This is a genomic window from Paenibacillus sp. ov031, assembly GCF_900143165.1.
GTDB lineage: Bacteria > Bacillota > Bacilli > Paenibacillales > Paenibacillaceae > Paenibacillus > Paenibacillus marchantiae.
Window position 1 is genome coordinate 1,098,440 of sequence record NZ_FRDO01000001.1, and the last position, 115,343, is coordinate 1,213,782.

Sequence of the window (115,343 nt, forward strand, 5' to 3'; positions counted from 1 at the left end):
GAAGTTGTGCCGTGGCAATACATTTTCGGAATCTCGGGATATTGGAGCATTGTGAGTCTCATTTTTTGCCTGGTTACCGCACGACAAAGGTACAAAACGTTTGATAAGCCTATGCGAAAACTCAGTGAGGCTGCAAAGCAGGTGGCAGAAGGCGACTTCTCAGTATATCTCGAACCGATTCATAGAGCGGACAAGCTGAACTATGTGGATGTCATGTTTGAGGACTTTAACAAGATGGTGGAGGAATTGAACAGCATTGAGACGTTGAAAAACGACTTTATATCGAATGTATCCCATGAAATCAAGACACCGTTGTCGGTCATTCATGGCTACGCCACGGCCCTGCAGCAGGATGATTTGGAACCCGATCTTCGAAAGGAATATACGGATACTATTATTTCCTCTACCAATAAGCTGGCGACGCTCGTCGTCAACATCCTCAAGCTGAACAAGCTGGAGAACCAGGAGATTCTGCCTGCTGCCGAGCCGTATGATGTATGTAGGCAGCTAGTAGATTGCGCAATATATTTTGAAAATGCATGGGAAGAAAAAAATATTGAATTTGTGGTCGATATTGAGGATCGTGCGATGATTCATGCTGAAGAGAGTATGCTGGAAATCGTATGGCATAACCTGATTTCCAATGCGCTTAAATTCACACCCTCCGGTGGAACAATTACCTTGAAGCAGAGTTCGGATGAAGATACGATCACGGTTATGGTATCCGATACAGGCTGCGGGATGGATGAGGAAACGATGAGGCATATCTTTGATAAATTCTATCAGGGCGATGCTTCCCATCATGCGGAGGGGAACGGCTTGGGGCTTGCTCTTTCGCTCCGCGTTATTGAGCTGGTAGGAGGCGTTATATCCGTCAAAAGTGAACCTCACAAAGGCACGACATTTACAGTCCAATTACAAGTTAAACGTTGATATGCAATGCAGAAGGGCAGCCTGAATTCGATACAATCCGAATTCAGGCTGCCCTTATTAATATTTCGTTAACATTTCATAAGCAACTTATAAACAACTTACCGCTACGATAGGAACATCCAATACAGGATGAAGCAAAAAACTTGAAGGAGTGTTGAAAAACCATGAATGAACTAACTAAAAATGAACATAACTTCGTAGGCTATGAATACAAGGACATTACGGTAAAACAGGATTCCGAGTCCGTTTATGCCGATGGATATACCCATTTTGGCTGGACGTTGGAAGGCACCTCGAGGCCCTTTCAGAATGTGGGTTCCGTAACAATGAAATTCAAGCGTGATCGCAAAATCCGCAATAAAGCGGAGCTGACTCGTCTTCAGCGGCAGTTTGAAGCCTGTGTGACCGACATTGAAACGTTGGAACGTTCGAAGTTAACGAGTGCTTCTATCGTTGCCTATGGGATCGGTCTCGTAGGAACGGCATGTATGGCTGGCTCCGTATTTGCCTATCTGGACAATATGCTACCACTGTCTGTCATTCTTGCCATTCCCGGTTTTGCGGGCTGGATCATTCCGTATTTTAGTTTCAGTGGTATTCGGCGTAAAAAGACAGATAAAGTAACCCCTTTTATTGACAAGAAGTATGACGAAATCTATGAAGTATGCGAGAAGGCCAATGGTTTGCTGGCCAAGTAAGAAAAATGCATTCGGAAAGGAAGATAGATATTAAGGCAATCTTTGTTCAGTACCTCGGAAACAAGCAAGATCGGGCTGCCATGTCTAACGCTGCCTCTCTTGTCATCAACGCTTTGATCGGCATAGGCAAGTTAATCCTTGGTTTATATCTCTTTTCCGGATGGTTTATTACGAATGCGGTATATTATCTGATCCTTTGTGTTGCCAAAGCACAAGTGCTCCATCAATATAACGTAGCCAAAAGAATCGAATCCCCTCAGGAAAGGGTTGTATTGGAGATTCAAGTGTATAAACGCGGAGGAATTCTGCTGTGTATACTGGGCGTTTCCTATCTGTTGGTTTGTCTAAGAATGTATTTGCTTGGTGAAGCTTTTGTATTTAAAGGTTATATCGTGTACCTTGTAGCCGCCGTTGCTTTTACCAAACTGGCTTTTGGTATTTCCGGAACAATCGCTAATCGGCATCTGAAAAATCCCTTGATCTCCACATTGAAAATGATTAACTTTACCGATGCCATGGTATCCATTGTTGTCACTCAAGCCACGTTGCTGACGATGGAAGGCTCACCTCATGCAATAAACACGAGTGCCTGCTTTGGCATGGGGTGCAGTGTGATGTTTTGTTTTATCGGGGTACGGATGATGCTCCATAAGAAAAAAGAGCCTGTAACGGAGGGATGAACATGGAACTATGGTATGTAATCCTGCTTAACATCTGTCTAATCCTGATAAAAATCATCAAAGAGAAGTTCACAAGTCGCTGAGGGGGAACAAACCATGACCATCATGGACAACAGCTTTTTTAGAAACAATACAACTAAAATAAACAACATTATCGTCACGATTTTATGGTTAACCCTGCTATCATTCTGTTTCTTCATTGCCAGCAATGAGGTTCAACTCGAAGTCGTGTGCTCCCTGTTAATTGAGCTGTCTATTGCCACCGTATTAATTATTCGCAAAAAACCAGTCTTGACGATGGTCGTTCTGATGATTGCCATACTGACCTGTACGACGCCATATATTGAATCACCTGCTGCCGGCATGCTCATTATGGTTGTTCTCTGTGTGATTTCTCTTTATTTGAATAGAGTTCTGCTATACGGGTTTGGGGCGATGTACAACATTGCTTATATAGTGATGTATTATTCAGGCCATCAGCAATATGATTCGACTTTTTTCATGACGATTGGGTTCATCGAACTGACGATCGTTGCTCTATATTTTGTATGTAAACGCGGCAGAGATCTGATTCAGGTTGCTCTTAACAAGGAAGCGGAAGCAAGAGAGCTTGTGACGGCACTGGATACTATGGTAGGGGTCATTCGTGAGAACACATCCATGCTGAACACGGATATTGCGAGCTGCAATAATGATATTCGTATGTTGAAAAATATGAGCAATACGATAACCACGAATATTCAGGGAGTGACGGAAGGCATACGCGATCAATCCGGGAGCATTAGACATATTAGTGAAGAGGTAAACAAGGCTGATGGGAAAATGTCCGAAATCTATCAAATGTCACATCGGCTCGCCGACATCTCAGAACAAAATGGTCTGGTTGTTCGCCAAAGCTCGGATCGAATTGTTCAAATGGGCAATCAGATGGCTATTATTAATGCCACAGTTACAGAGTCAATGACGACCGTTGAGGAATTGAACAAAAGCATGGATGAAGTGAATACCTTCCTAACAGCCATCAACCAAATCTCTGATCAGACCAACCTGCTGGCCTTAAACGCAAATATTGAAGCCTCCAGAGCAGGGGAAGCAGGAGCGGGGTTTGCCGTCGTAGCCAACGAGGTCAAAAAGCTCGCGCAGGAATGTTCCAACACGGTTAAACAAATCGACGAAATCATTCATAATATCAAGCGGAAGACACAGCTTGTGGTTGAAAAAGCGACGAACGGAAGTGAAGCAGTGCAAGAAGGTAAAGCCATCTCTATTCAGGTACTTGAAAGCTTTGACAATATCAAGTCTACATTTGAGCATATTGATCAATACATAGCGAAGGAATTGGATATGACGGATCAGATGAGCCTAATCTTTAATCGAGTTCGTCAACAAGTGGATCATATTTCTAATATCTCGCAGAAGCATGCTGCAGCGACTGAAGACGTCCTGGTAACAGCTCAGGAGCAGAAAAGCAATATGGACGTCATCTACGAATTCATGGGCAAAATCAACCATTCCAGTATCCGTTTGCAGGATCTGATTGCGAAAAACACGAAATAATCCCTCACAAGATATCGACGTATGAATAGTTAAAAACAATGGAGGTTATATGATGAATCATCATCAACAACTCAAAATGGTACAACAATTACGTGAAAATGTCGTAGGTACAGGCTCGGCACTTCAGCCAAGCTCGAGTTTTTCTGTAGGAACGGAAGAAGTGATCATTCCAACTAGGACAGGGGGTACTCGGGTACTGGTGTACAGACCTGACTCTGATCTGTCTACTCCACTACCTGTATATATCAATATGCATGGTGGAGGTTTTATCTTCGGAAAAGCAGAGATGGATGATCCCTGGTGCCGCCTGATTGCCGATCAAGCGGGCTGTGTGGTCATAAATGTGGATTACCGTCTTGCTCCTGAGCATAAGTTTCCATCTGCTGTGTATGAGTGTTACGATGTATTAACATGGGTTCATGAACATCCGGCGCAGTTCTCCACCCATGCCGACCTTATTGCCATCGGAGGGCATAGTGCGGGTGGAAACTTGGCGGCAGCAGTATGTTTACTCAATCAACAGCACGGGGCGGGAATTCCGATTGTACTGCAAATTCTTGATTATGCACCGCTGGATTTAGTTACTGATCCAGCGGAGAAGCCAAGTTTCGAAGAAGCGATTCCGGCGGAAATAGCCAAAACCTTTAACGCCATGTATGTTGAAACGGCAAAAGACGCTCACAATCCGCTCGCTTCGCCTGTAATGGCAGAATCTCTTGAGGGTCTTCCAGAAGCGTTGATCATTACAGCAGAAAAAGATTCACTTGCAGCAGAAGGAAGAAGCTATGCAGAACGGTTAAAACAAGCCGGTGTGAAGGTTTTTCATAAGGAATACGAGGGTGCACCTCATGGGTTCACACATTTTGGTGATCTGGCTGTTGCAGAAGAAGCCTGGCACCTGATGAGTGATAAATTGAAAGAGGCATTTTCAACTGCGAAAAAAGGTTAAATATAACGTTAAGTTTAAAATATAATGGATTACTATCATTCCCTTATCGCAGACAAGCGAAAAGAGGCATCGGATACGATGTTCTTTATCTTGCTGATATAAGGGATTTTCATATTGGTTTGCGCACATTACCCGGAAATTGTATGAAAAACGAAGAAGAATGATGAAGTAAAAAGCAATTTGATACAAAATAAATGATTTGTTACAATATTATCGACTGAATTAAACTTTACGTTTAAATTTCCTGTTTCTTAAATACATAAGAGGTGGTGAACGAATGCTTGAGCTGAGTTTTGATAATCCGGATGAACTGGTCACGGTCACGCATGCGTTATCGACTCGATCCAGAGTGGATATTCTCCGACTATTGATCTCCCAAAACCTGAATATCGTTGAAATCGCGGAAGCTCTCAAACTTCCCGTATCCACAGTAGCCAGCAACATCAAGGTTTTGGAAGCAGCGAGGCTGATTAATACCGAACTGCTGCCTGCCTCTCGCGGGGCGATGAAGGTATGCAGCCGCAATTACGATGATATTCATATTGCTCTTAATCTGGAGAAAGCAATTCCCAAAGGCGACATTCAGGTATACGAAGTGGATATGCCTATCGGTCATTATAGTGATTGTGAAGTGTCACCCACTTGCGGCATGGCGAATGGCGAGGGCATGATTATTCGTGAGGATGAACCCGCCAGCTTTTATCATCCGAAGCATGTCGGAGCGCAGATTATGTGGTTTCGTAAGGGATATGTCGAATATTTGATGCCACTGGAGATTCCGGCAGAAGCGGTAATCGAATCGCTGGAACTGTCCATGGAAATATGTTCTGAAGCGCCAAACTATGATCATAATTGGCCTTCCGATATTTCCGTATGGATTAACGGTGTGGAAATTGGTATGTGGACATGTCCTGGTGACTTTGGAGATCGGCGCGGCAAGCTCAACCCGGCGTGGTGGTTTGAATGGTCAACACAGTATGGTTTATTAAAGACATGGCGGGTGGACAAAAATAAGACGACGCTGGATATGGAGAAAATTTCAGCAGTGGATCTGGCTCAGCTTAACCTTCAAAACAGCCATAAGTTAAGGGTGCGGATCGGTATGAAGCCGGATGCGGTTCATCAAGGAGGCGTAAATCTCTTTGGGAGACAATTTGGAGATTATGACCAAAATATCAAGATGACTGTACATTATGCTGTTCATTAGAATGAGATGAGGAAGAAAGGCCTTGGTTGCAGATATTATGTAACTAAGGTCTTTTTTTATTTTATAATTACACTAAATATGTTTGAAAGCGTTGACAAGTAATAATTACCCTTATATAATCCCCTATAGATACAGTAATAATGTAATAAAACAATTATATCGTTTGTATCTACAAATTAGAGTAAAGGGGATACTCGCATGAAAAAAAAGATCGGCAGGTTAGCACTGACATTATTGCTCTCATTCTCAACCGTGTTAAGTGCATGTAGCGGAGGCAGTAATGAGGCGGGTGAGAGTGGCACTGGTGATGGAAAAGTGACATTGTCATTCTGGACATTGTTCGATGGTGGTGATGGCGCAAACATGCAGACATTAGTCGATGAATTCAACAAAACCCATCCGGACATTGAAGTGAAGAATACCAAATTGGCCTGGGGCGAGTATTATACGAAGCTCGTTACTGCTGTTGGTAACGGTAATGGACCAGACATTGGGATTTCCCATTCCTCCAGACTGCCCGATCTGATCAATCAGGGGGTTGTCACAGAGCTTGATACTCCGGCTACGGATGCAGGTGTAGATTGGAGCACCTATAACCAGAATCTCTTGGATGCGGTTACTGTAGAAGGTCAACATTATGCAGTCCCCATTGACACACATCCCTTTATCATGTTCTACAACAAAAAACTGCTAAAAGATGCAGGCTTGCTTGGTGAAGACGGAAAACCGATTCTGGAGCAATCGGCTGACGGATTTTTGAGTTTCCTTCAAACTTTAAAAGAGAAGTTGCCTGCCAAAACGACCCCGTTTGCATTGTCCAATAATAATGATGACCCTTACCGCTTATGGTGGTCGCTGTACTCCCAGTTGGGTGGTAACGACGTGGTGTCGGATGATCTGAAGTCCGCAGCCATTGATAAAGAGAAAGGCATCAAAGCCGCTGACTATATCCAGAAGCTTTATACCGAAGGCTATATCAAGAAGAATGATCCGGATTTCTATAAAAATTTTCAAAGTGGAACAGCCGCAATTATCATGACAGGGGTCTGGACGACAGGAACGTGGGAATCCACCAAAGGACTTGAGTTTGGTGCTATGCCAATTCCGAAATTCTACGACCAGGAAGCAACATGGGGAGATTCTCATACCATTGTTTTGCCACTGACTAAGGATGAGGACCCGGCTAAACGCAAAGCAGCGATGACTTTCGCCGACTGGGTTGCTGACAATGGTCAGGTGTGGGCGAAAGCCGGACATATTCCATCCAAGCCATCCGTGCTGGAAAAACAGGAATTCAAGGATCTGCCATACCGCAGTGATTATTCCGAAGTTGCGAGTGTAGTTAAATTCAGCAAACATTCCACCAAAAATGCACAAATCCGCGATGAAGCTGCCTTTAAATTTTTGAATGAAGTATGGATGAACAAAATGACTCCTGCGGATGCCATGAACAACATGGAGACAGCCATTCAGAAAATACTGAGCGAATAGAAGGAAGACGGGTCACGCAAGCCTGCGTAATCACCATCTCTAGACAAGAAATCGCCGGCTTGCGTGCCAATCAAAGGGGAGACGCATATGAAGATCAAAAAAATGAGAGCGGATATGCAAGCGCTGGTATTTCTGCTTCCATTCTTAATTATTTATTGTTTATTTACGATCTGGCCCATGATTAAAGGTGTGGAGATGACCTTCTACAAATGGACGTTGATCAAGAAAATGGATTTTGTTGGCCTGGATAACTTCCGAAAAGTTTTTCAGGACAGAGAGGTTTGGGAAGCGATCTGGCATTCAACCTTCTTTGTTTTCTTGAGTACACCGACCATGATTATACTCGCGATTCTGCTGGCTTTGATTGCCAACCGAAAATCGTCTTTACAAAAGTTCTACCGCATCATCTTCTTTATACCAAGCGTACTCTCCGTTGCCGTCGCAGCTTATCTGGGTTTATTCGTATTTCAGCCTTATACGGGATTCGTCAATTCCGTCCTGCATCTTGTCAGGTTATTGCCTCAAAATTCCGAAATATTCTGGCTGACGGAAACGGGGCTCGCCTGGGTCGTTATTACCGTAATTACCTTGTGGTGGACAGTCGGATTTAACTTTATTTTGTATCTTTCCGCCATGCAGGAAATACCGGATGAAATTTATGAAGCAGCAAGGCTCGATGGTGCGAGTGATACACAAATATTTTGGAGGATTACTCTTCCTTATCTGAAGCCACTGACCAAAACCATTACCATGTTGCAGATTATCGCTTCCTACAAGGTCTTTATGCAGATTTATGTCATTACAGGCGGGGGACCGCTGGATCAGACACGTCCGATTATTCAGTTAATCTATCAGACCGGATTCAAGAACAATAATCTGGGCTATGCCGCAACGATGTCCTATATTTTATTCGTGATCCTGCTGGTGCTGTCGGCGCTGCAATACTGGATGACTAACCGGAAAGGGGCGGAATACTGATGAAATGGTTATATCGCACAGGTTCTGCGTTGATGGCGGTTATGTTTGCGGCCCCACTTGTGTGGATGCTGATGGTCTCCATCAAAGAAGAAGGCATGAAGATTATTACGGTCCTGGACTGGTTTAAACCGCCATATTCACTTGCTGTCTATAACGAAATTCTGACAACGACAAAGCTGTCACAGTGGGTGGTTAACAGTCTGTTCGTCGCTGTAGTTGTAACAGTACTGACTGTGATTTTCGCTGCCATGGCTGGATTCGCTCTGTCCAAAGTACCGTTTCGTTTCCGTACATTTGTTTTTTTCTTCATTCTTGGCGGACTGCTGATTCCGGGTGAAGCAACCATTATTCCGCTCTATCAGGTAGCCAAGGATTTGCATTTGCTGAACTCATACAGTGGATTGATTATTCCTGCTTTGGCTTCACCAGTAGCTGTCATCGTGCTCAAAAGCTTCTTCGATGGGGTTCCCAATGATCTGCTGGAGAGTGTGCAAATTGACGGGGGAGGCTTTTGGCGAATCTTTACCAGCATCATGCTGCCTTTGACACGTCCGGCCATGGCATCGATGGCGATTCTGACATTTATCGGTTCGTGGAACAATTTCTTATGGCCATTCCTTTCCATAACCGATGATAATCTGTTTACGCTACCAATGGGTATCCCAACGCTAATGGGTCAGTATTCAGAAGATTACGTCAAACCGATGGTTATCAATGCAGTGGCCTCTGTTCCCATCATTATATTGTTTATCATTTTTGAGAAACAGATTGTTAAAGGCATCAGCATGTCTGGTATTAAGGGTTAATATTTTTTCAGGCCTATGAGCCAAATACAGAGGAGATCGGAGAGAACAAGATGACAACTAAATTTTATAACAAGGATTATCCAAGACCGCAATTTGTACGCAATGAGTGGTTGGATTTGAATGGAGAATGGGATTTTAGTTTTGATGATAATCAGGCGGGTGAAAGCGAGCAGTGGTACGACCAGAATCAGTTTCCGGAAGGGACGAAAATTAAGGTTCCCTTTACCTATGAGACCCAAGCGAGCGGTATCGGAATCGAGACATTTCATCCTCTGGTCTGGTACCGCAGAAGTGTTCAGATTCCCCAGGAAGCAAAAGGAAAACGGAGCATTCTGCATTTTCAGGGAGTGGATTATCGCGCAAAATGTTGGGTGAACGGAACGGTTGTTGGTGAACATGAAGGTGGGTACGCAGCGTTTTCATTCGACATTACCCCTTATATCACTTACGGATCGGAGAATAACATTGTGCTTGAAGTAGAAGACAGTCAGAGCGCGATGCAGCCTCGGGGGAAACAACGCTGGGTGGAAGACAATTTTGAATGTTTTTATGTGCAAAGTACCGGGATATGGAAAAGTGTCTGGCTGGAGCATGTGAGTGAAGCGAGGGTTGAAGCAGTTAAGATGACACCGGATATCGATCGTCATATGATTCGTTTGGACTTTCAATTGAATGGGATTGAAGGCAAGAACAACTTGCGTTTGGAGACACGGATTGAGTTAAAGGGTCAGCACGTACAAACCATCAGCCTATCTCCAGACAGACCCTGGATGACCGTGGAAGCCAGTGTTAAACATGAAGCAGGCGGGCCGTGGAAACAGTCGTTATGGTCACCGGGCTCACCGAACCTTTACGATATCGAGTTTGTGATGTACGAAGATGAGAAAGAAATCGATCGGGTTCATTCCTATTTTGGTATGCGAAAAATATCGATTGAAAATGGGCAGATTCTGCTGAACAATGCTCCGTTGTACCAAAGAATGATTCTGGATCAGGGCTATTGGACAGAGAGCCATTTGACCCCACCTTCAGTGGAAGCGCTGATTGAGGATATCGATAAAATTGCCGAGATGGGATATAACGGAATCCGTAAACATATGAAACTGGAAGATCCACGCTTTTTGTATTGGTGTGATGTAAAAGGCATGTTGGTCTGGTCAGAGATGGCAGCAACTTTCGAGTTTAATGATGAGGCAGTGAGCCGATTCACCAAAGAATGGCTTGAAATTGTTCCCCAGCAATACAATCATCCCAGCATCATTACCTGGGTGCCATTTAATGAATCGTGGGGAATACCGACGATTGGTCACGAGGTAAGGCAGCAGCAATTCACGCAATCCATTTACCATCTAACCAAAGCCATTGATCCGTATCGTCCGGTCATTACCAACGACGGATGGGAGCATACGGTATCGGATATTTTGACAATCCATGATTATGTGGAGACGGGAGAAGCTTTTCTGGAACGGTATCAGGATAAGGACTTGATCGTAAATAACAAGATTGCTTCCAATCGATGGAAGTTTGCTTTTGCTGAAGGTTATCACTATAAAGGACAACCCATTATCATCAGTGAATTCGGCGGTATTGCTTTCCAATCGGATAAAGGCTGGGGTTATGGCAATCAGGTGGACTCAGTTGAAGCCTTTATTGAACGTTTCCGTTCCATCACCGAAGCGATCAAAGCCATTCCCTATATCTCGGGCTATTGTTATACACAGGTCACCGATGTGCAGCAGGAGATTAATGGTCTGTTGACGGAAGACCGTAAACCGAAAGTGCCACTGGAAGTGATCCGTAAAATCAATCTGGGGTGACAGGAGAGCTGAACATCATGCTGCGACAGGATTATCCAAGGCCTCAATTTGTACGTAAAGATTGGCTGAGTTTGAATGGGGAATGGGAATTTGAATTCGATGATGATAACAAGGGACGTTCGGAAAAATGGAGTGAGGGCAAGCGAGCATTCAGCCGGCGAATCCAAGTGCCATTTGCTTTTCAAAGTCAACTTAGTGGCATTGCAGATCCGGAATTCCACGATAATGTATGGTACAAACGAACCTTTGACATTCCGAAGAACTTCACTGGCAAACGGCTGCTGCTGCACTTCGGAGCCGTGGACTATGAAGCCTCTGTTTGGGTCAATGGACAGCTTGTGGTTCGGCATGAAGGGGGACACACCCCTTTTCATGCCGACATTACGGATGCTCTGCTGGAAGGAAACAATACGCTGACCGTACAAGCGATAGATTATAGCAGGGATGTAACATTACCACGCGGGAAGCAGTTCTGGCAGGAGCAATCTGCCCAAATTTTCTATACCCGAACTACTGGAATATGGCAATCGGTGTGGCTTGAAGCTGTCGCACCCGTTCATCTACAGAAGGTGCGTCTCACTCCCGATGTCGATCGCAACGAGATCGAAGTTACGGCTCATCTTCAAAGGGAGCAAACAGAACCAAGGGATTGGCACGCACAGGATGTCAGGCTCCGTGTACAAATTGCCTATCAAGGAGAGCAGCTGTCTGAGGATGAATATCGGATTAGCGGCAGGACAGAGACCCGTACCATCGGACTTCACACCTTTAACGAGCATGGCCTTGGCAGGCTGTGGTCACCAGAGCAGCCCAATCTGTATGACATTCATTTCACTGTATTGGTGGATGGTGTGCCTGTCGATGAGGTCGATAGCTATTTCGGCATGCGCAAAATCTCTATTGAACAAGGTAAGCTGTTTCTGAATAACCGTCCTTATTATATGAAGCTTGTTCTGGATCAAGGGTATTTCCCGGATGGAAATCTGACTCCACCGAGTGACGAGGCCATCCGGCGTGATGTGGAATTAACGAAGGAACTGGGGTTTAACGGCGCCAGAAAACACCAGAAGATTGAAGATCCGAGATATCTGTACTGGTGTGATCAACTGGGACTGCTGGTGTGGGGAGAGATGGCGAATGCGTACGATTTCTCGGATCAATACGTCGCCCAGATAACAAGGGAATGGCAGGAGGCGCTGGAAAGGGACTACAACCATCCATGTGTTGTGGTCTGGGTACCTCTTAATGAAAGCTGGGGTGTTCCGAACATCCTGACCAGCAAGGAGCAGCAGTATCATGCCTTGTCGATGTATTATTTGACCAAGTCACTGGATTCTACCCGTCCGGTCATTTCCAATGATGGCTGGGAGATGGTTCAGACCGACTTGTATAACATCCATGATTATGAATGGAGAAGAGAGGTTCTGGAGGAACGCTACCGCACTCGTGAAAATGCGGTAAAAGCCCTTCCGGGCAGTCGAAAGCTTAGCGTGGGTAACTATCGTTATGAAGGACAGCCCGTTTTAATTACCGAATTCGGTGGAATCGGGTATAAGAAAAGTGACTGGGAAGGCTGGGGTTACTCCGGAGCGGAAAATGACGAGGATTTTGCACAGCGATTGCATGCCGTAGTACAGCCACTATTGGATTCTCCAGTAGTAGAAGGATTTTGTTACACCCAGCTGACGGACGTGGAACAGGAAATTAACGGTCTGCTGACGTATGACCGACAGCCCAAGATGCCGATGGAACAGATTCGGGCGATTATTGAAGGACATTATCCATCGTCGGCCGGCGAATAAGGAGGGGAATACGTGTTGAATACAAAGGAGACAAGTAGATCCTGGGAAGGCGATTTTCAAGGGGAAAAGGCCATTTACCTTCGCTTTGGTTCCAGTGAGGCTGTTATGCTGCCGGAGATCGGTGGTAATCTGGTCGCTTATCGTGATCTTGAGCGGGGGTTTCGCTTCCTTCATGAACCGTCACCAGAAGAGATGGATTCATTCAAGGCAAGACCCATGATTCACGGGATCCCCGTTTTGTTTCCGCCAAATCGCTATGAGGACGGGCGGTTTGCCTGGAACGGGCAGACGCTTCAGTTTCCGGTCAATGAGGAAACCACAGGCAATCATTTGCATGGATTTTTGTATAATACGCCCTGGGTTGTGGATGAGTATGGACATACCGAGAATGAAAGCCATGTCTCGGTGTCCATAACTGTTGATGAAACTCATCCGATATACGTATGCTTTCCTTTTCAATTCAGTATTACATTACGTTACTCGCTGAGCAGTGATGGACTCATGCAACATGTCCGCATTCGCAATCATGGAAGCTCGAGCATGCCGTGCCTGATCGCTTTTCATACCTCAATTAACGCTCCCTTTAATCCGGGAGGATCGGCTCGTGATTACAAGCTCAAGTTGACCATTGGAGACAGATGGGAATTGAATCAACGTATGCTGCCAACGACCTGTTTTCAGCCCTTGATTCAGGAGGAAGAGCAGATGCGTGACTCCGGGGTATATCCGTTCTTTGCAGAAATGGATAATCACTACACTGCTGTACCGCAAAACGGGAGAAACCGGATGGAGCTTCAGGATACGAGGAATGGAATGACCCTGATCTACGATGTGGGAACTTCTTATAAACAATGGATGATTTGGAACAATCATGCGGAAGAAGGGTTTTTCTGCCCCGAACCGCAGATTAATCTTGTGAATGCACCAAATCTGGATATGCAGGCCGAGGAAGCTGGATTATTTAGTTTGCAGCCGGGAGAAATCTGGGAGGAAACGAGCAGATTATATCTGCGTCATTCGTAAAAATAAAGATGAAGGGGAGCAGCCAGGACAGCTAATGCTGTGATCGCTGCTCCTTTTAAAAACCATTAAAGGCAGTGAATTCAGCCTGTCGTCGCCAGCGTGAATTTAAAATAAGATAATGCCTGCTGCTCCAGCCACACTGAGAATCAGAAGGGGATGAAGCTTGTACTTGAGCAGAAGAAACAAACAAACTCCGCTAATAAGTAGTGTCGCAATCCATACCCAGCTTATGCCTGAGTTTTCACTTGGATATCCAAAATGAATGGCAGCATAGATAATGAGTCCCGTCGTTACGGGGCGCAAGCCATATAAAGAGGACTTTACCCATGAATTGTCGTGCATCCGATAAAATAAGGCGGAGAGTAGCACAATTACCACGAGTGAAGGCAAAATCATACCTGCAGTAGAGACAGCGGCTCCGATATAACCTGCCGTCCGATAACCAATCAACGTTGCGGCATTGGTTGCAATCGAGCCTGGCGCCATACCGGCCAGCACTACGGTTTGTTGGAATTCAGCGCTTGTGAGCCATCCTTTTTCCGTTACCTCGTGTTGAATGATCGGGATAACGGCGTAACCGCCACCAAATGAAACGAGGCCTACACGTATAAACATCATGAACAGGTCCCAGTACATCTCAATCGCTCCGATTCGTCTTACTTAAATGTAATATTCCAGTTCCGGGTAGCTGCCTGTTACAGACTTCTTCTCCATTTTCACTTGAAGGCCCAGCCGTTTTTTGATCCGAATCACGGCCATGCCGCATATCAATCCCGAAATAATAAGATAGAGGGGATGAATTCCTGCAAACAGAAGAACAGCTACGGTCACAATGGCAGCTATCGCTGTTGTTGTATCTAAGATAGAATACCTGGCCGTCCGATAAGCTGCCATGCTAATTAGTGCAATAATTCCACCGTTCATTCCTTTTAAAGCAGCTTCAACTTTGGGTTGGTTACGAAATAGGATGGCGAACACGCTGATCAGGATCACAATCAAAAACGTGGGACATGTCACGCCCATGACGGCAGAGCTCCCGCAATTCCTGCCTGGCGATGTCCGATCATCGCAGCGGCATTGACGCCAACTCCTCCGGGAGCAGAGCCGGCAAGCGATATAAGCTCACCGATCTCGTCCTCTTGTATCCATTTTTTCTTGTTCACCACTTCGCGTTCAATAATAGGCAGCATTGCATATCCGCCTCCAAATGTGGAAGGGCCGATGCAAAAGAAAGTCCAAAAAAGCTGTGTCAGTAACATAAATTGTTCTTTCAGGTTTTGGATGCTACCCTTATCCTTTCCATCACGCATGATGAATTCGAGGCATCGGCATGGACTCCTTGCCAAGCTCAGCCCAGATGTATTTGAGCAGAAGCTCAGACTTGAGCTGGGTGTACTCAGGTTCATTCCACAAGTTAAAACGTTCATCGGGATCCTGTTCAAGATCGAAAAGTTCACCATAGATTTGATTGTAATAGACGGTGATTTTATACCGCTGTTCGATATATGTTTTTTGATGAATCGTCGTGGGTTCGTGTCGAAATTCGCAGAGAGCATGATTACGAACGGCTTCCTTGGCGCCCATCCACACTTTCTTCTGATCGATGCCCGTCATGGCGTGCGGAATTGCAATGTTGCAAAGGGACAAGAAGGTAGGAGCCAGATCGACCAGCGATTGTATGGCATTTGATTTTTTCGCAGCAGGCACCTCACCAGGGTATCTTACGATAAATGGGATTTTGATAAGATCTTCGTAATTGAATCCACCCTTGGCCTGAAGACCATGCTGTCCGAAGAAATGACCATGATCGGTTGTGAAAACGACGATCGTATCGTCTGCAATACCCAACTCATCCAGCTTATCGAGAATTTTGCCAATATATTTATCCATCATGCTGATCATTCCGTAATACACGCCGACCAGTTTTTTCTTGTCATACTTCGTTAGCCGGGATTTGTCGCCATATTCATAATAATGATGCGAACGGTAACCGTGAATGCCGAAACCGGTTTCAACCAGATGCTCAAAATTCGGATTCTCCTCCTGGGTCAGTTGAAAATGTGGTGGGTTACGATCATGCTCTCCAGGTGTTATAGAGGGAATCGTCAGATCATCGGGGTCATACATCGAATCCCAAGGTTCCGGTACCAGATATTCCGGATGCGGATCGAAAAAGCTGGCCCACAGAAAAAATGGATCATCAGCATGGGTGTATTGCTCCAAAAGGGAATTGGTTCGTTCGGCTATCCAGGTGTTGTAGTGATATTTCTCAGGGATGGACCACTTATACGTTACGGAAGGGTCCATCGTCCCAGTTGGGGGAAGGAAGTAATCTCTCCAGTTCGTACATCCCTGTTCTTCCAGCCATAGCGCGTAATGCTGACCGACATGCGCTTCATTCGTATGATTACGTGTTAACTCTACGTGGTCAAAGCCGTAAAATGGACCGTGGAAATGTCTCCAGTACTCCAAATCCTGCAGGATGGGATACGCTTCTGCCGACGGGTATTCCTCTGTAGATTTTAAAGGCTGAAAATGTGCTTTACCTACTAGCGCAGTGCGGTAGCCTGCCTCCTGGAAACTGTCCCCGACGGTATGACGGTCTTCAAGCAGTTTTGTGCCTAACGTCCAGGCTCCATGCTGACTGGGATACATACCTGTAATAATAGAAGCACGGCTAGGGGTACAGGTAGGGTTTGGGCAATATGCGCGATCAAACGTTGTTCCTTGCCGGGCAAGACGGTCCAGATTGGGTGTGGAAATCTCAGACTGAAAAGCTCCGATTGTGTTCCAGTGCTGCTGGTCACTAGTGATTAGCAAAATGTTAGGTGTTCTCGACAAGTGTAATCGCCTCCTAGTAAGATGATATTGAAAAAAACGAGTTATAAAAATAGCCCGGTGTTATATTTTTATTGTCATTTTGTTATGATCAGACAAAATAGGAGAAGGAGGGAACTCCCTACGATGCAGGAATATGAGTATGAGCATGCAGAATTCATCTACTATAAGCCAGGTTATTTGGATAAAGAAGAACACATCTGGCCAGTTCGGGCAGGGCGAAGTATAGCCAAATCCAATTACCGAGTTGGCCCCAAACGTATCGAGTGCTACAGTCTTCATTTTGTGCATGAAGGTAGGGTCAGGCTTGAGTTTGATGGCAAGAGAGTGGACCTGCAGAAGAATGATTTGTTTTGTCTGTTTCCCGGCAGAACCTATTACTATCACATGCTTCCCTCGGAATCTCCGCTGCAAATGAACTGGCTGGCATTGGATGGGCCTAAAGTCAAACCCTTATTGGAGCTGGCTGGTTTAACTCCGGAAAGTCCGTTTGGCAAACAGATGTGTTCTCCACAGGTCCAGGAAACGTCCGAACGACTGATTCATGCATTAGCATGTGTGGAACGGTGGAAGCCAGCAGTATCGCTGGAGTTGCATGGGTTGGTATATGGATTGTTAGCCAGTCTTGTTCCAGACACCAACTACGCACAGCCTACAGAACTAGCGGGCTGGATTCATGAATGCATGGATTACATGGAATTGCATGCAACAGAGGGTATTTCCGTGCAGCAGGTCGCCGACTTCGCAGGGGTACATCGTTCATACTTCTCCAATATGTTTACCACTCAGGTTGGACTGCCTCCGTTAAAATTCATGCAGAGAATACGAATGGATAAGGCCAAACAGCTTCTAAAGGATACGGATGCTACCGTTACGGAGATTGCTTTGTCTCTCGGTTATCCGAATTTATATTCATTTACCAGAGCATTCAAAATTTATTATAAAGTACCTCCAATCATGATGAGGAGAACCTCAAGCTGATCCTGAACAAACGCATGTCCAGTAAGGAGAACGCTCACTTTTTATTGGATCTTGAAAAAGGAGACTCCCACAATGAAGCTCTCTACATTGCAGAGATGGATTTCACCGAAACGCAGCATTCAAGGGAAAATTTTTATCGCTTTTATTGCCGTTACCCTAGTATCCATTATTTTAATTACGGTCATTGTTTATATGAGCATGCGTGAAACGATTACGCAAAATGCGATTACTTCGGTTTCGGACAGCATAAGGCAGGCAGATGAATCATTGAACATAATGCTGGAAGAGATCGACCGTCTGAATACGGTCGTGGTGACTAACAAAAACACGGTCATTGACACTTTGCTCAGTCCGAATGAAGAGATCAGCTATGAGTGGTTTCAGGAGCAAAAGCGGATGGATGAATTTCTATCGTCGCTGATCGATTATAAGGCCTATATTTCACGGATAGCCGTTGTGGGCCTGAGCGGGAAAGTTTTTTTCTCAGGTGGACCTTGGCTGGACAGGACCATCTTGGGTACGCCAATGATGAATTACATGCTGCAAAATGGATCAAAGCACGCATATTTCAAGCAGACAGGAGTATCAAATGCGGTTACCATTGGTCGGGAGATTCGTTATAACCGTGCGACCATTGGAATTGTTATGGTGGACCTGAATTATGAGTTTATCCAGAAAACATATGACGTGAGACCAACTACAGATAGCATGATCTATGTACTGGACAAGGGAAATCAATTCGTCTATGAAACCCGAGCCACCTCTTCTCTTACTCCTTCAGATCAGGAAATTAAGAAGATCAATCAGCAATTTACAACGAATGGTGAAGCGATCAGGCGTTACATTGATGGAAAAGAATATATCGTTGTTCGCCGTAAATCCGACTATACTGGGTGGAGTACTATTTCTTTGGTTCCGATGGATTCTCTGCTGACCGAATCGGTGAAGCTGCGCAAACTGCTGGCAGAGGTGTCCATTATTGTGTTTGTCGTTGTACTGATCGTTTCACTTCAAGTCTCTTCCCGAATTACCTTGAATATCCGAAAACTAAAATCACTGATGATGTTGGTGAAGGACGGAAATCTGACACTTCCCCAAAATGAGATTAAAAGTGAAGATGAGACAGGACAACTGTACCATGTCTTTAACGGTATGGTGGAAGAATTGAAAGATCTGCTCGAAGGAATCCGCGTCAGCGAGAAAGAGAAGCGGGAAGCTGAGCTTACTGCGCTCCAAGCACAAATCCATCCTCATTTTTTATACAATTCGCTCAATACGATCAAGTATCTGGCCAGGCTAAACGGAGTTCCAAACATTGAAGCGGTCTCGGGATCGTTGATTGAACTCATGCGAAGTGTCCTTGGTAATTCAAGCGAATTTCTTACGGTACGTGAAGAATTGGCTTATGTTGAGCACTACATTTCCATCATGAAGTACAGATATATGAAGCCGATTCGGATGATTACCGAAATTGAGGATGACGCATTGCTGGAATGTCGGGTGTTGAAGCTGATGCTGCAGCCCCTGGTTGAAAATGCAATTATTCATGGAATCGGACCACGTGAACAGGATGGATTCGTGTTGATCCGGGTGTATGAAGAAGGAAACAATCTCCATATTGATGTGGTGGACAATGGAAAGGGGATCACGGAGGAGCAACGGGAGTATTTACTGAAAGGTACGGGTACAAACGGAGAAACATCACGTTTTAGTGGAATGGGTGTGCGTAATGTACACGAACGAATCGTTCGCACATACGGCGACTCATATGGTGTCCATTTGTGCAGTGAACCGGGGGTGTACACCAAAGCTGAAATTTGGCTCCCCAAACTGGAGAAAAGTATGGAAAATACCAAACGAGAGGTGATATAAGCCATGTTTCAGGTGCTACTCGTCGATGATGAACCCTTAGTATACCATAATCTATGGACATTATTGGACTGGGCTGACTATGGATTTGAATTATGCGGTCAGGCGCATAATGGGTTAATTGCTTTAACGATGATTGAGCAGTCGCCACCGCATATTGTCATTATTGATGTAGATATGCCTGAAATGAACGGTGTAGAGCTCAATCGGGCTATCAAGGAACGTTTTCCGTGGATTAAGACCGTTATGCTCAGCAGTTATGACGATTATGACTATGTGCGAGATTGCCTGAACAATGGCTCCATTGATTATTTGCTCAAGCATCGATTGGATGAGTCAACGCTGCTCAACATCCTGAATAAAGCCGTATCGGAATTGCAGCAGGAAGATCGGTTGCGTGAGAAACAGGTCGCCGAGAGTGCCATGGCCGAGAAAGTGAGTCCCGAGGTTATGCGCGAGTATTTGCTGTATTTACTCAAAAGACAGACGAAGACAACGTACGGGTTTGAAGACTTTTCCCAGAAAGACAATCTGTATCCGCATGCGTCCAGATATGCAACCGCAGCTTTACAGATTGTTCCGTTCCTGCTGCTGACAGAGTCGTACAGTGACGTGCAGACCAATGGTCTGGTTCAGCAGGTGGTCGATATGATGCAGAAGAGCCTGGGTGATATCCATGAGCGGACAGCGGTGTACGTTGAGGAAGGGCGATTTGTTATCGTGTTTTCTTTCAGGGAACGAAGCGAGCACATCATGCAGCGTGAGGTAGATGGACAACTGCGGAAGATTCAGCATGCGTTGGAACTGTTCCTGAATCTGCAAAGTGTAACCGCAGTAGGGCCAATATGCACCAGTCTATCACAGCTTGCATCCAGTTACTGCTCCGCCGAATACGAACTCGATGGATCTTCGTCTGTGAAAACGCTCAGAAGCCATACCCTCCAAGTTAAAAGTCCATGTTCGGACAAGCGTTCACATGAAAACGATCAGAGTCAACGAGTTTCTCTGACCATTGAGGAGCACAAGCAGCTTCTGTTATCCATTGAAAGGTTTGACAAGCAAGGCGTGCATCAATTGATTTCCACTATTATTGCTTCGATTGACCACTTGCCTATCCATTCACATACGGTTCAGATGATTGTCAGCGAGCTCATGCAAACGGGTGATAAAGCATGGAGGACCTGCTTGCCTTCCACAGATCCAGCGGTAGCTAATCTGCCTTCAAGAAGCGAGCTTGGGCGCATGAAAACGATAAGAGAACTGGAGCAAGGCCTGCAGTCCTTTTTCTCCAGTCTGTTTCATTTGTTGAATCAACATCGTGTAATCGGTTCCTATTCTCGCCATGTCACGCAGACGATCCAATTCATTCTGGAAAGGTATTCCGGTTATGTCACATTGGAGATTGCGGCAAGCGTTATCGGCCTGAATGCCTCCTATTTAAGCAGAATATTCAAGGAGGAGACGCAGCGGACTTTTTCAGAATATCTGAATCAGGTTCGGATTGACGCAGGGTGCAAGCTGCTGGACAGCGGCCGATACTCGATTAAAGAAATAAGCTTGCAAGTGGGATTTACGACACACAACTACTTTTTCAAAGTATTCAAAGAAATAACGGGTTTAACACCGCAAGCGTATTTGAGCAATCCAGGAAAAAGGAAGAACGAAACGAAACTCCCGACTTTGCACTTGGGAAACTAGGCAGATAAGAGCAGAACTCTAAACTCGTAAAATATGTGGAGTAAAGGGTCATATTATTGTAATTACCTTCCATGCCCGGTGAATTATAATGAGCACACACCAACCGTGAACGCTTACAAATTACGTTGGTGATAAAGAATTGTGGGGGGCACAACTTTATGCGCAAACGCTGGGGAAGAAATATGATCATGATGATGATCGCTTCCAGTTTGATGCTGGCTGGATGCAATTCCGGTGGAAGCAATAACGAAGCTTCACCAGAGGTTTCGAAGAACGACGTTCATACGAACGGGTTTCCGATTGTGGACGAACCGGTGAATCTCAAGATGTTTACCCGCATTGCACCCGTAAATGGCCCTTTCAAGGAGATGCCGGTTTTCCAGGATTACGAGAAATTAAGCCATGTAAAGGTGGAATTCATTGAAGCGCAGACGGATGGTTTTCAGGAGAAAAAAAATCTGTTGTTTGCTTCGAATGTACTGCCGGATGCCCTGTTCCGTTCAGGTATTTCCCCGCTTGAAGCCATCCGCTATGGCTCTGCCGGCCAATTGATCCCACTGGAAGGTCTTATCGATGAATATGCTCCGAATTTGAAGAAATTAATGGAACAATATCCCGAAATTCGCTCAGGCATTACTACACCAGAGGGCCACATTTATACAATTCCGGGTATTGTTACGCTAAGTGCGGCGCGTACGGATAAGAAATGGATCAATCAGATGTGGCTGGACAAGCTGAATCTGAAAGTGCCGGAGACCACCGAAGAACTTTACAATGTATTGCTTGCCTTCCGTGATGGTGATCCGAATGGAAACGGCAAACAGGATGAACTTCCGATGACAGCCCGCGTAGGATTGGCTGTTGTAAACGCGATGAGTGGGTCATTCGGATTGGATTCACAGCTCGGCTATAACATTAATATTGAAAATGACAAAGTTAGTATCTGGATGGGCAGCGACCAGAATAAAGAAATGCTGATGTACTTAAATAAGCTGTATAAGGAAAAGCTGCTGGATCAGGAAATATTTTCACATACGGAAGCGCAATATCTGGCCAAGCAGGGATCGGGAAATACAGGTTTTTTCTTTGACCAGACGAATAATAACTTCTTGTCGATCAAAGACCAATATACTGGTATCGCCCCACTGGAAGGTCCACAAGGTGACCGTTTACAGAGTCAGGCTCTGCCAGTAGCCAGGGATTTTGGAGCCTTTGCAATCACATCCGTCAATAAATATCCTGAAGTCACGATGCGTTGGATTGATTATTTCTACAGTGACGAGGGTTCTACCCTGCTCCGATTCGGAAGAGAAGGCGAGCATTACGAGATGAAGGATGGTATTCCTTACTATAAAGAGGACTTCCTGAAAGAAATCAGTAACCAGGCCAAAATTACGCCTTATGCCGGCGGAGGCGCGCCACATCTCATCAGTGAACAGGTTGCTTCCTTTATCAATCCACCTCAGGTGCAGGAGGCGCAGCAAAAGCTCGATCCGTTCATGCCAAAAGTTCGCTATGCGGCTCCGATGTTTGATGAGCAAACCGCCCAGGAAGTTAACATCCTTCGAAATGATATCGATAAATATTACGAAGAACAGAGTACAAAATTTATAGTCGGTGCAATCGGTTTTGACAAGTGGGAGCAATTCCAGGCCACGCTCAAAAAGATGAGAGTTGAGGAACTGGAGAAGTTGTATCAGGATGCCTTTGACAAGATGCAGAAATAATGCTGAAACATCATGGATGAGGAGCAGTTGCCTATGAAAAGCGTCAAAACCGATACAACGATGACGATGCCACGAAGCCATCCGAAAAAGAGTTCAGGCCTGTTCAGGCAAATGGGTAAAAGATTGGACCTGTACCTTATGCTGCTTCTGCCAGTCACTTGGTATGTGGTATTCCACTATGCCCCTCTGTATGGACTGCAAATTGCGTTCAAAAATTTCAATCCGGCTAAAGGGATTCTGGGCAGCAGCTGGGAAGGCTTTGGCCACTTCGAACGATTCTTTGATTCGTATTATTTCTGGAGACTTCTATGGAATACATTATCGATTAACTTGTTCTCCTTATTAATTGCTTTTCCGATTCCGATTCTGCTAGCACTAATTATTAACGAAATTCGCAATAAAACCTTCAGCAAGTGGCTGCAAAATATTACGTATATTCCCCACTTTATTTCAGTGGTCGTTATCGTTGGCATACTGAATGTGTTTCTCTCGCCCCATACGGGTCCAGTCAATCTGCTAATTGAGGCATTCGGAGGTACACCGATCCGTTTTCTTGAGGAAGCAGGTTGGTTCAAAACCATTTTTATCAGTTCGAATATATGGCAGAACATGGGCTGGCAATCCATCATCTATATTGCAGCCTTGAGCGGAGTGAATCCGCATCTGTATGAAGCTGCCAAGATGGATGGAGCGTCACGGCTGCGGCGCATTTGGCATATATCGCTACCCGGCATCGCTCCGGTCGTCATCATTTTGCTCATTCTGGATATCGGTCATTTCATGAACGTAGGGTTTGAGAAAATTTTGCTGATGCAAAACAATCTCAATCTGGAATCGAGCGACGTCATTTCAACGTTTGTCTATACGACAGGTATCCTCAAGGGAGAATACAGCTATACAGCTGCTATCGGGCTTTTTAATTCAATCATTAATCTGCTGTTACTTTTACTGGTCAATCGGATTGCGCGCAAGACGTCTGAGACGAGCTTATGGTAAAGGAGGGCAAGATCCCATGTCCAAGCAGGCGACAATACAAGCCAGTTCCAATGATCGGATTTTCGATGTAATCATCTACATCATAGCCTCAATCATTATCATCGCTGTGTTGTACCCGCTGATTTTTATCGTGAGTGCTTCGTTCAGTGATCCCACAAAAGTATTAAACGGAGAAGTCTGGTTACTGCCCAAAGGACTGACGCTGGATGCTTACACGAATATTCTACACAACGAGAAGATTTGGCTGGGATACCGTAATACAATATTTTATACGGTCGTGGGCACTGTGATTAACATTATCATGACCGTATTGGCTGCATACCCTCTTTCCAGACCTGACCTTCCTGGACGTAATGTAATCATGGTGTTCATCACGCTAACAATGTTCTTCAGTGGCGGATTAATTCCAACGTATCTATTGGTCAAAAATCTGGGCATGGTGGATACGATGTGGGCTCTGATCATTCCCGGCGCAATCGCCACGTACAATCTGATCGTGATGAGAACGTATTTTCAGTCGAGTATTCCCTGGGAGCTTCAAGAAGCTGCCCACATGGATGGGTGCTCCAATTGGCGGCTGCTTGTGAGCATTATCCTGCCCCTGTCCAAGCCGATCCTGGCCGTGATGGTGCTGTTCTATGCCGTAGGCCATTGGAATTCTTTTTTTAACGCGCTCATCTATATTCGTAACGAAAATCTGCATCCGCTTCAGTTGGTACTGCGCGAAATTCTGCTGATCAGCCAATCCGATGCCGTGGACGGCAGCCTTGGTTTGGAAGACAAAATCCTGCTCGCGGAGAGCATCAAGTATGCGGTGATTATCGTCTCCAGTTTGCCTGTACTGTTGATGTATCCTTTTGTGCAGCGCCATTTTGTTAAAGGGGTCATGATTGGATCGATTAAAGGTTAAATCCATATCAACCACAATGATGGAGGACTTATGTTGAAATCAAACGCCAGAATTAGTATAGATTGTAGTCGTGTAAGCGAACACACGGTCAACCCTTTTTTGTTTGGGCATTTTGTGGAAGACATCCGAGACCATATGGAAGCGATGCTTGCATTTCCATTGAAGGATATGGACTTTGAAAGCGAGGCTGAATCAAGCGCTTCTGTATCGGGAAGCTGGAGTACCTACACCAACGGAAGAAATACGCAATATGCAATGGAAGCCCCGGCTCTCAGACATTCGGGTCGCGCTCAGCGTATTCGTATCTTTAGTGATGATGAAGCGTACGCCGGGATTGCACAAAGCTGTGCATTGAAAGGGCCTATGGACTACACCGTTCGTATAGTTGCGCGAGCCTCCATCGAATTCCAGTATTTGATGGTGGAGGCGGTCGATAGACGTACGGAAGAAGTGCTCGGTCAGTTGAAAATCGAATTGCACAGCCATAACTGGCAGGATTATGAAGGACGGCTGACGATCCTACGTGCTTGTTCAGATGCAGAGATTCGGGTGTATGTTCCGACAGAGCATCCAAGATGGATCGATCATGTCTCCACGGGAATGCTCTGGCTGGACCATGTGTCTTTATTGCCTGTGGATCATATTGCTCTGGTAAAAAGCGAAATAATAGAGATGACCAGAGAACTAAACGCAGGCATGATGAGACTTGCAGGGAACTACATTAGCGCCTATCACTGGGAGCATGGCGTTGGGCCGATTCTGGAGAGGCCAGTCATGTACAACGAGGCATGGGGAGGATGGACCAGCAAATATTTCGGAACGGATGAATTTATCCGCTTTTGTTACGAGCTGGAGGTGGAACCTCTGATTTGTGTGAACGATGGATCGGGTACACCTCAAGAGGCCGCCCAATGGATTGAATATTGTAATGGAAGTGTAGATACCCCAATGGGGGCTCTTCGGGCGAAGAACGGATCTCCGGAACCATATCATGTGGAGTATTGGGAGATCGGCAACGAGGTTTGGGGGCAATGGCAAGTTGGAGCTTGCTCTGCGGAGCAATTTGCGGAGCGGACCGTACAGTTTGCCAAAACGATGAAGGAAGCAGATCCTTCCATTGTATTGCTGGCCTGTGGACATTACGAGCAGGATTGGAATAAAACTGTGCTTGCTCTGGCAGGGGAGTATATCGATTATTTAACATTACATTTGTATCACGGCTACGGTGCCTTTGGCATGAATCGGGATACGCCGGCTGAGGATCGGTATAAAGCAATGGCTAGTTATCCCGAGTGGACCCGGCACTATATACACCAGACAATGGAGGTCATTCATTCCGACATCAAGCATCAGCATGTGAAGCTGGCCATCACCGAATATAACACGATGTACTATCCAAACACTGTGCGAAAAGGACTGCCAGACGAGCATACCCTTGGAGCAGCCGTGGCGAATGCCGCCAATCTGAATGAAATGATTCGTTGCAGCGATAGCGTGCAGATTGGCAGTTTCTCCGATCTGGTCAATGGTTGGCTTGGGGGATGTATCCGTGTCGGGGATTTCTATGCGGATCAATATCGGGGCAAGCATGCTGGATGGAGTGGACACCCACTCACGATCTATGGAACTCCAACCTATGAAGTATTAAAGCTTTACGCGAATCGGGATATTCATCATATCCTGCCTGTCGAAGCTGAATGTGGAACATTCTCTGTAACTTCAAACCAAAAAACGCCTGTAGATCTGGATGCACTCCCCGATCTGGATGTTGTAGCCGGAATGAATGTTGATGGCAGCAGGGTCACCTTGTTTATTGTGAACCGAAGCTTGGAGGAAGTATCGGTTAAGCTGGATTTACAAGTTTTCGATGCGAGTGAAGAGGGGACCTTATATGAGATTACCAGCGATTCGCACAATAACATCAACTCCGTGTTTCAACCCGATCATATCAAGTGCGCAGAACGGAGTGTTTTGACTGAGGATTTGCAGCGTGGTTACGTATTACGTCCTTCATCCATCTACGTGCTGGAGTTTGGAAAGGTAGACTAATTGTCTCGACATCCCGGACTGTAGACAAATAGGGTTTCAGAACCTTTACCTAAGTTCTGAAACCCTATTTTCTGTTCTGTGGTGTCTTGACCACCAATCAATCCGATACTTGCCTGATGAAAGTAGGCAATTTAAATAATTACTTGTTTTCGCTTATACAAAACGGGTATTGCCGCTGCTATAAGGATCACACCCATAATGGCGGGTGCAGCATGACCAAGCGATACATAGATTTGACCTCCAATGATAGGACCAATCATTCTTGCTAAAGCCTGGATAGATTGGCTACCGCCTTGAACCCTGCCTTGTTCATTAGAATCGACAGATTTGGAGAGCATGCCATTGAAGGAAGGCCCGAAGATCGAATCACCAAAACCAAAGATAAACATGCCCACGATAAACAGTGGATAGAATGAGAACAAAGTAGATAGTGCGATCAGACTGTAACCTATAATTTCTGAAATCATTCCAAGAATGGCGATCTGTTTATCGCTAAGCTTTTTCAAAAGCTTAGGCATGATGAGACCTTGTGAGATGATATCCTGGACACCCATAATTGAGAACATAAGTCCGATGATTGCAGGCTTCCAATTGAAAGTATCCATTGAAAATTGTGAGAAAACGGCCTGTAAAGATCCGTTGGGTATCCAAAGTAAGAAGGCTGAGATCAGTAGTCTGTTTAAGTTTTTCATGGAAAGCAGGTTTGCAAGCTGTATGAAAGGATTAAGTCTCACCAAAGTAATTTCTTTCAGTCTATGTGTCTTGTCAAGACTCTCAGGCATAAAAAAGAATCCATATATAACATTCACCAAAGTTATGATTGCTCCAAAATACATGGGTGCAGAATAATCAATCTTGGCGAGTAATCCGCCAACAGTCGGGCCAATGACGGTGCCTACACCTACAACCGCACTCACCCATCCAAAGTATTTGGTTCTCTGTTCGGGTGGGATGATGTCCGCAAAATATGCGAAAATTGTACCTATGCTTCCGCCTGTTACCCCCTCGATTATACGCCCCGCAAAGAGTATCCATAGGGCTCCACCTATGCCGAAAACCAAGTATCCGATTGCGGAACCCAAAAGGCATACCAGGAGCAATGGACGACGGCCATATTTATCGCTCAGAGCTCCAAGCACGGGGGACGCAAAAAATACGCAAAAGGCATAAACAGAGGTCAGCAGCGTAACAACGATAGCTTGTTCTCCTGGACTGCTTGTATAAGGCTGTACTAGAAATGGGACAACAGGCGCGATAATACTGAAGCCTATTCCGCAAAGAAACACAGAGATCAGACCGAATAATAAAGCGTGTTTGTCTATGGTTTGTTCTGTGTTCTGTGTATGATGTGATCGTGATTTAAACATTAATTTCTCCTCTCAAACGTCGTGATTTTATTTCCTTGGAAACATTAATATCGTACAACTGCTTTGTTTCCTTGTCAACAAAATAATAACAATAAAAAAACAGCCTGTTCTCAAATAGAGTCCGGCTGCCTTTAGTTTAACTTTCATTATTGAGATTTATTCCGACTTCAGATCTGTACCCAGCTTCTTTATTTCTGCATCCAGATGCCGATTATACTTGTCCACGAAGTTAAGCATACTGTCAAATTGTTCGTCGGTTACCTGTTCGAATACAACTTTATCTCGCTCTTGAAACTCGTTGTGAAGATCCTCATGGATTTGATAAATGACTTTCCCTTGCTCTGTAAGCCTAAAATAGATCTCTTTTTTGTTATCCGATTTCTGATAGCTTTCGATCAGGCCTTTTTCTATGAGCTTCTTCGTTAATTTACTTATCGCACCTCGAGTCATATAAAAGGACTCTGCAAGCTTTGTTACATTGGAATCTGCATTTTTTTCAATGTATTCGATGCAATGTACTTCAGAAGGTTTATACCCCTTAAGACTTTCTTCCATCTTATCTTTATTAAGCCAAACCAGCTTGTTATATAAGTCCCTGAAACCCACTAAGACCTGTTCCTCTTTATTCATGGCCTATCCTCCCACCCATTGGTGCATTACAATATTATATTCAATTTTGGTTTCCAGTTCAAAAATATTGAAAACAATTATTTAGGAAGGGATCTATACGTGATAAAAGAGAGACAAAAGCTTCTAAATTACAGTGTAAATCAAGGTTAATTTCTGAATAAACTTTTTTCTTAACGACATACTACTTCAGAAGAGGTGGTAAAATTTGCAGCGAATCCATGAACAGGATCTTCACGATATTGAAAAGCAACTCTATGACCGTTTCGAAAAGAGCACGGATTTCAGCAATAAAGACGTGCTTATCGCCAATCAGAAATTCAGAGCATACTTCGTGAAAACGCTAGTCGATCTTCCGACAACGTTGTCCACAATAAATCAAGCGGCAAGTGGTAATGAGAACGAATCTTTTCTGAAAATGTTCAGTCCTTTTGAAGAAGAAGCATCCATGTCATTGGACGAACTATGCAACAATCTCCTGCATGGGAAACTTGTGTTGTTCAGCACAAAAGGATTAGCAGCAGTCATTGAACCGGAACCTCCTGGAATTTCACGGTCCGTAAGCTCGCCAGAGAGCGAAAATCCCCTTCAATCTGCATTCGATGCTTTTACAGAAGATATTGATAAAAATATAGGTTTGTTGCGAAAAAAAATGATATCCGACCAGTTGGTGATCGAAAGCAGAGAGACAGGGGTTCAGTCTACCAAGAAAATTGCCATGGTGTACATTGAGGGAGTTGCCCAACCGAAAGTCATTGCGGCAATTCGGGATAAGCTGGAACAAAATAAAGATAAGGAACTGAATACGGTAAGGGACCTGCTTAGTATACTGGGGCATCCCAGATTCTCAATAACGCCAACGTATATCTCTTCGGAGCTACCGGGTGAGATGGTACAGAATATGATGAACGGAAAAGTGGTTATTTTGATTGACCAATATTCGTTTGCTTTTGCTTTCCCAGCGATCATAACGGATTTGTGGTCAACTACGTTGGACGTCAACTACCCGTATCTATTTCAGGTGTTTTTACGAACCATCCGGGCGATTGGTGCACTTTTGGCTATCACACTTCCAGGTCTGTATATTGTGCTTAATTCGGTAAACCCGGAACTGTTGCGAATCCAGTTAGCCATCACGGTAGCCAAGAGCAGGGAAGGGGTCCCTTATCCTTCGTTGATCGAAATGCTGCTGGTAATGTTGCTTCTGGAGATGATTATCGAAGCCACGATTCGACTACCAAAGAACATCGGACCCACCATAACCATGATTGGCGGTATTCTGTTGGGTCAAGCCATTGTCCAAGCTAAACTTGTCAGTAATCTATTAATTATTATTCTAGTTGCCTCTGCGATCGCTAATTTTGTGCTGGCGGGTTATATGAATACGACGGGTATACGAATGTATAAATATGTTGTCATGATCATCAGTTCCTTCTTTGGGATATGGGGTCTTGAGGCTGCGATGATTTGGATTATATTGTATTTTTCCTCGTTGAGTACTTGCTCCGTTCCCTACTTAAGTTTAAGTGTGAAAGGAAAGGCTCAGGATGAATAAAGCCCAGATTCTTACTATGTTTGTTCTGCTTCACCTCGCTTCGATCTTTGCCATCTTTCCTGAACGGATCATCTCTGCGACTTCAAAAGGACACTGGGAACCCATAACGATCCTCTTTTTGGCAGAGCTACTGGTTCTATGGATGTACTTAAAAGCGTTGTCGCAGTTTCCGGGGAAAACAGTGGTGGATATCTGTAATGAATCACTGGGCAAATGGCTAACGAGACTGATCGTTCTGCCGATGTTGATCTTCCTATATATCGAGCTGTTATTGCTTATGTACTTCCAGTCTGTCGAAATCAAAGCTGTATTACTACAGAGAACACCGCCAGTAGCAACATCAGCTCTCTTTATCGTTCTGTGTTTCTATGCTGTTTGGAAGGGACTCGAGGTCATGATTCGGGCGAGCATCGGATTGTGTATTCTCTTGATGCCATTCATTTTTTTCTCCATGATGATCAGCATCCAGAATTTCAGAATCAGCTACATTTTTCCGATTTGGGATAGTGGAATGTCGTTTTTCTCCAATTCGGATTTCTATGTATGTACGGTCATTTCAGCCGGGTTCCTATTCCTTGGCATGATTCCCTCCAAGCAACGGCTTAGTTTTGGTAAAGCAGCTGCTGCGGTTGGTATCATATTTGTGTTTGCTTTGGGATCTGTATATGTTCCGCTTCTCGTATTCGGTCAGGAAACGGTAATTCATTTGCAATATCCCATGCTTATGGCATCGGATACCATTGATCTAGAGTGGGTTGTATTTGACTGGCTTCCAAGCTTCTACGTGGTAGCCTCCAGTGCGCTGGGTGTTCTAAAGGTTTCCGTTTTACTCTGGATTCTGGTGTCCCTGCTGAATCAGTTATTTATGCCGAAAATCAATCGATTATGGGTTCTTTCCGTGGTGTGCTTCACCTTGTACGTGTTCAGTCTCATGATACCGGATGTCAACGCTTTGAATTCATACCTGTACCTGAATTCTTTCTTTTGCGTTTATAGCGTTATCGGTTTTCCAATCATTGTATTCCTCGCGGCGCAATGGCAGCGAAAGAGGGTGAGTACATGAACATGCGCATCATCAAGACTCTGATTGTAGGCTTATCTATGATGATGTTACTTCCGGGATGTTGGGATACCAAGGATATTAACAAACAATATCTGCCTGTTGTCATGGGAGTGGGAAAGGGAAACACGGAAAAATACAGGATCATTCTCCAAATACCCGATGCATCAGGCAAAACCCAAATTCTTGACAAAGAAGCGAAATCCATCAGTAAAGCCATTGATTTGATTCGCACGGATTCCGAAAAAAGCATCGAATTGGTACATTTGAGATTATTGCTAATCGACAGGAAAGTCGCAGAGCAGGGAATTGATAACATCATCAATTTTGCTGTGAGAGCGAATGATATCTCGATTAAAGGCTTGGTAGGGGTTATTGACGGTGATTTTGAGAAGACGATGTATCATCAAATTTCGCCAACACCTGAAATTTCTTCCTACGACTTTTTTAGCCAGGATGCCGGGTGGACGCCCAATCAATCCATCGTCCGAATATGGGAAGCTTATCAAAACCAAAATTCATATACGGAAGACATGGCCATCCCCATGCTCAAAAACGGCGATCGAACTTTGTTCACCTTTAAAGGCACGGCCGTGATGCGGGATGACCGCATGGTAGGAACGCTCAATCAGGAAGAGACACTTTTGTTTAATTTATTTAAAGGCAAATATTCAGGGGGAACCATTGAAGTGGCACAGAACACGAGTGTTCTTATTCAAGACACCAAAATCAAACACAAGACCTCCTGGTCGGAGAACGGGCCATCCATCCTGACGGATATTCTTCTCAATGTAGTGATTACGGAAAGCCCTGAAAGTAAGGGTAACGCGGTGATTGAGAAAGAAATGAAAGAACAGATCAGCCAACAGTTTAATGAAACGGTAAGGAAGGTTCAATCTTTTAAATCGGATGTATTGGGTGTAGGCATGATATTTCGACCCCAACTGTCGGAGGGGAAATTAAAGGAATGGAAAACCAAGTGGTTTCCGAAGCTGGAGCAAAAGATCAACGTTCGTGTCAACGTTCTGAACGAAATTTATTTTAAAGAAAATGCCAATGATAATGATAGTCAGGGGCAAATGTTAAAAAAATAGCTTAGCATTGTTAACTCCGCTATAAGCGAGGAAAATGCTATACCGTTATGAAGTCGCCCTGGTGGCGACTTTTTTTATAATATCAGAAAGGTTCAGCGTGAGTTTTTATTTATGAAAGATTCAGCTCCAATAACGTATTTACTTGTTCTTCCATGACATGAGGTGGATAGGGCATTTGGTTTATAAACCACCATTCCACAATTCCCACATACGCTGGCGCAAAGAATTGAAGCAAAATATCTTCACTTATCCCGCGATTTTTTCCCTCTTTCATGTCCCATCCGTTCTTTATATCCTTGATGACAAATTGGAGAAAACGGCTGCGAAAGAAGGGTGCTCCTTTACTTGTTAACATAGCTGAAAAGAATAAATAGTTGCTCTCAAAGTATTCAAACCAGCTCATTCCCCCATCTGTAGCATTCGTTTCAGATTCGGATTCACACAATACCTGTAGTTCGTTCACATGTTCCTCGATGAGCTTATCCAGTAAATCATACTTATCCAGATAGTGAAGATAGATGGTTCTGCGGCTAACATTCGCTGTGTCGGAAATATCCTGAATCGTAATCTGGTCAAAATGCTTTTGAGACATAAGTTCAATCAACGCTTTTTTAATGGCATCTTGAGATTTGAGTATTCTTCGATCCACTTTGGGCATTTCGAGTCACCTGACTTTCCTCTGTTTGTATCCAAATTTCCACGATCTGTGCACTAATGCACAAATCATCATCTTTTAGTCATTGTAGATAAGACGTACTTTCTATAATAATACACATAAGCGCAAAAATACATTCTTGTGCATTTATTTTTTATATGCACCATTCGAAAGTTTAGAGAATGAATCAGAAATAGTGAAGGAGTTTTGCTTGTGGTCAAATCAAATCATGTACTCATGTATATATTAATTATCGGTGTTTTCGGCATCCTAACTACAGAGATGGGCGTCATTGGGATATTACCTCAAATAGCTCATTATTTTCATGTCAGTGTTTCCAAGGCTGGCTTACTCGTGAGTCTCTTTGCACTCGCTGTTGCGATTGCGGGTCCTACGATGCCTTTATTATTTTCCGGTATAAACCGTAAAACGGTGATGTTACTCGTGCTCGGTATTTTTGTTGTATGTAATATTATTTCCATCTTTGCACCAACGTTCACCGTTGCCCTCGTGGCTCGTATCATTCCAGGCTTTTTCCATCCCATTTATTGTTCATTGGCTTTGACCGTAGCAGCGACCTCTGTAAGCAGTGAAGAAGCTCCCAAAGCGGTATCTAAAGTAATGCTTGGAGTCACCGCAGGAATGGTACTTGGCGTACCAATCACAAACTATATCGCGAATGGAACATCGGTAGAAATGGCAATGGTATTCTTTGCGATCGTAAACGCGTTGGCATTTCTGGGTACATGGATATTTATCCCCTCTATGCCTGTTAAGGAAAAACTTGCGTATGGAACACAATTGGGAATCTTAAAAAGAGGTATCACTTGGCTAGCCATCGCTGCAGTGATCCTTATGGCTTCGGCAACAGCAAGTGTGAATAGTTACATCGCAGAGTACTTGGGCTCTATCACTCATATTTCGGGAAAAACATTGAGTATCGTGTTATTTATATATGGTTTAGCCAGTCTAGTGGGAAACGTGGTGGGAGGCAGGCTGCTTTCTAAAAACACACGTAAAACCGTTATACTTTTTCCCGTAGTATTGGGCATCGTATATCTTTTATCCTTTTGGACGGGCACATCCACTGGACCTATGATTTTAACCGTGATTTTATGGGGAGTATGTTATGCAATAAGCAATCTAATTGGTCAGTATTGGATTACCTCTGCCGCGCCAGAAGCGCCCGATTTCTCGAATGGTTTGTTCCTTTCATGCGGTAATTTGGGAATAACCTTGGGAACTGCTGTAGGCGGGCTGTTCATCTCGGGGATTGGCACACAGTACATCGTGCTTGGAGGTGTATTGTTCCTGGTACTAAGTCTGTTATCCATTTTGCTGAGAATTCGATTATTTGACCCCGTAAAAAACAACATGTAAGCTAAGCAACCTTAAGCAACCTTAAGTGACATACACAAAAGGGAAATGTTCATTATTCATCATCTTGCTTACCAAATAATGAACATTTCCCATCGTGTTGTTTACTAATGCACGTTTTATAGCCATTTGGGAATTGCGAGATTTTTTCTCATGCTTAATACTATACTCAAGAATAGTTATTCTTCCGTGTGTATCTTATGCAGGCATCAGAGCTATCTGCAAAGGTAGCAAAAACCATCCGAAAGCGAGGAATACGCAAATGGATTATGTGAAGCTTGGCAATACAGGTCTGGATGTGTCCCGTCTGTGCTTGGGCTGTATGGGATTTGGTACAGCCGTTCCTGGAGGCCATCAATGGGTCATTAATGAAGAGAACAGTCGTCCCGTTATTAAAAAGGCGTTGGATTTAGGCATCAATTTCTTTGATACAGCAAATGTATATTCAGCTGGAACCAGCGAGGAAGTGATTGGGCGCACCCTACGTGACTATGCCAATCGAGATGAAATTGTACTTGCAACGAAAATTAATGGTCGTATGCACCAAGGCCCAAATGGTGCCGGACTTTCCCGTAAGGCCATTATGAGTGAGATAGATAAAAGCCTGAAGCGGCTGGAAACAGATTATGTGGATTTGTATCAGATCCATCGCTGGGATTACACTACACCCATTGAAGAGACGATGGAAGCCTTACATGATGTGGTCAAAGCAGGAAAGGTAAGATACATAGGCGCTTCTGCGATGTACGCGTGGCAGTTTTTGAAAGCGTTACATGTAGCTGAGCAAAATGGGTGGACCCGCTTTGTATCCATGCAGGATCACTACAATCTTATCTATCGTGAGGAAGAAAGAGAGATGCTTCCGCTCTGTAAAGCTGAGAAAATCGGTGTGATTCCGTATAGTCCGCTTGCAGGAGGCCGATTGACAAGAGACCCTCAGGAAAAAACACATCGTTCCGAAACCGATCAGATTGCAAAGCAAAAATATGATGCAACTGCAGATACCGACCGATTGATCATTGATCAGGTTGCCGCGATCGCTGAGAAGCATGGGGTTCCTCGTGTACAAATCGCACTTGCCTGGTTACTGCAAAAGGAACCGGTCACAGCTCCCATCATTGGTGCTACCAAAATATCGCATCTGAAGGATGGTGTAGCCGCTCTTTCGATTAAGCTAACACCTGAAGAAATAGCATCGTTAGAAGAACCCTATGTGCCTCACCGAATTGTTGGTCATCAATAATCAAGATGATTGGATAAGGAAGATGGAACAAAACGTGAAGTCACAGCTTCATCACATATACAAACAGAAGTCGCCTCATTGGCGGCTTCTTTATTTTTTATCTGGCAATGCAGCATCGAATATATTCAATGGAATTAAGCATTCTGAGATGGAGGAAGTCTTCGTAAAATAACATATCGCAGTGCTTACGATTATAAGGCTTGGTTAAGGGAATAATTGTTAATTGGAGAAAATCATTCACAATATACAGCTGTAAAGGAGCGGGATCATGTCCTTCTTTAGAACACTTTCCGTACGGGCAAAGGAAGACGAGTTGATGGACGATTTCTCCATGGGGGGAGAAGAATTGAGCGAAGCGCTCAAACATCTGAGAAGGCTGAACAAAATATTTGCTGCTCCCGCTCCAACCCGTGCAGGGGTGGAGAAGTTATGGAAAGCGATTGGCAGTCCAACTACGCTGACCCTTCTTGATGTGGGAGCGGGTTCAGGTGATGTGAACCAGAAACTATTGCGCTGGGCGGACCAGAAGGGAGTTAAGCTGGAGATTACTCTGGTCGACCTGACAGAGGAGGCATGTGAGCAAGCGAGGAACCTTTTCCGGAATGAACCGAGAATCAAGGTTCGGCGTGCCGATGTCAAGGAATTGCCGGGTGCCTCAGCAGACATCGTAACCGGCTCGCAATTTGTCCATCATTTTGAAGGAAAGCAACTCGTGGAGATGGTCTCGCATATGCTGCGTGCCTCCAAATATGGTGTTGTGATTAACGATATCCATCGGCATCCCATATCTTATGCGGCTGTCTGGGTAACCACTCGAATAATCTCACGCAATCGATACATTCGTCATGATGGACCGCTGTCTGTTGCAAAAGGCTTCACGGGAAGGGATTGGCGGGAATTGAAACAGCAGTTGAACCATGACACGCTGACCTATGAATGGAAGCCGTTGTTCCGCTATTCTGTCGTGATACCCCATCATGGGACGTTATCATAGCATCATTACATCAATAGGCAGTTATTATAAATGGACAATGAAAGGCGGGTGTTCTTACGTGTCTACACCATTGGATGCCATAGTCATCGGAGCGGGAATTGCCGGCAGTACCTGCGCGTTGCAGCTTGCCAGGCAAGGGCATCGGACACTGCTGCTGGATCGGCAGGAATTTCCACGTCACAAAACATGCGGTGAATTTATGTCACCTGAGACAACGGAGATGCTGGATTATTTGGGGATCAACCTTAGTGAACAAGAGATAAAGCCGAGTACGCTGGATCATGCCAAGATCATTATGCCTCAGGGCGGGGAGATCGTGGCGCCTTTGCCGGGATTGGCCTATGGGATTAGCAGATATGAGCTGGATCGGATTTTACACGAGCAGGCTACAGCCGCAGGCGTTGAGATCGTTACGAAGGCAACGATAACCAACATTCAGCAGTTAGATGATTGTAGCTATGAAATCGAAGCCAAACAAGGAAATGACCGAATTCAGTATCGAGCAAAAACCGTTATTGGAGCCCATGGCTCGAAGAAGCCGCGCGGGATGACCTCGCCAGCCGAGCTGCGGGATAAAACAGCATATGTTGGTGTCAAATCACACTATCGGGGGATCACCATTCCGCCACGGGTAGAGCTGTATTTTTGCAAGGGAGGATATGTCGGCATTTCTCCGATTGAGGATGGTATCGCAAATGTAGCTGCATTGCTGACACTTGATACGGTGCGGGGAAGCGGCAAGTCTGTAGAGGATATTTTGCAGGCAGCATCCCTAACCAACGAAAGATTGGCCGCGAGGCTTGCTGAGGGAAGCCCAGTTCCAGGAACACAGGTCTCGATCGCACCACTCCATCTCTCCAATGTTCCTGAACCGTGGTCCCAATATCCTCATATTGGGGATGCGATGCTGATGATCCCTCCCCTGTGTGGTGACGGGATGTCCATTGCACTTCGTTCCTCACTGCTGTGTGCTGAATGGACTGACAGGTATCTTCAAAGAAAGATCAACTTTACGCAGTGGCAGCAAGAGTATTCGAAAGAAGCCAATCTTGAATTCTCCCGACTGCTCCGGCGTGCACGAAGAATTCAGAAGCTGGCTTTTGCCAAAACGAATAAATTCTATCCTGGTTTGGCCCGGATGGTACCTGGTCTGGCGACTTATCTGGTTAAGGCAACACGGTTATCAGAAATCAATCTTGTCCATCGATCATAGATGGCAGCAAAGTGACATCCATAAAGTAAAATCCGTAGGAGTAGGGGGCGGCTTATGTCAGCCTCTTTTTTGTTGTTTCTCTGCCAATTTTGACGAGACCGTTTAGAAATCTGCCAAATACTCGTATAATAGAATCTAATTGTAGCTATAGAGACAAGAGTCTGATTTGAATTCGGGAGGCATTATTTTAAGATGAACTATTCATTTTCCAACCGGATTGCTGCATTGCAGCCATCCATCATTCGTGAGATCCTGAAGGCTTCTTCGGGCCAAAATGTAATTCCGTTCTCTGCGGGGAATCCCGCTCCGGAGACGTTCCCTATTGAGGCGATTCGCACATTTACTCAATCGATTCTGGAACAGGACCCGGTAACAGCACTGCAATACGGAATTACCGAAGGCTATGCCCCGCTGAGGGATACATTGACTACACATCTGAAGACAGGCTTTGACACGGGTAAAGCATCGGATGAACTGTTCATTGTATCTGGAGCACAGCAAGGAATTGAACTTGCTTGTAAAGTATTCTGTAATGAAGGCGATACGATTATCTGTGAGAGCCCGAGCTTTATCGGCTCACTGAACTCTTTCCGGGCTTCAGGTGCAAACCTGGTCGGCGTTCCGATGGAGACGGACGGTATGGATATCGGGAAGCTGGAGCATGCCCTGCAAACTGAGCAGAATGTAAAGATGATCTATGTGATTCCGAGCTTCCAAAACCCTACAGGTTTTACCACCAGCCTGGAGAAGCGCAAGGCAATTTATGATCTTGCAAAGAAGTATGGAGTTATGATTCTGGAAGATAACCCATACGGAGAACTTCGGTTTCGTGGAGAAGATGTAGCGACAATTAAATCGATGGATGATGAAGGTCTGGTTATTTACGTAGGTTCCTTCTCCAAGATTCTGTCCGCTGGCTTGCGTGTTGGTTATGTTCTGGCACCTTCCGAGGTTGTTCAGAAGATGGTTGTTGCCAAACAGGGAGAGGATGTACATACAGCCATGCTGCCGCAGATTCTGGCACACAAGTTCATGACTGAGTATAACTATGCAGAGCATATCAGCAGTATCCGTGCGATTTATCGCAGGAAGTCTGCCTTGATGATTGACAAGCTGCAGGAGCATATGGGTGAGTCCATTACCTTTACCCAACCGGATGGAGGACTGTTCCTCTGGTGTGATCTGCCAGCTCATATCCCGATGCTTGATTATGCCAAAACAGCCGCTGCGGAAGGCGTAGCTGTTGTTCCAGGAACAGCTTTTCTCGTCGATGAGAACGAACCCTGCAATGCGATCAGACTTAATTTCTCAACACCTTCCGATGAGCAAATTGTGAAGGGCATCGAAATTCTGGGACAGGTTCTGCACAAATTCTAATTGGAGGCATATTTCATGAATCAACGTTTTCGGATCACTCGATCCATGCAAGAAAATAACGAGGAGCAATCCATCTCCTTGGAAGAATGCAAACAGTATTTTGCATCCAAACCGGACTTCACGTACTCACCTGTTCTTACCGTCCAGGGACCGGAGAGCGTCATGTCCATCGATGGGGATTTCTTCATGTGGACGTATGAGAACCTGCAGATTCCATTTCGTCTGTATATGGGAGATCTGTATGTTGCCATTGTCAATGAAGCTGTCGTTCCGCAAATGATTGAAGTTGCAACGGATTTGCGATCCGATGTGGTTGAAGGGTAAGCAGAGGCTTGGAATGAAGTCATCCGTCCAATTGTAACCATAAAAGTGTCGGGAGAGTCGCCAATCTGGCGACTTTTTTGCTCTGAATCTATTCGTCAGTTTGCTTATTGAAATATTCAATCGATGGGGAATTGACGCTTAGGACCTGTTCGTGATAATTTATATAAATCACAAAATCCAATAAATCCAATGAGGGAAAGGGGTTTTACGCAATGTCGTCGATCGTACTTGCTGCCGCCGAAGATATTCGAAGCGAGGATTCGGAACTTTTAATCAAGGAGCTAAGCGAAGAACTGGGATTGTTATATGGCGGCGATGGGACAGCGGGATTTCAGCCATCCGATGTGGAGACACCGCGAGCAGCCTTTATTGTCGCGCGTTTGGATGGATATCCGGTAGGCTGCGGAGCCATCAGGCCCCTTGATGATACATCTGTGGAGGTCAAGCGTATGTATACACGTTCGGATTTCCGTCGTAAAGGTGTGGCCCAGGCCATTCTGGCCGAAGCAGAACGTCTTGCGCTCGAATTCGGCTACACCAATCTGAAGCTGCAGACTGGCCCCAAACAGCCTGAGGCGGCGGCCCTTTATGAAAGAGTTGGGTACTATCGGATACCGATTTTTCACGGGGATTGGGATCGAGTACTTGCTTATCAGAAAGATCTGGTACTCAGTGCAACCCAAAGAAACGAGCATTCCTCATTGAACGCATAGATAATATCCTTGTATAACAAACGAACCGAAATCTCTTGTCAGCATCCAGAGATTTCGGTTCGTTTTTTTTGGTGTGTGGAAAGCCAATGGAGTCAAGAATATCGAAATTCCTTTACTCTTTTATAACAGAGGCATTGACAGCGCCTTCCATCTGATTATTGTAGGTACGGAATAAGCCTAGGCGCCAGAAGGCTGCCCCTTTTAGATCATACCGCTTGGCAAGACCCAGTTTATCATCTATGGAAGATGAGGTTTCACTATTTAAGCTGATACCGAGCAAAAGCTTTTGTTTGGAAACGCCAGCATCTAACGCAAGCTGGATGGCCTGATCCACAAGACTGTTCGGCTCAGGAACCTGCGATTTGGTGCCGACCGGATTATATTGGTAAGCCATAATGATGATGTCGTCTGCCAACGAAGCGAGCGTTTTGTAATCATAGCCTTTATATGCACTATTTAATGGAGGTACAGCCAAAGATAAAGCGATGTCTTTAGGCAAGGAATCCTTCAATTGTTTGACATAATTGTTCAGCAGCTTCTGCTGCTCTACTGCGTCTAGCTTAAAACCTAGTCCTTCAAAATCAAGAACAACCCCTCCAAAACCATTCTCAGCTATGGCAGCAGTTATGCCCTCAATGGACTTCTGGCGCATGCTGCTGTCACTCAACACCTTGGTCAGTTCCCCGTTTCCATCCAAAGAATAAACCATAAGATACGGTTTAATACTCTGTTTCGCTGCATCAGCAACGATGGATTTAGGTGTAACGTCACCTGCAGCAGCAGGAATTTGATACTCATCACCCTGAAGCGTAAATTGACCTTCACGATCGATGCGACTCCAGCCAAAAGCGACGGAGTTCATGGATGGTACCAAATCGATTTCCTTATAGGATTGCAGCGCATAGAAGGCTCTCAAATGCATTTCACGTTGAGGTGAAACAAGAGAGACGGTACGAGTTGACTGGTTCCAGCCTACATTAACACCGAACTGACTACTGAACGAACTGAGTGGAATAAGCACACGACCTTCCCGCTGAACGGGTGGCGCTGCGAGCTTAACTTTTTCTCCATTGACGGTTGCTGTGGTGCTTCCCACTTGAAGCAGGACTTCTGTCGCTTGACCTTTTACCTTTCCAATCGCTTTTACGGTTTGCGCCTTACTGTTCCATGTAATGCTAATTCCCAGGGCCTCGCCAACCGTCCGGAAAGGGACATAGGTAACACCTTTATCAATCAGAGGGGCTGCATCGAATTTCAGAGGAACATCATCTAGCAAGACCGAAATGGCCGGTGCAGCATAGGCATCATTAAGGTTTGCAGTGGTTCCGAGTAAGGATATGGCAAGAATAGTGGCAGCAGCAGTCTTTCCTATTCGTGTATGTAACATGTTTTTTGCATTCCTCCAACTCATCAAATATAGTAGAATTGCATCTCATCTGAATCGTAATCTAGCATAAAATAGTATAGCAAAATTTTCATAGAGTTCCAATTACAAGATATGATGGGTTAAAGTAAATACGCAAAGAAACGGAAATTCGTACAATTTCGGTTTCTTTGCGCATAATCGCATTTCCATTTTTTTATTCTTAAAGGGAATGAAATCAGAGGAAGTTGAATGCTCATTTTACAGCTGTGGTATTACCCATTTTATTCGTATCGGCAGCCAGATTCGCTGCTTCTTCCTCCGCTTTGAGGATCGAGAAATAACCAAGTATATCCCCGATCACGTTTAACGTTAGTCCGATTTTAGCTAATTCCAAGGAAGTTAGCTCCTCGTTCATCAGGTTATTTCTTTTGCCTTTGGCCACGACGTCACCCCGAGAATCAATTTTATTTCAACATATGTTAATCATGCTCTGTATACTTATGTATACGCCTAATTGTTGGATTAAATGGGCGGAGCAATAATTGTCCCTTCGGACAGAAACTTCTGATTTTCTATTTGGTTCGAAGGATTTATATTGGCAGGGTAGTAAATCATAGGCTGGAATATTAACGAATGATATTATGAAGAGTAATAATTAAACCAGCGATATTAATTTTAGTCAGGAGGAGGAGAATGCTATTGGACTTCCGTGAACAATTAGAGCGTTACGCAGCACTCGTGGTCAACGTGGGTGTTCATGTTCAGAGGGGACAAACGCTTGTTATAACCGCGCCAATATCGGCTGCTCCGTTTGTTCGACTTGTTGTGAAACATGCTTATGAGGCCGGCGCTCATGATGTCTATATCGAGTGGAACGACGATGAGATTACGCGTTTAAAATATGAACTTGCTCCTGATTCGGTGTTCCACGAATATCCGGTGTTCCGTGCAGCCGGTTGGGAGACTTTTGCCGAAAATAATGCTGCTTTCTTGACGATCACTGCACCCAATTCCGATCTTCTGCATGGAATAGATCCACAGCGGATCATGAATTTGAATGCATCCAAAGGTAAGGCATTAGCCAAATTTCGCAGCTACGGCATGTCCAACAAGGTCAGTTGGTCTATAGTTACGGTTCCATCAATGGCTTGGGCTTCCAAGGTGTTTCCTCATGTTGTCGAGGAGCATTTGATTGATACGATGTGGGAAGCTATCTTTAACGTTACGCGGATTAATTCGGCTGATCCCGTTGAGGCATGGAAGACACATCTTGAGCTGCTTAGAAACAAGACGGAACAGCTTAATCGTAAAAAGTATCGAGCACTGCGATACCGTGGACCTGGTACGGATCTGCGGATAGAATTGTCGCCTAAACATATCTGGGTAAGTGATGCGGATAACATCAACGAAAAGGGTGTTTCATTTTTGGCAAACATTCCGTCAGAAGAAGTATGGACTGTTCCGTTAAAGCAAGGGGTGAACGGCACGGTTCGCAGTACTAAGCCCCTAAGTTATGAAGGATATCTAATTGATGATTTCTCCTTGACGTTTGAAAACGGGAAAATTATTAATATTCAAGCAACGCAAGGGCTTGAGGTGCTAAAAAGATTAATTAGCATCGACGAAGGTGCGGCCTATCTGGGCGAGATTGCGTTGGTGCCGCATCATTCCCCGATTTCAGAATCAGGGCTTGTTTTTTACAACTCTCTCTTTGACGAAAATGCATCCAACCATCTCGCGATCGGTAATGCTTATCCATTCTGTCTTGAGGGAGGGAACGAAATGACTGAAGTGGAAAAGGCGGCAAACGGTGTCAACTCAAGCCTCATTCATGTCGATTTTATGATTGGATCGGCTAATATGGACATTGACGGAGAACTTGCAAATGGTGGCTTGGAACCTGTGTTTCGTAACGGTAACTGGGCGTAGAATTAATAATCATAGATCAATAATTGGTAATAAAACGGAGGAGGATTCAAATGTCACCCAGAAACATTCTGAAGGACCAACAAATGAGAAAGGAACGCATTGAGCATATCTTAAATTCAGCCTTACAAACCATGGCGAAACGTGGGATTGATTCAACCAATATTAAAGATATTGCCAAGGAAGCAAAACTTAGCGTAGGCAATATCTATACCTACTTTACTTCGAAGGACGAAATTTTCAGTGAGGTTCTGCGTCGAGGACAAACGATGTATGGGAGGACTATTGCACAAATAGCAGACATGGATATAGATCCTCGTGAAAAACTATTCGAGATTAGCAAAGGGTGGTTATCAAACGAGAGTAACTGGGCCTTCACCATCATGCTCCAAAGTATACGAACAAATCATGCCGTCAGCACTGAAATAAAACAAGCTGCAACCCAAAGATTTACGGACAATCTGGAACCTTTGGCAGAGATTTTTCGCCAAGGACAGGAGGCGGGCGGCATCATACAAGGAGATACTCGACAACTTGCGTTTTATTTTGTAAGTCTGATTCAAGGTCTGACCTTGCAGCTCGCTCCCGGTTATGAAATACAAGTAGATATTGACCCCCAAAAAATTGTTCGACTTTTTATGGAACCAGAAACAGTGGTATCAACCGCTGGTCTATTTGAAGGAAATAACGATTTAAGTTACATAAATAAAAAAATGTTTGACAGGTAAGAAATGGTATTGGTAATATATCGTATAACAAAACGAACCGTAATTCACTTTGTTGATTTGCAATCGTAGAGATTTACACTGCCCCGCTTTATTTGCAGTGGAAAGGGGTAAATCTCTTTTTTTTGCCTCAAAACCAAGTAAACATGTAAGTATTATTGATTAAATGTGAAAGGGTGTCTTTAATGTCTGGGGATATGCTTATGATCAGTGACCTGAACAAAACGTTTGTCGCCCCTGTAGGCGAAATCATTGTGTTAAACAACATTCAGCTCAAAGTTCGAAAAGGTGAATTAGTAACTATCATTGGTCCGAGCGGATGTGGGAAAAGTACTTTGCTTAAAATTGTGGCTGGCTTAGATACACAGTATACGGGAACCGTGTTGCTCAACGGCAAACCGATTGCAGGCCCCAGCATAGAGAAAGGATTCATTTTTCAGGAGCCCCGGCTATTTCCTTGGTTAACGGTGGAGAAAAACATTGCAGCCAATCTCTCTCTTAGAGATCCTGTTGTCCGCCGAAAGGTGGAGGAACTAATTGAACTGGTCCGTTTAAAAGGGTTTGAAAAATCATATCCTCGTGAATTGTCAGGAGGTATGGCACAGCGCGTCGCCATTGCCAGAGCTTTGCTGCGTAACCCGGATGTATTGTTGCTGGATGAGCCTTTTGGAGCGCTCGACGCATTTACTCGGTCTCATTTGCAGGAAGTACTGCTTGATATTTGGCAACGCAATGGAACAACAATGTTGTTTGTAACCCACGATCTCGATGAAGCCGTCTTCCTAGGGGAACGAGTCGTCATTATGAATCCGCGTCCAGGTCATATCCGGAGTATTCTCTCGATTGATTTACCTTTTCCTCGAAAAAGATCAAGCAGTGCATTTCAGGAGATGCGGAGACTGGTATTAAATGAGTTCGAAAAAGTGGATGAGCCTTTATATGATGTAGGCGGCGGTATATAGCATTGTCCAAAGGATAAGAAGAATGTACAGCATATTAAAGGGAGAGTGGTTTATATGAAAAAATCTCATCTAGTTCTTGTTATGGTGCTCGCGTTGTCTTTATTGACTATGGCTTGTGCAACCAAAAGTTCAAATGAAAACGCAAGTGGTTCAGGCAAGAGCCAAAATGTAACCGTCAAAATTGGGATTCAGGGAAGTGGGGGCTTATTCGGTAAAGCACGTGAAGAAAAATGGTTTGAACAAGAATTTGAAAAAACAGGGGCCAAAGTGGAGTGGATTGAGTTTCAGAGCGGACCGCCCATGACAGAGGCTATTGCTTCCAATAAGCTGGATATCGCCAGCCTGGGGAACATGCCAATTATCGCAGCACAAGCAGCGAATATTCCTTTCAAAATCGTATCGCAAGTTCTAGACGGAAAAAATAACGTTGCAATTATTGTACCTGCCGGTAGTACCGCCCAGTCACTTAGTGACCTGAAAGGCAAGAAGATTGCCGTGACAAAAGGAAGCAATGCATATAACTTTCTATACCGTGGCTTGGAGAAGTCCGGTTTAACAGATAAAGATTTTGAAATCATTCAGCTACAGCCCGACGAGACACAGTCTGCGTTTGAAACCGGCAGTGTGGATGCCTGGGCGACATGGGACCCTTACATTACACTTAATACCTTAACGGGAAAAGGAAAAGTGTTGTCTGACGGAGAGCAGCTTGGCGTATTGTCTCCTTCGTTTACGATCGCGGGATCTGATTTTGCAGAGGAGCATCCAGAGCTTGTTACTCTGTACTTGAAGGTAGTTAATAAAGCATTGAAGTGGGAAAGCGAGCATGAAACCGAAGCGATCGACAGATATGCAGCTGAACGTAATGTTCCTGCCAGTGTTATTAGTGGGACATTCGAACGTTCCCGGATGATTAACACGCCAGTTAATGAAGATATCGTAGATGAAATGCAGCAAACAGCGGATTTCCAATATAAAGTGAAGAACATTCGGAATCAGGTTGTGATCAAAACTATAACGGACAATCAATATATCGACGCAGCTCTCAAGGATCCACTGAAATAAACATAATGACCCCTATAGAAGAGAGGCGTTCACTACATGCAAATGCGTGCGGAAAAGGCAGTTATTCCCCCTTTAATTCAAAAGAAAAACTCGGTTAAGAGGCGAAAGCTTTACTTAAGAGCTAGCAATATGGTACTAGGGCTTATCGTTCCGGTGTCTTTGTTAATTGTGTGGGAAGTAGCCGGGGCTATGGGATATTTGAACCCGGTTCTGCTTCCAACGCCAAGCAGCATATGGAAAGAGCTTGTCAGCATGACGGAGACGGGTGAACTTGTGAGGCATTTGGGCATATCGACGTGGAGAGCTCTGCTTGGTTTTCTGATTGGAGGCGGTCTTGGTCTAAGCATGGGCTTGTGGGTCGGATTTTCTTACAAGACAGAGCGACTGTTGGACCCTTCTTTTCAAATGCTGCGGACGCTGCCGCACTTGGCCATTGCCCCCTTGTTCATTTTGTGGTTCGGTTTCGGTGAAACTTCAAAATTGCTGCTGATAGCTAAAGGCTCTTTCTTTCCACTGTATGTTAATACTTTTCTGGGTATCCGATCCGTTGACAGCAAGTTATTTGATGTAGGAAAGGTGCTGCAATTCAGCAAATGGCAGATGATCACGAAGTTAATTCTTCCAGCATCTCTGCCGAATATCTTTCTGGGGATACGTTTATCCGTCAGTGTCGCCTGGCTGGGTCTGGTCGTTGCGGAATTGATGGGTTCTAGTGCAGGCTTGGGATATCTGATCAATGATGCTAGATCGTTCTCACTCACCACCGTAGTGTTTGTGGGAATCATTGTTTTTGCTGTCGTGGGCAAACTGTCAGATTCCATCATTAAGCTTCTGGAGGCGAGAGCGCTACGGTGGCAAGACGGTTTTAAAGGAGAAGAAGCAAAATGAGCAAGCTGGAGATTGGTAAACAAACCGAACGAGCAGGAGATTGGCTGAGCAGAATTCCGGGTCGTCTTCACGGGTGGATTATTCCGTTGGCTATTCTCCTCATTTGGGAATTGGCTTCTGCCCTTCAGCTGGTTTCAGCGACCATGCTACCTGCTCCTTCCAAGATTGCAGAGCAGTTCATCCGTCTAATCTTGAACGGCGAGTTGCTGGAACATCTCGGGATCAGCTCCTATCGAGCGGGCTTGGGTTTTCTGCTTGGAACAGCTACGGGGCTCATGCTAGGCCTATCCACAGGGCTTGGAAAATTGGCGGAGCGCACACTTGACCCTTCATTACAGATGCTGCGGATGATTCCGCTCCTTTCTCTCATTCCATTATTCATTTTATGGTTTGGTGTAGGAGAGTTTTCAAAAATTCTAATGATTTCGCTAGGCGCGTTTTTTCCTGTTTATGTGAATACATTTCTCGGTATACGAAATGTTGATATGAAGCTGATTGAAGTCTCCCGGATTTACCAGTATTCAAGATGGGAGCTACTTGGCAAGCTCATTATCCCTGCGGCACTTCCTAATATTCTGCTAGGAGTGAGACTGTCTTTGGGCGCGGCGTGGCTAGTCCTTGTTGTTGCTGAAATGATGGGAACCAGTGCAGGCGTCGGCTACATGATACAGGATGCTCGTGCTTACTCACAAACGGATATTGTATTTGTCGGTATTGTAGTCTTTGCGGTTGTAGGCAAGCTCTCGGATTCGGCTGTGCGACTGCTTGAAGACAGATGGCTAAGCTGGCGAGATACGTTCAAGGGATAATCCAAAAATGGAAACAAGAAGGGAAGATATATATGGGGACTAGACAAGAGCAGCTTCATCTAGGGGCATTCATTTATTATACAGGTCATCATCACTATGGCTGGCGCCGCTCGGATTCAGGAGCTGAACAGATTTTTGATTATAAATTTTACCGATCCATCGCACAGACAGCTGAACGAGGCAAGTTTGATATGATGTTTCTGGCTGATCTTCTCTATGTAATGGGTGCTGATCAATCGGCTGCAGGGATGCTGGACCCGCTAACGCTCCTGTCGGCATTGGCTACGGATACAGAAAAGCTGGGTTTGACCGCCACGGTGTCGACTACCTATAACGAGCCGTATAACGTAGCTCGAAAATTTGCCACATTGGACCATATCAGTGAAGGACGCGCAGGATGGAACATCGTGACCTCCCAATTGGATGTTGAAGCAAATAACTATGGACGAACAGAGCATCCTGAGCATGGGCTTCGATATAAAATGGCGCGGGAATTTGTCGAAGTAGCCACTCTGCTCTGGGATAGTTGGGAAGATCACTCCTTAATTGTGGATCGGCAGGCTGGACTATTTGCGGACCCATCTAAATTAAAGGAAGTTTCATATAAAGGGCAGTGGTATTCCACCCAAGGTACGATCAATGTACCTCGTTCGCCGCAAGGATACCCTGTACTCATCCAAGCTGGATCATCCGAACCGGGACAGGATTTTGCTGCCAACTACGGTGAAGTGATTTTCACGGCCCAACAATCTCTGAACGCTGCGAAAGAGTTCTATAATAACGTCAAATCCAAACTCGCTCTATATGGGCGCGAACAAGGCAGCATGAAAATAATGCCTGGTTTATCACCGATTTTGGGTAAGACGGAGGAGGAAGCTCAGAGGAAATATCAAGAACTGCAGGAGTTGATCCCTCCGGCGGCTGCAGTTGGTATGTTATCCGGGATGCTTAAGTTTGACCTTTCGGAATATCCTGTCGAAGGCCAACTGCCCAATATTCCTGATCCCGTGGAAGCTTCCAATGGCATGAAAAGCCGGGTACAACTGATTATGGACATGGCACGAAAAGATAAGTTGTCCATTCTCGAGCTGGGTCGGAGGCTGATAGGGGCAAGAGGGCACATGCAGTTTGTCGGGACCTATGAACAACTGGCTGATTTGATGCAACAATGGTTTGAAGAATATGGTTGCGACGGATTTAATATCATGCCACCTGTTCTGCCGGGAGATTTGAATGAATTTGTGGATCATGTGGTGCCGATTCTTCAAGCACGTGGACTCTTCCGCACGGATTATACGGGCAGCACGCTTCGTGATCATCTTGGGCTGGATCGCCCGGGTATAAGTCATTTTCAAAAAGAGAAGACGTTAGATAAGACCTCCATAACAATATGAAAACAGCTGTTTCAGTCTGATTTTCAATTGCTGGTCTCCCTAATGAAGAAAGAGGAAAGAAGTCGCCTATTGGCGGCTTTTTTTCGTTTGGGACGATATAAGTTCTTGTTCCCAAATAAAAAAAATTCATTTCTTTAAAACTATTTTCGACTCTCAGCTGTCTAACATGCGAAACAACATACAAAGTAAGCTTTATTAAAAATGCGGCAATAATCAAAATATACAGTCGCAACGGGGGTGGACAAACTGAGTAAGGAAAGTACAGCACTAACTGAACAGCAGTTCAGTGATCGTCTGGAGGCATGTAAAGAAAAGCTTTATCGCTTCGCGTTCTCTTATGTGAAAAATGAACAGGAAGCCTTGGAAATTATATCTGAGGCATCTTATAAAGGCTTTCTATCTTATGAAAAAGTGAAAAGTCCTGATTATTTTGAAACCTGGATGACCCGGATCGTCATCAACTGTTCTCTGGATCACATCAGACGAAAGAAGAAATACTCGTATATGGAAGACAGTACAATACCGTTTGCAGCCGAGGAGAGTTCCATGGGGCTTGAAGAGCAATGGGATTTATACGAAGCACTTGATCACCTGCATCCCGAAGATAGGGCATTTATCGTTTTGAAATTTTTCCAAGATCAGCGATTCAAGGATATGGCGGAGGTACTGTCCCTGCCGGAAAGCACGGTGAAGACCAGGTTCTATAAGATCTTAAACAAACTCAAAAAACATCTGACCAAGGAAGAGGTTGATTTTACATGACAGGAAAAGAACGATATGAACAGATCAATATCCCATCCGGCCTTTCCGGAGTTATTCAGCAAGCCCGTCAGCGCGCACGAAACCAAAAGCGAAGAAAAATGATGATCTGGCGTAGTTCATCCCTGGTTGCTGCCTGTGCTGCGGTGATGATAACAGCTAACGTTCCAGGTGTAGCCAAGGCATTATCCGATGTACCTGTTATAGGTTCTGTCGTCAAAATTTTGCAAGTTGGTGGGGGCGGGGAGCGCACAGATGGTGTTTCGGTTACAACGACCAAAGAATCGGATACACTAAACATTAATTTTCAGATCGATGGTGAACAGATCACCTCTGCTCCATCGTATACTGTGGATCACAAAGAAGGGCCGAATCGTCTGATCTTCACCTTCAATGGGGTACGTCATCTGGATTATGACAAGTTGGAGAAGGATATTAAAGAACTTAAGAATGTAAAAGATGTCTATCAAAATATCATTTTGGATGATTCTGCGATTGGCTTTGTGGTTGAACTTAAAGATGATGTGGATTATTCCGTGTCAGAGTATCAGCAACCTGGATATATTCAGTTGAAGCTTTTTTCAGACGGGAAGACAACGCAATCGCATGAACTTTTCTTTGTACGGAGCGAAGACATGGAGCAGGGTGAAGCACTGGCTATGTTGGCTGAACAGTATTCTGCCGATGGCAGCAGCGTTGTGCAGACCCAAAATGGAAAATTCACCGTCGTTATGGGTGCCTTCGATAACCGGGCAGATGCAGAGAAACACCTGAAAGAATTTACTGACCGAGAAGAATACAGTGAACCACTGCATGTCGACAGCTGGATGAGTAATGAAAATCCGCAATAATGAAAGTGGCCTGCCTTAACGCAGGCTTCTTCTTGTAGACTTTATTATTGAAGTTCATTTCCGTTATCTTTTACGAGTCGCCCTTTTGGCGACTTTTTTTGTTGTAACTATGAGAAGTGTAAATCTGTAATCTTACATCGTTGTCAGTTTTGTGTAAGTTTGATCGATAGGAGCTGAAGTGGCCTTAATATACACTTAAATCAATTCAACGCACTACATTTACACCTTTAGGAGGCCAAACAATGAAAAGTGCATATGCGGATCTACTGAAAATATTAAGTAAAAACAAGCTATCTATTCGGTTGAGGAAATCATTCGGATGTACCGAGATACTTGGGCTGAAATAGATTTAACGCAAATTCGCAAAAATATCATAGAGATCCGCAAATTTCTACCACGTTCGACCAAACTAATGGCCGTTGTTAAAGCAAATGCATACGGCCATGGAGATATCGAGACGAGCAAAGAAGCAGTAGAGGCAGGCGCGGATTATTTAGCGTGTGCCTTCATTGAAGAAGCCATCCGCCTAAGGAATGCGGGCTTAAAACAACCGATTCTTATTTTGACTCCGATTCGTCCTGAATTTGTACCTTTGGCTCTGGAACATGATTTGATGCTTACCGTTACACAAGCGTCTTGGTTTCAGGAGATGAGAAAATACAAGCCTGTTCATACCCCGCATAAGTTATCTGTGCATGTGAAAATGGATACTGGACTTGGGCGAATCGGTATACGCACGCAAGAAGAGTGGCAAGAAATGGTTCCTTGGCTCAGAGCATCAGATGTAGTAGTCGACGGGTTCTATACCCACTTCGCGACTGCAGGTGAGGCAGACAACTGTTATCTACAGCTTCAGATTCAACGCTTCCTGGAAATGAAAGAGTGGAGCAGTATGTCACGGATTCCAATCAATCATTATCACTGTGCGGGAAGTGTGGCAGCACTTCGATTCCCGGAATTGTGCATGGATATGGCTCGAATAGGAGCTGCAATCTATGGCTTTTATCCGGAAAAATTAGTACCTAACATCCAACTAAAGCCGGCATTCAGTTTACACAGTAGACTCTTGCAAACGAAAAGATTAAAAAAAGGCGAATATGTGGGCTACAACAATGCTTATCAAACAGACTCAGATCAATGGATCGGAACAGTGCCTATCGGCTATGCCGATGGGTGGTCGCAGAGAATGCAAAATACGGAGGTGTTGGTGGAAGGGGTTCGTGCAGAAATTATAGGGAAAATCTCCATGGATCAATTGATGGTCAAGCTTCCCATGTATTTTCCGGAAGGATCAAAGGTGACCTTCATTGGCTATTCAGGTGAGCAGGAAATTCCGATTCAGGTACTAGCCAATCATATCGGTGGTGTCTCTCAAGAAATAACGAGTTCCATCACGGACAGAGTGTTACGAATTTATAAAGAAGGTGGGGAAGTTCATCATGAAATCACGTGAAGTCGTACAAAAACATATTGAAATCAGCGTAAGTAACGAAGAACGGTTTCAAGGACATTTAGTGTTAATAAATGATCAAAACCCAATCAGAAGGCAAGTACAAGTCCATCAACTAGAGTCACTGGATTCCTTGCCTTCAATAAAGAAGTTAAATAAGGAGATGCTTCTGGAGAAGCAGTGTTTCAATCAATTTCATGCTCTGCTTAAAGCTTGTGGGGGGACGGATGAAATTGTCGCCGTCAGCGCATATCGAACAAAAGAAGATCAAGTCCAGATCTATCAAGATTGTTTGATAGAACAGGGTTCGGAATATACTTCCAAATACGTTGCCTTGCCTGACCATAGTGAACACCAAACGGGGTTGGCTATCGATGTGGGTAAATTGAAATCGAATATCGATTTTATTGCTCCTTCCTTTCCGGACACGGGCATTTACAAGTCCTTCAGACAACATGCCATACAATTCGGTTTTATCCTTCGATATAAACAAGAAAAAGAATCGATCACTCGTATTGCTTATGAGCCCTGGCATTTTAGATATGTAGGATATCCCCATTCCAAAATCATGGAAGAAAACAAGCTATGTTTAGAGGAGTACATCGATTTTGTACAGCAATATCGGTTCTCTGGAGAGCAGCTTACAATTAAAGAAAAGGACATGACAATCCAGATATATTATGTTTCCGCGGATAAAGGGAGATCTAGCCATATCCCGATCTTGAGCTGTGATTCTTATCGCATATCAGGGACGAATCGTGAAGGATTCATTGTTACGACTTTCTCCAAAAATTAAGTTATAGCAATAAGGATGATTTAGATTCATATCACATTTTAGGAGGCTTTTACGATGCAGAAGAAGTCGATTGCGGTATTGTTTGGCGGATGTTCAGGGGAGTATAACGTATCTTTGAGCTCAGCCGCTTCAGTGATTGAAAATTTGGATACCGAAAAATACAATCTTGTGTTAATTGGAATTACACAGCAAGGTTCTTGGCTCAGATATAGTGGAACGGTTGAGGATATTCGCAATGATCGGTGGTATTTGCATCCGAGTTGTATCCCATCCTTTTTCTCGCCGAGTAGAGAAGTCAGAGGACTCATTGAGCTAGTTCATACGGAATATCATGTAACAACGATTGATGTTGTATTTCCAGTGCTTCACGGCAAATACGGTGAGGATGGAACCTTGCAAGGCTTATTGGAACTGTCGGGCATACCGTTTGTTGGATGTGGCATGTTATCCTCTGCTTTGTGTATGGACAAGGAACTGGCTCATAAACTGGTGCAGGCAGCAGGCATAGATACACCGAGTTCCCTTACAATACATAGGAGTGAACGGATGGAAGAAGTGCTATCAGAAGCAGAAGCACTGGGTTTCCCACTCTTTGTTAAGCCGGCTAGATCAGGATCGTCATTAGGCATATCGAAGGTGAACAATAGGCAAGAGTTGACTACCGGAATAGAACACGCTTTCATACACGACAGCAAAGTTGTCATTGAGCAAAATATTAACGGTTTTGAAGTGGGGTGTGCTGTATTGGGCAATTCTGATCCCATTATTGGTGTGATTGATGAAATTGAGCTACAAGGGCACTTCTTTGACTTCTCGGAAAAGTACTCCTTGATCAGTTCGAAGATTCACTTGCCAGCCCGCATTAATGAGGACACTGCAATGAAGGTTAAAGAGAGTGCCTTGACTATTTATAAAACGCTTGGGTGCAGAGGGTTTGCGCGAGTAGATATGTTCCTGACCACTGACGGAAGAATTGTGTTTAATGAAGTTAACACGATACCTGGTTTCACGTCGAATTCCCGCTATCCTAACATGCTCCAAGCTAGCGGCATGACTTATGCAGATATTCTTAACCAGCTCATAGAGCTTGCCATTGATGAGAACTGAGAGAGGCCAAATGGAACATAAAACTGAAAAGAAATATTTGATTACCCATTGTGTAATAATACACAATGGGTAATAGTATTATCATGAAGGAATGAAGACTAAATCTACCCTAACAGAAGGGCAGGCATTATTTAGCGATGAATAAACCAAGTTTGCGTGATATCAAAAGAGAGGCAACCACCAAAGCGCTGGCCAGCGCAGCGTTTGAACTTGCGGTTGAGCGGGGATTGGATGGATTCATTATCGATGATCTCGTTCAAAGGGCTGGGTACTCCAGAAAAACGTTTGCCAACCATTTCTCTTGTAAAGAAGAAGCGATAGCCATGGCGGCAATACTTACAACAGACCATTACGATGACGAGCCATTCAATGAAATTACACAAGAAAACATACTGCCGTTGGATGCTCTATATGTATTGATAAAGAGATCACTAACCGCAGAGTATGTTTCTAAAATGCGTCAACTCGTATCGCTTACCAAACAGTACCCGACGCTAGAACCCTATCTTCTCAGCGTGCTTTCTCGTTTGCAAGCTACGGCTCAGGAAACACTAACCGATTTATCCCAGGGACGGTATCCCCAAGGATACTCCCATCTTCTTTCGGGGGCTGTATACGGCGCTGTCCTCGCGATATTCGACGGAAGTATCAACGTGCTGCTTCCAGGGCAAGGGACAACAAATTCTCCTTGGGAGATCACGTTGGATCAATATTTGGATGACATGTTCAACTACTTGCGAACCGGATTTTAGAAAACTCCTGAAAGGATGGGGAACATGATGAGAGTTACAACTAAAATGATTGACAAACAATTAAGAGTGAAAGGCAAACTGATTGATTTATTAATGAAATCTTCTCGTGAAGAAAAGTGGCTTAACTCGATGAGGAAAATCAAAAAAAGATCGGATTCAACAGCGGGGAAAGACATCGACGGTTTACAGTGTAGTGAAGAATGGATACCACGTACAAGTGATGGCCCCAAGATACGTGTTCGAATTTATAAACCTCTACATGCCAAAGGTAATGCGCCAGGTGTTCTTTGGATACATGGAGGGGGATATGCCATGGGAAACCCGGAGCAATTCGGGGCAACCTACAAAAAATTAATTGATGCAGGGAACTGTGTAGTCGTTGCACCAGATTATCAATTATCGATTGATGCTCCCTATCCAGCAGCGTTAGATGATTGTTATGATACCCTTTTATGGATGAAAGGCCATGTGAAAGAACTTGGGATTAGAGAGGATCAACTCATGGTAGGCGGAGAAAGCGCTGGAGGTGGTCTAACCGCTGCACTTACTCTTTACGCCAGGGATAAGGGAGAAGTAAACATTGCATTTCAAATGCCGCTGTATCCCATGATCGATGATAGAATGATTACTGAATCCGCTAAGGACAATAATGCCCCCATTTGGAACTCTGATTATAATCAGTGGGCTTGGAAATTGTATCTTGGCGAATTGGTAGGGAAGGATGTACCTCCCTATGCGGCTGCTGCCCGAGCTACCGACTACAGCAATCTTCCTCCGACAGTCACTTTTGTTGGTGATTTAGAACCGTTTCGAGACGAAACGATTCAATATGTAGAAAACTTAAGAAAAGCAGGTGTACCTGTTGATTTTGAACTCTACAAAGGCTGCTATCATGGCTTTGATATCATTCAACCCAATGCAGAAGTGAGTAAAAAGGCAGTTTCAGTTTTTATTCAATCATTTAAATATGCAGTGGATCATTATTTTGCTGAGCAGACAGCGAAATAATGATATTAAAAGGCGGACATTCCATAGCATAGGAATGTCCGCCTTTTATAAACGAATTCTTGAATTATTTATCTATTCAACTTAAACCGTTGCTGCAACGTGCTTTTCACGAGCAATCTTGGTTGCATCAACCATGTTGCGCAAGGAAGCGACGGTTTCTTCGAGTCCACGAGTTTTGAGACCGCAATCCGGATTAATCCAGAACAATTTAGGGTCCAGCACACGCAAGGCGCGTTCGATCATGCTTGTCATTTCATCCACACTTGGAACACGTGGGCTATGGATATCGTATACGCCAAGTCCAATACCCAGTTTATAAGTGTTCAACTCAAAGCTGTGAATCAGTTCACCGTGACTGCGGGATGTCTCGATCGAAATAACATCGGCATCCATCGCTTCGATGGAATCAATCATGTCATGGAATTCGCAATAGCACATATGTGTGTGAATTTGAGTTGTGTCTTGAACCGTGCAAGTAGAGATACGGAAAGCTTTGACAGCCCAAGCCAGATAATCGGCTTGCTCGTTTTCCTTCAACGGCAGTCCTTCGCGAACTGCAGGCTCGTCGACCTGGATCATGCCAATACCTGCCTGCTCCAGTGCTTCGACTTCTTGTCTCAGTGCATACGCCAATTGATATGCGATATGCTCGCGCGGAATGTCTTCCCGTACAAATGACCAGTTCATGATGGTGATCGGTCCAGTCAGCATACCTTTTACAGGACGTTGTGTCTGGGACTGTGCATATTTGGTTTCTTCAACGGTCATTTCTCCGGTAAATGCAACGTCTCCGAAAATAATTGGTGGTTTTACGCAACGGGAACCGTATGATTGAACCCATCCAAATTGTGTGAAGGCAAACCCTGCAAGTTTTTCGCCAAAGAACTCTACCATGTCGGTACGCTCAAACTCACCATGTACGAGAACATCAATCTCGATCTCTTCCTGAATTTTGATCCAGATATCAATTTGATCCCGGATGAAGGCAGCATACTGCTCATTGTTCAACTCACCCTTACGCCACAATTGACGTGCTTTACGCACTTCTGCGGATTGTGGGAAGCTGCCGATAGTCGTTGTCGGGAAAAGTGGCAATTTCCATTTGTCCTGCTGCGCGATATGACGCTCGGCAAACGGACGGGAACGTTCCGGCTGTTGAACGCTGAGTGTAGCCACGGCTTCTTGAACAGCAACACGATTGCGCTCTTCAGATTGCTGGAGAGCCTGGATCGTACGATCGGAATTTTCAATTTCAGCGATGATTTCAGCGTTTCTTGAAGACAATGCTTTCGTCAACAGAACGATCTCGTCCAACTTTTCATCTGCAAACGCCAGAGCATTTTTCAGTTCGGATGTGAGTTTAGTTTCACGCTCTGTCGTTACCGGAACATGAAGCAAACTGCATGAGGATTGCACGATTAAACGTTCAGGTGTCACGAGTTCAGCCAGTTCATCCAACAGCTTCAGTTTTCCTGGCAAAGAGGCTTTCCAGATCCCACGGCCGTCAATAACCCCAGCACCCAAAACTTTATCCGCTGGGAAACCGGACGCTTGAATGGACTGAATGTTACCCGTAGCTCCATGTACAAAATCAAGTCCGATACCTTGAACCGGTAGGGCAACAATGTTGCTATAGTTCTCTACGGATTCAAAGTAGGTTTGCAGCATAATGTTCAGACCTGGTACAGCAGATGCAAACGTCTCATAAATTTTACTCAGCAGCTCTAGGTCAGCATCACTTGTTTTGGTAACGAGGATTGGCTCGTCAATCTGTACCCACTGAACTCCTTCATTTGCAAGCTCTTGAAGCACTTGTACATAGAGCGGAAGCAGGCGGTCCAGCCAAGCGTTCGTTTCGGATTTATCATATCCTTTGGACAGCTTCAGGAAGGTCAACGGTCCGACAAGAACCGGTTTTCCTTCAATACCGAGCTTCTCTTTAGCTTCGCGATAAGCAATAAGTGGTTTATTTTCCGTAAGGGCAGGGGAAGCACCGTCCAGTTCAGGCACGATATAGTGATAGTTCGTGTTAAACCATTTTGTCATTTCACTTGCTGCTGCATCTTTCGTTCCCCGTGCAATTCCGTAATAGACGGACAAAGGTACAGCGCCACCGTCATATGCAAACCGTTTTGGAACAATTCCGAACATAACGGCAGTATCCAGAATGTGATCATAGTAACTGAAATCATTGACAGGAATAAGATCGATACCTTTTTCTTGCTGCTTGCGCAGGTGATCTAACCGAATCTCCTGCAATTTTGCTTGAAAATCTGTTTCTTCGAGCTTACCTGACCAGAATGCCTCCAAGGCTTTCTTCCATTCCCGATCCGCACCAATTCGTGGATATCCCAATACACTGCTTTTTGCCATGACGTAAAACTCCTCTACAATATGTTACCAAAAAGTTATCACATATCCGGAGTTATAATGTAATTCCATTAAGTTATATCTAGCTATAGCCTATGGCTATACCAAAAAGAGGTTGAGAAAACCGCTGTCGATTCAGACTGGGTTAATCGATCGTTTTAGTATATAATGACGTTTGATTCAGAAAGGAGAGGTATCCATAATGCGCGGAATAGGGGCATTCACAGGTTCAAGGCATTTCCGATTGAATGAGGTTACTGAGGGTGTATTTGCTGCGATTGCAGTTCCCGGTACAGGTTCATTGGGCAATGCCACAATCGTTGACTTAGGCGATGAAACGCTAGTTGTGGACACATTCACGACGATACAGGCTGCAGAGGATTTGCAGGCAGCCGCTGAGTACCTCACGGGTAGAAAGGCTTCTTATGTAATCAACACGCATTGGCATAGTGACCACACATGTGGCAATCAAGTATTTGTCCCTGCAGCACAGATTATTTCCACATCGATTACTCGCGAAATTATGGATACTTTTGTTAGGAACAGGATAACGCAGCAGTTGGCAAAACCTGAAGCGATATATGATGCTATAGACGAACTCGATGAACAAATACAACGAGAGACAAACGAAAAGTTAAGACAGGAAATGCAATGGGATAATGCCAGTGACCGTGAATATATGAAGATGCTCCCCGATCTGGTATATTCATTACCGAACTTAACGTTTGATCAGCATATGACTATTCATGGCAGTAAGCGCAGTGTTGAACTTATTACTTTTGGCGGAGGTCATACTCAAAGCGATGCCCTGGTGTTTATTCCGAAAGACAGAATTGCGATAATGGGGGATCTGGTCTTATCTAAACATCATCCGGTTCTCATGTATGCTAATCCTCAGCAATGGCTGGATATTTTGAACAAAGTCGAACAGCTGGATATAGAAATCATCGTACCGGGGCATGGAGAAGTATGTTCATTGAACGCACTACATGAAGTCAAAGACTACATAACGGATCTATTGGAAATTGTGACCGATGCTGCTCAAAGAAACCAAAGCTTGGACGAAATTACTGTACCATCAGCCTATCAGGAATGGTTCTTCACTACGTATTTCAAGTCCAATTTGCAAAGCATGCATGAGTGGATCAAGAAAATTCGTAAAAGTTGAACCTGACTCGATCCGTTATTGTCCTCACATCATACTTATAGTTTTTAAGAAGTCGCCCTATAAGGCGACTTTTTGTTTTGATCCTTCTCAGCAGGTACTATTCAGGATCATGGTTGTTAAGAAGATAGACTCATAATAGAGACTCCTTAACAAATGTTGGGGAGCTTTTTTTTCGTTTTTTCAATCGTTTTTTATCTCGATTAGAAGGGACAGCTATACTTGATGCATAATAATGATAACTAGATCATTGTTGAACTGGAAAATGTGGAAAGGGTGATTTGATGGGTGTACCTACTTTTCTTGAAACAGGTCATATGACTGAAGGTTTTCCAATCAAGGTAATTCATACCGAGGAACAGTTTAATTTTGCCGCACACTGGCATGAAGAGGTTGAATTGGTTGTAGTCAATGGGAAAAGCGCGAGAATTGGCATCAATAACCATGTATTTGACCTTGAACGCGGAGATGTGCTGCTTATTAAACCGGGAGACATTCACTGTTTCTTGCCAGGTACAGATCATTTAACTATTATCCTGTTTCGGCTGGAGTTATTAACGGGAAGCTTCACAACCGAAAAAGAAACCCATGACCTGGGGGAGCTTTTCAACAAAACGACGGTCATCCCGTCCAACCTTTGTAATGAGAAAAATCTTGGGAAATATATAGATGCTTTAGCGAATGAAGAGAAAGATCAACAGGCGGGGTATCGCTGGTTAATGGTTGCCAGATTATATGATCTCATCGTTCATATGCTGCGCACAAAGGCACCGATTACAGATGAATTAACTTCAGGATGCCTTTGTACGCCTTCCAAAAAGTTTGAATTTCTTGAATCGGTCTGTGAATACCTGGAGGAGCACTACGCTGAACCCGTCAAACTGGATCAAGTCGCAGAGCACATTAAATTCAGCAAGTTTCACGTATGTAAATTGTTTAAAGAGATCAAAGGAATCACACTGATGGAATACCTGAATCATTTTCGAATAATCAAATCAGAATGGGCGTTATTGTTTCGCGACGAATCTATTCTGGATATTGCCATTGGTCATGGTTTCAACAATGTGAACTCATACAACCGTCTGTTCAAAAAATATAATGATTGTACCCCGTCCGAATTTCGCAAGAAGCATCGTACAAATATCACAACATATGAAGGATGATTCACAATATTTGGGGAGAAAGCCTTCTCCAAAATCCATATACTCTAATAAATTGTAAGCGTTTCCTTTTTGAAGGAGGGGGCCCATGAAGAAGTTTAAGCTTAAATATATCTCCATGATTGCACTCGTAAGCGCAGTGTTAATGGTGTCCGGCTGCCAACCAAGTGGAGCCAACCAGTCCAAGCAGGAGGAAATCACCGTCTGGAGTTTTACGGATGAAGCAGGTTATGCTATTGAAAAATTCGAGGAGAAATATCCTAACATTAAGGTGAATTTTGTCAATATTCCGGGCAATTTCTACATCACCAAGCTTAAGTCTGCACTACAGACAACGTCTAAGGCTCCGGATGTGTTTATGATCGAGAATGCAAATATAAGAGAGCTAATTGATGTGCCTTATCTGGAGAATTTATCGGCAGCACCGTATAACGCCAATGAATTAATTCCAGAGCAATATGCTTTTGTGCAGGCTAATGAGAAGGATAGCGAAGGAAATATTAGAGCGATCGGTTATCAGGGAACGCCTGGAGGTATTTATTATCGGAGAGATCTGGCCAAAGAATATTTGGGTACGGACGATCCGGAGAAGGTAGCGCCGCAAATTGATACATGGGAGAAGATATTCGAGATTGGAGAGAGAGTTGAGCAGGAGAGTGGAAATAAAGTTCATGCCCTTGCCAACTGGAATGCGATATCCAATTCATATGATGGTATCCCTTGGGTTAAGGATGGGAAGTTAGTCATCGATCCTACTTATATGAAGGTGCTTGACCTTGTTCGTGAAGCCCGTCATCGGCATGTGCTTGCAGAGTTGGATGATGGTAGTGCCGGATATGCGGCTTCGATGCAAAAAGGCCAAGTGATGTTCTATCCGGGAGCAACCTGGGCGCTGCAATACACTTTTAAGGCGAACGCTCCGGATACCGAAGGATTGTGGGGTCTCGCACCGGGGCCATCCGCTTTTAGTGCCGGTGGAACTTATATTGCGATGTACAGCAAAAGTGACAAAAAGGATCTGGCCTGGAAGTTTATTGAGTTTTATAACTTTGATCATGATTTTCTGTCTGGGCTGGCGAAGGAACAGGACTATTTCACAAGCAACATGGTCGTGAATGATCAGCTTGCGGGATCTGTATCTTCAGCGTATTTGGGAGGGCAGAAGCATTTTGAGTTTTTCTCGGAAGCAGCCAAGCAGGTTCCTGTATATGAGCGAACCAAATATGATTCAACCATTAACAATGACATCTTCAAAAATGTTCTCCAGTTGTATCTCAATAATGACATTCAGACCAAAGAAGAAGCCGTAAAACGAATCAAGCGTGATGTCAAATTGAGATTTCCGGAGCTGGAAGTGGATTAGCTTAGAAGTAAGCGAATGCCTTTTAATCATCCGATGACTGGGGGTACAAATCATGTTTGCCAAGTCAATCCGCAAAGATCATTACGGATACTATTTCATTGCTCCGTTTTTCATTCTTTTCGCCATTTTTGGGCTATACCCCATTCTGTATTCTCTCTATATCAGCTTCACCAACTTTGATGGGATTACTACGCCAGACTTCGTCGGAATGGGTAACTATATTGCTGTTCTGCAAGATCCTTTGTTCTACAAGACATTATTTAATACTCTTTTTATCTGGGGTGTCTCTGTAGTCCCACAACTTACTGTTTCGCTTGTACTCGCCTTTATCCTCAACGACAAGTTACTTAAGGGAAGAGACTTTTTCAGAGCGGTTTATTTCTTTCCCAACATCGTTACCGCTGCATCATTGGGTCTGCTTGTGAGTCTGATCTTTGATTGGCAATCCGGCGGTTTAAATCATTTTCTGGTTCAAGTTGGACTTATCGATGATCCAATTAACTGGAAAAATGATCCTTGGTTTATGCGACTGATTGTTTCATCCATTCTGTTCTTTCAATACTTTGGTTACTCCATGGTCATCTATCTGGCAGGGCTTCAGGGTATTGATCCGGCACTGCAGGAAGCCGCTCAAATGGATGGGGCGAAAAAGAAACATATTTTCATTCATATCATCGTTCCAATGCTGCGCCCAATCATTCTGTTCCAGATGATCACGTCCATTATTGGGGGTATTCAGATTTTCGATCAGCCGTTTACATTGACGAATGGAACGGGTGGTCCGGATCGTGCAGCCATGACGAGTATTATGTATCTGTATAATGTGGCATTCCAAAGTACACGTTTTGGTTATGGGGCGGCCATTGCATTCTGTCTGTTCATCATCATTATCCTGCTATCGGTCGTATCCTTCATGATGACGAAGCGCAAGAGCCGTGCATAGGGAGGGGGAAATGAAATGCCAACCGTCAAACCAGTCGAACAACAAAAAGTTACTCTACAGCAGTACGATACTGTGAGGCGTCTGACACTGGGCAAAGTCATTATTTATCTGTGTTTGATTAGCCTTGCCGTGCTCTGTATCATTCCATTTTATCTCATGCTCATCTATTCCACGCATAATAATGCGACGATTGCATCGACATTTACGTTTCTGCCCGGCCCCTTCTTGCTGGATAATTATACGAACATGGCTTCCAAAATCAATATCTGGCGCGGGTTTGCCAACAGCTTTTTCATTGCCGGAACGTCTACGGTGCTATCTTTGTATATCGGTTCACTAACGGCTTATGGCTTCGCCAAGTTCAAGTTCAAAGGTCGCAACTGGCTATTCCTGTTCTTGCTTGCGACCATGATGGTGCCTGGGCAGCTCGCGCTGATCGGGATGTATCGTCTGTTCAGTACGTTAGGTTTGCTGGACAGCTATGCAGCGATCATTTTGCCGGCAGCGGCGAATGCATTTAATGTGTTTTTTATCAAACAATTTATGGAGAGCAGCATTCCAGACGAGATTATTGAATCTGCACGTGTAGATGGTGCAGGGGAGTTCCGCACGTTCAATCAGATTGTCTTGCCCATTCTGGGCCCGGCCATATCGGCCCTTGGTATATTCACCTTTATCGGTTCGTGGAATAATTTTCTCACGCCGCTGGTCCTGTTTTTCTCCCTGGATAAATATCCGCTTCCGGTACTCGTTGCGCTGGTACAAGGATATTATGGAATGGATTACGGACTGTTGTATTTGGGTGTTGCGATCTCGATCTTGCCTATTATCATTGTCTTTGCGATATTCTCCAGACAAATTATAGGCAGCGTTGCATTAGGTGCGGTTAAGGGATAGCACGTGTACGGAAATAGTCGCCTTTTTGGCGGCTTTTTTTGTTGTTTTACATGATATTTCTATGTCGCTGGGCACTTAAATCACGGACATCGATGCCTGAAAATTGGTGGATTACCTTTTTGAAAGCCCTTTCCTAAATCTATGATATACTACGATATGACTGAATACTATGTACACCAAGATAGTCCCCTTATAGTTTGCCTTCACTTTACTTGCAAAGGAGATGTCATGATGTTTAATGTTCTTGTTGTTGACGATGAGTGCGTGCAAAGAGAAGGCATTAAGGATTTGATCTCTCACTACGGCTTTCCCTTTCAAGTATTGGAAGCCGAGAACGGAAAGAGCGCAGAGCGAATTCTGGTAGAGAACGCGATTGATATCCTCATCACCGACGTCAAAATGCCTCTTATGGACGGACTAGAGCTTAGCAAACAAGCCAGGAAAACGCAGCAGAATATAAAGATTGTGATCTGCAGCGGTTATGATGAATTTGAATATGCCCGCAGTGCCATTCGACTGGGTGTGGTTAATTATTTGCTCAAGCCACTGGTTAGGGAAGAGTTTGTACAGGTGATGGAGGATATCACGCAGATCCGTGCTTATGGCGGAGGTCCCGAACCGGAATCCGTGGAATCGAAGGTCATTCGACAGGTGAAGGATTATGTGAAGGATAACCATCAGAGAGATATTTCATTATCCGAGGCAGCCCACGATGTTTATCTATCGCCAGGGTATTTGAGCATTTTGTTTAAAAAAGAGACCGGGGAGAACTTCTCGAAATATTTGACCGATTATCGTTTGCGGCGTGCAAGCCATCTGCTGGCTCATTCGAATATGAAAATCAATGATATTGCAGGGGCCGTTGGCATCGACAATCATTCTTATTTTGCCAAGCTGTTCAGAAACAGGTTTGGCGTCAGTCCGTTACAGTTCAGAGAGTGCGGGGTGCTTCATGATCGGATGGATCAAGAGCAAATTCAATGATATCAGGTTCCGAAACAAGCTGCTGTTATCCCATTTGGTGATTGCACTCATTCCGATCCTTCTGCTTGGACTGCTCTCCTTCATACAGTCTTACCGTATTCAAATGAAGGAGTTGCGGAGCGAAGCTGAAGCGAGTCTGGAGCAGGTGGCTAACATTATGGACTATAAGATTAATCGCTACAATACGCTAAGTGAGTTCATGGTGCTTAATCGGGACTTATCGCAAATATTTACGAAAGACTACGAAGATAATTATTATAATATGTACCTGGATTTCCGGGACATTCTGGAGCCATTGATCTCGAACATCCGGCTGATGGATGATGATATTGAAGGCATTACCTTTTATACATCCGGGAAGTTATTGGGAATCCGCAATAATATTTTGCCAATTGGGGATCTCAAGAGTAAGGCTTGGTATGACGGATTTCGAGGCAGGCGTTGGATTGTGGATGGGGAGAAGCTTTATCTCGTTCAGGAACTGATCAGCAATCCAAAAGACAGCAATTTTATGGTGATCTCCATTCAGCATGATAGCATCTTTGCAGATCTGGACAATCTGTCGGAACATGTAGCTGTTCATATTGAGGACGCGAAGCAGCATGTGATATTTCAGGAAAACCAAAAGCGTGTTGCTGTGGCCGCAGGTTCGAAAGTTGGGGAGTCTGGCGATCTAAGTCTTAGCCGCTCACTCGCCAACAACGGCTGGACCATTCACTATAATCTGCTGAATACCAATGCGTACGCCAATGCAATGAGTATTTTTCAAATTACGCTGTTTGTCATCATCCTCAGCCTAGTCATTACCTTCCTGCTCATTTATGTCATCTCTAATAACTTTACGCAAAGAATTATCCATATCAAGAACAAGGTGGACAAGGTAGAGCGGAACAATCTGGATGTGATTATCCGGAGTTCATCCAGGGATGAATTTGGTGAGCTGACTAACGGTATCGGTAAAATGCTGACAAGGATCAACAGCCTGATCTCTCAGGTGTATCACGCCGAAATTGCCAAGAAGGAAAGTGAATATAACAAGTTGATTAGTCAGATCAACCCTCACTTCCTGTACAATACCCTTTCATTTATACGCTGGAGGGCCGAGAAAAAGGCGGATATAGAAACGAGTTATATGGTATCTGCATTAGCCCGTTTCTATAGAACAACACTAAACCAGGGGAAGAATATGGCCACCATTGAGGCTGAGGTGCAGCATATTAAAGCGTATCTGGATTTGCAGCTCATCATGAACGATGGCCGATTTGATGTGGATTACCATATCAATGACGAGGTATTACATACCGAGGTGATTCATTTTATTTTGCAGCCAATTGTGGAAAATGCCATCAAGCATGGTTTTGTGGAGGCAGATGCGATAGATTATCGCATTCACATTACAGTTAACCGGGTGGGAGAAGGGATTAAACTAACCGTTTGTGATAACGGTGTTGGCATGACGCCTATGCAGACGGCAGGGTTGTTAACAGGAGAGAACGGCGGATGTGGTGTTCGGAACGTTAATGACCGAATCAAGCTGTATTATGGTCGGGATTACGGGCTCGTTATTCATAGTGAGCCAGGCAGCGGAACGGAAGTGTCAATCGTCCTTCCGGCAACATGATAGAGTGTATAGTTACATTAAAAACATAGTGCTAGTACGGAAGCGGTTGCTGTTGCGACCGCTTATTTGTTACTGTTATAAACTTTTAATACAGAGAAATAAAGTAAATTGGAGGTCATAAAAAAAGTGTTACATATCCGAAAAATGTGGCATATACGCCAATTGTGAAAACGCATACAATTTGGTTATCAAAAGCAAATCAGATAAAGGGGATGACAGAATGAAGAAGCGCAGTAAGATGGCTACGCTGCTGATCGGAAGCATGATGATAGCTGTAGTCAGTGGTTGTACAGGGGGCAATAACGAGAGTGCACAACCGCAAATTTCACAACAGGACTATGAACCTTATGGTAAATATGAGACACCCGTGGAATTTACGATTGGCCGAAATACCAATCATGTGAACAATCTGCCTGCCGGCGATACCATTGAAAACAATTTGGCTACACGCTATGTAGAAGACCGGGTGAACGTCAAAGCCAAGGTGGCTTGGGAAACAGATGATATGGATCAGAAGCTGTCACTCTCGATGACGACAGGTGACCTCCCGGATGTAATGCTTGTCAGCCGCGAAATATTTAATCAACTGGTGGATAACGATCTCATTGCCGACATGACAGAGGTTTATGAGAAGACAGCATCCGAGGGTGTTAAAAATATTTATGGTTCCTACGGAGATTTGCTGCTGAATCAGGTAAAGGTGGATGGTAAAATCATGGGTCTGCCCATGACGAATATCGGAAACCAGCACCAATTGCTGTGGGTCCGGAAGGATTGGGTGGATAAAGTAGGCGCGAAGCTCCCGGAATCCGTCGAGGATGTATGGAATCTTGCGAGAACGTTTGTGGAGAAGGACGTTTCGGGAACAGGCAAGACGGTAGGTATGGTCATGGATTCCAATGCGATGAACTTTACGCCGATCTTTGCTGCGCACGGTGCCTTTCCGATGAACTGGATTCAGAAGAACGGTCAGGTTGAATATGGATCTGTTCAACCGGAAGTGAAGCAAGCGCTGACAGAGCTGAGCGCCATGTATAAAGAAGGTTTGATTGATAAACAGTTTGCTGTCCGGTCGAGTGAAGAGAAGGAAGCTCTCGTCATCAACGGACAGGCCGGAATGGTGTTTAATCCATGGTGGATCGGCTACACCAACTACAAGGATTCCATTAAACAAGATCCTGAAGCAGTCTGGGTTGCCGTATCTGCACCAGTGGATGAAAATGGCAAGTTCAAGACGATCCGGCAAGATCCGGTGGGCGGTGGTATCGTCGTTGTGAAGAAGGATTTTGCTCATCCTGAAGCGATTATGAAATCAGTCAATTTAACAACGGATTTCCTGTACTCCTTAACGGAGGACGCAATCAATTACAAGAAAGAGCATGCTGACGAGTTGCTCACCGATGCAAGCCGCTGGAACAATGATCCTACCCAGATTCCGATGCAAGTGGATTATGACGATGTGCTAAAGCGGTATTACGATGATCTGATCAAGGCGGATGAGGCCGGAGATGCTTCCGCTGTTCAGGAAGATCGAATGGTTTCTTTCAAGGCCTATCAGGAATTCAAAGAGAAAGGTAATGCGATCGATGCAAACACTTATGGTGAATATCTCTCCCGGATCGAGGGACAGCGTGAGGCGAATAATCCGAATTTGGAAGTGATTCCCGCAGGCTTCTACGGAACAACCGAGACGATGAAGCTGAAGTGGGCGAATCTGCAGAAGCTCGAAGAGGAAACCATGCTCAAGATCATTATGGGGGAAGCTCCTGTAGATGAATTCGATAAGTTTGTTGACACTTGGAAACGTACGGGTGGTGACGAGATTACAGAAGAAGTCAACGAGATGAGCAACAGATAAGGATCGCGTGAGCTTAGGTGCGGAAGCCTGATGGTGGACTTCCGCACGGGCTTTCGTCGATAAAGCCTGTCCAATTAGGCACATGATGGAGGTGGAAAGGACAATGCCGCAAATGGAAACAACCGTTAATCAAGAGCGGGAAGTGCGTTACCGGAGCAAAAAGAAACGTAAAACCTTTGACGAAATGACCTATCATTTTATGCTGCTGCCTGGCATGATCATGCTGTTCATTTTCTCAATTGTACCGATGTTCGGGGTCGTGATGGCATTCCAAAAGTTCATTCCCGCCAAAGGAATATTCGGGTCAAAGTGGGCAGGGCTTTCCAATTTCACATATATGTTTCAACTGCCGGACGCGAAGCAGATTTTCATTAATACATTGGTTATCGCGGTTGGAAAGATTGCTCTAGGGTTGATTGTACCCATCGTATTCGCTTTGCTGTTAAATGAGGTGCGTCTGAAAGTATTCAAGAGTACAATTCAAACCATCGTCTATTTGCCGCATTTTATGTCCTGGGTGGTTCTGGGCACCATGCTGACCATGATCTTTTCTTTCGATGGCATGGTGAATAACTTCCTTGAGTTTCTCGGACTGGAGCGGATTATGTTTCTGGCGAGTAATGACTGGTTTAGGCCGCTGCTCATTGTGACGGATACGTGGAAGGAATTTGGCTACGGGACGATTGTCTATCTGGCTGCATTAACGGCAATCAACCCTGCATTGTACGAATCTGCCGCAATGGACGGCGCAAGTCGCTGGAAACAGACGCTGAATATCACGCTGCCGGGTATGTTCCCAACGATTATCCTGCTGGGTACGCTGAGTCTTGGTAATGTACTGAATGCGGGTTTTGATCAGGTGTTTAACCTGTATAATCCGCTGGTATATGAAACGGGCGATATTATCGATACTTTTGTATACCGTATGGGTCTGATCAACATGCAATATTCATTTGCAACAGCGATTGGACTGATGAAATCGGTGATCAGCTTTGTTCTGATCGTGATTTCCTACAGACTGGCTTCGAGGTATGCGGGGTACAGAATTTTCTAGGAGGGTTAGCATGATTCAATCCAAATCGCTCGGCTCCAGGCTATCCCGCCTGTTGATTATGTTTGCGTTAATTCTGATTACGTTCATGTCCTTGGCGCCGATTGTCAATACCATTATGGTGTCCGTCAGCAGCAGTACAGCTGTTAATGCAGGTCGGGTCTATTTTTTTCCAGTGGAGCTGAATTTCTCATCGTATGGCCAGATTCTGAATGATACGAAGTTTTGGAAGGCTTTTTTCATCTCGGTCGAGCGGGTGGTGCTTGGGGGAGCAATCAACATGTTTTTGACCATTCTCATGGCCTATCCGTTGTCACGAAGCGTCACACAATTCAGATCGAGAAACACATATATGTGGATTATTGTGTTTACTATGCTTTTCAGCGGGGGGATCGTTCCATGGTATATGGTCATCAGCAAGTTGGGGTTGATCAACAGCATTTGGGCGCTGGTTCTGCCGGGGGCAGTTCCTGTCTTTAATGTGATTCTCCTCATGAACTTCTTCAAGGGAATTCCAAAGGAACTGGAAGAGGCCGCATTTATTGACGGTGCCAGTCCGCTTAAAATTCTGCTCAAAATCTTCATCCCCATTTCCATGCCGAGTCTGGCAACGATCATGCTGTTTGTTATTGTTGGGCACTGGAACAATTTCTTTGACGGCATCATTCTGATTAACGACAGCTCCAAAATCCCGCTCCAGACCTATCTGCAGCAGCTCAGCCTCACACGTGATCAGATGCAGAATCTTTCGGTCGAACAGCTGCAGCAGTTCAATAAAATCTCCAATACAACGTTGAATTCTGCCAAAATTCTGGTATCCATGATTCCCATTCTGATGATATATCCTTTTCTGCAACGTTATCTAATCCACGGAATCGTACTTGGAGCCGTAAAAGAATAGTTCTGGTTATCAGCATCATCTGCAGTTCTGCCTGAGAAATATGGAAGGGGGTGAAGGAACACCGTCAGGGACAGGCGTGAACAGAGCTGGAGCAAGGGATTGACACTGCTTTACGGGTAAAACTGTTAGTTATACGTCGATTGGAGAAGGGAAGGGATCTGATGAGCAAAAGGAAAATGGTTAGCCTCACGCTGGTACTCAGCATTATTCTGGTCACCACCATGGGGGCAACAAGCGGTGGCAAGAATCGCTATGCAGATCAGGCGCAGTGGTCGCAAGAGAAGCTGCATGAATACTACTGGAACGATGCATCAAAAATGATGAATAATGCTTACCCATCAACACCAGAAGGTGAACAGGCCTTAAATTACTGGTGGAAGGCTCATGCGGTCGATGCATTGGTGGACGGATACGAACGTACAGGAGACAAGGCCTACACTGAGCGTGCGGAAGAACTCGTTCGCAGTATCATTGCACGAAATGGTTCACTTCACAATGAATTCTACGATGATATGGAATGGCTCGCGCTCGCCGGGCTTCGTCTGTATGATGCAACAGGCAGTGAAGAGATGAAGGGATACGTAATGGAGTTGTGGGATGACATCAAGACCGCCTGGTGGGAAGATGAGCTTGGCGGTATGGCTTGGAAAAAGGATCAGCGTTATAACCGAAATGCATGCTCCAACGGGCCTGCCGCTATCTTGGCTGCAAGGCTGTATGAACGTTTTGGCGATGCGAGGGATCTGGAATGGGCCAAAAAAATATATGATTGGGAGAAACAACATCTGGTTAATCCGCAAACGGGCCTGGTAGCGGATGGTTTGGTGCTGAAGGAGGATGGCACACTGGATGTGAATGAAGCATGGATCTTTACGTACAATCAAGGAACGTTTATCGGAGCAGGTGTTGAACTCTACCGGATAACAGGGAAGAAGACGTATTTGAAAGATGCCGAGAAAACCGCAGCTGGTTCTTTGAAAACCTTAACGGATGAGAAGACGGGCATATTTAAAGAGGACGGCGACGGGGACGGTGCGTTGTTCAAAGGCATCCTGATCCGCTACATGGTTGAGTTGTATGAAGTCGGGCATAACAAGAGCCTGAAAAAGGCAGTCTATCGCAATGCCGATGCCTTACTGAAAGGTAGCCGGGACAATGGATTGTTCGGTCAAGCTTGGGGGAAAGCAGCCCAGAACCCACTCGACCTTACGGCTCAGCTCAGCGGCGTATTTCTGCTGGAAGGAGCTGCTAAGCTGGAAGACGGCAAAGCGGATAAGCCAGGTGAACCGGATAGACCAGTGAAGAAGTAGCCGTTTGAGTGGAAGATAGGTTAATAGGATAGTAATGATTAGAGGTCAGCGCCTGCATGAGTCTTTCCAAGAGAAAGATCATGCGGTGCTGTTATGTTCCGGTGTCACTGTTAAACGGTAAATCAGCGGTGAGGCTTCATTCGAAAAAAGCATCGTACCCGCTTACTCAGGGTACGATGCTTTTATGCGTCTGCAGATTCAGTGTAAGTATGGTTATTACTTGCTAGGGGGTAAGTGGTAGCTTTCTCGGATTAGGGAGAAATAGTCATCAGCACGGACAACCTTGAATTCTGTTCCGAGTTCTTCGGTGATCGCCAGTGCATCGGATGGAGTCGTACTCCATGCAAGCAATCCAAGGGAAACGAACAATGGCGATTTACCATCCCAATTCGCTTTCGCTTCATTCAGCACCTGTAATCCATCCTGCACGGTACTTATCCCACGAATTGTGGATACGGGCAGGCTATCATCAACGATTTCCACACCATAGTTGTCTTCATAGCTGATGAATAAGCCGGGTGAATGATAATCCTGTGCATAAGCCTTGGCTTTAAATGGCGTGAGAGGTACATTCTCGCTGTCTACACGGTTCAACACATAAGGAATGGTCATGCCAGTCTTTTTCATATATTTTTCAGTTTGCTGCAAAAATTGCCGGAAGCTTGAGTCGGGCCATGCCTCTGGATAGAAGTATCCTGCACCGGATGGTCCTGCGATCAGCAGATCATTCGGGGTTGCGGTGTTCACATAATAATTCAATATTGCTGGTGCACCTTCGTAGAGAAGCGGGCTTGAAGTCCAGTTAATCGGAACCTTACCCCTGGCCGGATCATCCCACATCACACGCATGCGATGCTGGTTATACTGAAAATTATCGCCTTCCGTAAAGGTATACGTTACATAGATTTTGTTCTCCAGCGCAGGTCGCGGAGATTTTTTCACCGGGGTGAGATTCGGTTTTGTCCCCGAGAAAACAGTCAGGTTGCTGAACCAATCCGCTGCGAGAACATAGACGCCATATCGAGATGCGATCTCAACGGAGCTGAACTCACCTTCGACATCATTGCTAAACCAGCCAAGGTAGGGAGTTCCGGGTTTTACATCAGACATGATCTTCTCGAAGAGTGCTTTTTGCTCAGGTATATTGGAATCCAACCAGAATACCATCGCTTTATTAGCGACTGCATAATCCCTTAAATATGCATAGGGCTCCCGTTGCTCAGCCGAGAGAGGGCGGATATTACCCGCGGATACTTTATACTGATTCCACATGTCCACTTCAGCCGTCAGGTTCTGAGTACCCGCAGGAGGAGTGAATTCATACACAAAATAATTGCCATTATCGGCGAAACGGTGGCCGCCTTCTCCTTCAGCAACCTTGGAATTCTGTCTATCATACAGGAATTGTTCTTCTTCCGGTGTTCCTGCGATAAAGTTAGCGATCTCTTTTCCATCCGCCTTGACCGTAATCTCATGTACAGCCGGTCCCCAGCCATCCTGAGTGAAAGCGTCATCAAATCGGAGATATACTGAAGATTTTCCCAAGAGTGAAGAAAGATCCAGGGAATACGTGTCACGGTTGCTTGCATCTCGAATCTGTTGTTTTTCCTCCGCAATCGTAACAAAGGATTCAGGCATGCCGGATGGTATGCGAATCGCCGTATCCGGATCAAGTCCAACTAACATCTGGTGGTTCGTTTTCTTCCACAGATTCTCATATTGCCAGGTATAGGCATCTATCCGACTATTGAATTTACCCCGCAGGTCATCTACAATCTTCAATTTGTAAGGGGCTTTGGACAATTTGACTGCTAACTCGGGACTGGCAACCACAGCATTCTTCAGTCCTGCGAGCGTGGTTGCTACGTTAATCGTATCAGGTACTTTGGGATCATATACAACCATGCCTTTGACTTCGTTGCGATAAGCAGAGAACACTTCCCAATAATCCTGATGAAGCGTGTAAGGCACCTTGATGTCCTTAAGCCAGGTCAATTTTCCTTCTTCCTGGGACTCAATCAGATAGATTCGGGGTTGTTCTCTGTTAACGATACCCTGTAATGTTCCCAGCAACAATTTGATGTCACCTGGCGCATCATAGATGTCGGCTGCATCCAAATGTTTCGGCTTTTTGAAACTTGGCAGTTCACGGTGTTTGGACCCATCAGGTTTGGCTGTCTGTACATCCGTTTCCGTAGCTGAAGCAGCGCCGGCGGTTAATGAAAAAGCGCATATGAGAGCTAAACAGAGCATCGTGAATCTACGAGCCATGGCGAATTCACTCCTTGTTATAGTCAAGAATTAGAGTATGTGCCCGTAATACCCACCCTCCTCTTGTGGCCAAAAGCCAATCCACACATCTCTATCCAACACATATTAAATATATTCATATATAATTTTACAAGGGGTTCGACAAAACTTCCCATTATTCCTGGAAATCAGGCATATTAAATGCGATGATATTAAGGAGATAATCTTTGCAACTGCAGATAAGCTCAGCTTGTTTATTGCACTTGCAGGTGAAAGGATATATTATATATCTCAAATATTATGAATGAATTGGTGATGTGATCAAAATGAGTACAAATGATCGAATTCCACTGTATCAACAAATCCAGGACTATATCAGACATGTCATAACTCAAGAAAATATGAAACCCGGTGATCGCATACCGACAGAGAAGGAACTGATGGATCAGTTTCAGGTCAGTAAAATTACAGTTGCCAATGCCTTGACCGGATTAGCAAATGAAAAGTTAATTGCGCGTGTGCCGGGGAAAGGCAGTTTTGTAGCTGAAGAAGCGGATGATAGTGCTTCTATGACCTCATCGCAAGCGAACACAATGAAAGGTAGAGAGGGGACACTGTCTACAGGAATGATTGGCATCATTGTGCCCTCCATCCATGATTATTTTGCCATCAGGCTCGTTGAGGGAATTGAGCAAGCCTTGCGTGACGAAGGATATCGCAGCATGATCATGTTTACACATGGCAAGGTGGATAAAGAGAAGGATGTCATCAAGGAAATGAAGGCGCTTGGGGCAGAAGGTCTATTAATCTTTCCTGTTGATGAAGAGAACTACAACGAGGAGATCCTTGGCATGAAGCTCTCGGGTTTTCCTTTTGTACTGATGGACCGTTATTTGCCAGGGGTCGAGACACATTATATTGCGGCAGATGGCAGACGGGGCACAAGGCTAGCTGTGGAGCATCTTTGGGAGCTGGGACACCGGGATATCGCTATTTGCTCGGATTCTCCCCTTCAGACAGTTACGGTTCAGGAGCGGATCGAAGGTTATATTGAGGCTTTAAAAGGCAAAGGTGCGTTAATTAATCCTGCTCATATGATCACAGATTTCCAACCGCTAACTGAACTTAAGGAAGCGGAGGCCCACCCTTTGTATCGATATATCCAAAATCGAATGGTCACAGCCTATGTTTCGCTTAACGGCAGGTTAGGTGTGCAAATCTATCAAATGACCAAACAAGCAGGGCTTCGAGTGCCTGAAGATGTATCGATAGTAAGCTTCGATGATCCCACCTCAATCGTGGAGGAATTCAGTATATTTACCCATGTTAAGCAATTTGAGCGGGATATGGGGTATCGGGCGGCTGCTAAATTACTTGAAGTATTACGTGGTCATGGGGAAACGAAAAGTTATAGCAAAATGCTGATTGAACCCGAACTGGTCGTACGTCAAACTACCGGAACGGTTCCTCAAGCTTAATTTAACAAGAAAAGAAAACCTTTTCCGTAGAGAAGCGGAGAAGGTTTTTTTTATGTTTGTATAAAAAACATATTGAATATATTCATATCATATATTATAGTCTAGAAAAAGATGGATAGTCATACATTGCAACCCAAATCAAATACGAGCTTGGGGAGGTTAAGAAAATGGCACGAGATCGAAAGGAAGAGCGTACGGGATTTCAAGAATCTGCTGCTTACCATCCGGATTATGATCTGCAGACTGACTTTGTGATGGTTTACGGGATTGATGAGTCGATGCAGGAACGCATTCTGAAGTGGAAAGAAAAAGGATATGTGGTTCATTTGATGACAGGAGTTGCTTGGGGGACCTACAACAGCTATTTGGATGGTGAGGTCGATGGAGCAACACATTGGGATGAAGCTCAAATGGACCGGGAAGGCAACATGATTCTTCATGGGAGCGAGCCAGTCATTCCATACATGGTGCCTACCATTTCCTTTGGTCACTACATAGCGGATCGAATACGTGTTGCCGTTGACGCCGGTGTGGAAGCCATCCATCTGGAGGAACCTGAATTCTGGGTAAACGGAGGCTATTCAGAAGCTTTTAAACGGGAATGGCAGTTGTATTACAAAGAGCCTTGGATTCCGCCACATGCTTCACCTGATGCCCAATTTCGAGCTTCCAAATTAAAAGCGTATTTATATACACGTGTCCTGGACCGATTATGTGCCGAGATGAAGGACTACGCGTTAAAACGTTATGGTCGTGTCCTTCGCTTTTATGTTCCGACTCATAGTCTGATTAATTACACACAGTGGCGTATTGTCAGTCCACAATCTCAGCTTCTAGAGCTGCCCTCCATCGATGGGTATATTGCACAGATCTGGACCGGGACATCCCGAACCCCCAATGTGTATGAAGGGTTGCGTAAGGAACGTACGTTTGAAACCGCTTACCTTGAATATGGCGTCATGCAGGAACTGGTTCGTGGGACCGACAGACGAATGTGGTTCCTGCATGATCCGATCGAAGATAACCCGAATTATACCTGGGCTGATTACCGCCAGAACTATTTAAAAACGGTGGTTGCCTCACTGCTGCATCCCGGGGTCGCCCATTATGAAGTCGCACCTTGGCCTCGACGAATCTTTCAAGGCACTTATCCATCCGAGGATGGCTCTGGCAAGGAGCAAATTCCGTCAGACTATGCCACAACTTTGCTTCAGGTCATGCACACGCTTGGTAACATGAATCAGGATGTGATTGAAACAGCAGAGGAGACATTACAAGTTGGCGTTTTTATTGCAGACTCAGCAATGTTTCAACGAATGAAGTCAGATCCCAATGCAGCTCATGCCGGTAAATACGATGGGACAGATCCTGAAGGATTCCAGGAGGATGGCGATACAGAACTGCTCGATTTTTCTCCTTTTTACGGTCTGACACTGCCGTTATTGAAACATGGTATTCCTGTCCGTCCACTTCAACTGGATAATGTAAGGCGGTATCCGGGTTACTTGGCAACTTATCGTGTACTTATACTGAGCTATGAATTTATCAAACCGGAATATCCGGACATTCATTATGCCCTTGCACAGTGGGTACAGGATGGCGGAGTGTTAATCTATGTAGGCGATGACAGCGACCTGTATCACGACATTCGTGCGTGGTGGAATCATGACCGCAAGCAAGGGCAGTCAGATCAGTCGTATAACTCCCCTCGAGCACATTTGTTTGAACAGCTAGGTCTAAAAGATAAGAGGCAAGGTGTCAATAAGGTAGGAAAAGGGGTAGTTTGCTGGCTGGATGAACATCCGGCTGACTTCACTTTATCCAAGGCAGGGGCTGATCGGCTGCGCCAATCTGTGAAAGAAACGTTGGAAGCTGTCCACGGACCAGAACTACAGTGGGAATCGAAGCCTTATTTCAAAATTAGACGAGGTCCCTATCTAATCGTATCGGTTCTCGATGAATCGGTCAGCGAAGAGGCAGTAGTCATTCCAGGTCCGATTGTGGATTTGTTTGATTCAAAGCTCTCAGTGCTGAACCAGGTGACCCTAAATCCGGGAGAGCAAGCCTTGCTCTATGATATTGAAGCGGGTCGTCCAACGGCTGGAGAAGTATCCGTCATTGCTGCTTCTTCCCGAATAGAAGGTCTGTCTCAGTCGGCCACAGGTTTTCGATTCATTGCAAGAGGACCTTCCAACATGAAGGCAACAGCAAGGTTCTATTGCAAGGCCAGACCATTATCCGCCCAGTATGTCATTCAAGAGCAGATGGTCCCCGTGGTATGGGAATGGGACCCGGATTCAAAGACAGTGCTTCTTCAGTACGAACATGGCAACGAGAACAATGCAGAGGTTCATGTCCGCTGGACTTCCTGAATTCACAATACAACCTGATTGATGTAACAGAGAGGAGTATACTAGTATGCCCTACGAACCGATAAGGCCAGAACGGTTAAAACAGATGTTAAACAAACTTCGGGAAGCCATATATGAGCCGATTGCCGAATTAGAAGTGACGGCTTGGATTACACCAGAGCCCGTACCTTACGAGGAACGGATGACCGGCACGAAAGTGACACTCAAGCAAGGAGAACAATGGGGAGAATTATGGGATTGTGCCTGGTTCCGTTTTGCAGGTAATCTTCCGGCAGTCACAGGTAACCAAACCACGGTCCTCTTGCTGGATGTCAACGGTGAGCTGTGTCTGGTTGACCATGAAGGGTCACCTATCCAAGGGTTGACGACGATTAACTCCGAATTTGATTTTTCATTAGGTCTGCCTGGCAAACGAGTCGTGCAGCTCCATGAGACATCTGTAAATGGACAGGAAGTTGAAGTGTGGGCAGATGCAGGCAATAACGATCTGTTCGGCAAGTATCGCGGAGGGACGCTGAAAGAAGCACTCATCGCCTACTGCAGGGGAGATATTCGGGATCTCTATTACGATACCGAGGTGCTCTTGGAGACCGCAGAGCAGCTCCATGAAGGTTCCGCCCGGAAGGAGAGAATCTATCAGACGCTCTATGATATTTCAGTACAGTTGATCGATTTCTCGAAAGGGAATGTCGAGCAAGCGAAAAAACGACTAAATGAACAGCTAACCCTAGAGGGGGGCGATCCGGTCTTAACCCTAAGCGCTGTGGGTCATGCTCATATAGATTTGGCTTGGTTATGGCCGATCCGTGAAACGATCCGTAAAGGAGCTAGAACGTTCTCAACTGTGCTTCGCATGATGGAGCGTTATCCCGATTATGTGTTCGGAGCGAGCCAACCGCAGCTGTACGATTGGATGAAGCAGCATTATCCCAAGCTGTATGAGCAGATCAAGGAACGTGTACGTGAAGGCAGATGGGAACCGCAAGGCGCCATGTGGGTAGAATCGGATACCAATGTGCCTGGTGGTGAATCACTCGTACGCCAGATTTTGTATGGCAAGCGTTATTTCCAGCAGGAATTTGGTCTGGAAATGAAATCGCTCTGGATGCCTGATGTATTCGGCTACTCGGCAAGTTTGCCCCAGTTATTAAAGAAATCCGGTGTGGATTACATGATGACCCAGAAGCTCTCCTGGAGTGAGTATAACCGGCATCCCCATCATTCCTTTCTATGGGAGGGAATTGATGGTTCAGCTGTATTAACACATATGCCACCAGAGGATACTTACAACAGTCCTGCAGCTCCACGTTCGATCATCAGTGCTGAACAGGGGTATCTGGATAAAAATGTATCAAACCATGCGCTAATGCTTTTTGGTATAGGAGACGGAGGCGGAGGACCTGGCGAAGAGCATTTGGAGCGGCTGACACGGGAGAAAAACCTGCTTGGCTTGTCCCCTGTTATACAGGAACCTTCTTGGAAATTTTTCGAACGACTTAATGAAGAACGTGAACGGTTCCAGACATGGCGCGGTGAGCTTTACCTGGAGAAACATCAAGGAACCCTGACCAGTCAGGCGCGAAGTAAGTGGTATAACCGGAAAATGGAGAAAGCACTGCGCGAATTGGAGTTCGCCTCAGTACTTGTAGCTTCACAGCTAGGCAAGTCTTATCCGTCCGAGTCACTGGAAACGATATGGAAGGAAGTCCTCTTGTATCAGTTCCATGATATCCTTCCGGGGTCTTCCATCAAGCGTGTGTACGATGAGTCACTCATACGATATGAAGAACTTTTAGATCAGACAGAAAATATGATCAACGAAACCTACAGCCATATGGCAGACCAGATCTCTTCAAATACCGAATCCTCATCCAGCTGCTCCGTGGTGATATTCAATTCATTGCCTTGGGAGCGTCAGGAATGGATTGAAACAAATGGAAACTGGCGCAAGGTTCAGGTTCCATCCATGGGATACACAATGGTATCAGATCATGTGGACCAGGGTGCTATAGATGAAATCGCATCATGCGCCCAGTTAGTTCCGGGAATACAAGAGTCGGAATTTCACGTTTCCGCTGAAGAACGCTGTGTGGAGAACGACACATTCATCGTGAAGTTTGATCGGAATGGAGCCATTATCTCCATACAGGACAAGGCTGAAGCGCGGGAAGTCATTCCGCAAGGTCATCCGGGAAATGCACTTCGTGTGTATCACGACGAAGGAGATGCTTGGGATTTCAGTCATGACTATTCCGCACATACAGGTATGCCATTAACGCTTCATGACATTCGCGAGCTTCGTGAAGGACCAAAAGTTGGGTTGGTCTTCGAATATAACTATGGAGAATCCACTCTGATCCAGACGGTGGTTCTGACAGAAGGCAGCAGACGAATTGATTTCGAGACGACCGTGGATTGGAGAGAGAATGGTAAAATGCTTCGTACTTCATTCCCGGTGAATATCCGTACAGATCAGGTTCACTGTGAGATCCAATTTGGCAGTTTGACTAGACCAACTCATCGGAATACCATGTGGGACTTTGCCAAGGATGAGATATGTGCTCATCAGTGGATTGACTTATCGGAGCCGGATTATGGAGTCGCATTGCTTAATGATTGTAAATATGGTCATAGAGCCATCGATAATGTGCTTGGTCTGAATTTGCTGCGCAGCAGCTCGTATCCTGATCCGGAAGCGGATCGTGCGGAGCATACGTTCACCTATTCGTTATATCCGCATCAAGGCAACCATGTTCAGGCTGAGATCTATCGAAGAGGTAATGAACTGAACATCCCGCTTCGTACAGTTTCCTTATCATCTGTATCTGGTAAGCAGAACGGTAAGCTCCCATATTCGAAAACATTTCTTCAGCCGGATCATCCGCACATCATGGTGGAATCCGTCAAAAAAGCCGAGGATGGAGACGACATCATCGTCCGTCTATATGAAACTTCGGGAACACATGCCACCACAGTATTACATCTTGGATTCCATATAGCAGAAGCCTGGACGACTGATCTTATGGAAAATATCATTTCACCCGTTTCATTTGCAGGAGCATCCGAGATGGCTTTATCCTTCACGCCATTTGAAATCATCACGTTACGATTGAAGCAAGGACAGCTATAGCTGGGATGGATGACCGTCCATCATGAGAAAGGAGAGGTTGGAATGTGATCAAGACACGAGTGAGCAACAATCGATTGATGAAGCGAATCTGGCAGCATAAACTCTTTTATTTGTTTATGCTGCCCGGAATCGTCTGGTTTTTCCTGTTCTCCTATGTACCGCTATATGGAATTCAGGTTGCTTTTAGGGATTACAATTTCGTTGGCGGATTCACCGGAAGTCCATGGGCAGGCCTTAAGTACTTTCAACAGTTCTTCAATTACTATCAATCCGGTGACATCATCCGTAACACGATCATCATCAGTCTCATGAAACTGCTAATTGGCTTTCCGATGCCAATCATTCTTGCACTCCTCTTAAATGAAGTACGAATGATCAAATTCAAAAAGACGGTTCAGACCATTTCTTACTTGCCTTATTTCGTATCCTGGATCGTCGTCGTTACGCTGATGCAACGGCTCCTAACGCCGTATGGGGGGCCAGTCAATGACTTATTGGGGTCATTTGGAGCGGAGTCGATCCAGTTCCTGAACAATCCAACATGGTTCTATCAGATGATCGTCGGTTCAGACATCTGGAAGAATATTGGTTGGAATTCTATTATCTTTATGGCCGCGATTGCGGGTATTGATCAGCAGCTTTACGAAGCTGCCAAAATGGATGGTGCGGGACGCTTCAGACAGATGTGGCATGTGTCGCTTCCTGGCATTCGCAATGTAGCTATCATATTATTCATACTCGCTGTGGGCAGTCTGATGAGCGCAGGTTATGAACAACTGCTTCTCCTGAATGGACCGGCAACCGCAAGTCTTGGCAGTGTACTGGACGTGCATGCCATAAACTCCGGGATTCGAGAAGGACGTCTCAGTTATGCTGCAGCTGTAGGACTATTCCAAAGTGTTATTGCACTCATTCTGGTTGTAACCGTTAATCGCATCGCCCGCAAAGTCAGTGATGTATCCCTGTTCTAAGGAGGTGACCTTATGGAACGAAAATGGTCTTTATTCTCGGTGCTTAACTATATCTTCCTCGCTTTGGTTGGATTCTCGATGATTTACCCGTTCATATATATCTTGGCTTATTCACTGAACGACGGTAAGGATTCGATGCAAGGCGCGATTTATTTTCTTCCTCGCCAATTCACGTTGGATAACTATGCTCAGGTATTCGATAACGCACGGATCTGGAAGGCATATCAAATTACGATTATGCGCACCGTGCTGGGTACTTTTCTCCACGTTGTATTGTGTACACTCATGGCCTATGCACTTTCCAAAAAAACATTGCCAGGTCGCTCCTTTTTTACCTTTTACATCTTTTTGCCTACGATTTTCAGCGCAGGATTCATCCCGTTCTTCATTACGCTCCAAAAACTGCATCTGATTAATAGTTTCTGGGTATACGTTTTGCCCTTGTTGTTCAACTTCATGCACATCATCATCATTCGGACATTTCTGCAAGGCATACCGGAGGAACTGGAGGAATCGGCGCGTATTGACGGGTATGGTGATTTTCAAATCTTCGTACGTATCATTCTGCCTCTTTCCGGGCCGGTACTTGCAACGATCTCGCTGTTTATTGGGGTAGCCCACTGGAATGACTGGTTCTCTGGCGCCTACTACGTATCTAACAAAGATTTGATACCGGTACAGACCCTACTGCAAGAAATGCTGACGGAAGCAGAGGCATTATCCAATTCGATGCAGCGTGCAGCACAGCAGGGTGGTCAGACGGTTGGTGGAGTCGGTGGAGCAGGAGCAACACCTGAATCACTTCGAATGGCATTGCTTGTTATTACGGTTTTCCCGATCTTATGTATATATCCGTTTCTACAACGATATTTCGTGAAGGGGGTTATGATTGGTTCGGTTAAAGGGTAGATCATCCTGACCTGAATTTGCTAGAGCTTTACCGAGATCATTTATTCAAGGAGGCGATTGGTTTGAACAGGATTTGGTCGAAAGGCGTATCCATCTTGCTCGTGTCCATCATGGTTGGAGGTTTGCTGAGCGGTTGCACGGATTCATCAGGGAATGGGGAAGGCGCAGAAGGGGAGAACGGAAGTAAACTCAAAATCTTGCACAATTGGAATGGCTCAGGCGGATCGGATAATGGGATAACCCCTGTCGAGGAAGTCATCAAAGAGAAAACTGGCGTCACATTAGAGTGGGAATATACGAAAGGGAGCGAGACGGAGAAAGTAAACCAGATTTTCGCCACACAGGATTTGCCGGACATTTACACCGGACCTGCATGGGGCGGCGAGCTGGACGGGATCATAAAGGCTGCCAAAGAAGGACAGCTGGTAGATATATCCGATAAATTGGGGGATTACCCAAACCTGGCGAAATCCATTGCGAAAGAGAATGTGCCACCAGCATTGTATGAAAAGGCGATAGATGCGTATGACGGCAAGAAATATTTACTTTTACAAAATCAGCCCGCAACGAACGAAGACGGCATGGATTGGCTATATGGCTTCTATGTTCGCAAAGACATAGCCGAGAAAGTCGGCGTGGATCCTCAGTCTGTCGTGACGAAGGAAGACTTCTATAACTTCCTCCAAAAAATCAAAGATGCCAACCTGAAGGAGAGCGGTCAGCCCGTGTTTCCACTGGGCGGATTTAGTAACGGATGGTCCGTAGGCATCGGAAACACGATGTTCTATTCCGGAGCAGGCTATGTAGACAAAGGTGACGGAACGGTAGAACATAACTTTTTCACCAAAGGATACGAAGAATACACGTTGTTCTATCGTAAACTGGTTGAGGAAGGGCTGATGGACCCCGAAGCCTTTACTCAGACGGATCCTATTGCCAAAGAAAAAATTAATCAAGGACGCATTGCTATCCTTGCCGCACATTATCCGGCCATTTTGGACGCCTCCAAAGAATATGTTACTTCACATCCTGGAAGCGATTACATCCCGATCGGACCATTGGAGCGGGCAGATGTTGACCCGAGCCGGCCTGTTGATCTTGGCATTCAAGGAAACAACGTAACGGCTATCACCAGTAGCTGCAAGGGCGAGTGTGTAGATGCAGCGCTTAAGTTTCTCGATTACATGGCTTCTGACGAAGGCTTCATGCTGGCCCGGTACGGAGTTCAAGGGGTTCACTGGGATATGAAGGATGGCAAACCTGTACCGAATCAAGAATGGTTCGATAAGTTTACAGCAGATCAATCGGGTAAAGTCCGCAAAAACGAGGGCATTTCCATTGGGCTGGAATCGATCACGGGGCTTGACCGGATCAATTCGGCAGCAGGCGGCGACATCTGGGCAGACCAGGAAAGACTCGATGCCATGGAAAATGCCCGGAAAATCTTACGTCCAAACGGTATTCATGTAATCACAGCCTATAACCCGGGCGATGTGATCACCAAATCACCGGAATGGGAAATGTTGAAGCCTTCCATGGACCGGATGGGAGATGCCTGGAAGGAAGCTATTTTCGCAAAATCGGATGAAGCAGCCCTTAGCATTATCAACGACCTCAGGGAACAGCTTCGGAAGACCGGATACGACCAAGCGATGCAGTTCACCAATGAGAACCTGAAAGGAAAAGATATCGTAACTGTTCAAATGCCGAACTGATGCTGAAGAGTTAGGTTAACGATTATCAGGGAAATCAAATAGGCTTTGCAGCGCCTTGGTCAACAAGGCGAGCGAAGCCTTTCCCTTTTGAATCAGGATGTACCGTTTTCGTTGGAAAATGAATTGAAGGAGATGAAACAAATGACGACATTTAGACCACCATCCGTACCTTTAATTACGGTAGACCCTTATTTCAGCGTATGGTCTGCTGCTGACCATCTCTATGATGATCACACCAGGCACTGGACGAATAAAACTCAAGGTATGGTTGGCATGATTGTCATTGACGGCAAAATCAGAAGGTTTATGGGGAAAGTAGGCGTTCACGAAAATTCAACAATTGAGGAGCCTGATGTTCTCATTCAGACGAATCTTACCGTTGAGCCTGTAACTACCCGTTACACTTTTGAAGGAGAAGGCATTGAACTTGAGGTTCATTTTACCACACCGCTATTGCTCGATGATCTTGAACTGTTATCCAGACCTGTGACGTATGTTACGTTCCATGTTCGAGGGATAGACGGTCAAGTCCATCAAGTGAAAATCTATTTCGACGTGACAGGTGAATGGTGTGTACATACCCCTGATCAGCAAGTCACCTGGGAGTCTCATGTAATTAATGAACAGTTACACGCCATGTCTATAGGAACGGTGGAACAACCTATATTAAAACGTGCCGGAGATGATACGAGAATAGACTGGGGTTATATGTATCTGGTGGTTCAGCGATCTCATCAATCTCAATCGGTCATCCATGCGGTATCCAAGCGTGAGGAGTATGCCCGGTCAGGTCTTTTTAAGACAGGAGATGATTCTATCCAGCCAAAGTCCATATCTGGCGATATGGCTATTATGGCAACTGAACTGGATTTGGGTCTTATCCATGAAGAGCCAGCATCCCGCTACCTGATGCTCGCCTATGATGATATTCATGCGATTGAATATTTTCACAAACCACTGAATGCGTATTGGAAGAAAAATAGTATGACATTTGAGGAGATGCTGGTAAAAGCAGCGGATCAATATGAAGAGGTAGTACAACGATGCGACCGCTTTAATCGGGAACTCTTAACGGAGAGTCAGGCTGCAGGTGGGAACCAATATAGAGACATTCTGGCATTGACCTATCGGCAAGCGATTGCTGCACATAAATTGGTTGCTGATGAAGCAGGAGAAGTATTATTTTTCTCCAAAGAGAATTTTAGTAACGGCTGTATCGCGACGGTGGATGTGAGCTACCCCTCGATTCCGTTGTTTCTGATGTATAACACCGAATTGGTCAAAGGTATGATGCGTCCAATCTATAAGTATGCCGAAAGCACGGATTGGACGTTTGATTTTGCTCCACATGACGTGGGGACTTACCCCCAAGCTAACGGCCAGGTTTACGGAGAGAACAAACTCGAATACCAGATGCCCATCGAGGAATGTGGCAATATGCTCCTGATGGCAGCAACGGTATGCAAATATGAGAAGCATGCGGAATTTGCCCGTGAGCACTGGGGACTTCTAACAACTTGGGCTTCATATTTGTTGCAACATGGTCTGGACCCTGACAATCAACTGTGCACGGACGACTTCGCCGGACATCTAGCGCACAATGCGAACTTATCGATTAAAGCGATATTAGGCATTGCCGCCTATGCGTATATGTGTGATGAACTTGGTTTGCCGGATGGTGCCGTTTATCGTGAAGCGGCTGCAAAAATGGCAGAGGAGTGGTCATCCATGGCGACAGCAGGTGATCACTACAAGCTGACTTTTGACAGCTCGGATGAGTCATGGAGCATGAAATACAATCTGGTGTGGGATCGTCTGTTGGACTTCAACCTTTTCCCAAAAGAAGTGGCTGCCAAAGAGTTGGCGTATTATCAGCTAAAACAGAATCGATATGGCGTACCGCTGGATAGCCGTGAGACATACACCAAGTCTGATTGGCTCGTATGGTGTGCCTCCATGAGCGAAACGCAGCCTCAGTTCGAACAGATGATTTCTCCTCTGTGGGACTTTATGAATGAAACATCGAGCCGTGTACCTGTAACAGACTGGTATGACACCATCACCGGAAAGCAGTTGAATTTTCAAAATCGGTCGGTTGTTGGAGGATTTTTCATTCCTTTGCTGAGAAAGACATCTGTATCAAAATCATGATGAGATCAGGTGATGAATTGGAGTTGAAAATCACGGATATTCATAAATTACAACAGCAGTTCAAGAATCCTGAGGCGACGTATCGTCCACAGCCCTTTTGGTTTCTGAACCACAGTTTTAGCAAGCCAGAGTTAGAAAACCAAATTCAATCCATGGTTGAAGCGGGGGTTGGCGGCGTTGTATTACATGCGCGTCACGGGATGCAGGCCTCATACCTGTCAGAGGAGTTCATGGATACGGTGGATTTCTGCACAAAAGAGTGCCAGAAGCGTGATATGGTGGTCTGGCTGTATGATGAGGACAATTGGCCGAGCGGAACACTGGGAGGTAAGCTAACGAGGCAATATCCCGAGTATCGGATGAGATACTTGAGGGTTGAGGAACGAAGATATTTACACGATGCGCAGCAGGAAATGTTATCTCTCGATTTTGCCACCTACGCTAACAATGAACTCATCGCAATTCTCGCTTATCGTGCCATCCAGCAAGAAGGGGAATGGCTGATCTATGATCAACCTGAGGATATTACAGAGTTATGCGGACAGGAATGGAAGCCTGATAACGACGAGGATTATATTATACTTGCCTGCTGGTCCTGTGAAATTGCTGAAGGGATCACGTTTGCAAAAGGGTATTATCTGGACACGTTGAACCCGGAAGCCGTGCAGGCTTTCATTCAGTCGGCATATGAGCCGTTTCAGCAATTTCAGCCTCATTTCGGAGTGACCATTCAAGGTGTATTCACGGATGAACCTGGGCTCATGATCCACGACGGTTTTTTTGGAGTCGAAGCCATCCGAACGTCGGTTCAGGATGTGAATGCAACTCTGCCCGGAATCGTATTCGCTTGGACACATGGGATGGTGGAGCGGTATGAGCAGGAGAACGGATATGATCTGATTCCAAGATTAGGCGCGTTGTTATATGGTATGGCCGATGGCAGCAGGTCTGCGAGGCAGGACTATTATGATACGATTACCCGTTGGTATGTGGAAGGTTATCATGAAGCTATTCGTTCGTGGTGTGAATCACACAGCTTGCTGTACATCGGCCATACGCTGGAAGAACCCGTCTGGGGGCAGGCTCGGTCGCAGGGTAATCAAACCCGTGTATTGCAGCAGTTCCATTATGCAGGTGTGGACTACCTGACACATGGAATCGGTACAAAGGAGAATCCACATCGTATCGTATCCGTAAAGACGGCCGCGTCTGTCGCACAGTTGGACGGGAAAAAAAGAGTTATTTGTGAGTCATTTGGTGCAAGCGGTCATGCCTATGCCATGCGACAAAGGCGGCTTGATGCCAATTTTATGGCATTTTTGGGTGTTAATTTGTTTATCCCGCATGCATTTTACTATTCGTTTGCAGGGTATCGGAAAACAGACTTTCCACCTACGGAATTCAAGCATGCACCGCATTGGCCACATTATCGGGCTTTTGCCGATTATCTTGGTCGGTTGAGTGTACTTGGTTCTTTCACGAAGCGTACACCTGAAGTACTTCTGTTGTCACCTATCCACACGGTATATGAGCATATGTTCTTATCCGGTGAATCGAACCAGCATCCAGCTGCGGATCAACTGTTTTCGTTATTGTCAGACCGCATGCTGCGCAGCTCTATTGATTACGATTATGTGGATGAGTGTCAGCTCAGGGAGGCGAAGATTACTCATGCTGGAGGATATCAGTTTAACGGAGAACGAAACGAATATTCGATTTTGATTTTGCCAGAAATTACGGTCATGTCTGTAGATATCGCAAAACAGCTTGTTACCTTTGTAAACTGTGGTGGAAGGCTTATTGCGGTTGGGGCAATTCCTTGTGACAGTGAGCGACAGCGCCAAGATCCGGAATTACGGAAGTATATGAACGAACTATATGGTTCCAATCCTCAAGACGGGAAATTACAAGCGGTTGGCAAAGGGTACAGCCTATTCTATTCCATGAAAAACACAGCTCATAACGACACACTTATGAACTTTTGTGTTCAGTTAAGAGAGTTAACGACATCATCACCAGCGATTGCCTGGAAACAGATCGAGGGGCAAGCTGAGGATCTCATTAGCGTTGAACGCAAAATTGAAGATCATGTGCACACATGGCTGATGAACTGGTCGGAGCAGCCCGTGACCATTCAACTCCATCAGAAACCTGTGAAAGAACACATAGAAGAACAGATGGAAGAATGGAACTTGGAAAACGGGAATATAAACTCGTTGAGTCAAGATGCTGTTCTAACATTTGTACCGGGAGAGCTTCGGGTTCTATCCGTTAGACCGGATCATGTACCTGATCCGCTTCACACTGAAGATTCGACGCATCCCAAACCGCAAGAGCCTATAAATCATAAAGTGCAACATACCACCGATGTGTTGGTACTAGGTGATCCTTGGCAGTTTCAAACCGTCGAACCCAATGTGCTTGTATTGGATCAGTGGCAGGTCACATTGAATGACCGTCAGTCTAAAATGAATGCAACGATGCCAGGCCAAGTCAACACGTACCGGACAACATTTGTCGTAACGGAAGAATGGATCGAGCTTATGAAATCACAGCAAGATGCAGTCCATTTAAACGAACCTGGAAATGAGCAGATCTTCACGATTGAGCTAATTCTTGACGATATCGAGCAAAAAATTCCATCCCATATTGGTTTCCTCCAACGCAGACGTAATGTTGAAATCTTTGTTAATGGAGTACGGATGGAAGCACTCCACCCTTCACTGTGGCAAGATATTCATTACGCTGGTGTGGACATTACCAAACAGCTTGTTAAAGGCGAGAATGAGCTTGAAGTTCTCACGGTTTCACTGCTGGAACCGATGCCAGCCATTTCCTTTCCTGCTTATCTGATTGGTTCATTTGCTGTAGAAAATCAGACTACATTAACCGTTGAACCTGAACAAATGACTGGGGTTTGGAATGTTGAAGGTTACCCTTTCTATTCGGGAGCAGGAGTGTACTCGCAGCAACTGGATTTGTCTGATGTCAGCTTGAATTCGGCAAATGAAATTTGGCTGGAAGCGGAAGATATTAGAGAGACGGCTTGCCTGTATGTGAATGGGGAGCAGGTTGGCATCCGGTTATGGCCACCCTATCATTGGAACGTCACGTCTTACATGCTGCCAGGTAATAATGTAATCGACATTCATGTGGCTAATACACTGGAGAATCTATACGGAAAGTCTTCACTACCTTCGGGCATGAATGGGCAGGTAAAACTTGTAACTAAAATATTAAAATAATGCACGATTCAGGTTTAGGTTTTGGATTCGTCGGGGAAGAATATGAACACATTAAAGTCGCCATATTGGCGGCTTTTTTTTGCATTGGAACAAAAAGACTGAGCTTTACTTCGCTGGAAATAATTATATTTGAACTGGGCTATTCATCAAATGATTAGACCTCACACGTAATGAAAGCGATTTAAAAATGTATTGACGAAAACCATTTTCATAATTATTATGTAAATGAAAATAGTTTTAGAGAGGTGGATATCACTGTGAAGCAATATTTTGAGAAGGCTCAGAAGTTTGGTAAATCGTTTATGCTTCCTATTGCTGTTTTACCAGCGGCGGGTCTATTACTAGGGATCGGAGGGGCCTTGTCCAACGCCAATACGATTAACTCGTATCCATTTTTGCAGATCACATGGTTGCAGCAAGTGTTTACGGTGATGAGCAGTGCAGGAAGTATTGTGTTTGATAATCTGGCATTAATCTTTGCCATTGGGGTGGCTGTTGGACTCGCCAGAGCGGACAAAGGTACAGCAGGATTGGCAGCAGGACTTGCTTATCTGGTCATGAATGCATCGATCAATGCGATGCTGGTCAATTCGGGGAAACTTGCCGCAGATCATTTGGCTAGTGCCGGTCAAGGTATGGTACTTGGAATCCAAACCCTGCAAACTGGTGTACTCGGAGGGATCGTCGTCGGATTGGTTACCGCATGGCTTCATAATCGGTACAACAAAATAGAACTTCCTCAATTCTTAGGATTCTTTGGAGGTTCACGTTTCATTCCTATCGTTTCATCTTTTGCGGCCATCTTTATTGGTATTGCTTTGTTCTTGATCTGGCCAACCATCCAGCTCGGCATAACGCAGCTTGGAGGTTTGGTCGATAGAACTGGGTATATCGGAACACTGTTATATGGATTTATTTTACGGATGTTGGGTCCACTTGGGTTGCACCACATCTTTTATCTGCCTTTCTGGCAGACGGGAGTCGGAGGAACAATGGACGTTGCGGGAAAAGTTTACGAAGGAACACAGAATATTTTCTTTGCTCAACTGGGAGACCCTGCAACCGAGAAGTTCTTCTCGGGTACATCCCGATTTATGTCAGGACGTTTTATCACGATGATGTTTGGTTTGCTCGGTGCGGCACTCGCTATTTATCATACGGCCAAGCCTGAACGTAAAAAAGTAGTTGGCGGATTGATGTTGTCTGCGGCACTCACTTCGTTCTTGACAGGAATTACGGAGCCTCTGGAATTCTCATTCCTGTTTGTTGCTCCAATCCTGTATGTCATTCACGCCGTATTTGATGGATTGGCATTTATGCTTTCACATATTTTTGAGATTACAATCGGTCAGACTTTTTCAGGTGGATTAATCGACTTTATCTTATTCGGGGTACTTCAGGGTAATGCCAAAACGAACTGGATTATCGTTCCCATCATCGGAGTGGTCTGGTTCTTCCTTTATTACTTCACCTTCCGAATCTTGATTGTGAAGCTCAATTTAAAAACTTCGGGACGTGAGGAAGAAGTAACATCAGAGGCAGACGCCAAAACGCAAAGTCAGCAGTCTAATACACCCGCATCAACGAAAGGTGAAGAACGCTCCATCGCTATCCTGAATGGACTTGGCGGTGCAGACAATATTAACGAATTGGATTGCTGTGCAACACGGCTTCGCGTATCTGTGAAGGATATCGAGAAGGTTCAAAAGGATGCGCTTACAGCTACTGGAGCCAAAGGGGTAGTACTTGTCGGTAACGGAGTGCAGGTTATTTATGGCCCTCAGGTTACCGTGATCAAAAATGAAATCGAAGAAATTATGGAAACGGAGTAATTGCAATGAATTTAGATAAATTAGATAAATTAGGTTTACAAGGTGGTCTCGTTGTATCATGTCAGGCTTTGGAGCACGAGCCACTTCATAGTTCGCTGATTATGGGACGCATGGCAGTCGCAGCAAAAGAGGGAGGAGCGATCGGTATTCGTGCGAATACTGCTGTAGATGTGAAAGAGATCAAAGAACAGGTTGATCTGCCCGTCATAGGTATAGTGAAAAGAAACTACGGAACCAATCCCGTATTTATTACACCAACGATCTTGGAAGTAGATGAACTTGCCGAGGTCCACGCAGAGATTGTTGCGGTTGATGCCACTTTGCGTGCAAGGCCGGACGGTAAATCATTGGATGAATTCGTACATGAAATTCGCACCAAACATCCTCAACTTCTATTAATGGGGGATATTGCAACGAAAGAGGAAGCCGTTAATGCAGAACGACTTGGTTTTGACCTGATCTCCTCTACATTGGTCGGATATACAGAGGAGACAGCAGGGATTAAACTGTATGATAATCAATTTGCAGCCTTGAAAGAAATTCTAACTAGCGTACAAACGCCTGTTGTTGCGGAAGGGAATATCATGACCCCGGAGATGGCAGCAACGTGTCTGGAAGCTGGAGTCTATTGTGTTGTTGTTGGTGGAGCCATTACGCGTCCTCAACAAATTACGGAACGTTTTGTCTCAGAAATTGCTAAATTGAAAAAGCCTTCTCCTTCTGTCCAATAAAAAAAGAAGAAATCAACAAAACAGCCAACGAAATAGGTTGGCTGTTTATTTATTCAGCAGAATAAAGAGCTTTTAACGTTTGCTGCCGCGCATGGAGTAAATGTTCATCCTCAAGTAATAGAAGAGAAATCACATCCAGGATGTAAATAATGGCTAATTGGCTGTTGATGAAGCTCACATCTCCGGTTCGCCCGATATCAGGTGTGAAAATGCACAAATCCGAGACTTCAGACAGGGGTGTGTGATCAAAATTAGTAATTCCAACAACTTTGCTTCCTCTTTTTTTGGCTGCGTTTAATGCGTCACTGACTTCTAAGGTTCGTCCTGAATTGGATAAACCAATGACCAGATCATCTTCGCCCAAAAGAGAAGCACTCATGATCATCATGTGTGAATCCGTCACCGCATCAATGACGATATCCATCCGCATTAGTCTGTATTTGAACTCCAGAGCAGATAAACCTGAACTTCCCAAACCATAAACATAGATTCTGCGAGCTTTTTTTATGTACTGGACCACTTGTTCGATTCTGTCGGTATCCAGCATTTCTGCGGTTGCGTTGATGATATCATTGTGGATCTGCTGTGTTCTGATAAAGAAATCCGTTTGATTGCGGGGTTGATCCACTTCACGGTTAAGTCGAATTTTAAAATCTACAAAGGTAGAACAACCTACTTTTTTACAAAATCGAGTTATGGTTGACATGGAAGCATTGGTGTAAGCAGCCAAATCCCTAATATTGATGTTATTGATGGATGTTTTATTGCGCATCACATAATCAGCGATTTCCTTTTCTTTCGCTGAAAAACGTTGATACTCAAGCTGCAGCATGTCGATGACACTGGATGACATTATGAATCCCCTTTCCCAGAACATGTTAACTTTTGTATAGTCTATCCTCATTAGTCTACTTCCTAAAAGCCAATTCATCAAACCTTTAAAAATAGTTCTTTATTTCGGTATATTTTCGTCCAAATAGGAGGAAAACCATATTAATTATTATGTTAACTAAAAACATTGTCCATATTATAAGTCAAATAAATGTAAGAGTTTACATAAGTTTTACTTCCCGCTAACTGAATGCTGATCTTCTCTTGTTATGCTAGGCCTGTTTGGATTTACATAAGCCAACCAATCATACATACAAAGGAGAGAATTATGATCAGTCACCTCTACAAAAAAGTGTTATCCATCCTGTTATCGATTGCTTTGGTATTCGGATGGCTTGCGGGATTTGGGGGAGTTAATTCAGCCCAAGCCGCATCATTGTCTGAGCCTGAGATGCTGTTAGAGCGTAATGCCACTTGGCATTATTTCGATCAGGGTCAGGATCTGCAATCGGATTGGCGTGCTTCATACGATGATTCATCTTGGAAAACGGGACAGGCTCCACTTGGTTACAAAGACAACGGTAATGGCGTAAGCACTTCCTATTTTGGATCACTCAAAACGGAAGTCAGCTACGGTCTGGACAAAAAAAATAAACCCCGCACAACCTATTTCCGGACAAACATTAACGTTAACAAGGATCAGATTGACGGTTACGGGCAAATTCTCGGCACATTCGGTATTGATGACGGTGCAGTGATCTATGTGAATGGTGTGGAAGTCATTCGTTTTGGCATGCCGGATGGAGAGATTGTGTACTCCACCCAAGCAACCTCAAATAAGGACTTGCCGGTAATGTATGAGAATATCGACCTAACTGAGCCAATGAAAGCCAATTTGCATGAAGGCTCAAACGAAATTGCGGTCGAAGTGCATCAACAGAGCGACAGCAGCTCGGACCTGTATTTTGACATGGAGCTTAAAGCCTTGGCTAATGCGCCATCGCTGGATATCAGCAAAATAACGGTTACCTTCTATGGAGATGCAACAAGTAGCAAAGGCTTCACTTGGTATACTCCTCTTGCATCTGCACAGAGCACTGTTCAAGTGGTGCCGAAACAAGGAGGAGGCGTTGCCGACTTCAGTCAGGCCCAAATTTTCAATGGGCGTGCAACCGTCGCTTCCAACTCCCCGGGAGAAATGGTGCATAAGGCGGAAGCGACAGGCCTTTCCCCTGACACTTCTTATTCTTTCCGTGTTGGTGATCAGGATCTGGGTATATGGAGTGAGGTTGGAACGTTTAAAACGGCTCCGGTTGACGGAGCATTTACCTTTATTGACCTGACGGATACACAAGCGAAGGAAGAGGATGAGGCGATCCTGTCCGGATCTACTCTGTCCAAAGCACTCGCGACTGTTCCGAATGCTGAATTTGTCGTCCATAACGGAGACGTTGTGGAGAATGGCACTTCAGAGCAAGAATGGAATTGGTTGCTTGGTCATTCGCAAGCCAGTCTTATGAACACGACCATTGCACCGTCTGCTGGCAATCATGAGAATAAAAATTATGCGTTCTACGAGCATTTTAATGTGAAGCAGCCAGACGGTGCTACAACGGTAACAGGCGCATATTATTCGTATAATTATAGCAAAGCTCATTTTATCGTATTGAACTCCAACGAGGATTCATCGGATTACGCCAACTTCTCGAATGAGCAAGTCGCATGGATGAAGCAGGATGTAGCGGAAGCAAAAGCCGCAGGAGCCAAGTGGATTATCGTGAACATCCATAAAGGTCCGTACACGACATCGAATCACGCCACGGATAGCGACATTATTGGTGCGAACGGTGAACGAAAAAAAATCGCTCCACTCATGAACGAACTGGGGATTGATCTAGTCCTTCAGGGACATGACCATATCTATGCACGGACGAAACCAATCAAGAGCGATGGTACTGCTGAAGATGTGTCCAAAATAACGGAGACCTTCAATGGACAGAGTATCGAATACGCGGTCAAACCGGATGGAACCATTTATATGATTCCTGCTACCGCCGGGGCTAAAGTATATTTCAAAAACCAGAAAACTGAATTAGGAGATGCATATTTTAATTTGTTCGAGCGTGCGGAGGAAAACCACGCTCGGCAATATGGCGACACCACGAGCGCAGCCAGAGGGCAGGTTCAGAACTTCGTTTCATTGACTATTGACGGAGACAAGCTGTCCGCCATAACGTATGAGATTGACCAAAATAAGAATGCAGAACCATTTGTCGTGGATACTTTCGGGATTATCAAGGAATCGGATACAGTTCCTGTTCCAGAACAGGTAAACAAGGTAACGGTAACGTTCCATGGAGATCCTACCAAGAGCAAGGGGTTCACGTGGTACACTTCCGATCAAGTAACGAATAGCGACCTTCAGGTTGTGGAGAAAACAGCTGCAACACCTGATTTCACGCAAGCCAAATCGGTTCAAGGGCGCTCTGCACAACCTGCGAATGCTCCTACAGAACTGATGCACAAAGCAGAAGTGACAGATCTGAAAGCTAATACAACCTATTATTTCCGTGTAGGGGATGCTTCCCAGCAAGTATGGAGCGAGATAGGTACCTTCAGTACAGCACCGGAGAAAGGTAAATTCACTTTCATTGATCTGGCGGATACACAAGCGAAGGAAGAGGATGAGGCAATTCTGTCCTCTGAGACATTGGCCAAAGCATTGGCTACAGTACCGGATGCACAATTTGTCGTTCATAACGGGGATATCGTGGATAATGGTGTGAAAGAGGAGCAGTGGAACTGGCTGCTTGGGCATTCGCAGGAAAGCCTCTTAAATACAACCATCGTTCCATCCGCAGGGAACCACGAGGACGAAAATTATGCGTTTATCGATCATTTCAACATCCAGTCACCGGTAAATTCCGCTACGGAGACGGGAGCTTACTATTCTTATGATTACAGCAATGCGCATTTTGTTGTGTTGAACTCCAATGAGGATTCGGATGAGTATGACAACTTCTCATTAGAGCAAGTCGAGTGGCTGAAGAAAGATGTTCAGGCTGCCAAGAAGAATGGATCCCAGTGGATAATCGTCAACATTCACAAGGGACCGTACACGACGTCAAATCACGCAACGGATTCCGACATCATGGGAGCAAACGGGGTACGTACCAAGATTGCACCGATTATGGCGGAGCTAGGCATTGATTTTGTACTCCAGGGACATGATCACATCTATGCGCGCACAAAACCGATTGATCAGAAGGGGAAAGCGCGTCAGCCAGAAATGATCACGGAGATGCAAAACGGACAGAAAATCGAGTACTCTGTGAATCCGGATGGCACGATCTATCTGATTCCGGCAACAGCGGGTCCAAAAGTGTATTACAAAAATCCGAGCACAAGTCTCGGTGATGCTTATTACAATCTTTTTGAACTGGCAGAGGAGAATCATGCAGCCAAATATGGCCCTGATCCGAATGACAACCGTCGTCCAATGCGCAGTCAGGTACAAAATTTTGTGGGCATTACGATTGACGGCAGCAAATTGACAGCTATAACGTATGAAATTGACCAAAATCAAAATGGAGCAGCCCCGTTCATTGTTGATCGGTTCGGTATCGTGAAGAAGACAGAACCATCGAATCCAGGACCAGGAACTTCCAATCCGGGAACATCGAATCCCGGCTCGGGTTCAGGTTCAGGTAATGGATCTGGCAGCGGTAATGGCTCCTCAGGAAGCGGTGGCGATACAACTACCGGTAACGGTTCGAACAGCGGTAGTGGTAGCGGAACTGATTCCGGCAACAAACCGGATACTGGATCAGGCAATAACGGAAACGGAGGCACTGCGCCAGCGTTGAAAGATACAGCCGGACACTGGGCAAAATCTGCAATTGATAAAGCCCTGGCGGCTGGATTCGTCAATGGCTATGGCGATCAGACCTTCCGTCCAAATCAGAAAGTCACACGTGCCGAGTTCATTACGATGCTGGGCCGTGCCTTGAATCTGAATGCCGTAAGCGAGAGTATTCACTATACGGATGATAACAAGATTCCTTCATGGGCGAAGCCTTATATTACAGCAGCTGCATCCGCTGGCATTGTCAATGGTTACGAGAATGGCTCGTTCGGCCCTAGCAAGACGCTGAGCCGGGCGGAGATGGTAACTATGATTGCACGCGCTGGCGGAATCCAAACGGATTCCAATGCGAAACTGGATTTCAAAGATGCAAAAGATGTCCCAGCATGGGCAGTATCCTATGTAGCTTCTGCTGTGGAAGCAGGTCTGGTGGGCGGTGTAGGTGGCAATCGATTTGCTCCGATGCAGACAGCTACCCGTGCTGAAGCAGTTACACTTATTGTTGGGCTTCTTGAACAATCGAAATAACGCTAAACCTAATTTCCAAGAAACCAATGCGGGACGTTCCCGCATTGGTTTCTTGTTTTATTCTAGAGACCGGGAAATATTAGAGACATTGCAAAAGAATCAGAGTCCCTGTACAGTGGATGAATCATTAATCAACAATGACTCCAAGAAGGAGAGTATCTATGAAGTCCCACACCTCTGAGCGTATTAAATTCCCGGCAGGGTTTTGGACAGGCTTGCATCAATTAGGGATTGCGGCCCACGATGTAGCTCGCAAAGCACAACTGCCGCTCACGATTATAACTGAATCAGCTGTTACGACCACTCAATATTTTGCGATCTGGCAGGCATATTCCGATCTCGTCGGTGACACTGCCGAAGGAATCATCAAGCTTGCGACCGTCTTTGAAACGGGGAAATACCCGCCGAGTGTCTTAGCAACCTACCATGCGCGTGACTACCGTGATGCATTACACCGAATGGCTCGGTACAAACAGCTTTGTCCCCCTGAAAGCTTACGTATTACTGAGGAGGGCGATGATTGTTCAATTGAACTGGAATGGTCTAACGAACAACCAGGTCCGTCATTGCTGGTTGGAGTCACACTGGCATTTCTCCTCGAACTTGGGCGCCGGGGAACAGGTCAACCTTTGACTGCGCGGCTTGTCGAATTTTCGCGCACCATGGGCGATGTTCGAACCCTTGAGACTTATTTTGGCTGCCCAATTCGGATTGGTGCAACTTGTAACCGGCTTACCTTACATCGTAAAGATTTGGACCGTCCGTTTCTTTCATACAACGAAGAGTTACTGGAGATCCTTACTCCCGCCCTGGACCGATCGCTGGATGAACAGCAGGGCAGTCGTTCTATTACAGAAATGGTCAAATGGATTATGAAACGCAGTCTCACAGGAGGTCGCCCCGACATTCAAGTCGTTGCCAAGGAATTGGGTATGAGCGATCGGACCTTGCAGCGCCGGCTTACAGAAGAGAATACAAGTTTCAAGCATCTATTGACGCAAGCCAGACATGAGCAGGCACGAGCCTACTTGGCAGACCCTACACTGGATATTAAAGAAGTAGCTTTCTTGATTGGATATGAAGACCAGAATTCGTTCTACCGTGCCTTTCGTTCATGGGAAGGGGATACGCCAACGAATTGGCGTACGGTATATTTAGGAACGAATTCGCTATCCGAAGGACCGCCAGAATCATCAACTCTTCATTAACTAAATGCTTTGTATCATTTGGCGTGTTATGCAAGAACTTTGGCGCAACACGCTAGTTACTGGACAACGTAGACAAGGTAATATAAATCCTATCCGGAGCACAAGACTGTTTTTAACATGATAACGAATCAGCTTGCCGCTACAAGAAAATAAAAGGAGTAGTGTAATATGGATATGGGTTTATACGGTAAAACAGCTTTGGTTACAGGATCGACGAAGGGGATAGGGAAAGCCATTGCCATTGAACTTGCCAAAGAAGGGGTTAATGTGCTCATCAATGGACGAAATGATGCAGAGGTTGAGCGCATGGTTCATGAAATGAAGTCTGATTTTCCTGCTACCTCACCTCAAAAAGCTACAGCTGATCTGGTGGACATTGGTCAAAGAGAAGCCTTATTTGAAAAATACCCCCAAATTGATATCCTAGTGAACAATATGGGGATTTATGAAATGATGCAATATGAGGATATCAGCGATGAGGTTTGGGAGAAATACTTCCGTACGAATGTGCTCGCTGCAAATGCATTGTCCAAATTTTATATGCCAAAAATGTTGCAAAATGATTATGGCCGCATGATCTTTATTGCGAGTGAAGAAGCCATTATGCCTTCAGGACAAATGCCTCAGTATTGCATGACCAAATCCATGTTATTATCGTTGTCCAAAAGTTTATCGAAATTAACGGTAGGAACAGAAGTTACCGTCAATACAATCATGCCAGGACCAACCCTCTCTGAAAATGTGCAAGAAATCATTGAGAGCATCTACCCTGATGAATCGATGACTTTTTTAGAAAAAGAGAAGGATTTTATGCGCAAAAACCTGCCTCAATCCGAAATCCAACGATTTATCAAGCCTGTTGAGATTGGCAGATTGGCCACATTTGTATGCAGTCCGTATGCATCGGCATTCAAAGGTTCTCCAATCCGTATGGATGGGGGAATGGTGCCAACCATCTTCTAAACTTGTTTTTCACTATACAAGTGAACGTAAAGAACCTTGAGGGAAGCCCAAGGTTCTTTTTTTGTTTCTATATATCTATAAGCTTAATGGATCAAATCCGATTCGTTTTCTGATACACTGATTGATTTTATAACAAGCTCACTGAAAGCTTTAACGGCTGGAGATAGCCATTTTTTCTTTTTAATCAGCATATGGGAGTAAAGGGGGTCAAACTGTTCGGAATGACTCACAATCTTAAGTTTTCCTCGTTCCACGTCTTCTTTAACTGTCATGTAAGGTAAAAAAGAAAAGCCGAGTCCACTCATAACGGTTTGTTTGATGGCCTCAATACTCCATAACTCCATCGTTTGAAACGGAGGAATATCATGTTTTACAAGATGTTTTTCAAACATGGTTCGATAACTGCATCCTTCTTCGTTGGTGATAAAAAAGGTGGGGTTGTTCTCAAGTTTATACGCATCAAAATGTTCCGGGCCGTCATTGCTGGAAACCAGTACTATTTTTTCCTCGATTAGCTGGTAATGAATGCATTTTTCCGGATGCAGCTCCGGGTACACCATCAAAGCTACATCTACACGCCCACTTATCAAATCAACCTGGTTTTGCTCACATGTACCGTTGGTAAGGATGAATTGAACTTGAGGATATTTCGATGAATACTCCTTGATGATCGGACTTAATCTGGAAATTGTTAAAGACTCTGGTGCAGCTACCCTTAATTTACCTTTAACTTCCTGTTCGCTTCTTATACTTTTAATCTGATCATGAGTTGCCAGCAAATCTTCTGCCAGCGGTATTAATTCCCTCCCCAGATGTGTAAGCTTCAATTGTCTTTTTTCGTATGTGAAAAGCTCCCCGCCAATCTCTTCTTCTAGGGACTGTATATGAGCCGTGATCGTAGATTGTGTGTAGCCCAATTGGGATGCGGCACCGGTATAGCTTCCAACCTCGACAATCGTCTGAAATGTGACAAGATGTCTAATTTCCATCCAAGTTCTCCTTAGCTTGAGACATGTATCGATAAAAATGATAATGCTTTTAATAATTTCGATTTTATTAAGGGTTTAATTCATCATACAATAAAGTCCTTCAGATCGTAAATGATTTCATTGGGGGGTACAGCTTGAATATTGTAGCATTTCTAACGTATGTTATCGTGACCTCCATAACACCTGGACCAAGCAACATCTTGATGATGAATGAGGCACGGAAATTTGGCTTTATTGGATCATGGAGATTTAATGGTGGTATTTTAGCGGGGTTTGGCTTATTGGGGATCATAAGCGGCGTATTTACAACAAGCCTATATCACTGGTTGCCAGTTGTAGGGCCGTATTTTAAATGGGCTGGTGCAGCATATATGCTTTATCTGGTGTGGCTTATGATTGGGAATAAAAGCTCGGCAAAGGATTCGAGGGATGTGCAATCGTCATTTTTATCCGGTGTTATGCTCCAACTTATCAATGTCAAAAGTATATTGTTTTTTCTAACGGTGATGAGTGCTTTCATTTTGCCTTCTTCACCTTCTGGCGGGAGTCTTGTTATTTATTTGAGTTTATCGATCCTTCTGGGATGGTTGTCGTTACTTGTATGGTCGGGGTTTGGCTCCATGTTCAAAACCTTTCTAACTGTCCATGACAGGTCAATTCGATTGCTGATGTGTTTGTTGTTGACATACTCAGCGATACGTATTTTTATTTAACTCAAAACGTAGGAGGATAATTGAAATGAAACCGTTCAAGATCGCTATTCCAGAGCAACAATTACACGATTTATCTAACAGATTGAAACAGGTTCGATGGCCCTCTCGATTCTCTGAAGAACCATGGGCTTTGGGGACAGATCATTCCTTTTTGAAGCGATTAGTGGATTACTGGAGTTCGGAGTATAACTGGCGCGAGCAAGAAGCAAGACTGAATCGTTTCCCGCAATATATTGAGAACGTGGATGGTTTCGATATACATTTTGTTCATGTTCGAGGTGAAGGCGTTTCATCACGGCCGCTGCTACTGACTCATGGTTGGCCAGGATCATTCGTAGAAATGTTAGAACTGATTCCTTATCTAACAACCCCATCATTATATGGTGGACAGGCTGAAGACGCATTTGATGTGATTATTCCTTCTTTGCCGGGATTCGCATTTTCGAGTAAACCCACTCAGCCTGGGGTAGGTTCCAAATATGTAGCTACACTTTGGGCGAAACTGATGGATCGTCTGGGTTATGAAAGGTATTTTGTACAGGGAGGGGATATTGGAGCAGGAGTCTCAACGTGGTTAGCCTTCATCTACCCCGAGCGGGTGAGAGGACTTCATCTTAATTATATTCCTGGAAGCTACAGGCCACCACTTACTCAGAATACACCTTCGATGAGCAAAGAAGAGCGCACATACCTTGACTCCATAGCGGAATGGTCGGAACGAGAAGGCGCTTATAGCGCCCTTCATAGAACCAAGCCGGAAACTTTGGCTTTTGCACTGAGTGATTCCCCGACGGGTCTTGCCAGCTGGATGGTGGAGAAATTTCGGGGGTGGAGTGACTTTAAAGGAGATATTGAGAGTTCCTTTTCACTTGATCATATCCTCACGAATATCTCGATATACTGGTTTACCAATACCATTGCATCTTCCATGCGAATCTATACTGAAGGTGACAAAATGCCACTGCATTTCACGGAAGGCCAGCGTATCACTGTCCCAACAGGGGTTTCCGTATTTCCCAAGGAGTTGCCGATGCCTCCACAAAGCTGGGTAGAGCGTGTGTATCATGTTACGTACTGGGAGGAAGCGGATAAAGGGGGGGCATTTCGCTGCGATGGAACAGCCAAAGTTGTTAGCTGAACATCTTCATCGTTTTATTCATTCCATTAATTAATTTCTCATACAATCCTTTTCTGGACTTTAACGGGAACAAAACGTAACCATTCAGAAAGTCGCCTGTTGGCGGCTTTTTATATAGTTATGCAAGTTTGTTTGGTTACGAATGATATTCTCTAACCGTATATATGCAGTTTCTTCCTCCAGCCAAAATATACTCTCCACGTTCAATATGAACTTGATCTCCAAGAACCGTTTTGAATAAATGCAATTCATTCTTACATAACCCGGTACATACTGCCGCAGCTTCACAGATGGGACAATGCTTCTCTATAAATAAGAGGCTACCATCGCCTTGATCCTTAACCTCGGCCATATAGCCTTCATTTGTTCGAATTTCAGCCAGTTTCTCCAGCCTTTCCTTCACGCCGGATGCATCACCAATGTACTGAAGATATTGTTCTTGCATATTTTTATTCCGAACACTGAGCAGCTTGTCCAGTCCTTCATTTCCGAAAGCTTCTTTCATGGAATTGATCAGACTGACGGATAACTCCGAATATCCACTAGGGAAAAAACGATCAGCAGCGGGGGTTAATCTCCATAGCTTGGTTGGTCGACCCATGGGACGAGCTTCTTCTTCGAAAGTAACCAATCCTTCTTCTTTCAGTGCATTTAAATGCTGCCTGATAGCCATTCCAGATAACGCAAATTGGGAGGAGAGTGCCACAACATCCATTCCACCTTGCTGTTTAAGCAGGTTAATGATTGCTTTTCGGGTACTGGTTGAGGCATCCTTTTTCGTTTGATCCCGGCTCATGGTGAACCTCCTTTTTAAGCAACTGAATCTTCATTATTTCATACATTTTAAACAAATACATTGACAAAGTCAAAGGCGAACTGTAATTTAAACTTTGTAAAGTAAAATGTTTACTAAGTATCCGGATACGATGTATACATAAAATTCTCTTGGAGGTCACATACCATGTCGTCCCATTCACAAAGTATTTTCAGTCCGCGTTATTTTGCATTATCCATAGGAATTATATTGTCAGTAATGGCTGTTGGATTTGAAGGTTTGTCGGTAACGACAATTGCTCCTTCCATTGCTGGAGACCTGAACGGTCTTAACCTGTTTGGCTGGATATTCAGTACATATCTGCTTGCACAGATTATAGGCACCTTGGTTGTTGGTCGGATTATTGATAGAAGGGGACCCGCAGTACCATTTACGCTCGCACTTCTATTGTTTATTGTCGGGCTGGTCGCAGCCGCAACTGCAGGAGATATGTATACCATGATCGCGTCACGGGCCATGCAGGGTTTGGGTGCTGGAGCTATGATGACTTGCGTGTACACGGCCATTTCCTTAAGTTATCCGGACGAATTACGTGCCAAAATACTGGGAGCATTCGGTACAGCCTACGTTCTTCCGTCCATGCTTGGTCCATACATTGCAGGCCTTATTGCAGATCAGTGGTCATGGCGCTTTGTGTTCTGGGGGATTCTACCGATCTTGTTGATTTCAGCACTCCTTAGCTTACCTGCATTTACGAAATTAAAATCACAGCCTGCACAAGGGGAGAATGGAGCTGCCGCTACTTGGATGGCACTGCTATTAACGATAGGTACGGGGACTTTATTAGTGGGACTTGGAAAGCTTCCGTCAATTATTGGATTTGTTATCGTCTTTATTGGGGGAGTTCTGATGGTATACCCACTGCGCAAACTCCTGCCGGAGGGAACCCTTGCTTTGCGAAGAGGTATGCCCGCTATACTCGCTACGCGTGGACTGTTCTTCGCTGCTTATACCAGTACACAAAATTTCTTGGTATTGGCTTTAATTGAGGTGAAAGGCATTACACCTTCTCAGGCTGGTTTAATTGTAGCAAGCGCTGCACTGAGCTGGTGTGTCATTGCTTATTTGCAAGGGCGTTGGGACTCGGCAGATCAGGGTCGAGGACGTCATACACGAATTATTATTGGTGTACTCCTGCTTGCCATCGGAATTACCATCGTATTTTGGGTTCCTGTTGTGACCGTTACCGTAGCGGTTATAGGCCAAATCATAGCTGGAATAGGCATTGGATTGGCACATCCGATTAGTGGTGTTGTTGCGTTTTCCCAAACAGGAGAGGAAGGCGTTGGCAAAACCTCGGCAAATCTGCAATTTGCAGATTCATTTACACCGGGCGTAGTCATCGGGATCGGTGGTTCTATCCTGGTGGTGTGTCAAGCTGGCGGGATGTCATTGCAATCAGGATTAATCGTAACGATGGGCTTTCATCTGGTGTTAATCGTCTTGAGCTTGATTGCCAGTACTCGAATTGCACCAATAACAGACCAAATAAGAACGGGACTGCAATCGTTAGGCTTGAAAAACAAATAAACGGGGGTAAGCCAAGGAAGGTGTGTTCATGCGATGTTGACTTCGGATACCGAGAAACTTTTCACAGCCTATCGTATTATCGGAACGAAATGGACGATCCATATCCTATGTACTCTTTCGCAAGGTCCTAAGAAATTCAGCGAAATTTACGAAAATGTGCCTTCCATCTCAGAAGCGATCCTCTCCAAACGATTAAAAGATCTTCAGAATGATCAGTTGGTGAAGAGAAAAGCCCTAACACATCCCATACAGATCATGTATGAACTTACACCCAAAGGGGCCGCTCTAGCTGCTTTCATACCTTGCTTGATGGAATGGTTTACTACAAACATGAATTAACGCAAAGGAATATCCTGCGATTGCCATCATTTTATCCGGAGGTTTTCTGAATGAACCATGTGTTAATCCTATCCGATACGCATCACATTGTTAAAAGTTTAAGTTTGTTGATTCAAACCGAGCCGTCGTTACATGCACTGGAGGCTCCTCGTGATGTGATCGGCAACATGGATCAACTTCCGGATAATTCTGTGATCATCGTAGATATGAATGTGGACAATATTGAGCTGCTTATAGAACAATTTCCCGAGAAATATCGAGTGATATTGTATAGCGGGTCGCTGGAACTTATGGATATTCCTATCCATCTGCAATCAACAGGTTGTCGTTATTTTAATGCATATACGAGTCCTGAAGAAATCATTAAGATTTTAATGGGCTGCGTTTGAAAAACAACCGGCTAGCCAAAAAATACGCTCCAAGGAGGTATAACAATGATTCAGGTCAGTGAAGCAGCAGCAGAAAAAATCGTTGAAATCCTGGCAAGTACGGATACCCAGAATTCTTTCCTTCGGGTCGGGGTCGATGAGGGGGGATGCAGTGGTTTATCCTATAGCCTTATCGTAGATGAACAGCAAGCAGAAGGGGATATCTTATTAGATAAAGGTGTATTTCGTATATTGGTTCACACCAATACGGTTCCATATATTGAAGGACTTGAGATTGATTACGAAGAAAGTGGAATGTTAGGGGGATTCACCATGAATAATCCTAATGCAAAAGTTTCATGTGGATGCGGGGCCAGTTTCCGAATGGCGAATTACCGTGGTGAGGTCAAAAAATGTGATTAATTGTCAGGATGACGGAATATTTTCAACCAATATCTCATATTAAACATACAATGAAGGAGCTTTCTATTTGCTGATCGTGCAATCATGTCTTTTCAACTCAGGGAGAGAATGTCATGAATATTTTTGAGAATCACATACCTTTGGAAAAATTGAAATGGAATGAGCCATTAAAAGACCACACGTATATAAAGCTGGGTGGTAAAGCAGACATACTTATCCATCCCACAACGAAAGAAGAAATTATTAACGTGGTTAACATTGCAAAAACACATCAAATACCTCTAACGATTATTGGAAAAGGATCAAATGTCATTATCAAAGATCAGGGCGTGCGTGGAATAACGCTCTCTCTGAGCGAATTTGATCAGATTAAAGTCTATGGTGACAAGATTGTCGCGCAGAGCGGTTCCAACATTATTGATGTGTCACGTACTGCTTTGCATAACAGCTTAACAGGTCTGGAGTTTGCATGTGGAATACCCGGAAGTACAGGTGGCGCCTTATATATGAATGCGGGAGCTTACGGTGGTCAGATGGATGAGGTCGTTGAGCGAGCGCTAGTGGTTACTAAAAACGGAGAGCTGATAAACATGGTCCGAGATGACATGCAGCTTGGTTATCGAAACAGTATCTTTCGAACGGATCAATACATCATACTTGAAGTGGAATTTAAGCTTAAACCAGGGAATAAGGATGTCATTTCGAGTATCATGCAGGATTTAACGTTTAAACGGGAATCCAAACAACCGCTTGAATTTCCCTCTTGCGGAAGTGTATTCAAACGTCCAGAGGGACATTATGTCGGAAAACTCATTCAAGAGTGTAATTTACAAGGCACTCGCATTGGGGGAGCGGAAATTTCCAAGAAGCATGCTGGTTTTATCATTAATGCAGATGACGCCACTGCTGAGGATTATTTAGAATTAATCAAATTAATTAAAAAAACAGTACGTAATCAATTTAATATTGAATTGGAGACGGAAGTCATTATCTTGGGAGAGTAGGCAGCTATGAACAGTGAGCTAAGTGTTGTCATCTATATTCTGGTTCTCCTTAGTTCACATGAAAATGAGAAACTAACCAGTACTCAGATCTCTGAAAGGATTCGGGTGAACCCGGCGAGGATACGCCGAGTCCTTAGCTCGATCAAAAAAGTGGGATACGTTAAGTCAAAAGAAGGTATTGACGGTGGTTATGTTTTGTCTAAAGACCCGTATGAGATAACCTTGAAAGATGTGTACACCCTGGTGTCTTCCAAACCGCTTCAGATTCCCAAACCATCCATTATGAAAAAAGGGAATTTAACTGCAGAGGTAGATATTCAGCTCGCAAACATTTTCATAGAAAGTGAACAACAGTTAATGCAGCAGTTAGAAAAAATCACCCTAGGCAGCATGCTTCATGTGATGAAGGAATGTGCGTTGGAAACCATGGAATAGTTTGATGATGAAGAAGAAATCATAGGAGGTTAATGTTGTGAAATTAATCGGATTATCCGGGTCACTGATTGGATCAAAGACACCAGTGGGTGTGGATGCTGTACTCCAATTCGTAAAAAATAATCATCCAGAAATTGAAGTGGAACTCATAGATTTAAGAGATTATAAAGGGATCGAATTTTGCGATGGTCGCAAGTTGGAGGAATACAATGAAGACACCCAGTTGGTGGTCCAAAAATTGATTGATGCTGACTTTTACGTTATCGGCACACCAATATATCAATCCTCTCTGACAGGCGTACTGAAGAATGTATTCGACCTTCTGCCCGTGCAGAGCATTTACAATAAAGTGATGGGTTTTATAGCAACCGGGGGCACCTATCAGCATTATTTGGTAGTGGAAAATCAATTAAAACCGATTGCCGGCTTTTTCCGCTCCTATGTCGCCCCAAGCTATGTATATCTGAATAGTGATCATTTTGATGCTGAGAATAACATTAAAGATACTGAAGCCTTAAGTCGGCTAGAAAAATTAGCTGAGGAACTGGTCTTCATGCAGACTCAATTAAAAGCTTCATCGAGCTGAAATAAGCAAGGATTAAAATTTATGTTTCATTAAAGAACAAAGGTAGCCGATCAGTACGATCGGCTGCCTTTGTTTATTTTCTACTTCAAAAGTTAGCAGAATTCATATCAAAGAGGTGAGGGAGTCAAAATTATTTTTCTCATGCGTGGCTTTTTTGCTTCCTCCGGTGTCTAATTATATGTAAATCAAGAGGAGGTTCCCCACCATGTCAGGAGCTCATGACACAAAACCTGTTTATCCGGATGAACAGGAAAGCATCACCATCTTTGAGAACACGTATGAGCAATACCGTCAACGAATCAGCAAATACTTCTCACTGAAATTGAACCCGTTGGTTGCAGACGATTTGACCCAACAGGTATTTTTGAAAGCAGTCGAAAATATTCACAGCTTTAAAGGAAGCTCAAATTTATTCACCTGGATCTTTAAGATTGCTCAGAACACGGTGAAGAACGAATATCGCAGGTTATCACGACAAAAAGAATCTCCTTATGATTTTACAGATTATGAATCGCAATCGATCTCTCTTGAATTTACGAAACATGTTGATATTCGAATTGATATTGGCTCTGCATTAGTAAAGCTGGATGAGATTGATCAGGAGATTATTGCATTACGCTTTTTCGTTGACTGCACCTTACCTGAAATATCCAAGATTGTTGGACGACGGGAAAGCGCGGTAAAGAACAGACTTTACCGGGCTTTGGAGAAATTAAGAAAAGAACTGAAAGAGTGGGGGGATATTGCCATCATGTCTATTCATGAACTGATTTCCATTGTAAATAAAGGTGAAAACCATGATACGAATGATCGTACGACGAAAGTGCATCAAGATTTGTTCGATGAACTCAACAATAGTGTTGAACGAGTGTCGACCAAATATAAACATCATCCATCACAAAAGGTAGTTATTGAAATTTATCCTGATCTACCAACATTCCATCAAGCCGTCGGCGAAACAGATGCCCCCAATTGGTTTATGGGCACATATGAAGGGCGTACTCTGAAGATTGTTTCTCCATTGAATCCGGGACCGGAGCATACGTATCAATCCATTCTGAAAGGCACAGTCCACTTGTTCGCCATGTGGCTAATCAGCGACATTAATCCTGTAGCTCCCAAATGGATAAGACAGGGTATTGGTGGATATGAAGCTAAACAGATGTCCCAAGATTTCATTAAAGGTTCAACGAAAGATACCATTCGCAACCAGTCGATTCCAACTTTTGATGAATTAAATAACGATACGTGGGATTTTGAAACGATGAAAGGTTTTCAGTTCTCTTATATGATGGTGGAATTTGTGGTTGAGCGATACGGGATAGAGGCATTAAACAAACTGATTCGCAATCCTCTAGATTTCAAAGGGATCTTTCAATGCAGTGAGACTGAACTGTATGAGCAATGGGTGAAGTATATAGAAATATAATAGAAATACAACCTTATACTTTTGTTTATAGGCTCGGTGATGAACCGGGCTTTTTTGTATTAGCAAAGGTTTGGAGCATTGATGTAGGTGAATTCGTTATATTTGACTTAGAGGGCACTCTAAGCTGTAAACTTGAAGAAGACACATCTGGAAGGAGATTATTTTGATGAACCAGGATAATAAGCCAAAAACCTCACAACATAAAATCGGTTCCGGATTCAACCATCGGACGACAGCTGAGGAAGTATTGAATAACACGGATTTATCCGGAAAACTTGCCATCGTCACGGGTGGATATTCCGGATTGGGACTGGAAACTACACGTGCACTCGTTCGTGCTGGAGCCAAGGTTGTTGTGACCGCACGTCGGCCAGCTATCGCCAAAGAGGCTCTTGCAGGGCTCGCTAATGTAGAGATTGATGAACTGGACCTCGCAGATCTCACTAGCGTCCGTGCTTTTGCCGAGCGTTTTCTGGCAAGCCACCGGAGTATCGACATGTTGATCCTGAATGCGGGAATTATGGCTTGTCCAGAGACTCGCGTAGGCCCGGGTTGGGAAGCTCAATTTGCTACGAACCATCTTGGACACTTCACCCTGACGAACTTATTATGGCCGGCACTCGTCAGCCATGGAGGAGCACGGGTTGTATCCGTTGCCTCAACAGGGCATCATTTCTCACCAATTCGCTGGGACGATATGCAATTTGAAAATGGCTATGAAAAGTTCCCTGCTTATGGGCAGTCCAAAACAGCAACCATTCTGTTTAGCGTCGAACTGGATAGACGCGGTGCAGATCAGGGAGTGCGTGCGTTCTCTGTACATCCGGGTGGAATTCTGACGCCGTTGCAACGACATATGCCGAAGGAAGAAATGATTGCATTGGGCTGGATTGATGAGTCTGGTCAAGTTGCCAATCCAAACTTTAAAACACCTGAGCAAGGGGCAGCAACGCAAGTATGGGCAGCGACTTCTCCTCAACTTGAGGGAAAAGGTGGCGTGTACTGCGAGGATTGTGACATCAGTGAGCCAGCTCCTGCGGACGGAGCCTTCTTTGGAGTCAAGGACTATGCCATCGACCCTGAGCAAGCCCGTCGTCTATGGGAAGTTTCAGCCCAGTTGACTCAAACGGATTTACCAACCTCTTAAGATCTTTTTTTCTGTTCACGAGGAAAGTCGCCTGAAATGGCGGCTTTTTTTGTGTTGGAAATGCCCTTCGTTATGTAGAAGATGTTTTATAATCGTTTGTTATATACGCCCCCAATGGTCTGTTCTGTATAATTCGTTGTACATCTGGATTCACTTGCGGATGATGATGAGGAGGATAATGATGACTTTTTTTCAAAATGGGACACATGAAGAACTTGAATGTTTGCTCGTTCAGGCAAGAAGCGTTTGTCTAAGGGCATTAGATCAGTATGAATTAGCATGGGATTGTATACATTTCATTCAGTTGTCAGACACCATCACGTACAAAGTCGATACAGCTCCATCGAAAAGCTATTTGCTTCGCATTCATTCCAATCGGCTAAGTAAAGAGGCTATCCGTTCAGAACTTACTTTGCTTCAATCATTGGGCACATCTGATGATCTCCACGTACCTCAGGGTGTGGCGAGTCGCGATGGCTCGTATGTTTTGTTCATAGAGGCAGAAGAAGAGGGGATGTACTTTTATGTCACGATGATGAATTGGGTGGACGGAGAGCATATGGATGGAAATGAGGTTAATGAACGTTGTGCATACCGTATGGGCTCTATGGCCGCAAAACTCCATGAAGCAATTACCCGTTTTGTACCATCTGTTGATTTTTCTCGTCCCATATGGGGAGAAGAGAGTTTTAAAGTGGATATGACCAAACTGAGACGTTATTATACAAGGTTTTTATCCGATCAGGCATGGAAGACGTATCAGAGAGCATCCCATAAAATATTATCCCAACTTGCAGACTTGGATCAGAATCCACAGCATTACGGAATCATCCACGGAGATTTACATATTGGTAACATCGTATTCAACGATGAACAACCTAATCCAATTGATTTTGGACGATGTGGCTACGGATATTATCTTTACGATATAGCAAACACAATATTAGGGCTTTTTCCCGCACAACGTTTGGAGTTCATCAGAGGTTATGAAAGTGTAAGGACACTGCCAACAGATTATGTTGAGGTTCTGGAAAGTTTCTTTATCATGTGCATAATTGAGAATTACAGCCACCACTCTTCCGATCCTAGAGAAGCATCACGATTAATTGATGAGCAGCCGTACGCACAAGCGTGTATCAGAGAATATTTAATGAATGCTCCATTTCTTTTCAATGGGATAGAAGTACAGGAAGTTACTTAAATGAATGTCTTGGAATCAGCTCTACTGCTTTTTATCTTGCTCGCATGGCATCACGTCTTCAGGAAGTTTCAGAAAAGTTCAAGTTTGAAATATAATCATTTCAAAAGAGAAACGTAAAACGCATCGAATCCATAGACGCGATGCGTTTATTTTATATTGAAGTCAAAGGTTTATTTTTAGTATAAGATCCTAATTGTTTTTGTGAAAAAGGATGAACGGAGTTTTTGTTTCTTAGCCACATATTGCCTTTAACAATTAAAACATAGACAGCTACGACAAAGTAAATCGTGCTCCAAAGCCAGTCTGTTGGTGTTAACATATTCTGTTCATAGGCACTTTTAATGTACCAGATTCCAATTGGCAAATGCAGAAATATCGCTGAAAATAATCCGGGATTATATATGCTTTTTGCTTTTATATTAGCGAAGATGCCATGCCAGATAATCTGGAAAAATCCCATTAATATAGGTGCCAGACCCAGCCATACAACGGAAGGGAAGAATACAGGCGGTAAATAAAACACATAGGCGATAATCAGATTAATAATCATCGCTGACTGCTGATTTAACGGATATCTCTCAGGTGTTTTACTTTGGAACAAAACTTTATTAAACAAACCTGCAAAGTAACCCGGCCATCGATATTCTTCAAATTGATGCAGGAGTATGGCAATAAAGCTTAACCATAAAATGCTGTTAATGCGCGGAAGTGTTCCCCAATCCAAGATGAGATAAATACATACAAGGAATGCAATGATCGATCCCAAGTCTTGCCAATGTTTTCTTAACATGTTCAACTGAATCGCCTCCATCAATGTTGTTTAATGAAAGTATCTTTCAAAGAGCAAGTCAATTTGTGCTTCTATCGGAGCAATCTTCACAGAAGCTCCTTTTTCCAGAATAGGACTCATAAGTGCCGGGAGAAAAAGCGCCCCGAAAACTTGCGTCATCATTGTGGTCAGTCGTTCCGGTTGTTGCTCTCCGGTTATCTCTTTTAACGTATTTTGAACTTTGGGGAACCCCAATAAATTTAAGAATGAACCGTATTCCTGTTGAGATGAGAAATCTGCTGAACCCATAAGAATAATTCTGGATAACAATTCGGGATATTCACGGATGACTTGTAAATAATCCATTAAGAATTGCTTTAATCGATCTCGGGCGGGAATGGATAATTCATCGAGTATAACAAAGGTATGCTGAAAGCTACTTAGAATCATTTTAATAGATTCACTGATCAAATTTTCTTTGGAGCCGAAGTAATAATTAACCAGGGATACATTTGTGCCAGAGGCTTCGGCAATTTTTCGAATGGTGATGCCTTCAAATCCACTTTGTTTGGTGAACTCCAGTGTGGCTTGCATAATCTTTTCTTTTGTTTCACTTTTCTTGTCTGGTTCCATATGTAAAACCTCCAATAAAGTTATTTAAACAATGTTTTAAACAGTGTTTGAATTTATATTAGCATGTTTTCCTAATTTTGCAAGTCATACATTTGGAGTATTGACCATTGACTAAGAAACATCATTTCGAAGGCTTTTCATGAAGACATGTTCAGTTTTTCGTGGGTGTTTTATTATGAAATGCAAAAAGGTTGATGTAACAAAAATATCTCTAAACAAAAAGCGTTATACCTGTGGTATGTTTTACGTACGAATACCGCTTTAATGTGAGAGGAGATTGTATGCCACAAGTGAAAAGAGTAATTCGGAGCAAGTGGTTTCTATGGATAACAGTTGTTATCGGTATTTTTATCGCTGCATTTTGCGTATTATCCTTCTTCCTGGTAAATTCGGTATCGGCTACTTTTGAAGCCGGAAGTGTTGAAGAAAAATATGCTCTACCCGGCACGTACGAGGTAGATACGCTGGAGATCAAGGACGAGCAAGGCGAGAAGCTGTACAGGATTTATTCTCCGCAATCAACGGATGTCTTGCATCCCCTCATCGCTTGGGGCAACGGAACCGGGGCATTACCTGACAATTATGATCAGTTGTTAAGACACCTGGCCAGTTGGGGATTTATTGTCATTGATACATACAGTCAAACCACGGGTACAGGAAAAGAAATTATGGCTGCGATCCAATATATGCTCAGTGAAAATGAAGCGACGGTCAGCCCGTTCTATCACAGGATTCAAAAAGATCAGGTCGGTGCGGCAGGGCATTCGCAGGGATCAACGGGTGTGATTAACGCTCACACGAATTTTGAGAACGGGGATCTCATCAAAACGGTTGTATCGATTGCTCTGCCTGAGCTGAAATATTGTGATCCAGAGGACGTGTATGATACATCAGCGCTGAAGGTTCCATTTTTTGTTATAGGAGGAACCCGAGATTTCATCATCTCCCCGGCAGACTCCAACAAATTGGCCTTGAACAATACCAGTCCGGATCTTCCGGTCTTGATGGCCATGGCTAAGGGCGCTGCACATACAGCGATAGAGCAGGATGGCGGGCAGCATAGAGGTTATTTGACAGCTTGGATGAGATATCAATTAATGAATGATTCGGAGGCAAGCATGGCCTTTGTTGGAAAGCATGCTGAAATAGGAACGAATAATCATTGGAAGAATGTTACTTCCGCAAATTTACAATAGTCATGGTTCACATAAATCGAAGGACCCTTCTGAAATGGAAGGGTCCTTCGATTTATGTGGAAAACAATTTGAGGCATTGAAATGGCTTTATCTAATGCCACTATAAACGTTTTCAGAAAATTCATCCTGTTGAACACCAAGTAACGGTAGCTATGATTTCGCCTTTGCTGTTGATTGTCTGGGAATAAGCATCGTAGGTAATTTAACTTGAAGGTACTCACTGTTTGGATTCTCCACTTGTTTCAGGATGACTCTGCCCGCTTCTCGTCCGAGTTCAAGTTCCTGCTGTACAACAGCCGTGGGCGGAATGATACAGAACTCCGGAAATTCGACATCATCG

97 protein-coding genes (2 of these 97 running past the window's edge) are annotated in these 115,343 nt (G+C 44.5%); 80 read left to right on the forward strand and 17 right to left on the reverse strand.

Annotation, left to right across the window (positions count from 1 at the left end; translation table 11 throughout):
- From BUA17_RS04785 to BUA17_RS04840, 12 genes are all read left to right on the forward strand, one after another.
- Nucleotides 1–933: the 3' portion of a HAMP domain-containing sensor histidine kinase gene (locus BUA17_RS04785; protein WP_072732771.1), read on the forward strand. Its footprint begins 135 nt before the window's first position; 933 of the gene's 1,068 nt are visible here — the last part of the coding sequence; its start codon lies beyond the left edge, outside the window; the stop codon is at nucleotides 931–933.
- A gap of 164 nt (nucleotides 934–1,097) precedes the next feature.
- On the forward strand, nucleotides 1,098–1,631 hold the full coding sequence (locus BUA17_RS04790) for a hypothetical protein (protein ID WP_072732772.1): 534 nt from the start codon (nucleotides 1,098–1,100) through the stop codon (nucleotides 1,629–1,631).
- Between the two features lie 80 nt (nucleotides 1,632–1,711).
- Nucleotides 1,712–2,311, forward strand: a complete 600-nt coding sequence (locus tag BUA17_RS04795) for a hypothetical protein (protein ID WP_244552068.1) — start codon at nucleotides 1,712–1,714, stop codon at nucleotides 2,309–2,311.
- A 96-nt stretch (nucleotides 2,312–2,407) separates the two neighbouring features.
- A complete protein-coding gene (locus BUA17_RS04800; protein WP_244552069.1) occupies nucleotides 2,408–3,868 on the forward strand; it encodes a methyl-accepting chemotaxis protein in 1,461 nt (486 codons plus the stop codon).
- 52 nt (nucleotides 3,869–3,920) lie between these two features.
- Nucleotides 3,921–4,817, forward strand: a complete 897-nt coding sequence (locus tag BUA17_RS04805; RefSeq protein WP_072732774.1) for an alpha/beta hydrolase — start codon at nucleotides 3,921–3,923, stop codon at nucleotides 4,815–4,817.
- 277 nt (nucleotides 4,818–5,094) lie between these two features.
- Complete coding sequence (locus tag BUA17_RS04810; RefSeq protein ID WP_063565121.1) at nucleotides 5,095–6,024, forward strand: ArsR/SmtB family transcription factor; 930 nt, start codon at nucleotides 5,095–5,097, stop codon at nucleotides 6,022–6,024.
- A gap of 198 nt (nucleotides 6,025–6,222) precedes the next feature.
- Nucleotides 6,223–7,515, forward strand: a complete 1,293-nt coding sequence (locus tag BUA17_RS04815) for an ABC transporter substrate-binding protein (RefSeq protein WP_063565120.1) — start codon at nucleotides 6,223–6,225, stop codon at nucleotides 7,513–7,515.
- An 87-nt stretch (nucleotides 7,516–7,602) separates the two neighbouring features.
- Nucleotides 7,603–8,493, forward strand: coding sequence for a carbohydrate ABC transporter permease (locus BUA17_RS04820; protein WP_072732775.1), 891 nt, complete (start codon nucleotides 7,603–7,605; stop codon nucleotides 8,491–8,493).
- The gene (locus BUA17_RS04825) at nucleotides 8,493–9,299 is read left to right on the forward strand and encodes a carbohydrate ABC transporter permease (RefSeq protein WP_062318999.1); all 807 of its coding nucleotides are present in this window, start codon (nucleotides 8,493–8,495) and stop codon (nucleotides 9,297–9,299) included. Before BUA17_RS04820 ends, BUA17_RS04825 begins: the two co-directional genes overlap by 1 nt.
- A gap of 50 nt (nucleotides 9,300–9,349) precedes the next feature.
- Nucleotides 9,350–11,116, forward strand: coding sequence for a glycoside hydrolase family 2 protein (locus BUA17_RS04830; protein WP_072732776.1), 1,767 nt, complete (start codon nucleotides 9,350–9,352; stop codon nucleotides 11,114–11,116).
- A gap of 17 nt (nucleotides 11,117–11,133) precedes the next feature.
- On the forward strand, nucleotides 11,134–12,918 hold the full coding sequence (locus BUA17_RS04835; protein ID WP_063565117.1) for a glycoside hydrolase family 2 protein: 1,785 nt from the start codon (nucleotides 11,134–11,136) through the stop codon (nucleotides 12,916–12,918).
- Between the two features lie 12 nt (nucleotides 12,919–12,930).
- Nucleotides 12,931–13,941, forward strand: a complete 1,011-nt coding sequence (locus BUA17_RS04840; protein WP_244552070.1) for an aldose 1-epimerase — start codon at nucleotides 12,931–12,933, stop codon at nucleotides 13,939–13,941.
- A gap of 105 nt (nucleotides 13,942–14,046) precedes the next feature.
- On the opposite strand, the gene BUA17_RS04845 is transcribed toward BUA17_RS04840, so the two are convergent.
- The 4 genes from BUA17_RS04845 to BUA17_RS04855 all read right to left on the reverse strand — a co-directional run bounded on the left by BUA17_RS04845 (nucleotide 14,047) and on the right by BUA17_RS04855 (nucleotide 16,782).
- On the reverse strand, nucleotides 14,047–14,577 hold the full coding sequence (locus BUA17_RS04845; protein ID WP_072732777.1) for a chromate transporter: 531 nt from the start codon (nucleotides 14,575–14,577) through the stop codon (nucleotides 14,047–14,049).
- 24 nt (nucleotides 14,578–14,601) lie between these two features.
- Nucleotides 14,602–14,964 carry a chromate transporter gene (locus BUA17_RS31945; RefSeq protein ID WP_348537056.1) on the reverse strand — a complete coding sequence of 121 codons (363 nt, stop codon included), beginning with the start codon at nucleotides 14,962–14,964 and terminating at the stop codon, nucleotides 14,602–14,604.
- Nucleotides 14,955–15,131, reverse strand: a complete 177-nt coding sequence (locus BUA17_RS31950; protein ID WP_348537057.1) for a chromate transporter — start codon at nucleotides 15,129–15,131, stop codon at nucleotides 14,955–14,957. The genes BUA17_RS31945 and BUA17_RS31950 overlap by 10 nt, the downstream gene beginning before the upstream one ends.
- Before the next feature lie 112 nt (nucleotides 15,132–15,243).
- The gene (locus BUA17_RS04855; protein WP_072732778.1) at nucleotides 15,244–16,782 is read right to left on the reverse strand and encodes a sulfatase family protein; all 1,539 of its coding nucleotides are present in this window, start codon (nucleotides 16,780–16,782) and stop codon (nucleotides 15,244–15,246) included.
- 123 nt (nucleotides 16,783–16,905) lie between these two features.
- On the opposite strand from BUA17_RS04855, the gene BUA17_RS04860 reads away from it, so the two are divergent.
- From BUA17_RS04860 to BUA17_RS04890, 7 genes are all read left to right on the forward strand, one after another.
- On the forward strand, nucleotides 16,906–17,760 hold the full coding sequence (locus BUA17_RS04860; protein WP_063565113.1) for an AraC family transcriptional regulator: 855 nt from the start codon (nucleotides 16,906–16,908) through the stop codon (nucleotides 17,758–17,760).
- Nucleotides 17,761–17,832: 72 nt separating this feature from the next.
- A complete protein-coding gene (locus tag BUA17_RS04865; RefSeq protein ID WP_072732779.1) occupies nucleotides 17,833–19,632 on the forward strand; it encodes a sensor histidine kinase in 1,800 nt (599 codons plus the stop codon).
- A gap of 3 nt (nucleotides 19,633–19,635) precedes the next feature.
- Nucleotides 19,636–21,327, forward strand: a complete 1,692-nt coding sequence (locus BUA17_RS04870) for a response regulator (protein WP_072732780.1) — start codon at nucleotides 19,636–19,638, stop codon at nucleotides 21,325–21,327.
- Nucleotides 21,328–21,485: 158 nt separating this feature from the next.
- Nucleotides 21,486–23,054 (forward strand): type 2 periplasmic-binding domain-containing protein, encoded by a 1,569-nt coding sequence (locus BUA17_RS04875; RefSeq protein ID WP_072732781.1) that lies wholly within the window; start codon nucleotides 21,486–21,488, stop codon nucleotides 23,052–23,054.
- A 33-nt stretch (nucleotides 23,055–23,087) separates the two neighbouring features.
- A complete protein-coding gene (locus BUA17_RS04880; RefSeq protein ID WP_072732782.1) occupies nucleotides 23,088–24,050 on the forward strand; it encodes an ABC transporter permease in 963 nt (320 codons plus the stop codon).
- A 16-nt stretch (nucleotides 24,051–24,066) separates the two neighbouring features.
- Nucleotides 24,067–24,960, forward strand: coding sequence for a carbohydrate ABC transporter permease (locus tag BUA17_RS04885; protein WP_072732783.1), 894 nt, complete (start codon nucleotides 24,067–24,069; stop codon nucleotides 24,958–24,960).
- A 33-nt stretch (nucleotides 24,961–24,993) separates the two neighbouring features.
- Nucleotides 24,994–27,009 carry an alpha-L-arabinofuranosidase C-terminal domain-containing protein gene (locus BUA17_RS04890; protein ID WP_072733480.1) on the forward strand — a complete coding sequence of 672 codons (2,016 nt, stop codon included), beginning with the start codon at nucleotides 24,994–24,996 and terminating at the stop codon, nucleotides 27,007–27,009.
- A gap of 131 nt (nucleotides 27,010–27,140) precedes the next feature.
- Here the strand turns inward: BUA17_RS04890 and BUA17_RS04895 are convergent, their stop codons facing one another.
- Both BUA17_RS04895 and BUA17_RS04900 read right to left on the reverse strand, forming a co-directional pair.
- The gene (locus BUA17_RS04895; RefSeq protein WP_072732784.1) at nucleotides 27,141–28,376 is read right to left on the reverse strand and encodes an MFS transporter; all 1,236 of its coding nucleotides are present in this window, start codon (nucleotides 28,374–28,376) and stop codon (nucleotides 27,141–27,143) included.
- Between the two features lie 156 nt (nucleotides 28,377–28,532).
- Nucleotides 28,533–29,006 (reverse strand): MarR family winged helix-turn-helix transcriptional regulator, encoded by a 474-nt coding sequence (locus BUA17_RS04900; protein ID WP_063565106.1) that lies wholly within the window; start codon nucleotides 29,004–29,006, stop codon nucleotides 28,533–28,535.
- Nucleotides 29,007–29,211: 205 nt separating this feature from the next.
- Between BUA17_RS04900 and BUA17_RS04905 the strand changes: the two genes are divergently transcribed.
- Genes BUA17_RS04905 through BUA17_RS04915 form a run of 3 tightly spaced genes read left to right on the forward strand, consistent with a single transcriptional unit; the run spans nucleotide 29,212 to nucleotide 32,712 of the window.
- Nucleotides 29,212–30,558, forward strand: a complete 1,347-nt coding sequence (locus BUA17_RS04905; protein ID WP_063565105.1) for a spore germination protein — start codon at nucleotides 29,212–29,214, stop codon at nucleotides 30,556–30,558.
- Nucleotides 30,551–31,621: a GerAB/ArcD/ProY family transporter gene (locus BUA17_RS04910; protein ID WP_063565104.1), complete on the forward strand. Its 1,071-nt coding sequence runs from the start codon at nucleotides 30,551–30,553 to the stop codon at nucleotides 31,619–31,621. Before BUA17_RS04905 ends, BUA17_RS04910 begins: the two co-directional genes overlap by 8 nt.
- Entirely contained in the window at nucleotides 31,618–32,712 is a 1,095-nt protein-coding gene (locus BUA17_RS04915; RefSeq protein ID WP_063565103.1) for a Ger(x)C family spore germination protein, read from the forward strand. Before BUA17_RS04910 ends, BUA17_RS04915 begins: the two co-directional genes overlap by 4 nt.
- Nucleotides 32,713–32,821: 109 nt before the next feature.
- On the opposite strand, the gene BUA17_RS04920 is transcribed toward BUA17_RS04915, so the two are convergent.
- The gene (locus tag BUA17_RS04920; protein ID WP_063565102.1) at nucleotides 32,822–33,370 is read right to left on the reverse strand and encodes a TetR/AcrR family transcriptional regulator; all 549 of its coding nucleotides are present in this window, start codon (nucleotides 33,368–33,370) and stop codon (nucleotides 32,822–32,824) included.
- A gap of 210 nt (nucleotides 33,371–33,580) precedes the next feature.
- Between BUA17_RS04920 and BUA17_RS04925 the strand changes: the two genes are divergently transcribed.
- The 7 genes from BUA17_RS04925 to BUA17_RS04955 all read left to right on the forward strand — a co-directional run bounded on the left by BUA17_RS04925 (nucleotide 33,581) and on the right by BUA17_RS04955 (nucleotide 40,608).
- Nucleotides 33,581–34,747, forward strand: coding sequence for an MFS transporter (locus BUA17_RS04925; RefSeq protein ID WP_072732785.1), 1,167 nt, complete (start codon nucleotides 33,581–33,583; stop codon nucleotides 34,745–34,747).
- A gap of 259 nt (nucleotides 34,748–35,006) precedes the next feature.
- Entirely contained in the window at nucleotides 35,007–35,987 is a 981-nt protein-coding gene (locus BUA17_RS04930) for an aldo/keto reductase (protein WP_063565100.1), read from the forward strand.
- Nucleotides 35,988–36,255: 268 nt separating this feature from the next.
- Complete coding sequence (locus BUA17_RS04935) at nucleotides 36,256–36,981, forward strand: SAM-dependent methyltransferase (protein WP_072732786.1); 726 nt, start codon at nucleotides 36,256–36,258, stop codon at nucleotides 36,979–36,981.
- A 58-nt stretch (nucleotides 36,982–37,039) separates the two neighbouring features.
- Nucleotides 37,040–38,194, forward strand: a complete 1,155-nt coding sequence (locus tag BUA17_RS04940; RefSeq protein ID WP_072732787.1) for an NAD(P)/FAD-dependent oxidoreductase — start codon at nucleotides 37,040–37,042, stop codon at nucleotides 38,192–38,194.
- Between the two features lie 192 nt (nucleotides 38,195–38,386).
- The gene (locus BUA17_RS04945; RefSeq protein WP_063565097.1) at nucleotides 38,387–39,571 is read left to right on the forward strand and encodes an aminotransferase-like domain-containing protein; all 1,185 of its coding nucleotides are present in this window, start codon (nucleotides 38,387–38,389) and stop codon (nucleotides 39,569–39,571) included.
- A 15-nt stretch (nucleotides 39,572–39,586) separates the two neighbouring features.
- Nucleotides 39,587–39,895, forward strand: a complete 309-nt coding sequence (locus BUA17_RS04950) for a hypothetical protein (RefSeq protein WP_063565096.1) — start codon at nucleotides 39,587–39,589, stop codon at nucleotides 39,893–39,895.
- 212 nt (nucleotides 39,896–40,107) lie between these two features.
- Nucleotides 40,108–40,608, forward strand: coding sequence for a GNAT family N-acetyltransferase (locus BUA17_RS04955; RefSeq protein WP_072732788.1), 501 nt, complete (start codon nucleotides 40,108–40,110; stop codon nucleotides 40,606–40,608).
- A gap of 112 nt (nucleotides 40,609–40,720) precedes the next feature.
- On the opposite strand, the gene BUA17_RS04960 is transcribed toward BUA17_RS04955, so the two are convergent.
- The gene (locus tag BUA17_RS04960) at nucleotides 40,721–41,995 is read right to left on the reverse strand and encodes a stalk domain-containing protein (protein WP_072732789.1); all 1,275 of its coding nucleotides are present in this window, start codon (nucleotides 41,993–41,995) and stop codon (nucleotides 40,721–40,723) included.
- 232 nt (nucleotides 41,996–42,227) lie between these two features.
- Nucleotides 42,228–42,368, reverse strand: coding sequence for a hypothetical protein (locus BUA17_RS31095; protein WP_157258453.1), 141 nt, complete (start codon nucleotides 42,366–42,368; stop codon nucleotides 42,228–42,230).
- Between the two features lie 299 nt (nucleotides 42,369–42,667).
- On the opposite strand from BUA17_RS31095, the gene BUA17_RS04970 reads away from it, so the two are divergent.
- The 14 genes from BUA17_RS04970 to BUA17_RS05035 all read left to right on the forward strand — a co-directional run bounded on the left by BUA17_RS04970 (nucleotide 42,668) and on the right by BUA17_RS05035 (nucleotide 56,466).
- On the forward strand, nucleotides 42,668–43,903 hold the full coding sequence (locus tag BUA17_RS04970; protein WP_072732790.1) for an aminopeptidase: 1,236 nt from the start codon (nucleotides 42,668–42,670) through the stop codon (nucleotides 43,901–43,903).
- A gap of 50 nt (nucleotides 43,904–43,953) precedes the next feature.
- Entirely contained in the window at nucleotides 43,954–44,628 is a 675-nt protein-coding gene (locus BUA17_RS04975; RefSeq protein WP_063565092.1) for a TetR/AcrR family transcriptional regulator, read from the forward strand.
- Nucleotides 44,629–44,810: 182 nt separating this feature from the next.
- Complete coding sequence (locus BUA17_RS04980; protein WP_072732791.1) at nucleotides 44,811–45,587, forward strand: ABC transporter ATP-binding protein; 777 nt, start codon at nucleotides 44,811–44,813, stop codon at nucleotides 45,585–45,587.
- 54 nt (nucleotides 45,588–45,641) lie between these two features.
- Nucleotides 45,642–46,652 (forward strand): aliphatic sulfonate ABC transporter substrate-binding protein, encoded by a 1,011-nt coding sequence (locus BUA17_RS04985; protein WP_064638503.1) that lies wholly within the window; start codon nucleotides 45,642–45,644, stop codon nucleotides 46,650–46,652.
- 42 nt (nucleotides 46,653–46,694) lie between these two features.
- Nucleotides 46,695–47,540, forward strand: a complete 846-nt coding sequence (locus tag BUA17_RS04990; protein WP_072733481.1) for an ABC transporter permease — start codon at nucleotides 46,695–46,697, stop codon at nucleotides 47,538–47,540.
- The gene (locus BUA17_RS04995) at nucleotides 47,537–48,349 is read left to right on the forward strand and encodes an ABC transporter permease (RefSeq protein WP_072732792.1); all 813 of its coding nucleotides are present in this window, start codon (nucleotides 47,537–47,539) and stop codon (nucleotides 48,347–48,349) included. The genes BUA17_RS04990 and BUA17_RS04995 overlap by 4 nt, the downstream gene beginning before the upstream one ends.
- Nucleotides 48,350–48,381: 32 nt before the next feature.
- Nucleotides 48,382–49,743: an LLM class flavin-dependent oxidoreductase gene (locus BUA17_RS05000; protein WP_072732793.1), complete on the forward strand. Its 1,362-nt coding sequence runs from the start codon at nucleotides 48,382–48,384 to the stop codon at nucleotides 49,741–49,743.
- Between the two features lie 237 nt (nucleotides 49,744–49,980).
- Nucleotides 49,981–50,505, forward strand: coding sequence for a sigma-70 family RNA polymerase sigma factor (locus BUA17_RS05005; protein ID WP_072732794.1), 525 nt, complete (start codon nucleotides 49,981–49,983; stop codon nucleotides 50,503–50,505).
- A complete protein-coding gene (locus tag BUA17_RS05010) occupies nucleotides 50,502–51,353 on the forward strand; it encodes a hypothetical protein (RefSeq protein ID WP_072732795.1) in 852 nt (283 codons plus the stop codon). The genes BUA17_RS05005 and BUA17_RS05010 overlap by 4 nt, the downstream gene beginning before the upstream one ends.
- Nucleotides 51,354–51,672: 319 nt before the next feature.
- Nucleotides 51,673–52,806, forward strand: a complete 1,134-nt coding sequence (gene alr / locus BUA17_RS05015; RefSeq protein ID WP_072732796.1) for an alanine racemase — start codon at nucleotides 51,673–51,675, stop codon at nucleotides 52,804–52,806.
- Nucleotides 52,793–53,599, forward strand: a complete 807-nt coding sequence (locus BUA17_RS05020) for a D-alanyl-D-alanine carboxypeptidase family protein (protein ID WP_072732797.1) — start codon at nucleotides 52,793–52,795, stop codon at nucleotides 53,597–53,599. The genes alr and BUA17_RS05020 overlap by 14 nt, the downstream gene beginning before the upstream one ends.
- A gap of 54 nt (nucleotides 53,600–53,653) precedes the next feature.
- A complete protein-coding gene (gene vanG / locus BUA17_RS05025; RefSeq protein ID WP_072732798.1) occupies nucleotides 53,654–54,706 on the forward strand; it encodes a D-alanine--D-serine ligase VanG in 1,053 nt (350 codons plus the stop codon).
- A gap of 137 nt (nucleotides 54,707–54,843) precedes the next feature.
- Nucleotides 54,844–55,458 carry a TetR/AcrR family transcriptional regulator gene (locus BUA17_RS05030; RefSeq protein WP_072732799.1) on the forward strand — a complete coding sequence of 205 codons (615 nt, stop codon included), beginning with the start codon at nucleotides 54,844–54,846 and terminating at the stop codon, nucleotides 55,456–55,458.
- Nucleotides 55,459–55,482: 24 nt separating this feature from the next.
- A complete protein-coding gene (locus BUA17_RS05035; RefSeq protein ID WP_244552071.1) occupies nucleotides 55,483–56,466 on the forward strand; it encodes an alpha/beta hydrolase in 984 nt (327 codons plus the stop codon).
- 81 nt (nucleotides 56,467–56,547) lie between these two features.
- Here the strand turns inward: BUA17_RS05035 and metE are convergent, their stop codons facing one another.
- A complete protein-coding gene (metE, locus tag BUA17_RS05040; protein ID WP_072732800.1) occupies nucleotides 56,548–58,839 on the reverse strand; it encodes a 5-methyltetrahydropteroyltriglutamate--homocysteine S-methyltransferase in 2,292 nt (763 codons plus the stop codon).
- Between the two features lie 199 nt (nucleotides 58,840–59,038).
- On the opposite strand from metE, the gene BUA17_RS05045 reads away from it, so the two are divergent.
- The 11 genes from BUA17_RS05045 to BUA17_RS05095 all read left to right on the forward strand — a co-directional run bounded on the left by BUA17_RS05045 (nucleotide 59,039) and on the right by BUA17_RS05095 (nucleotide 72,089).
- A complete protein-coding gene (locus BUA17_RS05045) occupies nucleotides 59,039–60,004 on the forward strand; it encodes an MBL fold metallo-hydrolase (protein WP_072732801.1) in 966 nt (321 codons plus the stop codon).
- 281 nt (nucleotides 60,005–60,285) lie between these two features.
- Nucleotides 60,286–61,164, forward strand: coding sequence for an AraC family transcriptional regulator (locus tag BUA17_RS05050; protein WP_063565080.1), 879 nt, complete (start codon nucleotides 60,286–60,288; stop codon nucleotides 61,162–61,164).
- 85 nt (nucleotides 61,165–61,249) lie between these two features.
- Nucleotides 61,250–62,524, forward strand: coding sequence for an ABC transporter substrate-binding protein (locus BUA17_RS05055; protein ID WP_072732802.1), 1,275 nt, complete (start codon nucleotides 61,250–61,252; stop codon nucleotides 62,522–62,524).
- Between the two features lie 52 nt (nucleotides 62,525–62,576).
- Entirely contained in the window at nucleotides 62,577–63,467 is an 891-nt protein-coding gene (locus tag BUA17_RS05060; RefSeq protein ID WP_063565078.1) for a carbohydrate ABC transporter permease, read from the forward strand.
- Between the two features lie 15 nt (nucleotides 63,468–63,482).
- Nucleotides 63,483–64,364, forward strand: coding sequence for a carbohydrate ABC transporter permease (locus BUA17_RS05065; protein WP_064638483.1), 882 nt, complete (start codon nucleotides 63,483–63,485; stop codon nucleotides 64,362–64,364).
- Between the two features lie 228 nt (nucleotides 64,365–64,592).
- The gene (locus BUA17_RS05070) at nucleotides 64,593–65,348 is read left to right on the forward strand and encodes a response regulator transcription factor (RefSeq protein WP_083584581.1); all 756 of its coding nucleotides are present in this window, start codon (nucleotides 64,593–64,595) and stop codon (nucleotides 65,346–65,348) included.
- A complete protein-coding gene (locus tag BUA17_RS05075) occupies nucleotides 65,317–66,969 on the forward strand; it encodes a sensor histidine kinase (RefSeq protein WP_072732803.1) in 1,653 nt (550 codons plus the stop codon). Before BUA17_RS05070 ends, BUA17_RS05075 begins: the two co-directional genes overlap by 32 nt.
- Nucleotides 66,970–67,189: 220 nt before the next feature.
- Entirely contained in the window at nucleotides 67,190–68,827 is a 1,638-nt protein-coding gene (locus BUA17_RS05080) for an extracellular solute-binding protein (RefSeq protein WP_064638480.1), read from the forward strand.
- Nucleotides 68,828–69,011: 184 nt separating this feature from the next.
- Entirely contained in the window at nucleotides 69,012–69,881 is an 870-nt protein-coding gene (locus BUA17_RS05085; RefSeq protein ID WP_063565231.1) for an ABC transporter permease, read from the forward strand.
- 10 nt (nucleotides 69,882–69,891) lie between these two features.
- On the forward strand, nucleotides 69,892–70,779 hold the full coding sequence (locus tag BUA17_RS05090; RefSeq protein ID WP_063565073.1) for a carbohydrate ABC transporter permease: 888 nt from the start codon (nucleotides 69,892–69,894) through the stop codon (nucleotides 70,777–70,779).
- Nucleotides 70,780–70,940: 161 nt separating this feature from the next.
- Nucleotides 70,941–72,089 carry a glycoside hydrolase family 76 protein gene (locus BUA17_RS05095; protein WP_083584582.1) on the forward strand — a complete coding sequence of 383 codons (1,149 nt, stop codon included), beginning with the start codon at nucleotides 70,941–70,943 and terminating at the stop codon, nucleotides 72,087–72,089.
- 216 nt (nucleotides 72,090–72,305) lie between these two features.
- Here the strand turns inward: BUA17_RS05095 and BUA17_RS05100 are convergent, their stop codons facing one another.
- Entirely contained in the window at nucleotides 72,306–74,360 is a 2,055-nt protein-coding gene (locus tag BUA17_RS05100; protein ID WP_072732804.1) for a GxGYxYP domain-containing protein, read from the reverse strand.
- A gap of 305 nt (nucleotides 74,361–74,665) precedes the next feature.
- Here BUA17_RS05100 and BUA17_RS05105 point away from each other — a divergent pair, with 305 nt between their 5' ends.
- The 10 genes from BUA17_RS05105 (at nucleotide 74,666) to BUA17_RS05150 (ending at nucleotide 92,873) form a co-directional block, all read left to right on the forward strand.
- A complete protein-coding gene (locus tag BUA17_RS05105; RefSeq protein ID WP_072732805.1) occupies nucleotides 74,666–75,817 on the forward strand; it encodes a GntR family transcriptional regulator in 1,152 nt (383 codons plus the stop codon).
- A gap of 167 nt (nucleotides 75,818–75,984) precedes the next feature.
- Nucleotides 75,985–78,189: a hypothetical protein gene (locus BUA17_RS05110; RefSeq protein ID WP_072732806.1), complete on the forward strand. Its 2,205-nt coding sequence runs from the start codon at nucleotides 75,985–75,987 to the stop codon at nucleotides 78,187–78,189.
- 46 nt (nucleotides 78,190–78,235) lie between these two features.
- The gene (locus tag BUA17_RS05115) at nucleotides 78,236–81,319 is read left to right on the forward strand and encodes an alpha-mannosidase (protein ID WP_072732807.1); all 3,084 of its coding nucleotides are present in this window, start codon (nucleotides 78,236–78,238) and stop codon (nucleotides 81,317–81,319) included.
- A 44-nt stretch (nucleotides 81,320–81,363) separates the two neighbouring features.
- Entirely contained in the window at nucleotides 81,364–82,290 is a 927-nt protein-coding gene (locus tag BUA17_RS05120; protein WP_083584583.1) for an ABC transporter permease, read from the forward strand.
- Between the two features lie 12 nt (nucleotides 82,291–82,302).
- Entirely contained in the window at nucleotides 82,303–83,199 is an 897-nt protein-coding gene (locus tag BUA17_RS05125) for a carbohydrate ABC transporter permease (protein WP_063565068.1), read from the forward strand.
- Nucleotides 83,200–83,261: 62 nt separating this feature from the next.
- Entirely contained in the window at nucleotides 83,262–84,914 is a 1,653-nt protein-coding gene (locus BUA17_RS05130) for an extracellular solute-binding protein (RefSeq protein ID WP_072732808.1), read from the forward strand.
- 132 nt (nucleotides 84,915–85,046) lie between these two features.
- Nucleotides 85,047–87,065, forward strand: coding sequence for a glutaminase family protein (locus tag BUA17_RS05135; RefSeq protein ID WP_072733485.1), 2,019 nt, complete (start codon nucleotides 85,047–85,049; stop codon nucleotides 87,063–87,065).
- A 23-nt stretch (nucleotides 87,066–87,088) separates the two neighbouring features.
- Complete coding sequence (locus tag BUA17_RS05140) at nucleotides 87,089–90,310, forward strand: glycosyl hydrolase (protein ID WP_244552073.1); 3,222 nt, start codon at nucleotides 87,089–87,091, stop codon at nucleotides 90,308–90,310.
- A 257-nt stretch (nucleotides 90,311–90,567) separates the two neighbouring features.
- Nucleotides 90,568–92,142, forward strand: coding sequence for a glucose-specific PTS transporter subunit IIBC (gene ptsG / locus BUA17_RS05145; protein WP_083584584.1), 1,575 nt, complete (start codon nucleotides 90,568–90,570; stop codon nucleotides 92,140–92,142).
- A 5-nt stretch (nucleotides 92,143–92,147) separates the two neighbouring features.
- The gene (locus tag BUA17_RS05150; RefSeq protein WP_072732810.1) at nucleotides 92,148–92,873 is read left to right on the forward strand and encodes an N-acetylmannosamine-6-phosphate 2-epimerase; all 726 of its coding nucleotides are present in this window, start codon (nucleotides 92,148–92,150) and stop codon (nucleotides 92,871–92,873) included.
- A 49-nt stretch (nucleotides 92,874–92,922) separates the two neighbouring features.
- Here BUA17_RS05150 and BUA17_RS05155 read toward each other — a convergent pair whose 3' ends face one another.
- A complete protein-coding gene (locus tag BUA17_RS05155) occupies nucleotides 92,923–93,726 on the reverse strand; it encodes a MurR/RpiR family transcriptional regulator (RefSeq protein WP_170867789.1) in 804 nt (267 codons plus the stop codon).
- Between the two features lie 306 nt (nucleotides 93,727–94,032).
- On the opposite strand from BUA17_RS05155, the gene BUA17_RS05160 reads away from it, so the two are divergent.
- From BUA17_RS05160 to BUA17_RS05170, 3 genes are all read left to right on the forward strand, one after another.
- Complete coding sequence (locus BUA17_RS05160; protein WP_072732811.1) at nucleotides 94,033–98,097, forward strand: S-layer homology domain-containing protein; 4,065 nt, start codon at nucleotides 94,033–94,035, stop codon at nucleotides 98,095–98,097.
- A 161-nt stretch (nucleotides 98,098–98,258) separates the two neighbouring features.
- Nucleotides 98,259–99,305, forward strand: coding sequence for an AraC family transcriptional regulator (locus tag BUA17_RS05165; protein ID WP_072732812.1), 1,047 nt, complete (start codon nucleotides 98,259–98,261; stop codon nucleotides 99,303–99,305).
- Nucleotides 99,306–99,473: 168 nt separating this feature from the next.
- Nucleotides 99,474–100,268, forward strand: a complete 795-nt coding sequence (locus BUA17_RS05170) for an SDR family NAD(P)-dependent oxidoreductase (RefSeq protein ID WP_063565062.1) — start codon at nucleotides 99,474–99,476, stop codon at nucleotides 100,266–100,268.
- 83 nt (nucleotides 100,269–100,351) lie between these two features.
- Here BUA17_RS05170 and BUA17_RS05175 read toward each other — a convergent pair whose 3' ends face one another.
- On the reverse strand, nucleotides 100,352–101,257 hold the full coding sequence (locus tag BUA17_RS05175) for a LysR family transcriptional regulator (protein WP_072732813.1): 906 nt from the start codon (nucleotides 101,255–101,257) through the stop codon (nucleotides 100,352–100,354).
- Nucleotides 101,258–101,391: 134 nt separating this feature from the next.
- Here BUA17_RS05175 and BUA17_RS05180 point away from each other — a divergent pair, with 134 nt between their 5' ends.
- Both BUA17_RS05180 and BUA17_RS05185 read left to right on the forward strand, forming a co-directional pair.
- On the forward strand, nucleotides 101,392–101,970 hold the full coding sequence (locus tag BUA17_RS05180) for a LysE family translocator (RefSeq protein ID WP_063565060.1): 579 nt from the start codon (nucleotides 101,392–101,394) through the stop codon (nucleotides 101,968–101,970).
- Between the two features lie 25 nt (nucleotides 101,971–101,995).
- A complete protein-coding gene (locus BUA17_RS05185; RefSeq protein ID WP_211754036.1) occupies nucleotides 101,996–103,108 on the forward strand; it encodes an epoxide hydrolase family protein in 1,113 nt (370 codons plus the stop codon).
- Nucleotides 103,109–103,244: 136 nt separating this feature from the next.
- On the opposite strand, the gene BUA17_RS05190 is transcribed toward BUA17_RS05185, so the two are convergent.
- Nucleotides 103,245–103,904, reverse strand: a complete 660-nt coding sequence (locus BUA17_RS05190) for a helix-turn-helix transcriptional regulator (protein ID WP_072732814.1) — start codon at nucleotides 103,902–103,904, stop codon at nucleotides 103,245–103,247.
- A gap of 165 nt (nucleotides 103,905–104,069) precedes the next feature.
- Between BUA17_RS05190 and BUA17_RS05195 the strand changes: the two genes are divergently transcribed.
- From BUA17_RS05195 to BUA17_RS05240, 10 genes are all read left to right on the forward strand, one after another.
- The gene (locus BUA17_RS05195) at nucleotides 104,070–105,473 is read left to right on the forward strand and encodes an MFS transporter (protein WP_072732815.1); all 1,404 of its coding nucleotides are present in this window, start codon (nucleotides 104,070–104,072) and stop codon (nucleotides 105,471–105,473) included.
- A gap of 33 nt (nucleotides 105,474–105,506) precedes the next feature.
- Entirely contained in the window at nucleotides 105,507–105,812 is a 306-nt protein-coding gene (locus tag BUA17_RS05200) for a winged helix-turn-helix transcriptional regulator (RefSeq protein ID WP_072732816.1), read from the forward strand.
- A 50-nt stretch (nucleotides 105,813–105,862) separates the two neighbouring features.
- Complete coding sequence (locus tag BUA17_RS05205; RefSeq protein ID WP_072732817.1) at nucleotides 105,863–106,201, forward strand: hypothetical protein; 339 nt, start codon at nucleotides 105,863–105,865, stop codon at nucleotides 106,199–106,201.
- A gap of 45 nt (nucleotides 106,202–106,246) precedes the next feature.
- Nucleotides 106,247–106,603: a HesB/IscA family protein gene (locus BUA17_RS05210; protein WP_063565054.1), complete on the forward strand. Its 357-nt coding sequence runs from the start codon at nucleotides 106,247–106,249 to the stop codon at nucleotides 106,601–106,603.
- Nucleotides 106,604–106,716: 113 nt separating this feature from the next.
- Nucleotides 106,717–107,607 (forward strand): UDP-N-acetylmuramate dehydrogenase, encoded by an 891-nt coding sequence (gene murB, locus BUA17_RS05215; RefSeq protein ID WP_072732818.1) that lies wholly within the window; start codon nucleotides 106,717–106,719, stop codon nucleotides 107,605–107,607.
- A gap of 6 nt (nucleotides 107,608–107,613) precedes the next feature.
- Nucleotides 107,614–108,042 (forward strand): Rrf2 family transcriptional regulator, encoded by a 429-nt coding sequence (locus tag BUA17_RS05220; protein ID WP_063565052.1) that lies wholly within the window; start codon nucleotides 107,614–107,616, stop codon nucleotides 108,040–108,042.
- 37 nt (nucleotides 108,043–108,079) lie between these two features.
- The gene (locus BUA17_RS05225; protein WP_063565051.1) at nucleotides 108,080–108,628 is read left to right on the forward strand and encodes an NADPH-dependent FMN reductase; all 549 of its coding nucleotides are present in this window, start codon (nucleotides 108,080–108,082) and stop codon (nucleotides 108,626–108,628) included.
- 205 nt (nucleotides 108,629–108,833) lie between these two features.
- Entirely contained in the window at nucleotides 108,834–110,057 is a 1,224-nt protein-coding gene (locus BUA17_RS05230) for an RNA polymerase sigma factor (RefSeq protein ID WP_072732819.1), read from the forward strand.
- 166 nt (nucleotides 110,058–110,223) lie between these two features.
- Nucleotides 110,224–111,204 carry an SDR family NAD(P)-dependent oxidoreductase gene (locus BUA17_RS05235; protein WP_072732820.1) on the forward strand — a complete coding sequence of 327 codons (981 nt, stop codon included), beginning with the start codon at nucleotides 110,224–110,226 and terminating at the stop codon, nucleotides 111,202–111,204.
- Between the two features lie 178 nt (nucleotides 111,205–111,382).
- Nucleotides 111,383–112,405, forward strand: a complete 1,023-nt coding sequence (locus BUA17_RS05240; RefSeq protein WP_072732821.1) for a phosphotransferase enzyme family protein — start codon at nucleotides 111,383–111,385, stop codon at nucleotides 112,403–112,405.
- Between the two features lie 151 nt (nucleotides 112,406–112,556).
- On the opposite strand, the gene BUA17_RS05245 is transcribed toward BUA17_RS05240, so the two are convergent.
- Nucleotides 112,557–113,201, reverse strand: coding sequence for an HXXEE domain-containing protein (locus BUA17_RS05245; protein ID WP_090949904.1), 645 nt, complete (start codon nucleotides 113,199–113,201; stop codon nucleotides 112,557–112,559).
- A gap of 24 nt (nucleotides 113,202–113,225) precedes the next feature.
- Nucleotides 113,226–113,807 (reverse strand): TetR/AcrR family transcriptional regulator, encoded by a 582-nt coding sequence (locus tag BUA17_RS05250; protein WP_072732822.1) that lies wholly within the window; start codon nucleotides 113,805–113,807, stop codon nucleotides 113,226–113,228.
- A 281-nt stretch (nucleotides 113,808–114,088) separates the two neighbouring features.
- Between BUA17_RS05250 and BUA17_RS05255 the strand changes: the two genes are divergently transcribed.
- A complete protein-coding gene (locus tag BUA17_RS05255) occupies nucleotides 114,089–115,003 on the forward strand; it encodes a poly(ethylene terephthalate) hydrolase family protein (protein ID WP_072732823.1) in 915 nt (304 codons plus the stop codon).
- A 150-nt stretch (nucleotides 115,004–115,153) separates the two neighbouring features.
- Here the strand turns inward: BUA17_RS05255 and BUA17_RS05260 are convergent, their stop codons facing one another.
- Nucleotides 115,154–115,343: the end of a GntR family transcriptional regulator gene (locus BUA17_RS05260; RefSeq protein ID WP_063565044.1), read on the reverse strand. It continues 926 nt past the right edge of the window; 190 of the gene's 1,116 nt are visible here — the last part of the coding sequence; its start codon lies beyond the right edge, outside the window; its stop codon occupies nucleotides 115,154–115,156.

What these genes read in the sequence shown, in the direction of transcription:
- BUA17_RS04790 (WP_072732772.1), top strand. Translation starts at nt 1,098, where the DNA reads ATGAATGAACTAACTAAAAATGAACATAACTTCGTAGGCTATGAATAC.
- BUA17_RS04795 (WP_244552068.1), top strand. Translation starts at nt 1,712, where the DNA reads ATGTCTAACGCTGCCTCTCTTGTCATCAACGCTTTGATCGGCATAGGC.
- BUA17_RS04800 (WP_244552069.1), top strand. Translation starts at nt 2,408, where the DNA reads ATGACCATCATGGACAACAGCTTTTTTAGAAACAATACAACTAAAATA.
- BUA17_RS04805 (WP_072732774.1), top strand. Translation starts at nt 3,921, where the DNA reads ATGAATCATCATCAACAACTCAAAATGGTACAACAATTACGTGAAAAT.
- BUA17_RS04810 (WP_063565121.1), top strand. Translation starts at nt 5,095, where the DNA reads ATGCTTGAGCTGAGTTTTGATAATCCGGATGAACTGGTCACGGTCACG.
- BUA17_RS04815 (WP_063565120.1), top strand. Translation starts at nt 6,223, where the DNA reads ATGAAAAAAAAGATCGGCAGGTTAGCACTGACATTATTGCTCTCATTC.
- BUA17_RS04820 (WP_072732775.1), top strand. Translation starts at nt 7,603, where the DNA reads ATGAAGATCAAAAAAATGAGAGCGGATATGCAAGCGCTGGTATTTCTG.
- BUA17_RS04825 (WP_062318999.1), top strand. Translation starts at nt 8,493, where the DNA reads ATGAAATGGTTATATCGCACAGGTTCTGCGTTGATGGCGGTTATGTTT.
- BUA17_RS04830 (WP_072732776.1), top strand. Translation starts at nt 9,350, where the DNA reads ATGACAACTAAATTTTATAACAAGGATTATCCAAGACCGCAATTTGTA.
- BUA17_RS04835 (WP_063565117.1), top strand. Translation starts at nt 11,134, where the DNA reads ATGCTGCGACAGGATTATCCAAGGCCTCAATTTGTACGTAAAGATTGG.
- BUA17_RS04845 (WP_072732777.1), bottom strand. Translation starts at nt 14,577, where the DNA reads ATGTACTGGGACCTGTTCATGATGTTTATACGTGTAGGCCTCGTTTCA.
- BUA17_RS31945 (WP_348537056.1), bottom strand. Translation starts at nt 14,964, where the DNA reads ATGGGCGTGACATGTCCCACGTTTTTGATTGTGATCCTGATCAGCGTG.
- BUA17_RS31950 (WP_348537057.1), bottom strand. Translation starts at nt 15,131, where the DNA reads ATGCTGCCTATTATTGAACGCGAAGTGGTGAACAAGAAAAAATGGATA.
- BUA17_RS04860 (WP_063565113.1), top strand. Translation starts at nt 16,906, where the DNA reads ATGCAGGAATATGAGTATGAGCATGCAGAATTCATCTACTATAAGCCA.
- BUA17_RS04865 (WP_072732779.1), top strand. Translation starts at nt 17,833, where the DNA reads ATGAAGCTCTCTACATTGCAGAGATGGATTTCACCGAAACGCAGCATT.
- BUA17_RS04870 (WP_072732780.1), top strand. Translation starts at nt 19,636, where the DNA reads ATGTTTCAGGTGCTACTCGTCGATGATGAACCCTTAGTATACCATAAT.
- BUA17_RS04875 (WP_072732781.1), top strand. Translation starts at nt 21,486, where the DNA reads ATGCGCAAACGCTGGGGAAGAAATATGATCATGATGATGATCGCTTCC.
- BUA17_RS04880 (WP_072732782.1), top strand. Translation starts at nt 23,088, where the DNA reads ATGAAAAGCGTCAAAACCGATACAACGATGACGATGCCACGAAGCCAT.
- BUA17_RS04885 (WP_072732783.1), top strand. Translation starts at nt 24,067, where the DNA reads ATGTCCAAGCAGGCGACAATACAAGCCAGTTCCAATGATCGGATTTTC.
- BUA17_RS04895 (WP_072732784.1), bottom strand. Translation starts at nt 28,376, where the DNA reads ATGTTTAAATCACGATCACATCATACACAGAACACAGAACAAACCATA.
- BUA17_RS04900 (WP_063565106.1), bottom strand. Translation starts at nt 29,006, where the DNA reads ATGAATAAAGAGGAACAGGTCTTAGTGGGTTTCAGGGACTTATATAAC.
- BUA17_RS04910 (WP_063565104.1), top strand. Translation starts at nt 30,551, where the DNA reads ATGAATAAAGCCCAGATTCTTACTATGTTTGTTCTGCTTCACCTCGCT.
- BUA17_RS04915 (WP_063565103.1), top strand. Translation starts at nt 31,618, where the DNA reads ATGAACATGCGCATCATCAAGACTCTGATTGTAGGCTTATCTATGATG.
- BUA17_RS04920 (WP_063565102.1), bottom strand. Translation starts at nt 33,370, where the DNA reads ATGCCCAAAGTGGATCGAAGAATACTCAAATCTCAAGATGCCATTAAA.
- BUA17_RS04930 (WP_063565100.1), top strand. Translation starts at nt 35,007, where the DNA reads ATGGATTATGTGAAGCTTGGCAATACAGGTCTGGATGTGTCCCGTCTG.
- BUA17_RS04935 (WP_072732786.1), top strand. Translation starts at nt 36,256, where the DNA reads ATGTCCTTCTTTAGAACACTTTCCGTACGGGCAAAGGAAGACGAGTTG.
- BUA17_RS04945 (WP_063565097.1), top strand. Translation starts at nt 38,387, where the DNA reads ATGAACTATTCATTTTCCAACCGGATTGCTGCATTGCAGCCATCCATC.
- BUA17_RS04950 (WP_063565096.1), top strand. Translation starts at nt 39,587, where the DNA reads ATGAATCAACGTTTTCGGATCACTCGATCCATGCAAGAAAATAACGAG.
- BUA17_RS04955 (WP_072732788.1), top strand. Translation starts at nt 40,108, where the DNA reads ATGTCGTCGATCGTACTTGCTGCCGCCGAAGATATTCGAAGCGAGGAT.
- BUA17_RS04960 (WP_072732789.1), bottom strand. Translation starts at nt 41,995, where the DNA reads ATGTTACATACACGAATAGGAAAGACTGCTGCTGCCACTATTCTTGCC.
- BUA17_RS04970 (WP_072732790.1), top strand. Translation starts at nt 42,668, where the DNA reads ATGCTATTGGACTTCCGTGAACAATTAGAGCGTTACGCAGCACTCGTG.
- BUA17_RS04975 (WP_063565092.1), top strand. Translation starts at nt 43,954, where the DNA reads ATGTCACCCAGAAACATTCTGAAGGACCAACAAATGAGAAAGGAACGC.
- BUA17_RS04980 (WP_072732791.1), top strand. Translation starts at nt 44,811, where the DNA reads ATGTCTGGGGATATGCTTATGATCAGTGACCTGAACAAAACGTTTGTC.
- BUA17_RS04985 (WP_064638503.1), top strand. Translation starts at nt 45,642, where the DNA reads ATGAAAAAATCTCATCTAGTTCTTGTTATGGTGCTCGCGTTGTCTTTA.
- BUA17_RS04990 (WP_072733481.1), top strand. Translation starts at nt 46,695, where the DNA reads ATGCGTGCGGAAAAGGCAGTTATTCCCCCTTTAATTCAAAAGAAAAAC.
- BUA17_RS04995 (WP_072732792.1), top strand. Translation starts at nt 47,537, where the DNA reads ATGAGCAAGCTGGAGATTGGTAAACAAACCGAACGAGCAGGAGATTGG.
- BUA17_RS05000 (WP_072732793.1), top strand. Translation starts at nt 48,382, where the DNA reads ATGGGGACTAGACAAGAGCAGCTTCATCTAGGGGCATTCATTTATTAT.
- BUA17_RS05010 (WP_072732795.1), top strand. Translation starts at nt 50,502, where the DNA reads ATGACAGGAAAAGAACGATATGAACAGATCAATATCCCATCCGGCCTT.
- alr (WP_072732796.1), top strand. Translation starts at nt 51,673, where the DNA reads ATGTACCGAGATACTTGGGCTGAAATAGATTTAACGCAAATTCGCAAA.
- BUA17_RS05020 (WP_072732797.1), top strand. Translation starts at nt 52,793, where the DNA reads ATGAAATCACGTGAAGTCGTACAAAAACATATTGAAATCAGCGTAAGT.
- vanG (WP_072732798.1), top strand. Translation starts at nt 53,654, where the DNA reads ATGCAGAAGAAGTCGATTGCGGTATTGTTTGGCGGATGTTCAGGGGAG.
- BUA17_RS05030 (WP_072732799.1), top strand. Translation starts at nt 54,844, where the DNA reads ATGAATAAACCAAGTTTGCGTGATATCAAAAGAGAGGCAACCACCAAA.
- BUA17_RS05035 (WP_244552071.1), top strand. Translation starts at nt 55,483, where the DNA reads ATGATGAGAGTTACAACTAAAATGATTGACAAACAATTAAGAGTGAAA.
- metE (WP_072732800.1), bottom strand. Translation starts at nt 58,839, where the DNA reads ATGGCAAAAAGCAGTGTATTGGGATATCCACGAATTGGTGCGGATCGG.
- BUA17_RS05045 (WP_072732801.1), top strand. Translation starts at nt 59,039, where the DNA reads ATGCGCGGAATAGGGGCATTCACAGGTTCAAGGCATTTCCGATTGAAT.
- BUA17_RS05050 (WP_063565080.1), top strand. Translation starts at nt 60,286, where the DNA reads ATGGGTGTACCTACTTTTCTTGAAACAGGTCATATGACTGAAGGTTTT.
- BUA17_RS05055 (WP_072732802.1), top strand. Translation starts at nt 61,250, where the DNA reads ATGAAGAAGTTTAAGCTTAAATATATCTCCATGATTGCACTCGTAAGC.
- BUA17_RS05060 (WP_063565078.1), top strand. Translation starts at nt 62,577, where the DNA reads ATGTTTGCCAAGTCAATCCGCAAAGATCATTACGGATACTATTTCATT.
- BUA17_RS05065 (WP_064638483.1), top strand. Translation starts at nt 63,483, where the DNA reads ATGCCAACCGTCAAACCAGTCGAACAACAAAAAGTTACTCTACAGCAG.
- BUA17_RS05070 (WP_083584581.1), top strand. Translation starts at nt 64,593, where the DNA reads ATGATGTTTAATGTTCTTGTTGTTGACGATGAGTGCGTGCAAAGAGAA.
- BUA17_RS05075 (WP_072732803.1), top strand. Translation starts at nt 65,317, where the DNA reads ATGATCGGATGGATCAAGAGCAAATTCAATGATATCAGGTTCCGAAAC.
- BUA17_RS05080 (WP_064638480.1), top strand. Translation starts at nt 67,190, where the DNA reads ATGAAGAAGCGCAGTAAGATGGCTACGCTGCTGATCGGAAGCATGATG.
- BUA17_RS05085 (WP_063565231.1), top strand. Translation starts at nt 69,012, where the DNA reads ATGACCTATCATTTTATGCTGCTGCCTGGCATGATCATGCTGTTCATT.
- BUA17_RS05090 (WP_063565073.1), top strand. Translation starts at nt 69,892, where the DNA reads ATGATTCAATCCAAATCGCTCGGCTCCAGGCTATCCCGCCTGTTGATT.
- BUA17_RS05095 (WP_083584582.1), top strand. Translation starts at nt 70,941, where the DNA reads ATGAGCAAAAGGAAAATGGTTAGCCTCACGCTGGTACTCAGCATTATT.
- BUA17_RS05100 (WP_072732804.1), bottom strand. Translation starts at nt 74,360, where the DNA reads ATGGCTCGTAGATTCACGATGCTCTGTTTAGCTCTCATATGCGCTTTT.
- BUA17_RS05105 (WP_072732805.1), top strand. Translation starts at nt 74,666, where the DNA reads ATGAGTACAAATGATCGAATTCCACTGTATCAACAAATCCAGGACTAT.
- BUA17_RS05110 (WP_072732806.1), top strand. Translation starts at nt 75,985, where the DNA reads ATGGCACGAGATCGAAAGGAAGAGCGTACGGGATTTCAAGAATCTGCT.
- BUA17_RS05115 (WP_072732807.1), top strand. Translation starts at nt 78,236, where the DNA reads ATGCCCTACGAACCGATAAGGCCAGAACGGTTAAAACAGATGTTAAAC.
- BUA17_RS05125 (WP_063565068.1), top strand. Translation starts at nt 82,303, where the DNA reads ATGGAACGAAAATGGTCTTTATTCTCGGTGCTTAACTATATCTTCCTC.
- BUA17_RS05135 (WP_072733485.1), top strand. Translation starts at nt 85,047, where the DNA reads ATGAAACAAATGACGACATTTAGACCACCATCCGTACCTTTAATTACG.
- BUA17_RS05150 (WP_072732810.1), top strand. Translation starts at nt 92,148, where the DNA reads ATGAATTTAGATAAATTAGATAAATTAGGTTTACAAGGTGGTCTCGTT.
- BUA17_RS05155 (WP_170867789.1), bottom strand. Translation starts at nt 93,726, where the DNA reads ATGTCATCCAGTGTCATCGACATGCTGCAGCTTGAGTATCAACGTTTT.
- BUA17_RS05160 (WP_072732811.1), top strand. Translation starts at nt 94,033, where the DNA reads ATGATCAGTCACCTCTACAAAAAAGTGTTATCCATCCTGTTATCGATT.
- BUA17_RS05165 (WP_072732812.1), top strand. Translation starts at nt 98,259, where the DNA reads ATGAAGTCCCACACCTCTGAGCGTATTAAATTCCCGGCAGGGTTTTGG.
- BUA17_RS05170 (WP_063565062.1), top strand. Translation starts at nt 99,474, where the DNA reads ATGGATATGGGTTTATACGGTAAAACAGCTTTGGTTACAGGATCGACG.
- BUA17_RS05175 (WP_072732813.1), bottom strand. Translation starts at nt 101,257, where the DNA reads ATGGAAATTAGACATCTTGTCACATTTCAGACGATTGTCGAGGTTGGA.
- BUA17_RS05185 (WP_211754036.1), top strand. Translation starts at nt 101,996, where the DNA reads ATGAAACCGTTCAAGATCGCTATTCCAGAGCAACAATTACACGATTTA.
- BUA17_RS05190 (WP_072732814.1), bottom strand. Translation starts at nt 103,904, where the DNA reads ATGAGCCGGGATCAAACGAAAAAGGATGCCTCAACCAGTACCCGAAAA.
- BUA17_RS05195 (WP_072732815.1), top strand. Translation starts at nt 104,070, where the DNA reads ATGTCGTCCCATTCACAAAGTATTTTCAGTCCGCGTTATTTTGCATTA.
- BUA17_RS05200 (WP_072732816.1), top strand. Translation starts at nt 105,507, where the DNA reads ATGTTGACTTCGGATACCGAGAAACTTTTCACAGCCTATCGTATTATC.
- BUA17_RS05205 (WP_072732817.1), top strand. Translation starts at nt 105,863, where the DNA reads ATGAACCATGTGTTAATCCTATCCGATACGCATCACATTGTTAAAAGT.
- BUA17_RS05210 (WP_063565054.1), top strand. Translation starts at nt 106,247, where the DNA reads ATGATTCAGGTCAGTGAAGCAGCAGCAGAAAAAATCGTTGAAATCCTG.
- murB (WP_072732818.1), top strand. Translation starts at nt 106,717, where the DNA reads ATGAATATTTTTGAGAATCACATACCTTTGGAAAAATTGAAATGGAAT.
- BUA17_RS05220 (WP_063565052.1), top strand. Translation starts at nt 107,614, where the DNA reads ATGAACAGTGAGCTAAGTGTTGTCATCTATATTCTGGTTCTCCTTAGT.
- BUA17_RS05230 (WP_072732819.1), top strand. Translation starts at nt 108,834, where the DNA reads ATGTCAGGAGCTCATGACACAAAACCTGTTTATCCGGATGAACAGGAA.
- BUA17_RS05235 (WP_072732820.1), top strand. Translation starts at nt 110,224, where the DNA reads ATGAACCAGGATAATAAGCCAAAAACCTCACAACATAAAATCGGTTCC.
- BUA17_RS05240 (WP_072732821.1), top strand. Translation starts at nt 111,383, where the DNA reads ATGATGACTTTTTTTCAAAATGGGACACATGAAGAACTTGAATGTTTG.
- BUA17_RS05250 (WP_072732822.1), bottom strand. Translation starts at nt 113,807, where the DNA reads ATGGAACCAGACAAGAAAAGTGAAACAAAAGAAAAGATTATGCAAGCC.
- BUA17_RS05255 (WP_072732823.1), top strand. Translation starts at nt 114,089, where the DNA reads ATGCCACAAGTGAAAAGAGTAATTCGGAGCAAGTGGTTTCTATGGATA.